Source organism: Actinopolymorpha sp. B11F2, from assembly GCF_040195635.1.
Classification (GTDB): domain Bacteria; phylum Actinomycetota; class Actinomycetes; order Propionibacteriales; family Actinopolymorphaceae; genus Thermasporomyces.
Genome location: NZ_JBEFTX010000010.1, coordinates 115,002 through 230,344, shown reverse-complemented (window position 1 = coordinate 230,344; position 115,343 = coordinate 115,002). Strand labels below are relative to the sequence as shown.

Annotated in this window: 98 protein-coding genes and 1 pseudogene (2 of these 99 cut by a window edge); 51 read left to right on the top strand and 48 right to left on the bottom strand. The window is 69.2% G+C overall.

What is annotated here, in order from left to right; genetic code table 11:
- On the bottom strand, positions 1 to 878 hold the 5' end (the start) of the coding sequence (locus tag ABN034_RS19585) for a glycoside hydrolase family 2 protein (protein ID WP_349692435.1). 967 nt of this gene lie to the left of the window's left edge; the window shows 878 of its 1,845 coding nt (coding positions 1-878); it begins with the start codon at positions 876 to 878; its stop codon lies beyond the left edge, outside the window.
- A 269-nt stretch (positions 879 to 1,147) separates the two neighbouring features.
- The gene (locus tag ABN034_RS19580; RefSeq protein WP_349692434.1) at positions 1,148 to 2,425 is read right to left on the bottom strand and encodes a Gfo/Idh/MocA family protein; all 1,278 of its coding nucleotides are present in this window, start codon (positions 2,423 to 2,425) and stop codon (positions 1,148 to 1,150) included.
- A gap of 289 nt (positions 2,426 to 2,714) precedes the next feature.
- Between ABN034_RS19580 and ABN034_RS19575 the strand changes: the two genes are divergently transcribed.
- From ABN034_RS19575 to ABN034_RS19555, 5 genes are all read left to right on the top strand, one after another.
- Positions 2,715 to 3,035, top strand: coding sequence for an L-rhamnose mutarotase (locus ABN034_RS19575; protein WP_349692433.1), 321 nt, complete (start codon positions 2,715 to 2,717; stop codon positions 3,033 to 3,035).
- A gap of 40 nt (positions 3,036 to 3,075) precedes the next feature.
- On the top strand, positions 3,076 to 4,257 hold the full coding sequence (gene rhaI / locus ABN034_RS19570) for an L-rhamnose isomerase (protein WP_349692432.1): 1,182 nt from the start codon (positions 3,076 to 3,078) through the stop codon (positions 4,255 to 4,257).
- Position 4,258: 1 nt separating this feature from the next.
- Positions 4,259 to 6,325 carry a bifunctional aldolase/short-chain dehydrogenase gene (locus tag ABN034_RS19565; RefSeq protein WP_349692431.1) on the top strand — a complete coding sequence of 689 codons (2,067 nt, stop codon included), beginning with the start codon at positions 4,259 to 4,261 and terminating at the stop codon, positions 6,323 to 6,325.
- 18 nt (positions 6,326 to 6,343) lie between these two features.
- On the top strand, positions 6,344 to 7,897 hold the full coding sequence (locus ABN034_RS19560; protein ID WP_349692430.1) for a rhamnulokinase: 1,554 nt from the start codon (positions 6,344 to 6,346) through the stop codon (positions 7,895 to 7,897).
- A gap of 168 nt (positions 7,898 to 8,065) precedes the next feature.
- A complete protein-coding gene (locus ABN034_RS19555; protein WP_349692429.1) occupies positions 8,066 to 9,106 on the top strand; it encodes a zinc-dependent alcohol dehydrogenase in 1,041 nt (346 codons plus the stop codon).
- 10 nt (positions 9,107 to 9,116) lie between these two features.
- Here the strand turns inward: ABN034_RS19555 and ABN034_RS19550 are convergent, their stop codons facing one another.
- The 8 genes from ABN034_RS19550 to ABN034_RS19515 all read right to left on the bottom strand — a co-directional run bounded on the left by ABN034_RS19550 (position 9,117) and on the right by ABN034_RS19515 (position 20,610).
- Positions 9,117 to 10,331 (bottom strand): NAD(P)/FAD-dependent oxidoreductase, encoded by a 1,215-nt coding sequence (locus tag ABN034_RS19550; protein WP_349692428.1) that lies wholly within the window; start codon positions 10,329 to 10,331, stop codon positions 9,117 to 9,119.
- Positions 10,332 to 10,419: 88 nt separating this feature from the next.
- The gene (locus ABN034_RS19545) at positions 10,420 to 10,914 is read right to left on the bottom strand and encodes a 2Fe-2S iron-sulfur cluster-binding protein (protein WP_349692427.1); all 495 of its coding nucleotides are present in this window, start codon (positions 10,912 to 10,914) and stop codon (positions 10,420 to 10,422) included.
- A gap of 11 nt (positions 10,915 to 10,925) precedes the next feature.
- On the bottom strand, positions 10,926 to 12,893 hold the full coding sequence (locus tag ABN034_RS19540) for a PepSY-associated TM helix domain-containing protein (protein ID WP_349692426.1): 1,968 nt from the start codon (positions 12,891 to 12,893) through the stop codon (positions 10,926 to 10,928).
- 37 nt (positions 12,894 to 12,930) lie between these two features.
- Positions 12,931 to 14,727: a copper resistance CopC/CopD family protein gene (locus tag ABN034_RS19535; protein WP_349692425.1), complete on the bottom strand. Its 1,797-nt coding sequence runs from the start codon at positions 14,725 to 14,727 to the stop codon at positions 12,931 to 12,933.
- Positions 14,724 to 15,680: a DUF1775 domain-containing protein gene (locus ABN034_RS19530; RefSeq protein ID WP_349692424.1), complete on the bottom strand. Its 957-nt coding sequence runs from the start codon at positions 15,678 to 15,680 to the stop codon at positions 14,724 to 14,726. Before ABN034_RS19530 ends, ABN034_RS19535 begins: the two co-directional genes overlap by 4 nt.
- A gap of 137 nt (positions 15,681 to 15,817) precedes the next feature.
- Positions 15,818 to 18,292 carry a YncE family protein gene (locus tag ABN034_RS19525; protein WP_349692423.1) on the bottom strand — a complete coding sequence of 825 codons (2,475 nt, stop codon included), beginning with the start codon at positions 18,290 to 18,292 and terminating at the stop codon, positions 15,818 to 15,820.
- Positions 18,293 to 18,765: 473 nt separating this feature from the next.
- Positions 18,766 to 19,833 carry a lactonase family protein gene (locus ABN034_RS19520; protein WP_349692422.1) on the bottom strand — a complete coding sequence of 356 codons (1,068 nt, stop codon included), beginning with the start codon at positions 19,831 to 19,833 and terminating at the stop codon, positions 18,766 to 18,768.
- 159 nt (positions 19,834 to 19,992) lie between these two features.
- On the bottom strand, positions 19,993 to 20,610 hold the full coding sequence (locus tag ABN034_RS19515) for a class I SAM-dependent methyltransferase (protein WP_349692421.1): 618 nt from the start codon (positions 20,608 to 20,610) through the stop codon (positions 19,993 to 19,995).
- A 47-nt stretch (positions 20,611 to 20,657) separates the two neighbouring features.
- Here ABN034_RS19515 and ABN034_RS19510 point away from each other — a divergent pair, with 47 nt between their 5' ends.
- The 3 genes from ABN034_RS19510 to ABN034_RS19500 all read left to right on the top strand — a co-directional run bounded on the left by ABN034_RS19510 (position 20,658) and on the right by ABN034_RS19500 (position 24,114).
- Positions 20,658 to 21,110 (top strand): MerR family transcriptional regulator, encoded by a 453-nt coding sequence (locus ABN034_RS19510; protein ID WP_349692420.1) that lies wholly within the window; start codon positions 20,658 to 20,660, stop codon positions 21,108 to 21,110.
- Between the two features lie 245 nt (positions 21,111 to 21,355).
- Positions 21,356 to 22,147, top strand: a complete 792-nt coding sequence (locus tag ABN034_RS19505; RefSeq protein ID WP_349692419.1) for a YcnI family copper-binding membrane protein — start codon at positions 21,356 to 21,358, stop codon at positions 22,145 to 22,147.
- On the top strand, positions 22,144 to 24,114 hold the full coding sequence (locus ABN034_RS19500) for a copper resistance CopC/CopD family protein (RefSeq protein WP_349692418.1): 1,971 nt from the start codon (positions 22,144 to 22,146) through the stop codon (positions 24,112 to 24,114). Before ABN034_RS19505 ends, ABN034_RS19500 begins: the two co-directional genes overlap by 4 nt.
- A gap of 84 nt (positions 24,115 to 24,198) precedes the next feature.
- Here the strand turns inward: ABN034_RS19500 and ABN034_RS19495 are convergent, their stop codons facing one another.
- Genes ABN034_RS19495 through ABN034_RS19485 form a run of 3 tightly spaced genes read right to left on the bottom strand, consistent with a single transcriptional unit; the run spans position 24,199 to position 27,482 of the window.
- On the bottom strand, positions 24,199 to 25,332 hold the full coding sequence (locus ABN034_RS19495) for an NAD(P)/FAD-dependent oxidoreductase (protein ID WP_349692417.1): 1,134 nt from the start codon (positions 25,330 to 25,332) through the stop codon (positions 24,199 to 24,201).
- 15 nt (positions 25,333 to 25,347) lie between these two features.
- Positions 25,348 to 25,884: a methylated-DNA--[protein]-cysteine S-methyltransferase gene (locus ABN034_RS19490; protein ID WP_349692416.1), complete on the bottom strand. Its 537-nt coding sequence runs from the start codon at positions 25,882 to 25,884 to the stop codon at positions 25,348 to 25,350.
- Positions 25,881 to 27,482, bottom strand: a complete 1,602-nt coding sequence (locus ABN034_RS19485) for an AlkA N-terminal domain-containing protein (RefSeq protein ID WP_349692415.1) — start codon at positions 27,480 to 27,482, stop codon at positions 25,881 to 25,883. The genes ABN034_RS19490 and ABN034_RS19485 overlap by 4 nt, the downstream gene beginning before the upstream one ends.
- A gap of 278 nt (positions 27,483 to 27,760) precedes the next feature.
- Here ABN034_RS19485 and ABN034_RS19480 point away from each other — a divergent pair, with 278 nt between their 5' ends.
- A complete protein-coding gene (locus ABN034_RS19480; RefSeq protein ID WP_349692414.1) occupies positions 27,761 to 28,948 on the top strand; it encodes a lytic transglycosylase domain-containing protein in 1,188 nt (395 codons plus the stop codon).
- Positions 28,949 to 29,148: 200 nt separating this feature from the next.
- Here ABN034_RS19480 and ABN034_RS19475 read toward each other — a convergent pair whose 3' ends face one another.
- The 5 genes from ABN034_RS19475 to ABN034_RS19455 form a co-directional block, all read right to left on the bottom strand.
- The gene (locus ABN034_RS19475; protein WP_349692413.1) at positions 29,149 to 30,045 is read right to left on the bottom strand and encodes a DUF6807 domain-containing protein; all 897 of its coding nucleotides are present in this window, start codon (positions 30,043 to 30,045) and stop codon (positions 29,149 to 29,151) included.
- A 174-nt stretch (positions 30,046 to 30,219) separates the two neighbouring features.
- Positions 30,220 to 31,293: a Gfo/Idh/MocA family protein gene (locus ABN034_RS19470; protein WP_349692412.1), complete on the bottom strand. Its 1,074-nt coding sequence runs from the start codon at positions 31,291 to 31,293 to the stop codon at positions 30,220 to 30,222.
- A gap of 426 nt (positions 31,294 to 31,719) precedes the next feature.
- Positions 31,720 to 32,580, bottom strand: coding sequence for an SDR family NAD(P)-dependent oxidoreductase (locus tag ABN034_RS19465; RefSeq protein WP_349692411.1), 861 nt, complete (start codon positions 32,578 to 32,580; stop codon positions 31,720 to 31,722).
- A gap of 240 nt (positions 32,581 to 32,820) precedes the next feature.
- Entirely contained in the window at positions 32,821 to 33,003 is a 183-nt protein-coding gene (locus tag ABN034_RS19460) for a hypothetical protein (RefSeq protein ID WP_349692410.1), read from the bottom strand.
- A 409-nt stretch (positions 33,004 to 33,412) separates the two neighbouring features.
- Positions 33,413 to 34,396 (bottom strand): carbohydrate kinase family protein, encoded by a 984-nt coding sequence (locus tag ABN034_RS19455; RefSeq protein ID WP_349692409.1) that lies wholly within the window; start codon positions 34,394 to 34,396, stop codon positions 33,413 to 33,415.
- 151 nt (positions 34,397 to 34,547) lie between these two features.
- On the opposite strand from ABN034_RS19455, the gene ABN034_RS19450 reads away from it, so the two are divergent.
- The 7 genes from ABN034_RS19450 to ABN034_RS19420 all read left to right on the top strand — a co-directional run bounded on the left by ABN034_RS19450 (position 34,548) and on the right by ABN034_RS19420 (position 42,095).
- The gene (locus ABN034_RS19450; protein WP_349692408.1) at positions 34,548 to 35,264 is read left to right on the top strand and encodes a DUF4129 domain-containing protein; all 717 of its coding nucleotides are present in this window, start codon (positions 34,548 to 34,550) and stop codon (positions 35,262 to 35,264) included.
- Positions 35,261 to 35,800 (top strand): hypothetical protein, encoded by a 540-nt coding sequence (locus tag ABN034_RS19445; protein WP_349692407.1) that lies wholly within the window; start codon positions 35,261 to 35,263, stop codon positions 35,798 to 35,800. Before ABN034_RS19450 ends, ABN034_RS19445 begins: the two co-directional genes overlap by 4 nt.
- Entirely contained in the window at positions 35,782 to 36,861 is a 1,080-nt protein-coding gene (locus tag ABN034_RS19440) for an AAA family ATPase (RefSeq protein ID WP_349692406.1), read from the top strand. Before ABN034_RS19445 ends, ABN034_RS19440 begins: the two co-directional genes overlap by 19 nt.
- The gene (locus ABN034_RS19435) at positions 36,858 to 38,240 is read left to right on the top strand and encodes a DUF58 domain-containing protein (RefSeq protein ID WP_349692405.1); all 1,383 of its coding nucleotides are present in this window, start codon (positions 36,858 to 36,860) and stop codon (positions 38,238 to 38,240) included. The genes ABN034_RS19440 and ABN034_RS19435 overlap by 4 nt, the downstream gene beginning before the upstream one ends.
- Complete coding sequence (locus tag ABN034_RS19430) at positions 38,237 to 38,815, top strand: hypothetical protein (protein WP_349692404.1); 579 nt, start codon at positions 38,237 to 38,239, stop codon at positions 38,813 to 38,815. The genes ABN034_RS19435 and ABN034_RS19430 overlap by 4 nt, the downstream gene beginning before the upstream one ends.
- Before the next feature lie 66 nt (positions 38,816 to 38,881).
- Positions 38,882 to 39,910, top strand: coding sequence for an aspartate-semialdehyde dehydrogenase (locus ABN034_RS19425; RefSeq protein ID WP_349692403.1), 1,029 nt, complete (start codon positions 38,882 to 38,884; stop codon positions 39,908 to 39,910).
- A 79-nt stretch (positions 39,911 to 39,989) separates the two neighbouring features.
- Positions 39,990 to 42,095, top strand: a complete 2,106-nt coding sequence (locus ABN034_RS19420; protein ID WP_349692402.1) for a prolyl oligopeptidase family serine peptidase — start codon at positions 39,990 to 39,992, stop codon at positions 42,093 to 42,095.
- A gap of 34 nt (positions 42,096 to 42,129) precedes the next feature.
- Here the strand turns inward: ABN034_RS19420 and ABN034_RS19415 are convergent, their stop codons facing one another.
- The gene (locus tag ABN034_RS19415) at positions 42,130 to 44,730 is read right to left on the bottom strand and encodes a Tex family protein (protein ID WP_349692401.1); all 2,601 of its coding nucleotides are present in this window, start codon (positions 44,728 to 44,730) and stop codon (positions 42,130 to 42,132) included.
- A 180-nt stretch (positions 44,731 to 44,910) separates the two neighbouring features.
- On the opposite strand from ABN034_RS19415, the gene ABN034_RS19410 reads away from it, so the two are divergent.
- Both ABN034_RS19410 and ABN034_RS19405 read left to right on the top strand, forming a co-directional pair.
- A complete protein-coding gene (locus tag ABN034_RS19410; RefSeq protein WP_349692400.1) occupies positions 44,911 to 46,503 on the top strand; it encodes a beta-N-acetylhexosaminidase in 1,593 nt (530 codons plus the stop codon).
- A gap of 145 nt (positions 46,504 to 46,648) precedes the next feature.
- Complete coding sequence (locus ABN034_RS19405) at positions 46,649 to 48,829, top strand: glycoside hydrolase family 84 protein (RefSeq protein ID WP_349692399.1); 2,181 nt, start codon at positions 46,649 to 46,651, stop codon at positions 48,827 to 48,829.
- On the opposite strand, the gene ABN034_RS19400 is transcribed toward ABN034_RS19405, so the two are convergent.
- The 3 genes from ABN034_RS19400 to ABN034_RS19390 form a co-directional block, all read right to left on the bottom strand.
- Complete coding sequence (locus tag ABN034_RS19400) at positions 48,817 to 49,515, bottom strand: pentapeptide repeat-containing protein (protein WP_349692398.1); 699 nt, start codon at positions 49,513 to 49,515, stop codon at positions 48,817 to 48,819. The genes ABN034_RS19405 and ABN034_RS19400 overlap by 13 nt on opposite strands.
- Before the next feature lie 97 nt (positions 49,516 to 49,612).
- Positions 49,613 to 49,870, bottom strand: a complete 258-nt coding sequence (locus tag ABN034_RS19395) for a ferredoxin (protein WP_349692397.1) — start codon at positions 49,868 to 49,870, stop codon at positions 49,613 to 49,615.
- Between the two features lie 29 nt (positions 49,871 to 49,899).
- Positions 49,900 to 51,114 (bottom strand): cytochrome P450, encoded by a 1,215-nt coding sequence (locus ABN034_RS19390; RefSeq protein ID WP_349692396.1) that lies wholly within the window; start codon positions 51,112 to 51,114, stop codon positions 49,900 to 49,902.
- Positions 51,115 to 51,229: 115 nt separating this feature from the next.
- Here ABN034_RS19390 and ABN034_RS19385 point away from each other — a divergent pair, with 115 nt between their 5' ends.
- Positions 51,230 to 51,847: a TetR/AcrR family transcriptional regulator gene (locus ABN034_RS19385; RefSeq protein ID WP_349692395.1), complete on the top strand. Its 618-nt coding sequence runs from the start codon at positions 51,230 to 51,232 to the stop codon at positions 51,845 to 51,847.
- A gap of 61 nt (positions 51,848 to 51,908) precedes the next feature.
- On the opposite strand, the gene ABN034_RS19380 is transcribed toward ABN034_RS19385, so the two are convergent.
- On the bottom strand, positions 51,909 to 52,397 hold the full coding sequence (locus ABN034_RS19380) for a GNAT family N-acetyltransferase (RefSeq protein WP_349692394.1): 489 nt from the start codon (positions 52,395 to 52,397) through the stop codon (positions 51,909 to 51,911).
- A gap of 204 nt (positions 52,398 to 52,601) precedes the next feature.
- Between ABN034_RS19380 and ABN034_RS19375 the strand changes: the two genes are divergently transcribed.
- The 11 genes from ABN034_RS19375 (at position 52,602) to ABN034_RS19325 (ending at position 61,527) form a co-directional block, all read left to right on the top strand.
- A complete protein-coding gene (locus tag ABN034_RS19375) occupies positions 52,602 to 54,101 on the top strand; it encodes a recombinase family protein (RefSeq protein ID WP_349692393.1) in 1,500 nt (499 codons plus the stop codon).
- A gap of 148 nt (positions 54,102 to 54,249) precedes the next feature.
- Positions 54,250 to 54,483: a hypothetical protein gene (locus ABN034_RS19370; protein ID WP_349692392.1), complete on the top strand. Its 234-nt coding sequence runs from the start codon at positions 54,250 to 54,252 to the stop codon at positions 54,481 to 54,483.
- A 295-nt stretch (positions 54,484 to 54,778) separates the two neighbouring features.
- On the top strand, positions 54,779 to 55,072 hold the full coding sequence (locus tag ABN034_RS19365) for a hypothetical protein (protein ID WP_349692391.1): 294 nt from the start codon (positions 54,779 to 54,781) through the stop codon (positions 55,070 to 55,072).
- Entirely contained in the window at positions 55,069 to 56,484 is a 1,416-nt protein-coding gene (locus tag ABN034_RS19360; protein WP_349692390.1) for a DUF3631 domain-containing protein, read from the top strand. The genes ABN034_RS19365 and ABN034_RS19360 overlap by 4 nt, the downstream gene beginning before the upstream one ends.
- Positions 56,485 to 56,617: 133 nt before the next feature.
- Positions 56,618 to 56,896, top strand: coding sequence for a hypothetical protein (locus tag ABN034_RS19355; RefSeq protein WP_349692389.1), 279 nt, complete (start codon positions 56,618 to 56,620; stop codon positions 56,894 to 56,896).
- Between the two features lie 321 nt (positions 56,897 to 57,217).
- Complete coding sequence (locus tag ABN034_RS19350) at positions 57,218 to 57,592, top strand: hypothetical protein (RefSeq protein WP_349692388.1); 375 nt, start codon at positions 57,218 to 57,220, stop codon at positions 57,590 to 57,592.
- A gap of 260 nt (positions 57,593 to 57,852) precedes the next feature.
- Positions 57,853 to 58,473, top strand: coding sequence for a hypothetical protein (locus ABN034_RS19345; RefSeq protein WP_349692387.1), 621 nt, complete (start codon positions 57,853 to 57,855; stop codon positions 58,471 to 58,473).
- A complete protein-coding gene (locus tag ABN034_RS19340; protein WP_349692386.1) occupies positions 58,470 to 59,219 on the top strand; it encodes an HK97 family phage prohead protease in 750 nt (249 codons plus the stop codon). Before ABN034_RS19345 ends, ABN034_RS19340 begins: the two co-directional genes overlap by 4 nt.
- Complete coding sequence (locus ABN034_RS19335) at positions 59,219 to 59,392, top strand: hypothetical protein (protein ID WP_349692385.1); 174 nt, start codon at positions 59,219 to 59,221, stop codon at positions 59,390 to 59,392. Before ABN034_RS19340 ends, ABN034_RS19335 begins: the two co-directional genes overlap by 1 nt.
- A 4-nt stretch (positions 59,393 to 59,396) precedes the next feature.
- Entirely contained in the window at positions 59,397 to 59,687 is a 291-nt protein-coding gene (locus ABN034_RS19330; RefSeq protein WP_349692384.1) for a hypothetical protein, read from the top strand.
- Positions 59,688 to 59,790: 103 nt separating this feature from the next.
- On the top strand, positions 59,791 to 61,527 hold the full coding sequence (locus ABN034_RS19325; protein ID WP_349692383.1) for a hypothetical protein: 1,737 nt from the start codon (positions 59,791 to 59,793) through the stop codon (positions 61,525 to 61,527).
- A gap of 70 nt (positions 61,528 to 61,597) precedes the next feature.
- On the opposite strand, the gene ABN034_RS19320 is transcribed toward ABN034_RS19325, so the two are convergent.
- Positions 61,598 to 62,902: an HNH endonuclease signature motif containing protein gene (locus ABN034_RS19320; RefSeq protein WP_349692382.1), complete on the bottom strand. Its 1,305-nt coding sequence runs from the start codon at positions 62,900 to 62,902 to the stop codon at positions 61,598 to 61,600.
- A gap of 316 nt (positions 62,903 to 63,218) precedes the next feature.
- Between ABN034_RS19320 and ABN034_RS19315 the strand changes: the two genes are divergently transcribed.
- Positions 63,219 to 63,449 carry a hypothetical protein gene (locus ABN034_RS19315; RefSeq protein ID WP_349692381.1) on the top strand — a complete coding sequence of 77 codons (231 nt, stop codon included), beginning with the start codon at positions 63,219 to 63,221 and terminating at the stop codon, positions 63,447 to 63,449.
- Here the strand turns inward: ABN034_RS19315 and ABN034_RS19310 are convergent.
- Positions 63,436 to 64,437: an acetamidase/formamidase family protein gene (locus tag ABN034_RS19310; RefSeq protein WP_349692380.1), complete on the bottom strand. Its 1,002-nt coding sequence runs from the start codon at positions 64,435 to 64,437 to the stop codon at positions 63,436 to 63,438. The genes ABN034_RS19315 and ABN034_RS19310 overlap by 14 nt on opposite strands.
- A gap of 244 nt (positions 64,438 to 64,681) precedes the next feature.
- Between ABN034_RS19310 and ABN034_RS19305 the strand changes: the two genes are divergently transcribed.
- A complete protein-coding gene (locus tag ABN034_RS19305; protein ID WP_349692379.1) occupies positions 64,682 to 65,818 on the top strand; it encodes a mandelate racemase/muconate lactonizing enzyme family protein in 1,137 nt (378 codons plus the stop codon).
- A gap of 805 nt (positions 65,819 to 66,623) precedes the next feature.
- Positions 66,624 to 67,649, top strand: coding sequence for a Gfo/Idh/MocA family protein (locus ABN034_RS19300; protein WP_349692378.1), 1,026 nt, complete (start codon positions 66,624 to 66,626; stop codon positions 67,647 to 67,649).
- 84 nt (positions 67,650 to 67,733) lie between these two features.
- Here ABN034_RS19300 and ABN034_RS19295 read toward each other — a convergent pair whose 3' ends face one another.
- From ABN034_RS19295 to ABN034_RS19260, 8 genes are all read right to left on the bottom strand, one after another.
- Positions 67,734 to 68,744, bottom strand: a complete 1,011-nt coding sequence (locus ABN034_RS19295; RefSeq protein WP_349692377.1) for a transketolase family protein — start codon at positions 68,742 to 68,744, stop codon at positions 67,734 to 67,736.
- A gap of 14 nt (positions 68,745 to 68,758) precedes the next feature.
- Positions 68,759 to 69,454 (bottom strand): thiamine pyrophosphate-binding protein, encoded by a 696-nt coding sequence (locus ABN034_RS19290; protein WP_349692376.1) that lies wholly within the window; start codon positions 69,452 to 69,454, stop codon positions 68,759 to 68,761.
- 103 nt (positions 69,455 to 69,557) lie between these two features.
- Positions 69,558 to 70,718, bottom strand: a complete 1,161-nt coding sequence (locus tag ABN034_RS19285) for a baeRF3 domain-containing protein (protein ID WP_349692375.1) — start codon at positions 70,716 to 70,718, stop codon at positions 69,558 to 69,560.
- A 371-nt stretch (positions 70,719 to 71,089) separates the two neighbouring features.
- Complete coding sequence (locus ABN034_RS19280) at positions 71,090 to 72,352, bottom strand: glucarate dehydratase family protein (protein ID WP_349692374.1); 1,263 nt, start codon at positions 72,350 to 72,352, stop codon at positions 71,090 to 71,092.
- The gene (locus ABN034_RS19275) at positions 72,349 to 73,290 is read right to left on the bottom strand and encodes a 5-dehydro-4-deoxyglucarate dehydratase (protein WP_349692373.1); all 942 of its coding nucleotides are present in this window, start codon (positions 73,288 to 73,290) and stop codon (positions 72,349 to 72,351) included. Before ABN034_RS19275 ends, ABN034_RS19280 begins: the two co-directional genes overlap by 4 nt.
- A gap of 145 nt (positions 73,291 to 73,435) precedes the next feature.
- Entirely contained in the window at positions 73,436 to 74,416 is a 981-nt protein-coding gene (locus ABN034_RS19270; protein WP_349692372.1) for a hypothetical protein, read from the bottom strand.
- A 12-nt stretch (positions 74,417 to 74,428) separates the two neighbouring features.
- Entirely contained in the window at positions 74,429 to 75,004 is a 576-nt protein-coding gene (locus ABN034_RS19265) for an RNA polymerase sigma factor (protein ID WP_349692371.1), read from the bottom strand.
- A gap of 56 nt (positions 75,005 to 75,060) precedes the next feature.
- Positions 75,061 to 78,456 carry a S8 family peptidase gene (locus ABN034_RS19260; RefSeq protein WP_349692370.1) on the bottom strand — a complete coding sequence of 1,132 codons (3,396 nt, stop codon included), beginning with the start codon at positions 78,454 to 78,456 and terminating at the stop codon, positions 75,061 to 75,063.
- Positions 78,457 to 78,618: 162 nt separating this feature from the next.
- Between ABN034_RS19260 and ABN034_RS19255 the strand changes: the two genes are divergently transcribed.
- Complete coding sequence (locus tag ABN034_RS19255) at positions 78,619 to 79,242, top strand: hypothetical protein (protein WP_349692369.1); 624 nt, start codon at positions 78,619 to 78,621, stop codon at positions 79,240 to 79,242.
- Here ABN034_RS19255 and ABN034_RS19250 read toward each other — a convergent pair.
- Positions 79,223 to 80,152, bottom strand: coding sequence for a DUF5996 family protein (locus tag ABN034_RS19250; RefSeq protein ID WP_349692368.1), 930 nt, complete (start codon positions 80,150 to 80,152; stop codon positions 79,223 to 79,225). The genes ABN034_RS19255 and ABN034_RS19250 overlap by 20 nt on opposite strands.
- Positions 80,153 to 80,562: 410 nt before the next feature.
- Between ABN034_RS19250 and ABN034_RS19245 the strand changes: the two genes are divergently transcribed.
- The 5 genes from ABN034_RS19245 to ABN034_RS19225 all read left to right on the top strand — a co-directional run bounded on the left by ABN034_RS19245 (position 80,563) and on the right by ABN034_RS19225 (position 87,689).
- Positions 80,563 to 83,871, top strand: coding sequence for a tetratricopeptide repeat protein (locus ABN034_RS19245; protein WP_349692367.1), 3,309 nt, complete (start codon positions 80,563 to 80,565; stop codon positions 83,869 to 83,871).
- Positions 83,872 to 84,116: 245 nt separating this feature from the next.
- Entirely contained in the window at positions 84,117 to 84,680 is a 564-nt protein-coding gene (locus tag ABN034_RS19240) for a hemerythrin domain-containing protein (RefSeq protein WP_349692366.1), read from the top strand.
- Positions 84,681 to 84,850: 170 nt separating this feature from the next.
- Entirely contained in the window at positions 84,851 to 85,555 is a 705-nt protein-coding gene (locus ABN034_RS19235) for a hypothetical protein (RefSeq protein ID WP_349692365.1), read from the top strand.
- A 192-nt stretch (positions 85,556 to 85,747) separates the two neighbouring features.
- On the top strand, positions 85,748 to 87,256 hold the full coding sequence (locus ABN034_RS19230) for a bifunctional aminoglycoside phosphotransferase/ATP-binding protein (RefSeq protein WP_349692364.1): 1,509 nt from the start codon (positions 85,748 to 85,750) through the stop codon (positions 87,254 to 87,256).
- A gap of 16 nt (positions 87,257 to 87,272) precedes the next feature.
- The gene (locus ABN034_RS19225) at positions 87,273 to 87,689 is read left to right on the top strand and encodes an archease (RefSeq protein WP_349329527.1); all 417 of its coding nucleotides are present in this window, start codon (positions 87,273 to 87,275) and stop codon (positions 87,687 to 87,689) included.
- Between the two features lie 25 nt (positions 87,690 to 87,714).
- On the opposite strand, the gene ABN034_RS19220 is transcribed toward ABN034_RS19225, so the two are convergent.
- The 3 genes and pseudogenes from ABN034_RS19220 to ABN034_RS34470 all read right to left on the bottom strand — a co-directional run.
- Entirely contained in the window at positions 87,715 to 88,122 is a 408-nt protein-coding gene (locus ABN034_RS19220) for a RidA family protein (protein ID WP_349692363.1), read from the bottom strand.
- 56 nt (positions 88,123 to 88,178) lie between these two features.
- Complete coding sequence (locus ABN034_RS19215; protein WP_349692362.1) at positions 88,179 to 88,460, bottom strand: hypothetical protein; 282 nt, start codon at positions 88,458 to 88,460, stop codon at positions 88,179 to 88,181.
- A gap of 43 nt (positions 88,461 to 88,503) precedes the next feature.
- Positions 88,504 to 88,773 (bottom strand): annotated as a pseudogene (locus ABN034_RS34470) (NAD(P)-binding domain-containing protein); the annotation flags it as partial.
- 44 nt (positions 88,774 to 88,817) lie between these two features.
- Here ABN034_RS34470 and ABN034_RS19210 point away from each other — a divergent pair.
- The gene (locus ABN034_RS19210) at positions 88,818 to 89,711 is read left to right on the top strand and encodes a LysR family transcriptional regulator (protein ID WP_349692361.1); all 894 of its coding nucleotides are present in this window, start codon (positions 88,818 to 88,820) and stop codon (positions 89,709 to 89,711) included.
- 108 nt (positions 89,712 to 89,819) lie between these two features.
- Here ABN034_RS19210 and ABN034_RS19205 read toward each other — a convergent pair whose 3' ends face one another.
- The 3 genes from ABN034_RS19205 to ABN034_RS19195 form a co-directional block, all read right to left on the bottom strand.
- Positions 89,820 to 91,247 (bottom strand): RtcB family protein, encoded by a 1,428-nt coding sequence (locus ABN034_RS19205; RefSeq protein WP_349692360.1) that lies wholly within the window; start codon positions 91,245 to 91,247, stop codon positions 89,820 to 89,822.
- Complete coding sequence (gene ppsA / locus ABN034_RS19200) at positions 91,244 to 93,658, bottom strand: phosphoenolpyruvate synthase (RefSeq protein WP_349692359.1); 2,415 nt, start codon at positions 93,656 to 93,658, stop codon at positions 91,244 to 91,246. Before ppsA ends, ABN034_RS19205 begins: the two co-directional genes overlap by 4 nt.
- 91 nt (positions 93,659 to 93,749) lie before the next feature.
- Positions 93,750 to 94,445: a DUF2267 domain-containing protein gene (locus ABN034_RS19195; RefSeq protein ID WP_349692358.1), complete on the bottom strand. Its 696-nt coding sequence runs from the start codon at positions 94,443 to 94,445 to the stop codon at positions 93,750 to 93,752.
- A 205-nt stretch (positions 94,446 to 94,650) separates the two neighbouring features.
- Here ABN034_RS19195 and ABN034_RS19190 point away from each other — a divergent pair, with 205 nt between their 5' ends.
- Together ABN034_RS19190 and ABN034_RS19185 are read left to right on the top strand one after the other, a co-directional pair.
- Positions 94,651 to 95,070 carry an Hsp20/alpha crystallin family protein gene (locus tag ABN034_RS19190; protein ID WP_349692357.1) on the top strand — a complete coding sequence of 140 codons (420 nt, stop codon included), beginning with the start codon at positions 94,651 to 94,653 and terminating at the stop codon, positions 95,068 to 95,070.
- 79 nt (positions 95,071 to 95,149) lie between these two features.
- A complete protein-coding gene (locus ABN034_RS19185; RefSeq protein ID WP_349329518.1) occupies positions 95,150 to 95,590 on the top strand; it encodes a CBS domain-containing protein in 441 nt (146 codons plus the stop codon).
- 62 nt (positions 95,591 to 95,652) lie between these two features.
- On the opposite strand, the gene ABN034_RS19180 is transcribed toward ABN034_RS19185, so the two are convergent.
- The 4 genes from ABN034_RS19180 to ABN034_RS19165 all read right to left on the bottom strand — a co-directional run bounded on the left by ABN034_RS19180 (position 95,653) and on the right by ABN034_RS19165 (position 98,645).
- Positions 95,653 to 96,147: a universal stress protein gene (locus ABN034_RS19180; protein ID WP_349692356.1), complete on the bottom strand. Its 495-nt coding sequence runs from the start codon at positions 96,145 to 96,147 to the stop codon at positions 95,653 to 95,655.
- Positions 96,140 to 97,066, bottom strand: coding sequence for a CBS domain-containing protein (locus tag ABN034_RS19175; RefSeq protein ID WP_349692355.1), 927 nt, complete (start codon positions 97,064 to 97,066; stop codon positions 96,140 to 96,142). Before ABN034_RS19175 ends, ABN034_RS19180 begins: the two co-directional genes overlap by 8 nt.
- Positions 97,063 to 97,941, bottom strand: a complete 879-nt coding sequence (locus ABN034_RS19170) for a universal stress protein (protein ID WP_349692354.1) — start codon at positions 97,939 to 97,941, stop codon at positions 97,063 to 97,065. Before ABN034_RS19170 ends, ABN034_RS19175 begins: the two co-directional genes overlap by 4 nt.
- Positions 97,942 to 98,033: 92 nt before the next feature.
- A complete protein-coding gene (locus ABN034_RS19165) occupies positions 98,034 to 98,645 on the bottom strand; it encodes a CBS domain-containing protein (protein WP_349692353.1) in 612 nt (203 codons plus the stop codon).
- 113 nt (positions 98,646 to 98,758) lie between these two features.
- On the opposite strand from ABN034_RS19165, the gene ABN034_RS19160 reads away from it, so the two are divergent.
- The gene (locus tag ABN034_RS19160; RefSeq protein WP_349692352.1) at positions 98,759 to 99,193 is read left to right on the top strand and encodes a DUF2237 family protein; all 435 of its coding nucleotides are present in this window, start codon (positions 98,759 to 98,761) and stop codon (positions 99,191 to 99,193) included.
- Here ABN034_RS19160 and ABN034_RS19155 read toward each other — a convergent pair.
- Genes ABN034_RS19155 through ABN034_RS19145 form a run of 3 tightly spaced genes read right to left on the bottom strand, consistent with a single transcriptional unit; the run spans position 99,182 to position 101,922 of the window.
- On the bottom strand, positions 99,182 to 100,237 hold the full coding sequence (locus ABN034_RS19155) for an ABC transporter ATP-binding protein (protein WP_349692351.1): 1,056 nt from the start codon (positions 100,235 to 100,237) through the stop codon (positions 99,182 to 99,184). The two genes, ABN034_RS19160 and ABN034_RS19155, sit on opposite strands and share 12 nt — an antisense overlap.
- Positions 100,188 to 101,105, bottom strand: a complete 918-nt coding sequence (locus ABN034_RS19150) for an ABC-2 family transporter protein (RefSeq protein ID WP_349692350.1) — start codon at positions 101,103 to 101,105, stop codon at positions 100,188 to 100,190. Before ABN034_RS19150 ends, ABN034_RS19155 begins: the two co-directional genes overlap by 50 nt.
- Positions 101,095 to 101,922: an ABC-2 family transporter protein gene (locus tag ABN034_RS19145; protein WP_349692349.1), complete on the bottom strand. Its 828-nt coding sequence runs from the start codon at positions 101,920 to 101,922 to the stop codon at positions 101,095 to 101,097. Before ABN034_RS19145 ends, ABN034_RS19150 begins: the two co-directional genes overlap by 11 nt.
- A 1,055-nt stretch (positions 101,923 to 102,977) precedes the next feature.
- Between ABN034_RS19145 and ABN034_RS19140 the strand changes: the two genes are divergently transcribed.
- Entirely contained in the window at positions 102,978 to 105,782 is a 2,805-nt protein-coding gene (locus ABN034_RS19140) for a polysaccharide lyase 8 family protein (RefSeq protein WP_349692348.1), read from the top strand.
- On the opposite strand, the gene ABN034_RS19135 is transcribed toward ABN034_RS19140, so the two are convergent.
- Positions 105,763 to 107,271, bottom strand: coding sequence for an HNH endonuclease signature motif containing protein (locus ABN034_RS19135; protein ID WP_349692347.1), 1,509 nt, complete (start codon positions 107,269 to 107,271; stop codon positions 105,763 to 105,765). The genes ABN034_RS19140 and ABN034_RS19135 overlap by 20 nt on opposite strands.
- A gap of 390 nt (positions 107,272 to 107,661) precedes the next feature.
- Here ABN034_RS19135 and ABN034_RS19130 point away from each other — a divergent pair, with 390 nt between their 5' ends.
- The 7 genes from ABN034_RS19130 to ABN034_RS19100 form a co-directional block, all read left to right on the top strand.
- A complete protein-coding gene (locus tag ABN034_RS19130) occupies positions 107,662 to 108,660 on the top strand; it encodes an ABC transporter permease (protein WP_349692346.1) in 999 nt (332 codons plus the stop codon).
- 2 nt (positions 108,661 to 108,662) lie between these two features.
- Positions 108,663 to 109,583, top strand: coding sequence for an ABC transporter permease (locus tag ABN034_RS19125; protein ID WP_349692345.1), 921 nt, complete (start codon positions 108,663 to 108,665; stop codon positions 109,581 to 109,583).
- Positions 109,583 to 110,566, top strand: coding sequence for an ABC transporter ATP-binding protein (locus ABN034_RS19120; protein WP_349692344.1), 984 nt, complete (start codon positions 109,583 to 109,585; stop codon positions 110,564 to 110,566). The genes ABN034_RS19125 and ABN034_RS19120 overlap by 1 nt, the downstream gene beginning before the upstream one ends.
- 12 nt (positions 110,567 to 110,578) lie before the next feature.
- On the top strand, positions 110,579 to 111,682 hold the full coding sequence (locus ABN034_RS19115; RefSeq protein ID WP_349692343.1) for an ABC transporter ATP-binding protein: 1,104 nt from the start codon (positions 110,579 to 110,581) through the stop codon (positions 111,680 to 111,682).
- Positions 111,683 to 111,746: 64 nt separating this feature from the next.
- Positions 111,747 to 113,588: an ABC transporter substrate-binding protein gene (locus ABN034_RS19110; RefSeq protein ID WP_349692342.1), complete on the top strand. Its 1,842-nt coding sequence runs from the start codon at positions 111,747 to 111,749 to the stop codon at positions 113,586 to 113,588.
- A 114-nt stretch (positions 113,589 to 113,702) separates the two neighbouring features.
- A complete protein-coding gene (locus tag ABN034_RS19105) occupies positions 113,703 to 114,911 on the top strand; it encodes a low temperature requirement protein A (RefSeq protein WP_349692341.1) in 1,209 nt (402 codons plus the stop codon).
- Positions 114,908 to 115,343 carry the 5' portion of a methyltransferase domain-containing protein gene (locus ABN034_RS19100; RefSeq protein WP_349692340.1) on the top strand. 374 nt of this gene lie beyond the right edge of the window, so only the first 436 of its 810 coding nucleotides appear in the window; its start codon is at positions 114,908 to 114,910; its stop codon lies off the right edge, out of view. The genes ABN034_RS19105 and ABN034_RS19100 overlap by 4 nt, the downstream gene beginning before the upstream one ends.

The following is a 115,343-nucleotide window of genomic DNA, read 5'->3' as shown; positions in this document are numbered from 1 at the left end:
GCCGCGGCGTCGACGATGGTGTCGTCCTCGTCGACGAGTTCGAGGGCGATGTCGTAGAGGAACGGGTCGTCGAGTGACCATGTCCGCTGCCGGGACTCCGGAATCCGCAGAGTCAGGCGTACGCCGAAGTCGAGGTCGGCACGGACGCGCTCGGTGGTGATCTCACCCGCGTCGTCTGACAAGCGGGCCTTGACGGCAAGGCCGCGACGGGATCCGCCAGTGACCGGGACGTCGAGATGGAACGCGCCGCCGGCGAGGTCGGGAGTGATCCGAGGGCGGCCGAGGTGGGACTGTGGAACCGGTTCAAGCCAGACCGTCTGCCAGATGCCGGTGGTCCGGGTGTAGAGGCAGCTGTAGTTGCCGTAGCGGTCGGACTGTTTGCCGCGCGGGAGCGGCCCGTCCTTGGGGTCGCGGGCCCGAACGACGAGGGTGACCCCCTGCCCCGCGACCTGGCCGAGATCGGCCGTGAACGGAGTCCAGCCGCCCCGATGGCGGGCCACCTCGACGCCGTCCGCCCAGACGGTCGTGTCGTAGTCGACGGCCTGGAAGTGCAGCAGGACCGTGCGGCCGGCCCAGCTGTCGGGGACCTGGATCCTCCGGCGGTACCAGACGGCGTGGAGGAAGTCGACGTCACCGATTCCCGACAGCTCGGACTCCGGGCAGAACGGCACGGTGATCTCGGACGCGAGATCCCGCTCGGCGAGCCCGCGTTCGAGCCCGGTGTCGCCCCGGTCGATCTCGAACTGCCAAGGTCCGTTGAGGTTCAGCCAGTCCGGGCGTACGAACTGTGGACGGGGGTACTCGGGACGGGGGCAGTCGCCGGAGTGCGACGGCTGGGCGGCGTCGTCCGTGGTGGCCCGGCGGGCTTCGTCTGGCACGGCAGCTCCTCAAGGTGCGGGAGGCAAGCTCCTACATCGATGTAAAAGCCGATCCTCTCAGACCGCCACAAGTGGTTCTAACCCCGGATTCACCTCAACGGTGCTTACTGTCCGGGGATGGACGCGCCCGGCGAAGGCCGAGCTCTCATGGTCATGAAAGAAAATCGGGCGATAGGTCCCAAAAAGCTACATGATCACGATCATGATCACGGGGAGTCGGCGGGGAGGCGGGGCCGGGCGGGGGGCGGGCTGGGGCTGGGGCTCGAGGGTCAGTTGGGGACGGGTTCGACGGTGCGGGCATGGCGGGCGCGTTCGGCGGCGAAGACCGCGAGGTGAGTCTCGAGCGACTCGAGTGCGCCGGAGCTGATGAACGACGAGTCGCCCGTCGCGAGCGCCAGCGTGAAGGCCTCCATCAGCCCAGCGTCGCCGCCGCCGTGCCCCGACCCCGCGTCGGAGCCCAGCGACTCGACCGACAGTTCCTCGGTCTCGTCCGTCAGGAAGTCGAACACCCGGATCTTCTCGCCGTCACCGTCGATGCTGCCCTGAGTACCGAAGATCTGCGTACGTCGATGTCCCGGTGCACTGAACCCGGTCATGGTGAAGGTTCCCGTGACTCCGCCGGCGAACTCGAGCGCCACCACCTGGTGGTCCACGACGTCGTTGTCGCAGGCGTAGACACAACGTCCGTAGGGGCCGTCGCGAAGAGCCTGGGTAACGCCCGATTCGGTCAGGTCGCTGGTGACGACGTGGATCGGCCAGCCGGTGTGGCCACGTTCGACCATGCCGAGATAGATCCGCTTCGCCGAGTAGGCGCAGGCGGACTCGACCGCGCAGTCGAGGCACCGGTCGGCCGCGCCGACGGGCCGATTCTCCGGCGTGAAGTGCGAAAGTGTCCCGAAACTCGACACCCGTTCGATCGGCTGTCCGATGACGTGGCGCAGCCAGTCGATGTCGTGGCATGACTTCGCCAGCAGCATCGAGGACGACTGGTCCTCCCGGCGCCAGTTCCCACGGACGTAGGAATGGGCCTGATGCCAGTAGCCCACCGGTTCGAGGTGCTGGACGCTGGTGATGGCACCGATGCGGCCGGAATCCACCACCTGCTTGAGAAGTCTGGTGTACGGCGTGTAGCGCAGGACGTGGCAGACGCCGAACTCCACCCCAGCGGAGCGCACGGCCTCGACGAGGGTGCGACAGCCCTCCTCATCAGGGGCCATCGGCTTCTCCACGAGCAGGTGATAGCCCTGGTTGGCGAGGGCGACGGCGGGTTCGACGTGCTCGGCGTCCTGGGTCGCGACGATGGCGGCATCGGCCATCTTGTCGGCGGCGATGAGGTCCTGCCAGGACGAGTACGTGTGCTCCGGCGGGATGCCGTGGCGTTCGGCGAGGGCCGCGCGGTGGTGGTCGCGTGGTTCGGCGACGGCGACGACACGGGCACGGTCGGGATGAGCGGCCGCCCAGTTGGCATACACCGAGCCGCGGTTGCCGGCGCCGAGAATGGCGAAGGTGACCGGGCGTTCGATCGGGATGCGTGGGTGTTCGTTCACCAGCTGCTCCAACCTTGTGCCGACCCGGCCGTGTCCACACCTGGTCGCGCGGGATTCGTCGACGTCAGAACACGATGGTGCCAGGTGGGTGACGCCGAACCGGAGGGTACGCCGGCACTGTCGCACCCCCGCCCGGCGCTGCCGGATCTGGTCTGTCCTCTCCGGGACCCTGCTGTTGACCCTCCCAGTGGCGCTCCCTACCATTCGTGAAACGATTCAGACCGTGCGGTTGGGCAGTGCTGAGAGGGGTGGGCAGCCGCCCGTCGACCTGGGAGAGGGGAGCAGGCTCGTGCAGCGCGTGTGTTTCCTTCTGCGAGTCAAGCGCGACCGACTCGACGAGTACCGCGAGCGGCATCGGCATGTCTGGCCCGAGATGCAGGACGCCCTGCGCGAGACCGGGTGGCGCAACTACTCGCTCTTCCTCACCGATGACGGCCTCCTGGTCGGATATCTGGAGACCGAGGACTTCGAGGCGGCCCGTGCGGGTATGGCGGAGCGCGACGCGAACCGTCGCTGGCAGGCGGAAATGGCCGAGTTCTTCGAGGACCTTGATTCGGGAAGCGCCGACACGGACATGCGCTCGCTCGACGAGGTCTTCCACCTCGACTGAGCTTCTGACGGACGGTGTTTCTCCTAAGAGAGGCGAGGCAATGACGACGAACGCCAGTGTCATGGTCGACAGTGTCAAGGCCGCTCTGCGTGCCCAGCACATCGAGACACCGTCGTGGGCCTACGGGAACTCGGGGACGCGGTTCAAGGTGTTCGCTCAGGAGGGCGTGCCGCGAAACGCCTACGAAAAGGTCGATGACGCCGCTCTCGTGCACACCCTGACCGGTGTCGCTCCGAGTGTCGCCCTGCACATCCCGTGGGACCGGGTGGATGACTACGCCGATCTCGCCAAGCACGCCAAAGATAGGGGAATCGCGCTGGGGGCGATCAACCCGAACGTCTTCCAGGAGGACGACTACAAGCTCGGCAGCGTGTGCCACCCAGACCCGGCCGTACGCAGGAAGGCCGTCGACCACCTGCTGGAGTGCGTCGACATCATGGACGCGACGGGATCGTCCATCCTCAGCCTCTGGTTCGCCGACGGGCTCAACTATCCCGGCCAGGACTCTCTCCGTGCGCGTCAAGATCGCCTTGCGCAGGCGTTGAGTACGGCTTATGACCGGCTCGGCGACAGTCAGCGGATGCTGGTGGAGTACAAGTTCTTCGAGCCGGCGTTCTATGCGACGGACCTTCCCGACTGGGGAACGTCATATGCCCACTGCGTCACCCTCGGCGCCAAGGCGCAGGTGTTGGTGGACACCGGGCACCACGCACCGGGCACCAACATCGAGTTCATCGTGGCGTTCCTGCTCCGCCAGGGCAAGCTAGGCGGATTCCACTTCAACTCGCGGTTCTACGCCGACGACGACCTGATGGTCGGGGCGGCGGATCCGTTCCAGCTGTTCCGCATCATGCACGAGATCGTTCAGGCGGGTGCGCTGGACGCGTCCGCCAACGTCGCCTTCATGCTCGACCAGTGCCACAACCTCGAGCCCAAGGTCCCGGCGATGATCCGTTCGGTGATGAACGTCCAGGAAGCGACCGCCAAGGCGCTGCTGGTGGACTCCGCCGCGCTGGCGGAAGCCCAGGCGAACGGCGACGTGCTCGGTGCCAACGCGGTCGTCATGGACGCCTACAACACCGATGTGCGACCGCTCCTGCGTGAGGTACGTGAGGAGATGGGCATCGACCCGGACCCGATCGCGGCCTACCGCGGGTCCGGGCACGCCGAACGGGTCAAGATCGAACGCAAGGACGGCCAGGCCGCCGGCTGGGGTGCCTGAGGTGCCGGACGTACCTTCGGTGGTGGGGTCCACCACGCATCCCGAGGTCGCGCGACTGCTCGATCGCAGCCACCGACTTGGCGCGGACCCGCGCAACACCAACTACGCGGGCGGAAACGCGTCCTGCAAGGCCCTCGCGACCGATCCGGTGACGAACGCCGATGTCGAGTTGCTGTGGGTCAAGGGCTCGGGAGGCGACCTCGGAACCCTGACGGAGAAGGGTCTCGCGGTCCTGCGGCTCGACCGGCTGCGCGCCCTCACCGAGGTCTACGAAGGGGTCGAACGCGAGGACGACATGGTGGCGGCGTTCGACTTCTGCCTGCACGGCAAGGGCGGCGCGGCACCATCGATCGACACCGCGATGCACGGGCTCGTCGACGCCGCGCACGTCGACCATCTCCACCCTGACGCCGGCATCGCCTTCGCGACAGCCGCTGACGGTGAGGCGCTGACCAAGGAGTGCTTCGGCTCGCGGGTCGCGTGGGTGCCGTGGCGGCGCCCAGGATTTCAACTGGGCCTGGACATCGCGAAGATCAAGGCCGCGCATCCGGAAGCCATCGGGGTGATCCTGGGCGGTCACGGCATCACGGCGTGGGGTGCCACCTCCGAGGCGTGCGAGGCCAACTCGCTGGAGATCATCCAAGCCTGTCAACGCTACCTTGACGAGCACGGGCGCCCTGACCCGTTCGGGCCGGTCGTCGCCGGCTACGAACCGCTTCCCGAAGATGAACGCAGGGCGCGGGCGGCGGCGCTCCTTCCGTTCGTCCGCGGACTCGCCTCCACCGACCGTCCGCAGCTCGGCCACTACACCGACTCTGACGCCGTGCTCGACTTCCTCGCCCGCAAGGAACATCCGCGCCTCGCCGCACTCGGCACGTCGTGCCCGGACCACTTCCTCCGGACCAAGGTCCGCCCGCTGGTGATCGACCTCCCGCCTTCTGCGCCGCTGGAAGACGTGACTGCTCGGCTGAGGGAGTTGCACGCCGCCTACCGCGAGGACTACCGCGCCTACTACGAGCGGTACGCCGACTCCGCCACACCGGCCATGCGCGGCGCCGATCCGGCGATCGTCCTCGTTCCTGGCGTCGGCATGTTCAGCTTCGGCAAGGACAAGCAGACCGCCCGGGTGGCGGGCGAGTTCTACGTCAACGCGATCAACGTCATGCGGGGCGCCGAGGCGATCTCGACCTACCAGCCGATCGAGGAACGCGAGAAGTTCCGGATCGAGTACTGGATCCTCGAAGAGGCCAAGCTGGCGAGGATGCCCAAGCCCAAACCGCTCGCGACGCGCGTGGCGTTCGTCACCGGTGCCGGGTCGGGTATCGGCAAAGCCATCGCCGAACGGCTCGCTGCCGAAGGCGCGTGCGTCGTCGTCGCCGACATGAACGCCGAGACGGCGGCGACGGTCGCTGCCGGTATCGGCAGCACGGACGTCGCGGCGTCGGTGACGGTCGACGTCACCGACGAGAACCAGGTGCAAGCTGCCCTTGACAGTGCGGTCCTCGCCTTCGGCGGGGTCGATCTCGTCGTCAACAACGCCGGCCTGTCGATCTCGAAGTCCTTGCTGGAGACGACGACTGCCGACTGGGACCTGCAGCACGACGTGATGGCGCGCGGGTCGTTTCTGGTGGCGAGGGCCGCCGCCGCTCTCCTGATCGACCAGGACATGGGCGGCGACATCGTCTACATCTCCAGCAAGAACGGCGTCTTCGCCGGACCCAACAATGTCGCCTACGGTGCCGCGAAGGCCGATCAGGCCCACCAGGTGCGGCTGCTGGCCGCCGAGTTGGGAGAGCACGGCATCCGGGTCAACGGCATCAACCCTGATGGCGTCGTCCGTGGCTCCGGCATCTTCGCCTCCGGTTGGGGTGCCCAGCGGGCGGCCGTCTACGGCGTACCGGAGGAGAAGCTCGGCGAGTACTACGCCCAGCGCACCCTGCTGAAACGGGAGGTCCTGCCCGAGCACGTCGCGGCGGCGGTCGTCGCCCTGGTGGCGGGTGATCTCTCGCGCACGACCGGTTTGCACGTCCCGGTCGACAGTGGCGTTGCCGCTGCCTTCCTGCGGTGAGTTCGGATGGACACCCCGATGACGGACGCCCCGCAGGCCACACCGACCGCGCACCCCACCCCGACGACAGACGCCTCGCAGGACCCACCGACCGCGCACGCCAGGCAGAAAACGCTGACCGCCGCGGCCGTCGACCTCGGCGCGTCGAGTGGGCGGGTGCTGCTCGGACACGTCGGCCCGGACACGTTGACGGCGAAGGTCGTCCACCGGTTCGCGAACGAGCCGATCGAGGCGGCCGGCCGGCTGTGCTGGGACCTGGACGCCTTGTGGGACGGCATCCTGGCTGGGATCCGAGCCGCCGCAGAGACGGCAGCGGCCCTTCCTGACGGGTCGCGGCTGGAGTCGGTCGGCATCGACTCGTGGGGCGTCGACTACGGTCTGCTCGACGAGTCGGGCGCACTGATCGCGCCGCCGGCGCACTACCGGGACGGGCGCACCACGGGCGTGATGGAACGCGTCCGCGCGCAGCTCGGCGACGCCGAGATCTACGCGAGGACCGGCCTGCAGTTCATGGCGTTCAACACCGCCTACCAACTGCTCGCGGAACAACCGGACGACCTTGCCCGGGCGACTGCGATGCTGATGATTCCCGACCTGCTGTGCCACCGCCTCACCGGCACGATCGGGGCTGAACGCACGAACGCCTCCACCACCCAGCTGTACGACGTCACAAGCCGGGGCTGGTCCGACGACCTCATCGCCAAGCTGGACCTGCCACGGCGGATCTTCCCGCCCTTGCGCGAACCGAGCGAGCCTGTCGGCACACTGCTGCCGCAGGTGCGTTCGGCACTGGGTGTCAACGACGGGTTGCGGGTGACGGCGGTCGCGTCGCACGACACCGCCTCCGCGGTCGCAGCGGTGCCGGCCGAGGGTGAGCATTTCGCGTACATCTCGTGCGGCACCTGGTCTCTGGTCGGGGTGGAGCTACCCGCGCCCGTCCTGTCCGCGGACAGTCTCGCCGCCAACTTCACCAACGAGGTGGGCGTCGACGGCACCGTGCGGTACCTGCGAAACGTGATGGGGCTGTGGCTGTTGCAGGAAAGCCTGCGCCACTGGCAGGAGTCGGGTGAGCAGGTGAGTCTCGAGGGGCTGCTCGCGGCCGCCGAGACCGAGCCGCCACTGCGCAGCGTCGTCGACGCCGAGTCCGAGGAGTTCCTCGCTCCGGGTGACATGCCCGGACGGATCCGCGCGTACTGCCGGCGGACGAACCAACCGGAGCCGACCACTCCCGCGGCGCTCACGCGGTGCGTCATCGACAGCCTCGCGCTCGCGCACGCGCGCAACGTGGGACTGGCCGAGCGACTCTCCGGCGCTCAGGTCGACGTCGTCCACATCGTCGGCGGCGGCGCCCTCAACACCCTCCTCTGCCAGCTCACCGCCGACGCCTGTGGGCGGCCCGTCGTAGCTGGCCCGGTCGAGGCGACCGCGTTGGGGAACCTGCTCGTCCAGGCACGTGCGTACGGCGTCATCCCCGATCGCGTGGCCGGACGCGCGCTCGTCCGGCGCACCCAGCAGCTGCGCCGCCACGATCCCCGTGACACTGACCGCTGGCGGGCCCACCTGGGCGACTGACACGACGCGCCGCCCGCCGCTCGGGGAGGCGTACGTCCTGGACGTCGCCGAACCGACCGGAACCGGACGGACGGTTGCCGCAGGTCGGTCAGCCGGCTGACCGCCCTTTCATAAGCCGGCGCGCCGATGGGTATGGTGCCGGCGACGTCGAACCGCGGGAGGGTCCTCGTGCGCGCACTTGTCTTTCGTGGCCCCTGGGAGATCGCGGTCGAGGAGCGACCGGATCCTGTCGCAGGCCCCGGTGAGGTGGTCGTGGGCGTCGTCTCCACCGGAATCTGTGGGTCCGACGTGCACGGTTTCACCGGGGAGAACGGCCGTCGCTTTCCCGGACAGGTCATGGGGCACGAGACCGTCGGCCGAGTCGCCGCGGTAGGGCCGGACGTGGCCGCGCCGCCGGTCGGGACGCTGGTGACCGTCCACCCCGTGCTCGCGTGCGGCACCTGTGCCGCCTGCCGCGCGGGGCTGGACTACCGCTGCCCCGTCAAGCGCATCATCGGCGTGGATCCGGCGTACAGCTCGGCGTTCGCCGAACTCATGGCGGTCCCGGCCGGCAACGCCGTGCCCCTCCCCGAGGACATGCCGGCCGAGTACGGCGCCCTGGTCGAACCGCTCGCGGTCGGCCAGCATGCCGTCGTCCGTGGCGGATGCGGGCCGGGCGACCGGGTGCTCGTCGTCGGCGGCGGGCCCATCGGGCAGGCGTGCGCGCTGGCCGCCCGGCGGCTCGGTGCCGGCGGACTTGTCGTCTCCGAGCCGCACGCCGGACGCCGTTCGCTGCTCGCCGACGTGGGTGTGGCGACCATCGACCCGGCTGCTGGTGACTCGCTCGCCGACGAGGTCGCGGCCGCGCTCGGCGGCCCACCGAGCCTGGTCGTGGACGCGGTGGGGTCGTCGCGTTCCCTCACCGACGCCCTGACCGTGTGTGCGCCGGGCGAGCGGGTGGTGCTGGTCGGCATGCACGAGCCGCAGGTGAGCATCCCCGCGTACGACGTGAGTATCGAGGAACGCACCCTCATCGGCAGCTACTGCTACACGGCCGACCACTTCCGCGAAACGGCTGCCTGGGTGGCGACGGCGCCGCCGGAGCTGGCCCGGCTGGTCGAGGGCCGGGTGGGCCTGGCGGAGGCGCCGACCGCGTTCGAGGCACTGGCGAAGGGAACCGACGGCGCGAGCAAGGTGCTGGTCTTCCCCGGTGATCCGTCGTCGTCCTAGCCCGATGCCCCTACGACGCCGCCGCGTAGCTCCTGAGGTCGAAGCTGTCCACGACGTCGGCCGGGCGGAGTGACCGGCCCGCCTCCAGCAGACGGCGAGCAGCCATATGGTCAGGCACGCGGTTGACCGACTCGACGGCGACCAACCGCTCCCCACGGAAGCAGAACACCGAGAAGGCGCCTTCCGCGGGATCGCCGCGTACGACCGCGTTGTCGTAACCGTCCGAGATTCCGGCGATCTGGAGTCTGGCGTCGAACTGCTCACTCCAGAACCACGGCAGTGACGTGTAGGGCTCGGCGGTACCTGTGAGGCGGGCGGCCAGGCACCTGGCATGGTCGACGGCGTTCTGGACCGACTCCAAGCGGACATGGCGGCCCGTGTGCCTGCTTGGATAGGCGGCGCAGTCGCCGATCGCGGAAATATCGGGGTCCGACGTGGACATGTGGGTGTCGACGACGACTCCGTTGTCGACGGCCAGCCCGGCTTCCGCGGCGAGCTCGGTGTTGGGCACCACACCGATTCCCACCACGACGACGCCGGCCAGCAGCACGGTGCCGTCCGCGAGCTCGACCGCCGTCACGTGCTGCGTGCCGTGCAGGCCGGCCACCGGGACACCGCGCACCACGCGATTGCCATGCCGCTCGTGCAAGGCTTCGTAGTGCTGGGACACCACCGGCGACACTGCCCGCCGCATCACCCGGTCCGCCACCTCGACCACCGTCACCGTCAGCCCGAGCTTCGCCGCTGACGCGGCGAACTCCAGTCCGATGAAGCCGCCGCCGATCACCACGATGTCGCGGGCGGTGCCGAGCCGCCTGCGGATGCGGTCGGCGTCGGCCTTGGTACGCAGGCCGAGTACGCCGTCGAGCTGGGCACCCGGAACGGACAGCTCCCGATTGCGGGTGCCGGTGGCAAGGACGAGATGCCCGTACTCCAGCTCGCGGCCGTCGGCGAGGCGGAGTCGGTGGCACTCGCGGTCGATGCCGACCGCGTGCCCTGCGACCAGTTCGATGTCGTGCTTGGCATAGAACGTCATCGGACGCAGTGCGAGCCTGGTGTCAGCGAGCGCTCCAGTGAGGTACGCCTTCGACAGCGGAGGCCGTTGGTAGGGGATGCCCGGTTCATTGCCGACCAGGACGACGCGGCCCGGATATCCCTTGTCCCGCAGCGACGCGGCCACCTGGTAACCCGCCTGCCCGGCACCCACGATCACGACGGTGCTCATTGTTCGCTCACCGCTCCTCGTTCGCTCCGCGGACGGCTCGCTGCGCATCGCCAGCCACTCCGCTCACTGCGTCGGGTTCGCTCGGTGGTCACGTCTGCTCCTCGGGAACGGTGACGATGAGACCATCGAACTCGCCTGTGACCCGCAGCTGGCAGGACAGCCGACTGTTGGCTTCGCGAGGGCTCGCGGTGTTGTCGAGCATCGCGTCCTCGTCGATGCGCATCTCGGGCAGCCTGTCGAGCTGTTCGGGGTCGACGTAGACATGGCACGTGGCACAGATGAGGTTGCCGCCGCACTCGGCGACGATGCCATCGACGCCGCCTTCCAGCGCCGCCTCCATGACGGACATCCCCGTGCGCACGTCGAAGGACATCGCCGATCCGTCCTGCTGACAATAGGTGATCTTGGGCATCATCAAAGCTCCGACCTTTCCAAATGCCTTTCCGGTGGGCGTGGGCGTCGATGCCGCGTAGAGGAAACGGTAATAAGGGCTTATTGCCGGAATGTTAGATTCGCTCTCAATGAGCCAGTCGTGCGTTGTGCGGTAAATGTTCGCCTCCCGCAATCCGCCGCCCGTGAGCATGCGCGGTGTCCTCACCAGGGGAGGTCGACGATGAGGCACAGGTCAGCGATCCGAACCGTGCACGGCGTCGGACTGTCGGGCGGTGGGGGACCCGGCGGCGGACTCGGTGAGGGGCTCGGTGAGGGGCCGGGTGAGGTGGGCGACGGGCTCGGTGGTGGTTCCGGCGCGGTCGGCGACGGACTCGGCGCGGACGTGGGGGGTCGCTCGGTCGCGGTCGGCGTAGGCGTCCCGCTCGGCACGGGTGCGCCCGGGTCCCGGTTCGGCCGCGTGACCGGCGGCGACCAGTCCTCGGCGGGCTCCGAGCCCGGTCGTGTCCGTTCGGGGGTCGGTGTGGGCCCTGTCATCGAGTCCGTGGGTGTCGGCTCGCGGGTCTCCGGTGGTACGACCGGGCGGGTGGGCGCCGGTGCGGGTAGCGCGTCGCCGATCTCTCGCGCGCCGAAGGGCCACAGGACGGAGAGCACGAGGACGACGGAAGCGACCAGGGCGGCCGACCCTGCCGCCACCGTTACCGGACGCCTACGGAGTCGCCGCACCAGGGCCGTGGCGCCGGCACCGACGGTACCCGCGGTGAGCGCCGCTCGGGTGCGGAGCGACTGTCGACGCCGCCGGATCGCGTTGATCACCGCGTCGACGACCACGAAGCCAACCAGGCTCACGCCGAAGACCGGCAGCAGCCAGCCGAGCACCGCGGCGGCCACCACGACGCCAGCCAGGACGGTCCGCGGCAGCTGCCGCCACGCCGGCGGAGGCGCTGACGCCCACGGGTCCTTGTAGGGGTTGCGCGTCCACCACATCCGGTAGCCGAGCCAGGCCAACGCGAGCACGCCGAGCGCCAGCAGCGCCACGATGATCTGGTTGGCGAGTCCGAACAGCCTGCCGGTGTGGAACTCGACGCCGATGGTCGCGAGCTTGGCGCCCAGCGGGTAGTCGCTCCAGCCGATCCGTTCGATCACCTTCCCGGAGGAGGGATGGATCGCGATGCTGTCGTGCCGGAGGGGCAGGCCGACCGACCTCTCGGCGGCGGTGTACGGCCGACTCTCCGCGGCGGGGAGAGTCACCACGAACTCGCCACCGAGCCCCTCCGCCGCGGCAACGGCCAGCGCCTCGTCGATGCCGATCCGGTCGGCGTTCGCCGGCACGTCGACCGGGGCTCCCGTGAGCGCCGGAGCTCGCGCGTCGAGTGGGTCGACCGCCTGCTGCGTACGACCGCCCGCGAACTGGGACATGGTCAAGCCGCTGAGACCCAGGAGGAGCAGGCCGACGGCCAACCAGAGCCCGACCGGGCCGTGCACACCCAGCAGGCGCAACCGTTCCGCCTTGCCGCGGGTCGAGGGCTTGAGCAGCTCACCCCACCGCCGTCTGCGGCCCGGCTGGAGGAGCCACACGGCCACGCCACCGAGGGCGATGAACGGCAGCCAGCTGGCGGCGAGCTCGGAGTACAGCCGTCCGGCGTCGCCGAGGTGCAGGTTGCTGTGGAGATCGCGAAGCCAGGTGTTGGCGGGTAGCTGGTTGGCGACCGTGGTCAGCTCACCGTTGAGGTAGCCGGTGTAGGGATCCACGAACACCGTCCGGGTCGCGCCAGGCTCGCCGGAGTCGTCCAGGTCGGGCACCGACAGCAGGACACGTGTGGTGCGGTCCGGTGCGGGCGGCGGTATGACCGCCCGAACGGTGGCCTCCGGATGCGCCGTGAGTGCTGCCTCGACCTGCTCCGACATCGGGTGTGGTCTGCCGTCGGCGTTCTGGACGTACAACAGCGAGTGGTACAGGCTGTCGTGGATCTGCGGGGTGAACACGTAGAGCAGGCCGGTGAGGCACAGCACCACGAGGAACGGTGCGACGAAGATCCCGGCCAGGAAGTGCAGCCGGCGGGCAAGCACGCGGACGACGATGCGCGTGTCGGCGGGTCGCGGTTTCCTGGTGTGGGAGGCCGGCCGCCGGACCTGCCGAGCGGTGTCCTGAGCGGCGTCCGATGTGGACAACGTGAACTCCTTCTGTGTGCCCCTGGCGGGACAGCCGTCAGCCGACGTCCACGACGCCGGTGAGGGTTTGCCGATGCCCGCCGACGGACTGGATGGTCAGCGCGAGCTCCCACTCCCCGCGGGCCGGGATGGTCGCGGTGCTGACCAGGTGGCCCGGTGCGACCTCCTGGCTCGTCACCCGCACCGACCTGCCCGTACCGCCTGTTCGCTGGAGGACGGCCTTGACCGCGCTGCCGTCTTTGGGAGCGCCTTTCCGGTCGAGCACCGAGAAGTGCAGAGTGTTCTCGCCGACAGTGGCGGGGACGACGACCAGATCCAGCCAGCCCTTTCCGCCGGGGCCGCCGGTGTCGAACGCGAGCCGTGCCGGTGCGGGAAGCGTGTGTGCCGACCCCTGTGTGGCCGACCGCTGTGTGGCCGACCCCTGCACGTCGGTCGCCGGGAGCAGCCCGGGCTGGACGGCCACGAGGAGTGCCGTCACGGCAAGGAAGGTTCCGGCGACCCCGGCCTCGACCGCCGTGAGCCGGCGAAAACCCTTGGGCGGAGCGACCGGCTGACGTCGCTTGCCCGGACCATGCCGCGGCCAGTCGTCGCGCCGGCGCAGCCACCAGCGGCCCGCGACGCAGACCGCCGCGAGTGCGACCACCAGTGCGGTCCTTGCGACGAGCAGCCAGCCGGACGAGGTGGCGGTCACCGCGTCGAGGCCACCGAGTTGGCGCCAACTCTGGTAGCCGCCGGTGAGCACGAGCACGCCGAGGCACACCAGGGCGACGCGGAAGAACCGGGCCCCCGATTCGCGTGCGTCGGTGACCTCGCGGTTGCGCAGCGGCGCCGCGCACGACAGCACCAGGCCACCGACCAAGACTCCGAACGCGGTGAGGTGCACGATGTCGACGGCCACCTCGAGCGGCCCGAGCGCGGACGTGGTGTGACGCGGGAGAGCCCAGGTGGCCGCGAGCGCAGCCGTACAGCCCAGGACGCCGCCGCCTCGCAGCCACAGCTCCCCTCTGGTCTCGGGCGGCCGGGCGGCAACCAGCTCCGCAACGGCGAACCCGGCCAGCACAAGCACCAACAGCCGCGCGAGCAACGCGGTGCCCTGCTCCGACTGGACGGTGGCTACCAGGAGCCCGGGGTCGAGAGCGTCGGACAGCGGCGCCCAGGCCGCGTAGGGTCCGTACGACACGAGAACCGTGAGCGTGGCGGCGACGAGTCCGAGCCAGGCGTAGGTGATCAGGCGGCGCACACGACGGGCACCGGCCGGCCAGATGACGGCGACGAAGAACACGGCGCCGACGAGCACGACCATAGCCGCGAACGCGGCGAACCGAGCCACCGTGCAGACCACCACGATGACCGTGCTCGGTTCGGTCTCGATCCGTGGGGCCGGATGCTCCCGGCTCCGGGACACGAAGTCGAAGGTGAAGGTGCCGCCGACGGGTTCCAGCTGGCTCGACGGCATGCTCCACGCCACGGCGTACGTGCCGGCGAACCGTGTCCTCGGCATCGGTACGGAGATCGTGTCGGCGCGACCGTCCACTCTGCTCGGACGGTCGAGGACGACCTCCCTGCGGTACGGGTCGGTCATGCGGACGGTGACGAACCCCGCGGGAACCGGCCGGTCGAAGGTGAGCAGCAGACGCTCCGGCCGCGCGGTCTCGCCGTTACCCGGCGAGGTGGATCGCAGCACGGCGTCGCCGGTGGATGGCGACGCCACCACGAGCAACGCGGCGCAGCACCCGAGTACGAGCAACGAGACCGCGATGGCTCGCCCGATGAGCGACGGTGTACGCGGGCCCTGCGCCGAGGACCTTCGGCCTCGACTCTGGACCAGTGTCATCGGGTGCTCGCCTCGGTCGCCGCCGTTCCCGCCTCGTCCGCCTGATCGGCCGGGTGGTCCGCGTGGTCCGCGTGATGCGCGTGGTCTGCGTGATGCGCGTGGTCGGTGTCGCCCGCCTGGTCGGCACTGTCCGCGTGGTCCCCATCGCCCGTAGCGTCGCCGGATGAGGCGCTCCGGTGCGTTCGCACCTGCCGGACGAGAGCGATCCCGAAGATCACCCCGATGCAGGCCAGCACCAGGACGAGCAGCAGGGTCAGAACGTCGTCGTCGGACTGCCCGCCCGACTCACCGGCGCCTTGGGCAGAGTCGCCTCGGTCGGCGGAGTCGTCGGCCGACGTGACGGCTGCGGCGTCGTCCGCCGGCGGGCTCGCGGACGGGGTGGCGACCCTTCCCGCGCCGATGGTGATCGCCGGCGCCACGGGGTTCTGCTGACTGGATGCCGAGGCGTCGGGCCAGCTGTCGGTGTCGCCGTTCGCGTACGTCTGGGTCGCTTCGAGGGCGAGGCGGCCGTGGCGAGGAAGCGGTCCCAGCGTGACGAGGAACTGCTCGAACTGGCCAGGGCCGACGCGGCCGCCTTCCCACACGATCGACTCGGCGACCTCACGGACGGCCTGACCCTCGACCTTGGCCGGCGGGTTCAGCGGCCTTGTCGAGATGCTCACCGTCCAGCCCTTCACGGGGGTGACCTCGACGATCGAGATCGGTGTGTCGTCGGGAAAGACGAGCGCGAGCCGGTTCGTCGACGTGTCCTGCCGCTCGTTGGCGAGCCGGATGCCGAACGTCTCCGTTCCTCCGCCCTTCACCGTGCCGGGCACGATCGAGACGCGGGCCGCGGCGGGTTCGGCCATCACGAGGACGCCGAGCATGGTCGCGACCATCGTGGCGAGCACAGTGGCTAGCACGGTGAGTACGAGAGTGACATAGCGGGGAAGGCGGGACTGGCAGAGCGCCATGGTGGGACTCCCTGGAGACGCAGGGCGGGACGAGGAATCACGAAGCAAGAGGCGGCCCCAGACACCCCCGAGAACCGGGACCGTTCATGGAGGGTGCGGCCCGGGGCAGGGCGATGCCCCGGGCCGCGTTCAGATGCCTACGAGCAGGCGTCCGGATCAATCGGGTTGAGCTGCTCGCAGGTCAGCTTCTCCCGCCAACCGGCGGGAACCTGCTGCGACCAGCCGTTGTAGACAATCGGGACAGGCAACACACCCTGTCCGCCCATGCCGTCCTGCCCCGTGATGGTGTCTTCCATTGCGGTGCCAGGCTCCTGCGACATCACGAGCTGCCCAGCGATGGTGGCGTCAGAGATGTCGCCATCCATGTTCGGGTCGATGTCGATCACCTGTGCCGCGTTGGAGAACTTGTTGGACACGTAGCCGTAGTAACCGCCGCCCTTCTTGGCACCGAAGTTGATGCCGTGACAGCCGGCGTTACACGGCAGGTCCTTGACCACTTCGTTCGTCGACGGGTCGATCACGGAGACCGTGCCGCTGTAGGTGTTGGCCGCCAGCAGCGCCTTACCGTCCGGGCTCACCGGGAGCTGGATGGTGAGGCCACCGAACGGACCGCCCGTGGGCCCCGAGATCGGGTCGTAGTTCTCCCACAGGTCGATGCTGCTGTTGGTCACCAGTTCGCCATCCTGCATACACGCGTCCTCCGCGATGGAGATACACGAGATGCTTGCGCCGAGGAAGTCCGCCAGGTATGCCCTCGACGAGTCGGGGGTCATGCCCGTGGCGATCGGCAACTCACCGGTTGGTGCCTTGCGCCACGTCCCTGACTCGTTGTCGACGATGGTGGCGTCGTACGGATTGACGTTCGGGGTGACCGTCGTCTTTCCGTCATGGCTGAGCCAGAACGCATGCGGGTGCTGCGGCATGGCCTCCTGGCTCTGCGGGCCGACCGGTATGCGCCGATCGATCTTCGTGGCGCCCGGCGTGAGCTCCACGACATCGGTGCCACCGTTGATGGCCACCTGTACCTCGTCCGTGTCGGTCCGGGTCATCACGTGGGAGGGGTCTGGTCCCACCTTGACCGTACGAACGTGCTTGCCGCTCTCCCGCTCGAAGACGGACAGCTCGTCGTCGAACCATTCCGTCTGGTACAGGTACTTGTAGTTCTTGTCGGTCCACATGTTGTGCGGGTTGTTCATGTTGATGCTCGAACCGGAAATCTTCCGAGCGATCTTCCAGTTCTCGACATCGATCTTCGTGGCCGCACCCACCTTGTCCTTACCGGCGTACTCCTCCATCTGGGTGTCGATCCAGACCTCGCCGACCCCAGGTGTCTTCGGCGGACTCAGCGCCGGCAACTCCTTGGGGTACTTGAACTTCTGGTCGTAGTACGCATCCAGGTTGGGGATCAGCACCTGGTCGCCGTCCTCGTCGTACTGCAGGATCGGCGCGGGCGGGACTACCGGGTTCCAGCTCGAGGACTCCGTGTAGCTGTACTTCTGCCAGTTGTCCGGCACGGTGATCGTGAAGAACGCGTTCACCAGCCGCTGGATGACGTCAGCACTCGACGGGACGCTCAGGTCGCGCGATGTGACCTCGAGCTCCTTGCCGAAGTCGAGCCCGACCGTGAGCGGGTCGTCGATGACCGCCGCACCGAGCATGTACGGGTGGATCGTGCACGTCCACGCGTACAGTCCCGGCTCGGTGAGCTGGGTCGACGCCTCGCCCATGAAGGCACCCGGCTGCTCGAACATCGGCGCGCCCTTGGGCCGGATCAGCGAGGTGATGTCGTGCACCGACTCGTTGTCCGGACCGGCGATGTTGAAGGTCGCCGTGACCGCGGGGCCTTTCTGGGCGAACTTCGTGAGGTCGTCGAGCGCGTTCTGCAGATCGACGCCGACCGGAAGCGAACTCAGGTCGATCGGTGCGTCGACCGGAAGGTCGGCCGTCTGCTCGGCGAACTGCCCGAGCAGCGACTCCGCCTTGGCGGCGGCCGGAGCCGCCTCCTTGTTGGACTGCGCGATCGACGTCACGGCCGCCAGGGTGCTGTCCAGGTTGAGCATCTCGGACAGGTTGACCCCGGTTTCCCCGAGCAACGGCACCCCGCCGGTCGCACCCGACACGAGGCCGGAGAGCGAGTCGGTCAGGTTGGCGTTGGTCAGGCCAGAGGCCTGAGCCGACGTCAGTCCACCGATGCCTGGTACGCCGGAGGTCAGCCCCTCGACGCCCGCGGCACCGCCGGTCAGCCCACCGACGTCCGGTGCGCTGCCGGTGAGTCCGCCGACGTCCGGAAGGCCGCCGGTCAGTCCACCAGTCAATCCACCAGTCAGTCCGCCGGTGAGCCCGCCGACGTCCGGAAGGCCGCCGGTCAGTCCGCCGGTGAGCCCGCCGACGTCCGGAACCCCGCCGCCGGCGAGTCCACCGACGTCCGGGACGCCGACCGGCCCACCGACGCTCGGGATGCCGACCCGCGGTAGGACACCCACCGCGAGCGACTGACCGCCGAACAGGTCGAGCCCCGAGTCGAACCAGTTGCCGTTGCTGTCCTTCAGATCGAAGGTGATCGGTACCGGACCAGCACCGACGGGCAGCGCGGCCGCCTGCGGTGCTGCCATCGTCACCGTTCCGAGTGCCGCGAGCGCCAGGACCGTGGCCGCTCCTTTGAGACGTTTGCGTCTCCTGGGCGCTCCCGGGGGAGCTTTTTCGGGCATGAGGTTCCCTTCGTTCGATCCCAGAGGGTCGCTCGAACTGCCGCTTGATCCGACGGCACAGTTCGAACACAAAGAGTGAAATGCCTGAGAGGCGCAGAAATGGAGACGAGGTCGTAAATGCACCGTTAAACGGGCTTAACCCTCAATGCGGTATTTCGGTGAAATGCCCGAATAGGGCGCGACAAGAGTCACCGGGGACGAGCCGTCCTCTGCCGGTGTGCAGCACTCGTCCCGCTCAACGACGAAGCGTGGTGATGGGTAACGGGTGTGCCGGGATCCCGTCCGACAGCGTCTTCCCGCCGGGGCGGGAAGACGCTGTGGGAAGAGCCCGGGAAAGAGCCTGGTGGGCCCCGTCCGTGGTGGACGGGTCTGGCGTGCTAGCTCGGCGCGGGGAGGATGCAGCCGGGGCTGGGCACGGCCAGCACGTCGTCGGCCTGCTTCGGTACGCCGGTCACCGGGTCGAGGGCGAAGTGCGTGACCTCGTGTGAGCGCTCGTTCGCGACGTAGAGATGTCCACCGAACACGGCCAGGTGCCGCGGCCACGCCCCACCTGTGGGGACGTCGGCGACCGGCCGCACACTCGCGCCCGACACCTCCAGGGTGCCGATGACATCGAGGCCGCGGTTCGCCACGTAGAGATGGCGGCCGTCGTCACTGATCGCGATCTCCGACGGGTAGTTGTCGGCTGGGGCGCGCTGCACGGTCGACGGCGCGACGCCCCGGCCCTCCAGCGTTCCGGTCCGCGGATCGAGCGCGTAGGTCGTCACCGTGGAGTCGAGTTCGCCGGCGACGTGCACCATCCCGTCCGGTGCGAAGGCGAGGTGGCGGGGTCCGGCACCCGGCGCCGTCTTCGCGACCGGACCTGGGGTGAGCGTGCCGGTGTCGAGGTCGAGTGCGTACGTGAGGACGGCGTCGATGCCGAGGTCGGCGACAAGGACCTGGTGACCGCTCGGATCGATGCGTACCTGATGCGCGTGGGGTCCTTCCTGGCGGTCGGGGTTCGGACCCGAGCCGGCATGCTGGATCAGATCGGTGCGGTCGCCCACCGACCCGTCGGGCAGGATCTGGTGCACGGAGACGTGCCCGCTGCCGTAGTTCGCGGTCAGCAGGTAGCGGCCGGACGGATGAACTGTGAGGTGACACGCCCCCCTGCCGCCGGTCGGCTGGGTGGTGCCGACCTCGGTCAGCTCGCCCGACGCGCTGACGGCGTAGGCGACGACCGACGCGGCGGCGGTTTCGTTGATGGCATAGAGATAGCTGCCACTCGGATGCCAGGCGAGGAAAGCCGGCGAGGCTGTCTCGGCCACGAGCCCGACGAGTTCGAGCGCACCTGACCGGCGATCCTGCTCGGCCAGACTGATACCGGCGCCGTCGCCTCCGGCTCCCACCGTGAACGAACCGATGTAGACCCTGCGATGGTCAGTGGCCGTGCCGCTGCTCGCCATTGGCTCCTCCGTCTGGTTGCGCTCGCACGTCTCGCCCGCAGCCATCCTGGCCGTTCCGCGCGCCAGGCTTCTGGTCCTACCGGCTGAGTGAGGAGCATGTCAGGGACTGCTCGCCGCATGGTAGGGGGTGTCTGATCGATCGTGATCCATCCGACACCCCTAGCGGGATCTGAAGATGTCGAGGTTCTTCGACTGGCGGCGCGTGACCTGCGAGAAGAGTTTCTCGAGGCCTTGCTCGATCCGGTCCAGCTTGTCCTTCGGAAGGCGCAGGGACCGGGCGATCCGGGAGGGGTCCGTCCCTCCGTGCCAGGCGATCACCACCGTGCCGCCGGGGCGTACCACGCGGTGGAACTCCTGTAGACCGGCCTCGAGGTTAGGCCAGATCGCGACGTTGTTGACCGACACGACGTGATCGACGCTCTGGTCCGGGAGCGCGGTCCGTTCCGCGGTCCCCACGCGCAGGTCGACCCGGCCCTCCCGGGCCGCGGTGCGGTTGACCCTGGTCGCAACGTCCCGCATGTCGGGTGAGGGATCGATCCCCTGGATGAGGGAGGCGTCCGTACGCTCGACAAGCAACCGGACCAGTCCGCCGGGACCGTACCCGACCTCGAGCACCCGATCACCGGGCCGCACCTCGAGGATGTCGAGAACGACGTGCTGCGGGTTGGTCCAGAGCATGATCCGCCCGGCCAAGCGTCCCCTGATGCCGCTGGGCCTGGCGAACGGAGAGGTGACCGGTCGGTCCATGGCCCACGAACGTGCGAGTTCTGTCTCCATGGCGGTCAGACTGGCGCTTCAACCCGACTTGAAGTCAAATGGGCTGCGTGGATCTCCTGCCCATCGGTGAGGCCGCCAAAAGCCTCGGGATGAACGCGTCGGCGCTGCGCTACTACGACGAGAAGGGGCTCGTCCGGCCAGCGGCGCGCCAAGGCGGCCGGCGGATGTACGGTTCCGAGGAGTTGCGTCGGCTCGCGTTCATCCAGATCATGCAGCGGCTGGGGGTGAGCCTGGACGCCGCCTCAGCTGTCCTCGATGAGCCGAGTGATCACTGGCGCGAGGTCGTCCGTGAGCAGATCGAGGTGCTCGAGCACCTCATCGCCCAGGCCAGAGGAGCTCAGCATTTCCTTGAGCACGCCGCGAAATGTCCGGCAGAGCACCCGGTTCGTGAGTGTCCCTACATGATCGAGGCCCTTGACCGGCGGCTCGCCGGAGTACCCCTCGAAGAGCTCGCCGCGGAGCACGGTCAGCCGGCGCCTGACGGATACCGCAGGCGTTAAGCCGCTCGCACCGCTGTGAGCGCGATGAGGTGACCGGATCGTAACGGTCGAGTAGTACCACTCGGCGCCGTTCGTAACATCCGCCTGGCTTTCTACCACGGTGACCGTATTTTTCCCATCAATGAGCTTGCTCCGGCTCGTGGCGAAATGCGACCACTCCGCTCCGCGTCGAAGAAGGGAAGCCCATGGGTGCGTCGTCGAGTTCGTCGTCTGGGGATGGCCGAACCCGAATCCAGCGGGCTTGCGTGCTCGCCGCGGTCGCCGGTGTCGTCATGATCCCGGGGCCCGCGCTTGCGCACGTCACCGTCAATCCGGACACGGTTGAGGCGGGCGGTTACGCCAAGCTCGCCTTCCGCGTCCCGAACGAACGCGACGACGCGTCCACCACGCGGGTCGAGGTGGTCTTTCCACAGGACAACCCGCTGGGCCACGCGTCGGTCAAGCCGGTGCCCGGCTGGACATCGACGGTCACCATGAAGAAGCTCGCCGAGCCGATCATGTCCGGTGACAGCGAGATCACCGAAGTCGTGTCGTCCATCGTGTGGAAGGGCGGCACGATCGGGGCCGGCGAGTTCCAGGAGTTCGAGGTGTCGGCCGGCCGGCTGCCGGAGGGCGAGGCGGCGCTCGCGTTCAAGGCACTGCAGACGTACTCGAGCGGAGAGGTGGTCCGCTGGATCGAACTCCCGGGCGCGGATGGCGCGGAGCCCGAGAATCCGGCACCGATGTTGACGGTCGCACCACCCGAAGCGGCGAACGCGGGCGCCGGCGCCGCCGAGTCGCCGACCGACGCGGCGGAGGATGCGGCGGCGGAGGATGCACCGGCACAGGATGCGGCCGGCGGAGAGCCCGCTGGTCAGGCCGAGGCCGTCGCCGCGCAGGATCCGGGCGCCCGTTGGCTGGCCGGTGCGGGACTGGCCGCCGGCCTGCTGGCATTGGGCGTCGCGATCCTGCGCCGCCGTCCGACCGGTGCCGCCCCGCAGACATCGACGACTGAGGCTGCGGCCGCCACCGAGGAGCCGGCGAAGGCGCGGCGGTGAGTCGTCGTCGGCTGATCCGACGTTGTGCCACGGTCGTGGCGGCCGTGGTGACCACCTGGCTCGCTCTGCTCGTCGGAGCGGGCCAGGCGTGGGCCCACGCCGACCTGGTGGCGACCCAGCCCGCCAATGGACAGCGCCTCGCGACCGCGCCGCACGAGGTGAGGTTGACGTTCACCGAGCCGGTCGACCTCGGGCTCGGCGCGGTGAAGGTCCTGGACTCTGCCGGCAGGTCGGTGAGAACGGGTGTCCTGGCGCACCCTCCGGGCGACGCCACCACGGTCGCCGTGCCGATCCGCGGCTCGCTTCGAGCCGGCGTCTACACGGTCACCTGGCAGGTGACGTCGTCCGACTCGCATCACGTGCGGGGTGCCTTCGCGTTCACCGTCGGCGAGCCGTCCGCCGTGGCGAGGCCGGACCAGGCGGACGCGAACGCGGGTACCGGGACGGGTGCAGGCAGGGGGTCGGCGGCGGCCGAAGCCGCCGCGCCAGGTGACCATGCGTACTCCCTGATCGGCGTGTTGTCGGGGGTGGGGCGCGCGTTGGCGTTCGCCGGCCTGGCGTTGTGCGTCGGCACCGCGTACTTCGTGGCGGTCTGTTGGCCTGCTGGCACGCGTGATCCGCGCGCGCTCCGGCTGCTCCGGTACGGCGGGATCGGGCTCGCGGGCGCGACTGTCGCCGCACTGCTCTTCTACGGTCCGTACGTCGCGGGACTGCCGGTCGGTGCGATCGCCAGACCGTCGCTGTTGGCCGAGACGTTGCAGACGCGGCTCGGCGCCGCCCTCGTGGTGCGGCTGTTGCTGCTCGCTGTGCTCGCGGTCGGGGGATGGCTGCTGCTCCGCCGGCTCGCGCGTCGCGGCAGTGACCAGACGGACGACCGCCGGACGCGAACCCTGCGGGGCGCGGGCGTCATCGCGGGCGCCGCCGCTCTCGCCGCGACGTGGAGCGCGGCCAACCACAGCGCCGCGGGTGTCCAGGTGCCCGTCGCGATCGTCGCCGACGTGGTCCACCTCGTGGCGATGGCGGTCTGGCTCGGCGGACTTGTCGCGCTGGGTGTGGTGCTGCTGCCCGGCCGGGGGGTCGACGGCGTGCGCACCGCCGTACGACGGTTCTCGGCGACGGCCATGGCCTGTGTCGCGGCGCTCGCCGCCACGGGTCTCTACCAGGCATGGCGCCAGGTCGGCAGTGTCGCCGCGCTCACCGGCACCGACTACGGCGGCGTCCTCCTGATCAAGGTGGCGCTCGTCCTCGTCATCCTGGTCCTCGCGTTCGGTGCGAGGTCGTGGGTACGTCGGCACGAGCGCCCGGCTGTCGCCCCGATCGCCCACTCGTCGACCCGCCGGCGGGGAGCGCCGGACCCTGCGAACAGCGAGGTCGCGAGGTTGCGTCGATCCGTGGTGGGAGAGGCCGGCGTCGCCGGCATGGTCCTGATCCTGACGGCGGTGCTCGTCAACACCGAGACCGGCCGCACCGCGCTGGCGAAGGAGGACAGCGCACGGACCGATGCGGCAGGTGCGACCGCGCTTGCAGGGGGCGGTGCGCGTGGAGCGACAGGTGGGCAGGACGGAACCGGTGGCGCGGCGGAACCTGGAGCGACGCCGACCATGCCGACGGTGCCGACCATGCCGACGGTGCCTGGAATGGCGACCATTCCCTACGACACCGGCGGACCCGGCGGACAGGGCACGATCCAACTCGTCGTCCAGCCTCCGAAGGTCGGGGTGACGACGATGCACCTGGCCACCGTCGGCGAGGACGGCCGGCCGGTGGACCCGGTCGAGATCAGCGCCGCCGCGAAGCTCACCGAACCCGATGTGGGGCCGATCAACCTGACGGTCGCGAAGGCATCGCAGGGGCACTACATCTCCCTGCCGATATTTCCCCTTGCTGGACAGTGGACGATCACGGTGACGATTCGTACGTCCGACGTGGACCAGGTGACGGTGACGGCTCCGGTCGACATCGGCTGAGGATCTCCCGGCGCGACTTCTCGGGCTCGCTGGCGCTCAGGTTCGCCGACGCTCAGGTTCGCCGACGCGCAGTTTCGTCGGCGTTCAGGGCCGGTCGATCCGGAACGGCGTGAGGTCGAGCGGCGAGGGTTCATCGAGTGCGAGCGCCGCGGCGATCCGTCCGGAGTACGGTCCGGCGGTGAGGCCGGTGGCCCCCATCCCCGTCGCGACGACCAGTCCGTCGACACCGGGTACCCTTCCCAGGAAGGGGATCTCGTCGTCGCTGCGCGGCCGGAACCCGACCCGGGACTCCAGCAGGGTGGCGTCGGCGAGCCCGGGTGCGACGGTGAGCGCGTCGTCGAGGACCTCGCGGATGCCGCCGGCCGTGAGCCGGTAGTCGAACCCGGAGCCCGTCTCTCTGGTGGCGCCGCAGACGATCCGCCCACCCGGAAACGCCAGCAGGTAGTGCGCTCCGAGCGGTTGCACGATGGGCCACGCGGACGTGTCGACACCGGCGAGCTGGAGGTGGACGATCTGTCCCTTCTGCGGCGTCAAGGCAAGCTTGACACCGAACGGACGGAGCAGTTCCGGTGTCCAGGCGCCGGCCGCGACGATGACCGCGTCCGCTGGGACCAGGTCGCCTGCGGAGCCGCGGCCGGTGAGGCGTACGCCGGTGATCCGGCCGGTGTCGTCCACGGCGAGCTGGGCAGAACCGGACCTGCGCGTCATGCCACGTCGGGCCGCCGCCCGGACCAGCGCGTCACGCATCACCCGACCGTCCACCCGCCCACCACCGGAGACGTGGACGCCGGAATAGTCCTCCCGCAACGGCGGAAAGTACCGGCGTACGTCAGCGGGGTCGACGCGGGTGACCTCGCCGACCGCCGGCGCCTCGGCCGCTCGTCGGGTGGCGAGTGCATGCGCGTCCGCCAACGCGGCGTCGTCGGTGGAGACGAACAGCCCGCCCACCTTCGCGTAGCTGGGCTTGGTCTCGCCGTCGTCGCCGAGGGCTTCGATCAGCTCGGGATAGTACGCAGCACCCGCCGCGTGCAACTGGTAGGCGTCGACGTAGCGCTTGGCCGACGAGAGCCACGGGCAGATGATGCCCGCACCCGCGTCGGTGGCGCGGCCCGGATCCCCACGGTCGACAAGGACGACGTCGACGTCGCGACCCCGCCGGGCGAGGTGATAGGCGACACTCGTGCCGACGATCCCCGACCCGACCACGACGATCCGCATGGTGTCCTTGGCCCGTCAGCCGAAGTCGCGCTGAAGTTGGACAGTGGCCTCGAGTTGGAGCAGGGTGCGCTTGCGGTCCATGCCGCCACCGTAGCCGACCAGCGTGCCGTTGGCTCCGACAACGCGATGGCAGGGCAGGACGATCGGCAGCGGGTTCTGCCCGTTCGCCGCACCGACTGCCCGGAACGCCGTCGGCGAGCCGATCCGCCGCGCCAGCTCGGCGTAGGACCAGGTCTCGGCGTACGGGATCTCGGCGAGCATCGACCAGACCTGTTGCTGGAAAGGCGTACCGCCGGTGTGCAGGGGAAGGTCGAAGTCGGTGCGTTCTCCGGCGAAGTACTCGTTCAGTTGGGTGATCGCCGCCCGCAGCACGTCGCTGTCGTCAACGTTGGCAGGGCTGGCAGAGTTGGCAGGGCCGGTGGCGTCAACCTCGCCTTGCGCTGCGGGTGCGTTGTCGACGAAGCGGATCGAGGTGAGTGTCTCGGGCCCTGCCCGGAGTTCGAGCGGGCCGATCGGCGAGTCCATGGTGCAGGTGTGCTGGATGGTGGTCATGCGGCCCGTCCTCGAGGGTTGCTGTGCTCGGGTTGCCGGTGTCCGCCGGGGGGTTCCCGGGGATGTGCATGTGCGGTCCAGAGATACTGTGCGGCGTAGCTGCGCAGCGGGCGCCAGCGTTCGGCGAGTGCGGCGATCGTGGCCGGATGGTCGGCGACTCCGAGGTCGACGAGCGCGCGACGGATGCCGAGATCCGTTCCAGGGAAGGCGTCCGGGTCGCCGAGGCCGCGCAGTGCGATGTATGAGGCCGTCCACGGCCCGATGCCCGGAACGTCGAGCAGGGCGCGTTCGGTCTCGCCCCCGTCCGCGCCGGGCTCGAGGTTCACCTTCCCGTCGGCGACGGCGGCCGCGAGCGCGGTGAGTGTCCTCGCCCGGGACTTCGGCATAGGCAGGCCGGTGGCGTCCGCGAGCGCATCGGCGGCGGGGAACGTATGCGTGATCGATCCGGCAGGCATGGCGAGTGGTTTGGCGTACGCCGCCACGAGTCGACCGGTGACGGTCCGCGCCGCCGCGACGGAGACCTGCTGTCCCACCACCGCGCGTACGGCCGTCTCGAACGGGTCGACACTGCCGGGCACCCGGAGGCCGGGCCATTCGCGCACGAGAGGTCCGAGCAGCGGGTCGCGGCCCAGCACGTCGCTCACGCCGGCGGGGTCGGCGTCGAGATGAAGAAGCCGGCGGCACCGCGCGGCGGCGACACCGAGGTCGCGCAGGTCATCCAACCGCAGCGCGCACTGGATGAATCCCTCGCGTGGCGTCAGCTCCACGATCGCGGCACCGTGGTGGAGACGCACGGCACGGCGGTAGGCCGGCTCGCTGATCCCTGCCGCGGCCTCAGCCTCGCGCGCGGGACGACGCCTCCCGGGAGCCGGCTGCTGTGCGGGTTCGCCCGCCTCTTCCAGTCCGGGCACCATGCGGTCGGCGAGATAGCGCCACATGGCGTCCACGTCGTACGGAGGACGATAGGGAAGGCGCAGCACGACGGCGCCGTTCGTCGGTGTCTGTTCCCGCGAGGCGCGTCTCACCTCGCTGGGGGACGCCGCGAAGACCGCGCGGATCGTGTCGTTGAACTGGCGTACGCTGCCGAACCCCGCCGCGAACGCCACGTCTGTGATCGGCAACGTCGTCGTCTCGAGGAGGAGCCGGGCGGTGTGCGCACGGCGGGCGCGGGCGAGGGCGAGCGAGCCGGCACCGAGTTCGGCGATGAGCAGCCGGCTGAGGTGCCGGGTCGTGTAGCCGAGCCGCGCGGCGAGCCCGGCAACGCCGTCGCGCTCGACGACGCCGTCGTTCACCAGTCGCATCGCCCGACCAGCCACGTCCGCGCGGACGTCCCACTCGGGAGAACCCGGCACCGCGTCCGGGCGGCAGCGGCGGCAGGCCCGCAGCCCGAACTCCTGCGCGGCGGCGGCGGTCGGGAAGAAACGGGTGTTGCGACGTTTGGGCGTCATGGCGGGGCAGCTCGGCCGGCAGTAGATGCCGGTCGTCGTCACGCCGACATAGATCCAGCCGTCGAAACGCGGGTCGCGCGACTCGACTGCGCGGTAGCACTGCTCGCAGGAGGGCATCACGTTGTCGAGCGTGCCACCGCCCACCGACATCGGCTAGCGGGTATCGGACATGGTCGCCGACGACTCCTCGTTGCGTACGATCTCACGCTTGCCCGAAATGAGATGTGCATGGGTCGTTTACAGCTGTTAGCCGCATATGGTCGGCTCTGGAAACGTGATCTTCCTACGTTCGGTTGAGGCGGTCGACCTGGACCGGGCCGAGGGACGGTGCCGACGCGGCGTGGCTAAGGCGTCGCGACCACCGGCATCGGGATGACTTGGGGGTGCCGATGAGGCGATCGGCGACAGCGCGATGGAGTCTCGCCGCAGTGGCGGCCATCATGGCGTCCGTCCTGCCCGTCGTGGTGGATCAGGAGTATCTCCTGCTCACCACCGATCCGACCGACCTGGCCGCGGCCGACAACGGCCGGCGTGCGGAGCCCGCTCCCGACGGCGTACCCACCGAATGGTGGCGGTTCGGCTGGTGGGTGCGGTCAGGACCGGAGCGCGCGCGTCCGACGCCATCACCGGAACCGAAGGTCGCGGGCCCGGCCGCCACCTCCGGCCGTACGAAGGAAGACGCCGAACCGGTGGCGGCCGCGTCCGGCGGTCGGCTCGGCGTGCCCGCCACCGTGCTGTCCGCGTACCGGAGGGCGGCCGCCCGGGTTCGGGTGCTCGACCCGGCCTGCCGGCTGTCGTGGGAGATGCTGGCGGGCATCGGCAAGATCGAGTCGGGTCATGCCGGGGGTGGCCACGTCACCTCGCGTGGTGACACCGTCCGACCCATCCTCGGTCCGCGGCTCGACGGCTCGCGTTATGCGGCGATCTCCGACACCGACGGCGGCCGGCTAGACGGCGACACCCAGTGGGACCGCGCGGTCGGGCCGATGCAGTTCATTCCCAGCTCGTGGGAGCATTTCGCCGCCGACGGCAACGCCGACGGGACGAAGAACCCGCACAACGTCTTCGACGCGGCACTCGCCTCCGGTCTGTACCTGTGCGTGGGGCAAGGCGACCTCAGCCGCTCGGGGGACCTGCGCGAAGCGCTCTACCGTTACAACCATTCGACGTCGTACGTCCAGAGCGTGTACGCCTGGATCCTTGCCTACCGCCAGGGCGGGGCGACCGCGACGGCGGCCGACGTCTCCCAGGTCCGTGCTGTCGGTGGCGGAGGGGATCCGTCGTCGCCCGGACGGCGGTCGCCGGAGCCCACTGCGTCGCCTCGGCCGACCGGGCAACCGAATCCGGGGGAGCCGGGGCCTGGAGGGCCCGCGCCCGGAGAACCTGCGCCAGGAGAACCCGCGCCAGGAGATCCCGGGGAACCTGGGCCGGAAGATCCGGGTCCCGGTCCGTCACCGGGTCCCGGTCCGTCACCGGATCCCACGCCGGCGCCCGGCCCCACTCCGTCGCCGTCGCCGTGGTGCCCGGTGGAGTCCCTGCCGGTGTGCGTGGCACTGCCGCCGCTCGACCTCGGCCTCGATCTCGATGGCGAGGGATCGGCCCAACCGGACCAGTGAGCCCAGCCCGACCAGTGAGCCCAGCCGACCAGTGAGCCCAGCCCGACCAGTGAGATGAACGGCGCTCTCCTCCAGTCGGGGCTTGGATGAGGGCGCCGTTCATCCAACAGGTTCGTGACAGGGGCCCCTCATCCGCTCCGCGGTTGTATGGGGTCCCCTCATCTCCTCCGCAGTTTGCATGAGGGGTGCCCTCACTCCAGTTACGGCAGCGTGCTGAGGACCGACTCGACCTGTTCGGCGTCCCAGGGGGCGCCCGCGACCACGACCGTGTACCGCAACGTCATCGTGGCCCCGTCGGCCAGGTCGTGAACCTCGTCGAAGAACGGGGCCGGGCACACGCAGGCGTACGGATCGTCGCGGACGAACCACTTGGTCGGATGCGAGACGTTGCCGTTCTCGTCGCGGAACACCACCGTCGACGTCGCGTCGATCTCGTCGTGCCTGCCGACGTAGGCCAACCAGCGCGCCCGCTCACCCATCATCGCCGGGCCGCCTGGGCCGTCGGAGGAGAGAACCGTTCCCTTGTTGAAGGATCGCGGTCCGCGCCAGAAGAGTCCTGCGTAGCCGGCGTTCGGACGCCCTTCCGTGGTTGGACTACCGAACCCGATCGACTCGCCGCGACAGTTGGTCAACGCGGTGGTGAACGACAGCACCCAGGCGTCGGTGTCGGCCAGGACCGAGAAGCGCAGTTGCCGGAGTTCGGTCAGCCAGATCTCGCCACTTTGGGTGATCCACGTCAGCCGTTCGTCGACGCGCGCGATGCCGCCGTCGACGTCGACAGTGTCGAATCCCTGGTGTGCCTGGGCTCCGTTGTTGGGCAGGCCCACGTACCCCTTGTCTCGGACGAACGTCGGCCCGCCCCAGAAGTTCTCCGGCCCGACGTTGGGCAGCGCCAGCGAGATCCCCTTGTGCCACACGTGATCGTGCGGGCGGTAGAGCGAGACGAGCTTGCCGTCGAGCGTACGCAGTGGATGCAGGTAAGGCCGCGGCGACTCGACCTGGGCGACGTCGGAGTGGTAGACGTACCGGCACAGCTCCACGTCGCCGGCAGTCACCGTCAAGGCACTGTTGACATCGGCGATGGCCAGCTCGCTCATGCTGGTCTCCTTTCGCATGACCACTGCGGTGCCTCACTCCGGCACACCTCGTACCTCGGCGTACCTCCGTGGGGGCTCCTCGCGCTCATGCCGTGCCCCCTTTGCATGACCGCTGCGGTGCCTCACTCCGGCACACCTCGTACCTCGGCGTACCTCCGTGGGGGCTCCTCGCGCTCATGGGTGGGACCTTCCGTCCAGCTGGTGGTAGAACGGGTTGTCGGGTGTGAGATCGCTTCGGCTCACCCGCCGGCCGGTGAACGACGAGGCGTAGATCCCGGTGACGATCTCGACCGTACGCCGGAGCCCGGCACCGGTCGTGGCGGGCCGCTTGCCGGCCTGGAGGCTGGTCAGGATCTCGCCGAGCTGCGCCTGGTGCGAGCTCCGCACGTCCTCTCCTGCCGGTGGCCACGGCGGTGGGTCCTCCTCCATTCCCTTTACCGGCGTGTAGGTCCACGAGTCGACGGCGTGGCTGTAGAGGTGGCTCACCTCGAGTGTGCCGCGTACGAAGTCAAAGCGCAGGTAGCTCTCCTCGCGCGGTGACAAGATGCTGTTGACAAGCGTCGCGACCGCGCCGTTGGCGAACGTCATGTAGCCGACAGACACGTCCTCGGTGTCGACCTTGCGGGCCAACCGCGGCGCGTGCGCGGAGATCTCGGACCACTCGCCGAGCATGTGCCCGAGCAGGTCGAGCTGGTGGATGCCGTGACCCATCGTCGGGCCGCCGCCCTCGGTGTCCCAACGGCCGCGCCATTCGACCTCGTAGTAGGCATCGCCGCGGTACCACAACGTGTTGCACACCGCGACGAGCGGCCGGCCGAGGCGGTCCTCCTGGACGAGCTTGTACGCGGCTTCGGCGGCGGTCCCGAACCGGTGCTGGAAAATGCCGACGAAGTGGCCGGCGCTGCTCTTCTCGGCCTCGGCGATCCGGTCGAACTCGGCGAGTGAGATGCACGGCGGCTTCTCGCAGACGACCGACGTCCCGGCGTCGAGCACCTGGATCGCGTCGGGGGCGTGGGCGCCAGGCGGTGTGCACAGGTGCACCATGTCAAGCTGCTCCTGCGCGAGCATGTCGGCGAGGCTGGGGTACTTCCCCGGGACCGACCACTCCTCGGCGAACTTCTCCAACCGCGTCGCGTCGACATCGGTCGCGGCCACGAGGTCCACCTGGTCCGGGTAGGCCTTGAGTGCCCGTGCGTGGGCCCGGGCGATTCCGCCTGTTCCGACGATCGCAGCCCGCAGTCGTTCCATCGGCCCTCCTGGGAATGCGCTTTCCGTGTGCCAGCGTTCCGCGTGTGAGCATATGAACGCGGCGCGCGGAAGCAAAGTTGTACGTACGGAGTGGAACGCTCACGCTACCCCGCGGGCGCCCGGTAGGTCACGCCGCTGGCCCGGTACGGACACCCGCCGCAACTTTCGCCGACCGACGCTCCGCCCCTCCCGTGATCATGATCGTGATCGTGAAGGATTCGCGGATCGATAGCCCCGTTTCCCTTCCTGGCCCGGATCCACTTCATGATCCATGCGATGGGGCTTCCAAACTCCCGTGATCATGAAGGCGAACGGAACGCTGAAGCTGAAGAGGGCTATACATCCGGAAAACCATCATGATCACGATCATGATCACGGGGTGGAGCCGTTCGCGGAGCGGAGCGTCGCCCTGCGGTGGGTCCGGTGTCAGCCCTGGGGGAGAACGACCGGTACGCCAGAGAGCAGCCCGCCGTCGACCCGGTGCGAGGCCCCGGTGATGAACGACGCCCGGTCGCTCGCGAGGAACGCCACCAGCTCGGCCACCTCGGCGGGCCGCGCGACCCGACCGAGTGGGTGGCTGCGGCCCCACTCCTCGACCAGTTCGTCGACGCTGCGTTCACCGCGGTAGAGATCGGCGGCCCACCGCAGCATCGGCGTGTCGACCGAGCCGGGGCACACGGTGTTGACGCGGATCTTGTCCTTCGCGTGGTCGATCGCCATCGCCGTCGTGAGCCCGACGATGCCGGCCTTGGACGCGGCGTACGCGGCGACCCGATCCTGCGCGACGAACGCCTGGACCGACGAGACGTTGACGATCGACCCGCCGCCGCGGGCGCGCAGGTGCGGGACGGCGAATCGGGCGGTGAGATACATCGCCTTGAGGTTGACCGCGAGGACCTCGTCCCAGAGTTCCTCGGAGGTCTCCTCGACGGTGCCGTAGCGCTGGATACCGGCCGAGTTGACCAGGATGTCGATCCCGCCGTGGGTGTTGGCGGCGTCGTCGACGAACCGGCCTACGTCAGCTGAGCTGGTGACGTCGGCGACGACTCCGGTCACCGCCGGCTTCCCGCCACCGGCACCTGCGCCACCGCCACCTGCGCCTCTGCCACTGTCACTGCTGTCCGTGGCACTGGCGCGGACCTCCGTCTCGGTCGCGCGTACCTGGTCTGCGACGTTCCCGCAGAAGACCACCGTGGCGCCCCCGGCGACCAGGCGTTCGACGACGGCCCTGCCGATGCCGGACCCGCCTCCAGCGACGAGCGCGACCTTGCCGTTGAGCTCGCCCATGGGCACCCCTTCCGCGTGGCTACCGAGCGACAGTAGGCGATGCGTACCGGAGAACGCGCCCGAACGGGCGGGGTGTGGACGAGCTCGACCGGACCCGGCCGGACACCGGTGTCCGCTGACGCGAGCTGGCAACGGCCGTGGCAGGAGATCCTCGGCTGCTCACGATCGGGTGGGAGCGGTGGCCGGGTACGCCGAGCCCGTGTCGCCCGCCGCGATGAGCTCTCGAGGGCACCAAAAATCTCAGTGGTCGTCGTCGTCCCAGGGATGGAACGCGCGGTCGGTGGTGTGGTCCCAGTCGAGTCCGCCCCTGGTGCTTCTCACCGATCCGACGATCATAGAAATGATCATGATGCTGATGGCTCCGGCGGCGAAGATCGCCACAAGAATCTTCCAGTCCATGGCCTCTCCCCGATCGCCGGCCATCGTTGGGGTGATGAAATCCCCACAGTTCGTACGCCGCTCGGCGGCCCGAGATCCCGGCACACGCCGGACGATCAATGGGCATCGCACGTTGTGGAATATGAGCTCTGCCCGAAGGGCGGAGCACGCCCAATGTGTTCGTGATGTGCGATCCAGGATGCCAGCGATCAGCCCGATTGTGCAGCGAGTTGTGAAAATGAAGCGGAACGAAACGTTTCTCGCGTCCAGTCAGCTCATTTTCGTGCCTGACCAGCAGAAACCCGGCCGGATCACGCGGCTGCGCCCAGGCGGTAAAACGTAGATACACCTAAGTTACGTAATGCATATGAACAATTACTGTTAGACAGTAATTGTTGCCGCGAGTATGTCGCGCGACCATTTGCCAGTCCCCGACCCTCGTCCTCACGCGGCGTCATGTGCCGCTGGCGCTCTCTGTCGCGTTGGCCAGTTCGCTGGCCGTCAGCGGGTCGGCTCCCGGCCGGGTACAGGTCAGTGCCGCCGCGGTACAGGCCCGGCGGAGCACGTCGGGAAGGGCGCCACGCACAGCTGAGTCGTCCGGCCCTGGTTCGGGTGTACGAACCTGAGCCGTACGCAGACGCGACAGCAGGTCGCGGTCGGCGAGCCCGCTCAGTAGCGCGGCGCTGAACGCGTCGCCCGCCCCCACCGTGTCGACGACCTGGACGCGAGGGGCAGATACCTCCACCAGCTCGCCTCCCGCAGCCAGCGCGAGGGCACCCTCGGCGCCCAGGGTCAGGACGACGAGCGACGGTCCGAGGCCGCACCAGTGGCGGACCACATCGACCATCGGCTCACCCGGATAGAGCCATCCGAGGTCTTCCGCGCTGGCCTTGACGACATGGGCGTACGACACCTGCCGCTCGATCCGGCGCCGTGACGCGTCCCGGTCAGGCGCCAACTGCGGTCGAACGTTGGGGTCGAGACTGATCGTGACGGCACCGCGTTCACGTTCACGGCGGAGGTACTCCTCGAGCACGGCCGCGCCCGGATCGATGGCCAGGGCGAGAGACCCGGTGTGGAGGGCTACCACGTCCTGGGGCAGAGGGGACGGCAGCTCGGTGGTCGTCCACTGCCAGTCGGCCGTGCCCTCGACGTAGAACTCGTACGCCGCCGACCCGCTCGGGTCGAGAGTCGCGATGGCGAGGGTCGTCGGCTCGGTGGCGGGCACGGCATGGCGGAGCGAAACGCCGTTGGTGCGCAGATGCTCGCGAAGGCGGGCGCCGAACGAGTCGCCGGAGATCCGGCAGAGGAGGTCGCAGGGTTGGCCGAGCCGGGCGAGCCCGACGGCGACGTTGGCCGGACTGCCGCCCGGCGTCGCCTGGAACACTGCGCCGTCGCCTACGAGGTCGATCAACGCCTCGCCGATGACTGTGATCACAGGTCGTGTCCTCCCAGCCAAGCCGATGTGCGCGGACCCCGCCGCCTTGGTGGTGCCGCGACGACATTCATAGCAGCGTGGCGCCCCAACACGTTCATGGTCACGATCATGATCACCAGGAGAGTCCCTGAGGTCTTAGGGTGTCGGGGTGATGGAGGTCGACCGGACGCTACGACGGGCGGGTCCTGTTGTCGTCGTGCTCGGGCTTCTCGCCCTGATCACGACGATCGCCCTCGTCTCCGGACCCGGCGCCACCCGGCTGCCGACCCCGGCGCGCACGGCCGGCACGCCGGCCGCCCCACCGCCACCACCGCCCGCACCCGAGATCTCGTCGAGCGCCAGCCCGACGGGGGCACCCGCGGCCGCCGACGTACCCGCCTGGGTGGGCACCATCCTGCTGGTCGTGCTCGCGCTCGTCACCGTCGCGCTGCTGGCAGGCGTCGTGTACCTGTTCCGTCGGTACGTACGCATCAAGATCGGTCCGAGGCGGCCGCGTCCGGTCCTGGAGACGGAGTCCGAACCCGTGCCGGCGGCCGAAGAGCTGCACGCTGCCGTGGCCGCGGGCATCGAGGAGTTGGCCGACGACTCCGCCGACCCGCGCCGCGCGGTGATCGGCTGCTGGCTACGTCTGGAGGCAGCCGCCGCCGCTGCCGGAACCGAACGCGAGCCGCACGACACCCCCGCCGACCTGGTGGGGCGGGTACTCACCGCCCACGAGGTCAGTCCGGAACCGCTGCGCGTGCTGGTCGAGCTCTACCGGCAGGCACGGTACGCACCAGACGCCGTTGACGAGACGATGCGCGACACGGCACGGGCCACCCTGACCCAGCTCCGGACCGACCTCGGCCGCCCGGCGGTCACGTCGTGACGCCCCGCCGAACCGTCCGCCAGGCACTGGTGGCGCTCGGACTGTCGGCCGCCGTCGCGGGGGTCCTCTACGCGGCGAGCGGGGCGGTGTTCGGCTGGGAGGTTCCGTACCTCCTCTATTTCGTCGTGATCCTCGCGGTCGTCGCCGGCCGCCAGATCGCGGCCGCCGTCGCCACCCCACCGGTCCTGGAGTCACCGATCCGGGAGGACACCGAGGTCCGGGCGTACGGCGTCCTCGACCGGCCGTTCGCCGAAGTCCGCCGGTGGGAGGATCGGCTCGAGCTGATCCACGGCGATCCCGCGTACTTCCGGCGTACCGTCCTGCCGGAGATCACCGCGGTGGTCGACGAGCGGCTGCGCACCGCGCACGGCATCAGCCGCGCTCGTGATCCCGAGCGCGCGCAGGAGCTCCTGGGTCCGCGGCTGTGGGAGTTCCTGGAGACCGGAAGTGTGGGGCAGCGCGCCCGGGCACCGTCGCCCGCCGAGCTGACGCTCATCGTGAAGGAGATGGAGGACCTGTGGCTGCGACAGCACTGACGATTCCCGAGGTCAGCCAGAAGTGCCACCAGGTCCTGGACGCGGTGGGCGAGGTGATGGTCGGCAAGCGCGACGCGCTGGCGCTCGTCCTCGGCGGCGTCCTGGCCGGTGGCCACATCCTGCTGGAGGACCTACCCGGGCTCGGCAAGACGTTGACCGCGCGGTCGCTGGCGCAGGCGTTGGGCGTGGAGTTCCGGCGGATCCAGTTCACCCCCGACCTGCTGCCGGCGGACGTGACCGGGTCGCTGCTGTACGACCAACGCAGCCACGACTTCACGTTCCGCCAGGGCCCGGTCTTCACCAACCTGCTGCTGGCGGACGAGGTAAACCGGACCCCACCGAAGACGCAGGCGGCACTGCTCGAGGCGATGCAGGAGAAGCAGGTGTCGGTCGAGGGCACGACCTATCCGCTACCGTCGCCGTTCCACGTCCTCGCGACCGCCAACCCGATCGAGTACGAAGGGACCTACCCGCTGCCGGAGGCCCAGCTGGACAGGTTCCTGCTGCGGGTGTCGTTCGGCTATCCCGACGCAGGCGAGGAGTTCGACGTGCTGCGCCGCCGGATGGCCCGCCGGCGTGAGGAGGCGGTCGTCCCACCCGTGGTCGACGGCCCCACGCTGCTCGCCATGCAGGCCGCGCTGGAAGACGTCGTGGTCGAGGACTCGCTGAACCACTATCTGATCGAGATCGTCCGGGCGACCCGCGCCGACGAGCGCGTGCTGGTCGGCGCTTCGCCGCGTGGATCGCTCGCGTTGCTGCTGCTGGCCCGGGCGAAGGCTGTGCTGGACGGGCGTTCGTTCGTCGTACCCGAAGACATCAAGGAGCTCGCGGCTCCCGCGCTGGCGCACCGGATCACGCTGCGCCCGGAGATGTGGCTGCAACGGATCGAGCCCGAACGCGTCGTACAGGACGCCGTCGCGGCGGTGGCGGCGCCGGCGAGCGGTGCGCTTCCGACGTACTCCGCCCAGGACGATCCTGCCGCCCAGGACGGCGGGTCCGCCGAGAGTGCGGGTGCCGCCAAGGGCACGGCGTCGGCCAAGGGCACGGCGTCGCAACGATGACCACGACCGGAGGCACGCCCTCCCCGCCTGCGGTGTCCGGGCCACCCGACTGGACGCCGACACCAGCACTGGGGCGGGCCGTGGTCCTGACGCTGGTCCTCCTCGTGGCCGCGGTCGTCACCGGCCGCGCGGACCTGGCCGTCCTGGCGGCACCGTTCGGGCTCGGCACGGCGGTGGCCCTGCGCTACCGGCCCCGGCGACCGCCTCAGCCGGCGCTCGCGACCAGGCAGGCGCACGTCGTCGAGGGCAACGAGCTCGGCATCGACATCGGGATCGGCAACGACGACGAGTCGGCGTACGACCTGGTGGTCATTCGGCGGGAGGTCACGGCCTGGCTGGCCGACCATGACGCCGGCCGGCCACTCGCGGTGACCGTCGGAGGTGAGCGACGCGCCAAGGTCACCGTGCGAGGTGAGGTCGCGCGGTGGGGGAGGCACACGTTCGCGCCCGTGCAGGTCCAGGCGGTCAGCGGCGACGGGCTGCTCGTGAGCCGTTCGATGACCTCGCCGGCGTTGGCGCTGAAGGTGTTCCCGCGGACCGATCCGTTCGATGCCGACGACGCGATGCCGAACGCCGCCGGCCTGGTGGGCGCCCACCGGTCCCGCCGGTACGGGGACGGCGGCGAGCTGGCCGGCATCCGACGCTTCGCACCCGGCGACCGACTCCGGCGGATCGACTGGCGCGCCTCGCTGCGTACCCGCGAACTCCACGTCGCGCAGACCCTCTCCGACCGCGACGCCGAGCTGGTGCTGGTCCTCGACGTGCTCCATGAGGCGGGCGTGTCCTCGGCGGGGGCCAGCGGACAGAGGTCCGCTCGTGGCGCGATGAACGCGGGCGTGGACGGAACCGCCAGCGTGATCGACACCACCGTCCGCGCCGCCGCCGGGATCGCCCAGCACTACGTCGGCCGCGGCGACCGGGTGCGGTTCCTGGAGTACGGCGGACGCAACCGGGCGCTGCGCGCGGGCACCGGACGCCGGCACTACCTGATGGCACTGGAATGGTTGCTCGGCGTCCAGTCCGGCGAGGGGCCGCACGACCCCACCGAGGGGATCTTCCGCCGGCACGTACTCCCGACCGCGGCACTGCTCATCGTGCTCACCCCGTTCCTCGACCGGCGCAGCGTCGCGGCCGTGGCCCGGCTGGCACGGAGCGGGCGGTCGGTGGTCGCGGTCGACACCCTTCCGTCGTACGCACGACCGGCGGCGGGGCGGCCCGGTCCGTGGTCCGACGCCGCGTTCCGGATGTGGCGGCTCGAACGCCAGAACACCCTCGCCCAACTCCTCGAGCACGGCGTCCCCACGGTGACCTGGGCAGGGGCCGGCAGCCTCGACCAGGTCCTGCGGGACGTCTCGCGGATCGCGGCGGCGCCCCGATGACCATCGTCACGCAGGTACGCGACTCGGTGGCGGCCGGTGTCGGGGCCACCCGGCGGGTGACGCTCGGCGGGCTGGCACTGCGGCTGCTCGGGTGGGTCGCCGGTGCCGGTGCCCTGCTGCTCGCCATGCCCGGGCGTGCCTACACCCTCGCGCCCGCGCTGGTCGTCGTCGTAGCTGTCGTCGTACCGCTTGTGACGGTGGTGCTGCCCGGGCGGTGGCCGGTGCTGGCGCTGGAGCTTCTGGCGGTGGGCGGGTGGGTGGCGGGGACGGCCACGTCCGAGGCTCGGGTGGCGTTCCTCCCGGTGCTGGCGCTGGCGGCGGCGCTCTATGTGCACCACAGCGCGAGCGGGTTCGCCGCGGCGGTGCCGCTGAACGTCCGGTTCCTCCCTGGAGTCGTACGCCGATGGCTCGTACGTACCGGTGCGGTGCTCGGTGTGACGGCGCTCATTGCCGCGGTGGCGGTGCCGCTCGGCGCCCGGGTGGAGGACGCCTCGACGGTGGTGGTTCCCGCGCTGGGCGTCCTGCTGGCGATCGTCGTGGCGGGACTGCTTGCGTACGCCGTCCGCGACCGATGAGCGGGCCGGGCCTGTCGCCCGGAATCAGGTCGCCCCGCGCGGGCGGCGTCTCGTAGCCTGGCGCTCATGCGGATCGGAGTAGTCGGCGCCACCGGCCAGGTCGGCGCGGTCATGCGGCAGTTGCTGACGGATCGGGCGTTCCCGGCCGAACAGGTGAGGTTCTTCGCGTCGGCGAGGTCGGTGGGACGCACCTTGCCGTGGCACGGCACAGACATACCCGTCGAAGACGCCGAGACTGCCGACTTCGCCGGCCTCGACCTGGCGCTGTTCTCGGCGGGCGCCGGCACGTCCCGCACGGTCGCGCCGCGCATGGCCGCCGCGGGTGCCGTGGTGATCGACAATTCCTCGGCCTGGCGGATGGATCCCGCGGTGCCTCTCGTGGTGTCCGAGGTCAATCCGCACGCACTCGACTCGATCCCGAAGGGGATCGTCGCCAACCCGAACTGCACGACGATGGCCGCGATGCCGGTTCTCGCACCACTGCACCGCGAGGCCGGCCTGCGGCGACTCGTGGTCAGCACGTACCAGGCCGTCTCGGGCTCCGGTGGCGCCGGTGTCCGTGAGCTGGACGAGCAGCTCGCCAAGGCCGGGGGCTCGGCGGCAGCCCTCACCCTCGACGGCGACGCCGTGGAGTTCCCGGAGCCGAGCGTGTTCCCGACCACTGTGGCGTACAACGTGCACCCACTGGCTGGCGCGCTGGTCGATGACGGCACCCTCGAGACCGTCGAGGAGCAGAAGCTCCGTACCGAAAGTCGCAAGATCCTCGAGATTCCCGACCTTGCCGTGTCGGGCACCTGCGTACGCGTCCCCGTCTTCACCGGGCACTCGTTGTCGATCAACGCCGAGTTCGACCGTGAGCTCTCGCCGGAGCGCGCCGTCGAGCTTCTCGCCGACGCTCCCGGGGTCGAGGTGACCGACCTGCCGACGCCGCTGCTGGCCGCCGGCAAGGACCCGTCCTATGTCGGGCGGGTACGCAGGGACCCCGGTGTCGCACACGGTCTGGCGTTGTTCGTGTCGGGCGACAACCTCCGCAAGGGCGCGGCGCTCAACGCGGTCCAGATCGCCGAGCTGCTGGCCGCGCGCCGCGTCATCTGACCCGGCCCTCGTGCCCTCCCGGCCGAGGGCGGGTGAGCGGGCCCCGCTCCCCTCGCACGGGTGCGTCACAATGGCGGGCATGGACGAGACCACACCGGTCGGCACGACACCCGCCGACGGCACATCGGCGGGCGCGGTGCCGGCGGACCCGGGCAACGGCGACGATCCGTACCTCTGGCTCGAGGAGGTCTCCGGCGAGCCCGCGCTCTCCTGGGTCCGCGAACGCAACGACGAAACCCTGTCCGTCCTCGCCCGGGGTGAGCGGTTCGAGCAGGTACGCGGTGAGGCCCGTGAGGTGCTCGACTCCGACGAGCGGATTCCTTACGTACACAGGCGCGGTGATCACCTCTACAACTTCTGGCAGGACGCCGAGCACCCGCGTGGACTGTGGCGGCGGACGACGCTCGAGAGCTACCGGGGCGACGAGCCGGACTGGGAGGTTCTGCTCGACGTCGACGCCCTCGGTGCGGAGGAGTCGGAGAACTGGGTGTGGCGTGGGGCCGCGGTGTTGCGGCCGGAGTACCGGCGCTGCCTGGTTCCGCTGTCCCGCGGTGGTGCCGACGCGACGGTGTTGCGCGAGTTCGACCTGGAGACGTTGTCCTTTGTCGAGGACGGCTTCTCCTTGCCCGAGGCGAAGAGCTTCGTGGGATGGATCGACGAGAACCGGGTCTATGTCGGCACCGACTTCGGACCAGGTTCACTCACGTCGTCCGGGTATCCGCGCATCGTGAAGGAATGGCGGCGCGGAACTCCGTTGTCGGAGGCGGTGACGGTCTTCGAGGGCAAGCCGGACGACGTGTCGGTGTCGGCGTTCCACGATCACACCGAGGGTTTCGAGCGTGACTTCGTACGTCGCGCTATCGACTTCTACTCGAGTGAGAAATACCTGCGGGTGTCCGCCGACGTCACCGGGGCCGAGGGTCTTGTCAAGATCGACGTCCCGCATGACGTCGACGTCTCCGTGCATCGGGAATGGATGCTCGTCCGCACCCGCACGCCGTGGACAGTCGGCGTCACCACGTATCCCGCGGGTGCCTTGCTGGCGGCGCCTTTCGAGGCCTACATGGCGGGTGAGCGGGACCTGACGGTGTTGTTCGAACCCGATCCCCACACGTCGTTGAGCTATTTCGCGTGGACGCGCCACCATCTCATCCTGGGCACGTTGGCGGATGTGAAGAGTCGGCTGGAGGTGTTGACGCCGGGCGCCGGTGGGTGGGATCGAGCGCCGCTTCCGGGAGTTCCCGAGATCGGCAACACCGAGATCGTCGGCACCGATCCTGACCACAGTGACGAGTACTTCCTCAATTCGAGTGGCTTCACCGAGCCCTCGACGCTGCGCTACGGCCAGATCGGCGGGTCGATCGAGGTGCTCAAGCAGGCACCGTCGTTCTTCGACGCCTCAGGTCTCTCGGTCCGGCAGCTTTTCGCGACATCCGCCGACGGCACGAGGATCCCGTACTTCGTCGTCAGTCCTGCAGGTGCGGACGATTCCGGGCCGACCCTGCTCACCGGTTACGGCGGCTTCGAGATCGCGTTGACGCCAAGCTACAGCGGCGTGATCGGCCGCGGCTGGCTGGCGCGCGGTGGTACCTACGTCGTGGCCAACATCCGTGGCGGTGGAGAGTACGGGCCGGAATGGCACCGTTCGGCACTGCGTGAGAACCGGGTGAGGGCGTACGAAGACTTCGCCGCTGTGGCGAGCGACCTGACCAGCCGCGGCATCACCTCGCCACCCAGGCTCGGCATCCAGGGCGGCAGCAATGGCGGCCTGCTCATGGGCGTGATGCTCACCCGCTATCCGGAGCTCTTCGGCGCGATCGTGTGCCAGGTGCCGTTGCTGGACATGAAGCGCTACCACGTGATGCTCGCGGGCGCGTCATGGATGGCGGAGTTCGGTGACCCGGACGAGGAATCGGACTGGGAATTCCTGCGGAAGTACTCGCCGTACCACCAGGTTGCCGCGGATCGCCCTTATCCACCGGTGCTTTTCGCGACGTCGACCAGAGATGACCGGGTGCATCCGGGCCATGCCCGCAAGATGGTCGCGCGGATGCGTGAGCTCGGCTACGACGTTGCCTACTACGAGAACATCGAAGGTGGGCACGGCGCGGCCGCCGACAACGAGCAACTGGCGTTCAAGAACGCGCTGGCACTCGAGTTCCTGTGGAGAAACCTCACGCGCTAAGCCGTGCCGGTGGAAACGAAGCGCCCCGCCCGCGTCACCTGCCGCCTTGCTTGTCACGGTTGCCGTCGCCGAGCAGGCCTGCGCGCCGGAGTGCGTCGGCCATGGCGTCGTTCTCCGGTCGGCCACCGCCGGCCGCGCCCTGGCGGTTCCCCTGGCGCGGTGCACCGCCCGTGCGTGGTCCAGGCTTGCTGCGCTCGCCCGGCTTGCTGCGCTCGCCCGGCTTGCTGCGCTCGCCCGGCTTGCTGCGCTCGCCCGGCTTGCTGCGCTCGCCCGGCTTGCTGCGCTCGCCCGGCTTGCCCCCGCCGCCGGGACTCCGACGTTGGTCGGGCTTCCGGTCCGGTGCGGTCGTACCCGCCGGCTCGTCGTCGAGGCGCAGGCTGAGGGAGATGCGTTTGCGGGGAATGTCGACGTCCATCACCTTGACCCGAACGACATCGCCGGACTTCACGACCTCGCGCGGGTCACTGACGAAGGTCTTCGCCATCGCCGACACGTGCACGAGCCCGTCCTGGTGCACACCGACATCCACGAACGCACCGAAGGCCGCCACATTGGTGACGACCCCTTCGAGGACCATGCCACGCTGGAGGTCGGCGATCTCCTCCACACCGTCGGCGAACGTCGCGGTCGTGAACGCCGGACGCGGGTCGCGGCCCGGTTTCTCCAGCTCCGCAAGGATGTCGGTGACCGTCGGAAGGCCGAACGTGTCGTCGACGTACTCCGTCGGCCGGATCTGGCGTAGGACCGCGGTGTTGCCGATCAGCTCGCGCAGGTTGCCGCCCGTCGCCTTCAGGATCCGGCGTACGACCGGATAGGCCTCTGGGTGCACGCTGGAGGCGTCGAGCGGGTCGTCACCGTCGGGAATGCGGAGGAATCCCGCGCACTGTTCGAACGCCTTCGGTCCGAGCCTGGGCACCTGCGTCAGCGCGCGTCGCGACCGGAACGGTCCCTTGTCGTCCCGGTGCGCCACGATGTTGCCGGCAAGTGTCTCGGTGATGCCGGAAACCCTTGTCAGCAAGGGCGCGGAGGCGGTGTTGACGTCGACGCCCACCGCGTTGACGCAGTCCTCCACTACCGCGTCGAGGGACCGGGAGAGCTTGGCCTCGGCGAGGTCGTGTTGGTACTGCCCGACGCCGATCGACTTCGGATCGATCTTCACCAGCTCCGCGAGCGGGTCCTGCAGCCGTCGGGCGATGGAGACCGCACCGCGCAGGGAGACATCGAGGCCGGGCAGCTCCTTCGAGGCGTACGCCGAGGCCGAATACACCGACGCACCGGCCTCGGACACGACGATCTTGGTGAGGCTCAGGTCGGGATGTCTCCTGATCAGGTCGGCGGCGAGCTTGTCGGTCTCACGCGAGGCGGTGCCGTTGCCGATCGCGATGAGGTCGACCTTGTGCTGGGCGGCGAGTCGGGCGAGCGTGGCGATCGACTCGTCCCACCTGCGCTGCGGAACGTGCGGATAGATGGTGTCCGTCGCGACCACCTTGCCCGTGGCGTCGACGACCGCGACCTTGACGCCGGTACGGAATCCCGGGTCGAGACCCATCGTCACCCGCGTGCCGGCGGGTGCGGCGAGCAGCAGGTCGCGCAGGTTGGCGGCGAAGACCCGGACCGCTTCGTCCTCGGCGACCTGACGCAGCCGCATCCGCAGATCGATGGTGAGGTGGACGAAGATGCGCGTACGCCAGGCCCACCGCACCGTGTCGGCCAGCCACCGGTCACCTGGACGGACCGTCCGTTGGGCGCTGGGGTCCGCCACCGCGGCGAGGGAGTCGGAGAGGCCGTGGCGGTCGGCGATCCGCCATTCCGCGTCGACTGGAGCGTCGGCGTCGGCGGGGTCACCGGCCTCGAGCGCAACGTCGAGAACCTCCTCCTTCTCGCCGCGGAACACCGCGAGAATCCGGTGCGACGGCAGGGCACTCAGTGCCTCGGCGAAGTCGAAGTAGTCAGCGAACTTCGCACCGGCCTCCTCCTTTCCGTCGCGCACGCGTGAAACAAGCCGGCCGCGCGACCAGACGAGTTCGCGCAGCTCACCGATCAGGTCGGCGTTTTCACCGAAACGTTCGATCAGGATCGCGCGAGCGCCGTCGAGGGCCGCGGCGACGTCAGCGACGCCTAGGTCGGCGTCGACGAACGCCGCCGCCTCCTGGTGCGGGTCGCGGGTCGGGTCGGCGAGCAGCGTGTCGGCCAGCGGCTCGAGGCCGGCTTCGCGGGCGATCTGCGCCTTCGTCCGCCGTTTCGGCTTGTACGGAAGGTAGATGTCCTCCAGGCGGGCCTTGGTGTCGGCCCCCATGATCTGCGCCTCGAGCGCGTCGTCAAGCTTGCCTTGCGTACGGATCGACTCGAGAATCGCGGCGCGGCGTTCCTCCAACTCGCGCAGGTAGCGCAGGCGCTCCTCGAGGGTCCGCAGCTGTGTGTCGTCGAGCGCGCCGGTCACCTCCTTGCGGTAGCGCGCGATGAACGGCACGGTCGCTCCACCGTCGAGCAACTCGATCGCTGCCCTGACCTGACCACCGCGTACGCCGAGTTCGCCGGCGATCCGTTCCTGCACGGTCAGCTTTGTCTGCGCCGTCTGCACTGCCTGCGCCGTCTGTACTGCCTGCGCCGTCGTGTCCGGGACTGCTTCAGTCACACCATCCGCCTTCGCGTCGAGGTCCCGTTCATTCTGGACCGCCCGGAGGGCGCCCGCACTCCCGGGCCCGACGAAGGATCCCGCTGTTGATGGTACTTTCCGATGAGCACCGGCATGGTCGAGATGGTGCGAGGGACGCAGAGGTACTTCATCGAGTCCTGACCTCAAGGAGATGACGTCGTGATTCCATGGCCGATGTCGTACGCGGAGCACGAGGGGTCGTTCGTTCTCGATGATGAGGTGGTGCTCGACGCCCCACCCGAGCTGCGGGACATCCTCGCCCGCGAATTCCAGGGATCCGGTCCGCGCTGGACGGCGGCAGGCGGTGCGGGGTACAGGACCGCCGGCGGTGGCGGTGTGCCACGGCGGATGATCCTCGAGATCGACACCTCGCTTCCCGCGGAGGGCTACCACCTCGACGTGACACCAGATCTGGTGCGGGTCCGCGGAGGCGCGCCGGCGGGGGTCTTCTACGCGATCCAGACCCTGAAGCAACTCCTGCCGCCCGAGGTCTACCGGGCCGCCCACGCGTCAAGGCCGGCATGGTCGGTTCCCTGCTGCCGGATCGAGGATCGGCCGGCCCACAGCTGGCGTGGCTGCCTGCTCGACGTCGCGCGGTACTTCATGCCCAAGGACTTTCTCTTCAGGTTGATCGACCTGTTGGCGTTGCACAAACTGAATGTTCTCCAGCTCCACCTCACCGACGACGACGGATGGCGGATCGAGTCGAAACGCTATCCGCGGTTGACGCAGGCCGGCGCGTGGCGGGAGGAGACCCGCTGGTGGTGGGAGGAGCGTGGTGACGGAACTCCCCACGGCGGCTTCTACACCCAGGCCGATCTGGCCGAGATCGTCGCGTACGCAGGGCAGCGCTTCATCACCGTCGTACCCGAGATCGAGATGCCGGCGCACACGGGCGCGGCGATCACGGCTTATCCGGAGCTCGGCCACCACCCCGACGCGCCGCCACGGTCGTCGATCCCGCCCGATCACGATGACGTCCTCAATGTGGAGGACGGCACGCTGGAGTTCTTCCAGAACGTCCTGGAGGAAGTGCTGGAGATCTTTCCCAGTACGTTCATCCACATCGGTGGCGACGAATGCCCCAAGGAACCGTGGCGGAACAGCCCACGCGCACAGCTGCGGATGCGTGAGCTCGGCCTCGCCGACGAGGACGAGTTGCAGAGCTGGTTCATCACCCAGATGGACTCGTGGCTCAGCGCCAGGGGTCGGCGGCTGGTCGGCTGGGACGAGATCGGAGAAGGTGGTCTCGCACCGGGGGCGACCGTGATGTCGTGGCGCGGTGAGGAGGGTGGCATCACGGCCGCACGGGCCGGTCATGACGTGGTGATGGCGCCGACCTCGCCGACCTACCTCGACTACTACCAGTCCGAGAGCCCTGAAGAACCGCTGGCGATCGGCGGCCACGTTCCCCTCGAGGCGGTGTACGCCTACGAGCCCGTCCCGGCAGGGCTGTCCGATATCGAGGCCTCCCACGTACTCGGAGCGCAGGTCCAGCTCTGGACCGGCTTCTTGCCCGCCGGGCCACAGGTGGAGTACATGGCCTTTCCGCGGGCGTGTGCGTTCGCCGAGGCGGTGTGGCGGTCGCGCCGTGACCGGCCGTACGAAGAGTTCCTGGAGCGGCTCGACGATCATCTGCACCGGCTCGACGCGCTGGGTGTGAACTATCGCCCGCTCTCCGGGCCGCTCCCGTGGCAGCAGGGCGGAACCGGTCGCTTCAACCGTCCCAACCAGCCGCAGATGGTCGACTGACCGGCCGTCAGCAACCACGGGCACGCCCGCGGTCTCGCTGCTCGTCCGCACGCCCCGCGCCGGCCGGGTAGGCAGGGCGTACCGAGCGGACCGCGTACTCTCGACCGATGCGGGTGCTCATGGTCTCGGGTCGTGGAGGCGGTTTGTGCAGGTAGGTCCAGGTCGCCGACGGTGGCGTCTTGCTCTGGTCGGGCTGGCGTTGCTGGGGCTTCTGGGGGCTGGCGGCCCGTTGGGCGTCGGAGCCGACAGCGCCGTGACGGGAGACCTGCCGGAGGCGGCCAGCGGCATGCAAGGTGACGGCAAGCAGGGCGGCAAGCAAGGGGGCGGCCAAGAACCTCCCGATGGCGCGGAACTCCCGGTCTTACCCCGCCCGCAACGGCTGGAGCTCGGGGACGGCAGCATTCCGGTGCCGCAGGACGTCCAGGTCCTCGCCGGTCCAGCCGTGGACCGGGCGAGCACCGCCCTGCTGGTCCAGGTCCTCGAATCCGCGGGAGCGCGGGGAGTCGACGTGGTGACCCTCGGGCGCCAGGCCGTACGCAAGGCGGCCTTGACAGTGACCATCGGTGCGCTGGGGGATGACCGGGTGGTGTCGGCTCTGCGTACGGCGGGCGGACGGGTGCCGGCGGATCTCCCCGCCGAGGGTTATGTCCTGGCCAGCCGCGCATCGCCCGGTGGCGACACCGTGGTGTTGGCCGGCGTGGACTCCGCCGGTACCTACTACGCCGTGCAGACGCTGCGACAGCTCGCGGGACGCCAGTCGATTCGTACCGCAACGGTCGTCGACTATCCCTTGATGCGCCTGCGCGGTGCCATCGAGGGTTTCTACGGCAGTCCATGGACTCATGCCGAACGCATGGACCAGTTGGCGTTCTACGGCCAGCTGAAGCTCAACACCTACATCTATGCGCCGAAAGATGATCCCTACCACCGTGGCAGATGGCGCGAGTCCTACCCGGCGGCCAAGCTCGCCGAGCTGGGCGAGCTCGTCGACCAGGCCCGGTCTCACCACGTGCGATTCACCTTCGCGCTGTCGCCGGGCGTGTCGATCTGTTACAGCGATCCGGGCGACCGGCGGGCGTTGGAGGCGAAGCTGCAGGCGGTGTACGACCTTGGCGTACGCACGTTCTCCATTCCGCTCGACGACATCGACTACACAAGGTGGAACTGCGCACGAGACGGGGATCGCTATGGCGAACCGTCGGCCCAGTCCGCGGCACGGGCGCAGGTCGACCTGCTCAACGCTGTCCAGCAAGGCTTTCTTGACTCCCACGCCGGCACGCATCCGCTGCAGACGGTGCCGACAGAGTACGGAGATCTCGCCGAAACGCCTTACAAGGAGACGATCCGGCAGGACCTCGACCGGAGGGTGGAGGTGATGTGGACCGGCACGGCCGTGGTGCCACCCCACATCACCGTCGCCGAGGCCGGTCGAGCAGCGGCCCTCTGGGGGCGCAAGGTCTTCGTCTGGGACAACTACCCGGTGAACGACTACGACCGTTCAGTCGGCCGGCTCTTCCTCGCGCCGTACTCCAACCGCGAGCCCGGCCTGCATCGCCAGCTTTCCGGCATCGTCCTCAACCCGATGAACCAGGCGGCGGCGAGCAAGGTCGCCTTGACAGGCGGCGCCGACTTCACCTGGCACGACCGGGATTACGACGCGGCAGCGACCGCACGCCACGCGGCGGCGCAGCTCGCCGGAGGTGACGAAGCGACGACCGCCGCCCTGGTGGCGTTCTTCGATGTCGAGCACCTGATTCCCACGTTCGGCGAGGAGTTGTGGCAACCGCAGGCACCGGAGCTCTCCCGGCGGTTGGCGCGGTTCCGCGCTGCATGGGCCCGTGCTGACAAGCAGGCCTCGCTGTCCGGTGACGCCAAGGCGAAGGTCAACGCGAAGGTCAACGCGAAGGCGGCAAGGGAGGCGAAGGCGGCCGCCATCGGCGAACTCCGCCCGTACGCCCTCCTGCTCGCCGACGCGCCGGAGCGGATCAGGGCAGGTGTCGCGGATCGTGCGTTCGTCGAGGACTGCGCACCCTGGCTCGACGCGCTCGACCTGTGGGGGGAGGCGTTCGTCCGTACTCTCGACGGCCTGCAGGCCAGGGTTGACGGCGACGGTGAGACCGCGAGGCGGTCGTTCGCGGAAGCGGAGGAGCTTGCGGGCAAGGCCGAACGCGTCACCACGGTTCCGGGCGAGACGCGTCCACAGGGACAGGTGCGGGTCGGCGACGGAGTGCTGGACGCCTTCCTCGGCCAGGCGGCGGCGAGGGCCGGACCCCGCCGGGCGTACGCCGCCTTCCGCCGGCGGCTGGGGCCGGGTCAGGAGTCGTGAGCGCCGCGGCGGTGGTCGTCGGGTGTCTCGATGACGATGCCGAGCGCGTTCGCGAGGGCGTACGTCAGGGCGATCAGGTCCTGCGGGTCGATCACCGCGCCGCGGAGGCTCGTCACGCTGCTGATGCCGTCCAGAACGCAGTTCTGCAGGCGGGTGCCGCGCATGTCAGCGTGACTGAACTGCGCCGCGGTGAGGTCGCAGTCGATGAAAGCCGCGCCGCGCACGTCGGCGTTGGTGAAGTCGGTCTGCCTGAGGTTGCACCCGACGAACCGCACGTTCATGAGGGACGTGAACCGGAACGCCGTCAGATCCAGTCTGCACTCGCTGAACACCACGTCGCGGAGGGTTCCGTCGATCCAGCGGAATCCGGTCGTACGCAGCCCTCGTAGCTCGCACCGGATCAGTGACGAACTCGTGGCGCCGAGGTTCGCCAGGTTGGAGCTCACGAACCGGCAGTCGGCGAAGGTCGCCTTGGCCAGCGTGCATCCGCTCAGATCCGCCTGGGTGAACTCGCACTCCTCGACGTCGACCAGTCGGGCGTCGCGGTCTGGCATGCGTACCCCGGTGAACGCGAGACCTTGCAGATGGGCGTCATCGGCAATGTCGTGAAGGGCGAGGTCCGCCGCGACCGGCGGCGACGCCATCCGCGGTTTCGTCGGCGGGCGTGGCTTTCGCGGCGGTGGCACGATGCGACCCTAACGTGAGGCCCCGACGTGGACGCGGCAGCAGAGGAACCTGGGCGTGGGCCATCGTCGGAACCGGCGTTGGCCTGGGAGAGCTGCCTCAACTGCCGTCGTCGCTGCCGCCGCTGTCGTCGCCGCCGCCGTCGCTGTCGCTGCCGTCGTCCCCGGCGGCGATCGTGATGGCGCCGGACGGGCACAGCGCAACCGCACGGCGCGCCGCGTCCTCGTGAATGGCGGGCGGTTCGGGCATGAGGAGGATGACCCGGCCGTCCTCTTCGTCCTGATCGAAGACGTCGGGCACGGTGAGCGCACACATGCCGGCACTTGCGCACCGCTCCCGGTCGACGACGATCCGCATCGTCACACCTCCTGATCTACCAGGCTGATCTACCAGGTCACGGGGAGGCTGTGCACACCGTAGATTGCCATGTTCGTTCGCATGCGTACCTCCTCGTCAGGGATCGCGACACGCAGGGTCGGGAATCTCTGGAAGAGCGCGGCGTAGGCGATCCGCATCTCGATCCGGGCGAGCTGCTGTCCCAGGCACTGGTGGATGCCGTGGCCGAACGTGAGGTGACCGTGCCCCGCCGCTGGCCTGGCGATGTCGAGGACGTCGGGATGGTCGAAGCGTTCGGGGTCGCGGTTGGCGGCGGACAGCGAGAGTGCGATCGATTCGCCGGCCCTGACCAGTTCGCCGCCGATCTCGACGTTCTCCAGAGCGGTTCGTGGCGGGCCGATGTGGACGATCGTCAGGAACCGAAGGAGCTCCTCGACGGCGGATTCGATCAGTGTCGGATCTGCGTGGAGGGCCGCCAGCTGGTCGGGATTCTTCAGCAGTGTGTAGGTGCCGATCCCGAGCATGTTCGCGGTGGTCTCGTGACCGGCGACGAGCAGGAGGACGGCGATGTTGGTGAGTTCCTCATCGGTGAGGTCTCCGGCGCTGATCAGTCCGCTCAGCAGGTCGTCGCCGGGCTCGCCACGCTTGTGGACGACCAGTTCATGCAGGAACGTCTGCAGCGACACGAGGGCGCCGCCGGCTTCCTCCGGGGTCGTGTCGAGCCTGAGCATCAGCCTGGTGTCCTGCTGGAACTGGTCGCGGTCGTCATAGGGGACGCCGAGCAGTTCGCAGATCACCAGTGACGGGATCGGCAGGGCGAACGCCTGCACCAGGTCGACCGGCGACCCGTGCCGCTCCATGGCGTCGAGGTGCTCGGCGGTGATCTCGGCGATCCGCGGCTCCAGTTCCTTCATCTTTCGTACGGTGAACTGGCCGGTGAGGTGCCGGCGGTAGCGCGTGTGGTCCGGCGGGTCCATGCCGATGAAGAAACCTGGCTCGGCCGGCCGGTGATCGTCGCGCGCGAGCCCCATCGGCACCGGACTGCGCAGCAGGTCGCGGCGGCGGCTGAAGCGTCGGTCCGCCAGCACCTCGCGGGCGAGGGTGTAGCTGGTGACGAGCCAACCCAGGTGGCCGTCGGGGAACCTCAGGCGGCAGATCGGCCGATGGCCGCGGAGGGTGGCGAGCTCCTCAGGCGGGTCGAGCGGGCGGTTGCGGACGGTGGGCAGCTCCGGCACCACCGAGGTCTGGGACGTGGACTCCGCCATCGTGGGCTCCCTCCGTGGGGCGGGGTCGAGCGTGGTTCGACTCTCTTTCCAGCAAACACCATCGCGAGAATTATTACAACCGATGTAAAACGTGGCTTGGTGTAATCTGGCGGCTGTGATCCAGAGTCAGGGGCTCCGCGAACGCAAGAAACAGCGCACCCGGCAGGCGCTGGTCGCCACCGCGCTCCGGCTGTTCGCAGAGAAGGGCTACGAGCAGACGACCGTGGCCGAGATCGCGGCCGCCGCCGAGGTGTCGACGAAGACGTTCTTCAACTACTTCCCCAGCAAGGAGGACGTCGTCTTCGCCGACGCGAGCCAGCGGATGGACGTCGCTCTCCAGGTCGTCGCCGACCGGGCTCCGTCCGACCCCCTCGACGAGGTGCTGCTGCGGGTGGTCGAAAGCGTCCTGGAGCTGGTCAAGTCCCGCGACAGCGACGTGGCACCCGACCTGTTGCCGGTGCGGGCGAGCGTGCTGATGACTGCGCCGGCCCTGCAGGCGAAGGCGCTGCACCTGATCTTCGCCATGCAGCGGCAGTTGGCGGAAGCGCTCGCCGCGGCGTACCCGACTCGGCTGGACGAGGTCACCGCGGCCGCGATCGTGGGTTCCGTCGTGGGCGCGGGCCAGGCCGCCGTGCTGGCCAGCATCGAGCGCGGAGACTCGCGGGAGGAGAGCTTCGCCGCGGTAAGCACGGCCGCCCGCATCGCGCTGCGCGGTATCGATTCGTTCCGCTGAGTCGCCGCTATGAGGTGTGATCCGCGCGCCCGGCACGCGACGGGAGGGCCCGACTGCCGGGCTACGGGTTGCCGGACTGCCCGGGCTGCTGGGCTGCGGTCCACACGAGGTAGCGGTCGGCGGATTCGAGTCCGGCTCTGCGGTAGAACGGCATGGCGCGCTCCGTGGGATGGAGCAGGACGCGCGAGAGCCCTTGCTCCTCGGCGTACGTCAAGGCCGCATCCAGGAGTCGCCGGCCGAGGCCGGCACCCCGATGGTCTGGTCGTACGAAGAGCACACCGATGTACGCCCAACCGCCGGGATCGCGGTCGGGCATGGGCATGCGAGCGTGAACGAACATCTGCAGCATCCCGACCGGTTGGCTGTCGGCCTCAGCGAGCCAGCTGATGCTGCAGTGGTCGGTCGCGGTCATCCAGTGCGCGAACCTGGCTTCGAAGTCGGGGTCAGAGTCTGGAGTGACGCCCCGGCGTTCGATCGTGTCTGCCCGGCGTAGCCTTGCCAAGGTGTGAACGTCGCCGGTCGTCGCCACGCGGATCATGGGTTCGCTCACGTTGGTCGATTATCCCGATCACGTGCGCAGTCTGGTGTTGCGGATGGGTTCTCGGGTTTTGCTGATCCAGTCGGGTGGGGTGAATTCGGGTAGGCCGTCGTCTGCTATCCGGACTTGCCAGGCGCCTTGGTGGATGAGGCGGTGGTGGTGGCCGCAGAGGAGTACACCGTTCTCCTCGGTCCGTTAGTGGGTAGAGTGGCCCCCATGGTGACCACCGCAACCGCCCGCGAGTACCAGCGGGTCAGCCGTGACCGTTCCGGGCATGCCCGCTCGGTCGACGAGCAGCACGAAGAGAACGCCCGCGCCGCGACGGCCCAGGGCTGGAAGCTCGGCACGCCGTATGCCGATCCCAACGTGAGCGCCTCCCGCTACACCAAGAAGGCCCGCAAGCACTTCGACGAGCTGCTCGTCGACCTGCAGCACGGCCGGTTCCGCGCCGAGGTGCTGATCTTGTGGGAGTCCTCCCGTGGATCCCGCCGGGTCGGTGAGTGGGCGACGTTGGTCGACCTGCTCGAAGACGCCGGTGTGAAGGTCTTCGTGACCACGCACGGCCGGCTCTACGACCCCGCGAACTCCCGCGACCGCCGGACGCTGATGGAAGACGCGGTGGACTCTGAGTACGAGAGCGGGAAGACCTCGGCCCGGACCCGCCGGACTCAGGCCGCCCTGGCCGCCGCTGGAAAGCCCAATGGTCAGGTGCCGTACGGGTACCGCCGGATCTACGACCCCGCGACCCGCCGGTTCGTCCGCCAGGAGGCCGAGCCGGCCGAGGCCAAGGTGATCGCGACGCTGTACGCCCGGCTGGACGCGGGGCATTCGCTGCGGTCGATCGCCAAGGGCTTCGAGGCCGATGGCATCCGGGGTCGGACCGGTGTGGTGATGAGTTCGAAGCAACTGCGGTCGATGGCGCTGAACGAGCGGTACGTCGGCGTACGGACACACCTGCCGGTGAACGCCAAACCGCTCACCCGGTCCGGTGCGACCCCGGCCAAGGCGACCCGCTCGCAGGCCGTGTGGCCGCCGCTGGTGGACCGGCAGACCTTCGACCGTGTGGAGGCCAGGCTGACCGCGCCAGAACGCCGTACGTCGCGTCCAGGCCGTGGCGTGCACCTGCTGAGCATGTTGGTCTCCTGCGACGTGTGCGACGGCCCCTTGACCGCGCGGTACCGCGAAGACCGCAAGGGCGTCCGGCAGTACGTCTGCCGCAACGGTGGGCACGTCCGCATCGACGCCGACGAGCTGGACGCCCTGGTGACCAAGCAGGTGCTGGGCTACCTCTCCCGCGACGACATTGCCGAGAAGCTCCGCAAGTCCGAGACGACCGGTCCGGAGCTGGACCGGGTGCGTGACGAACTCGCCGAGGCCCGGCGGGCGCTGGAGGAGTTCTACCGCGAGGTGAGCGCCGGTCGGCTGTCGGCTCAGGCGCTGGCAGCGGTCGAGCCCGGCATGCTGGCCCGGATCGCCGAGGCCGAGGCCCGTGAGACCGAGCTGGCGACGCCGAGCGGGCTGGCCGGCATCCTGGGCACCGGCAACCTCCGTCGCACCTGGAAGGCGATGCCGATGGCGGCGAAGCGCGAGGTGGTCCGCACGGTGTTGTCAGAGGGTCACCACGGCCCACTGTGGGTTCTCAGATCGGAGAAACCTGGTCACCCGGTGCCGGTTTCCTTGCGTGTGACCGCGAAGCGAAGCGAGCCAGCGCACTAGGCTTTTCGCACGGTCTCGCCCCTCGAAAACGAGGCGCACTTTTCGTGCTAAGGCGATCTGAGGACAAGTCGAGCCTCGCCAGCCAGGCGAGCAGGCGTATGCATGACCGGCACCTGGGGGTCCTCCTGAGTTAGCTCAGGAGACCCGTGTGTCCGAATTCAGTCCGGCGCAACACGTCCGCCAGCGCATCGCTGGCCGTAGGCGCCAGAACCCCAACGCCGACGTCACCGACCTGCAGCGCGAGCTGAACGCCGCGAAGGCCGAGGCGTATCTACGCAGCATCATCGACACCGCACCCGGCATCACCGACGCAGAGGCCGAGAAGCTCGCCGCCCTGCTCCGTGTGCGCCCTACCTCCGATGCGGGGGTGGCAGCGGGATGACGACAAAAAGCGAGCGGCCGACCCTTCCCGAGAAGGTCGACCGCCCGAATGACTACTCCACAACCGCGAATACAAGTCTAGGCCAGTCCGTCAGCACCGACGTCGCGGTGTGTCTGACCGGTGCGCCGTGTCGTCGTCGTCGGATGTGGGTCGCGGTCGTCACGCGCTGCCCGTTCTGCTCGCGATTGCACACTCACCGCGCCGCCGACCCTGCTCGACTGTTCGGTGGGCTGGCGGAGCGGTCGTGCCCGGTCACGTCGAAGTCCTACCTCCTGGCACCGTCGGGGAGGTCGGCATGACGAAGCCATTCACCGACCTCATCGTCGAGCTACGCCCCGACGTCCCTGTCGTGATTGCCGAAAGCCTCGCCGTCGAAGCGCTCGACGCCGCCGCCGACCTCATCCTCGACGAGCAGTGGGCATCCGCACGGGCACGCGCCTACGCGGTCGCTGTCCGGGCCGCTGGGCACCGCTCCACGACATCGTGGGAGGTCGCCCGCGCCGTGGGTCGACTCCGCGAGCTGGCACGAACCCCACGCCCTGACGACCACCTCGGTGGCCCTGTCTCGTGGGAGGTGCCGAGCGCATGACCAACGATGACATCCATGTCGAGGTCGACCCCATCGGCGCTGCAACCGAGGAGAAGGTCGACGGTGCGGCGCTGCTCGACGAGCTGCGCGTCGTCGTTACCAAGTACGTCGTATTGCCCTCGGACCACGCAATCACTGCGGTCGTGTTGTGGATCGTCGCGACCCATGCTGTAACGGCGTTCGAGCATGCCACTCGGCTGGCGATCCACTCCCCGGTGAAGCGGTGCGGGAAGAGCCGGCTGCTGGAGGTGATCGAAGCGCTCTCCCACTCCCCGATGGCGACGACGAACATCTCCATTGCCGCACTGTTCAGAATGATCGACTCTGGCGGCGATCAGCCACCGACGCTCATCCTCGACGAGGCCGACCGACTCTTCGGCTCCAGCAAGAAGGACGAGGACAACCGCGACCTCATCGCACTGTTGAACAACGGATTCCGGCGCGGCTCCCCCACCTGGCGCTGTGTCGGCCCACAGCAGGTGCCGACACCGTTCAGCAACTACGCGATGGCAGCGGTCGCCGGCATCGGCAGGTTGCCGGACACGATCGAAGACCGGGCGATCAACCTGACGATGCGTCGCAGGATGCCCGGTGAGGTGGTCGCGAAGTTCAGGCTCCGCACCGACCTGCCCGTCCTCCACGACCTACGTGACCGAATCGCGGTCTGGGCGGGTCAGCGCATCGACAGGATCGCCGAGCCGGTCGAGGACCTCCCCGACGAACTCGAAGACCGCGCCGCCGACGCGTGGGAGCCACTCCTGGCGATCGCCGACGTCGCTGGTGGCGACTGGCCCAAGCTCGGCCGCGAGGCCGCAGAGTCGATCGCCACCGAGGCCGCCGACGCCGATGGCCAGCTCACCGAGGAGGTGCGTCTCCTGAAAGACATCAGGGACGCATTCGACGCCATGCCCCACGTGTCGTTCCTCGCCACCAACGTGCTCCTGACCGAGCTGCGGAAGGTCGACGACGCGCCGTGGGGTGAGTTCGATTTCAGCCCACACAAACTGGCCCGCCGGCTCGGCAATTTCGACGTCCGACCCCGGCACAACGACGCCAAAACGCAGCGGGGATACCACCTGAACGACCTCAGGGACGCATTCCGCCGGTACCTAGTGTCCAAACCGTCCGAACCGTCCGGAACAACGTCTGACCAGCAGAAACGTCCGGACGGTTTGAAATCGCCGGACGGTTCAAAGTGTCCGGACGTTTTCGCGCCGGACGGTTCAAAGTGTCCGGACGATTCAAAGCGTCCGGACGAAACCGCAGGTCAGAACGGGTCTGGACGGTTCGGGACGCTTCGGACGGATACCCCGCCTGGAATGAGCACGTGCTCGGTCTGCGGCGAGCCCCTGGACCCGGCGGTCGCCAACATCGGACGGCACGTGAACTGTGGTCCGCAACGCAACACATAAACCCTTAAGCGTTGCGCTGCGGCGCAGTGGGTCCGCAGCACAACACATAGGCCTTTAAGCGTTGCGTTGCGGCGCACTGTCCGCAGCACAACACATAACCCTTAAGCGTTGCGCTGCGGTTATCGTGGGGGGCATGTCTCGTGGCCCTGGCAAAGTCATGCGCGACGTTGAACGTGCGGTTCGCAAGGAGTACCCCGCCGGCATGCTCGCGGTCGACGTGTCATATCTGCTGTACGGCGAGACCGCGACGGCCGCGCAGCGTGAGTCGGTGCGGCGCGCGGTGCGGGCATTGCGTCGCGCGGGTCGGATCGAACGTGTCGGTCGGCGCGGCCGGCCGGTCAGGCGTTCGCGGGAGGCCGACGGCGAGCGGTTGCGGTGGATCCCGACCGCCGATGACCACGGCGATTGGTGAAAGATCGTTTTCGCTTTCCTTCGATGCTGCGTCGAGTCGAGTCTCGTCGAGTACGTCCGCCAGGCCGACGCACTGGCCTCGGCCTGACCGACGTTAGGTCGAGGGGCAGGGGGGCGGGAGGGGGTCGGCCGCACGATGATGATCTTGCCTTCCCGACTCCTGTCGGAAGATTTCTATTCGTGATCATTTGGAAAAGTTGATCATGGACCGAACCGGTGACCCCCCGCCCGGCGGGGGTCATCGAGGACCTATGCCCGGCATAAGTCCGCGATCCCGAGCCGATTTCCCCGATCCCGAGCCGATTACCCCACCATTGACCCCATGCCACCCTTCTCCACCTGCGAACGCTGCGGCGCCGCCTTCCACCAGGTCGTGGGAAGGCCCTCAAAGCGCTGTAGAGCGTGCAGAAGCGGCAAGTACGGCCCAGAGCACCGTCGGATCCGTGCGGCGACGCTGGAGAGCGCCTACGGCCAGCCGTGCGCCCGCTGCGGCGAGGTCATGGCGCGCGGCCAGCGATTGGAACTCGACCACGCCGAGGACGGCGGCTACCTCGGCCCCAGTGGGTTCTCGCACGAGCACTGCAACCGCTCGGCTGGCGGCGAGAAGCGCCGCGCCCAGCTCAACGGCCACGCCGCACCGACCTGCGCCATCCACGTGCCCGCCCGCCGGGACTGCCCGCATTCGCGAGCGTGGTGACCCCTTGACGGTCGAGGCTGGATCGCTACGTTCGAATTGGGAGCCGGTCCGCAAGCTCGAATCACTGATCGTGCCCGCCGTCCGGGGACATCCGGCATCGCGAACGTAGGGTCGTTTCGACGGCCAAGCGTTGCCTTACTTGCCGCCGGGCTGCACGTACGAACGGACGCCGGGTCAAGGCTCGGCATGGCATGGCGAGGGCGGGCCGGCTCCCGCGCGCCTCACCCCATCGCGATCGTTAGCCGGCTATCATTCGACGCATGGAAACGTGTGGACGCTGCGGTGCGAAGGTCAGCCCGATGACCGCCGTCTATGGCGGAGTCGACACCCGGACGCGGCAACGCATCTCGCCGTTCTGCTCCGAGGAGTGCCGCAACGCGAACGCGGTGGAGTACGCGGTCGCGCGGATCCGGTGCGCGGCGTGTCCTCGAATGTTCACCCGCGAGCGTGACGCCACCGGGCGCCCGCGCAAGTTCTGCAGCGACAAGTGCCAGAAGGCGCACGCCGCTGCGATCGCCAGGGCCCTGCGCGCCCTGTCCAACGGCCGGTCCGGTCTTCCCTCGCAGCCTGGAGAGTCTGCCGAGCAGCTCGTCCGCCACCTCGCCGAGCTGGAGTCGTACGACGCCGACATGCGGTTGCTGGCCAGCAAGCTGAAGGCCGAGCCGGACACCGCGCCGGAGTTGTCCCGAGCGGTGAACGGATCGCGGCACCTGTGCGCCGAGCGGATCGACCAGGCGCAACGGCTGCTGCGGCTGACCCAGGAGTCCGAACGTGAGCACCGTCGCGAGGTCGGTACGTCGTCCGCCGTGAAGGCACGGATCCGTGCCAGGGCTGACCAGCTACAGGCGGCGATCGCCAAGCAGAAGGTAGACAACAAATGAGCATGTCCGCAGCGCAACGGCGCGAGCTACTGGAACCCTGGCTCGCCGACTCTCGTCGACTCACCACGGCCGAAGCCAGAGACCGCGCCCGCCGTCGCTATCGGGAGAAGCGTGGCCTGAGTGTGGCCGAGCACGAGGCCATCATGGTGCGGCGCGGCCCGACCGACATCGTGCGCCGGACCGGCGGCGCCGTTCTGCAGCAGCGGAAGACTCAGCGTGCCGACGACCCCGGTGGCGACGGACTCAACCTCACCGGCTATGCCACGACGTTCGATCAGCCCTACGACGTCGACAGCTACTTCGAGGGCACGTTCACCGAGACGATCGCACGCGGTGCGTTCGCCGACTCCCTGCGCCGGTCGACACCGGTGATGCTCTTCGACCACGGCCTCGACGTCCGCACCGGCTCCGTTCCTATCGCTGCAGTGAAGTCGGTCACGGAAGACCGCACCGGTGTGAAGGTCTCCGCGCGGCTCTTCGACAACGAAGCCGTACGCCCTGTCAGGCAGGCGATCGCGGGCGGCGCCATCCGTGGAATGAGCATCATGATGCGCGTGCTCGACGACGAGTGGACGCGCGGTGCGAATGGTGATCCTGACCTGCGCACCATCCGCAAGGCCGAGCTATTCGAGGCCGGTCCGGTGGTCTGGCCCGCGAACCCTGGCACGTCGGTCGGTGTTCGGTCGAAGCGGACCAAGGGACTCACCCCTGCCCAGCGTCGGGCCAATTTCATCAAGGCGTTCTGATGCGTGCCTGGCTGCGCTGGCGCCTACGTCTGCTCGTGTTCGGTCGTGAGGGGATCAACCGCCGCGCACGACTGCGCGCACAACGCATCTGGTGCGAGAACAACAACGTGAGCATCGGCCAGAACGAGAAGGACCGCATGATGCTGGCCAACTACCTCAGCAGAAAAGGATGATCGCGTGGCAGTCGGACGAGTGAAGGTCGAGTACCTCGACGGCCGCGTCGAGATCGGTGCGGTCACCGCGCGGGTCCAGGTCGCCGTGGAGCGCAAGTACGAGATCGGGCTGTCGGAAGTGAAGACGAACGAACAGATCTTCTACGCCGCGCACGCCGCACTCACCCAAGCAGGTAAGGAATCCGCCGACTTCGAGGGCTTCCTCGACAAGGTGGCCGATGTGGAATTCGTTCCTGCTAAGGCGGTTGACCTGCAGGCCGAGGACCCTACCCTGACGGCCGGATCCGGGAGTTAGTCATGCTGTCGGTCGCCACCGGGCTGAGCTATGACTCCCTCGCCGGACTGAACGACCGATTGCTGTCGACCTACTGGCAGGTCGTGAAGGAGACGCGGAGCTGATGGCGACCGAACTCGCATTCGAGATCATTGCGCGGGATTCCGCGTCGAAAACCTTCGGCCGCGTCGGCAAGAGCGCCGACGGATTGGGCAAGAACTTCGACGGTGCGGGCAAGTCCGCGACCACGATGGGCTCCAGCATCGGCGCCGCATCGGCCGGTGCGGCCGCCGGGGTCGGCAAGCTCGGCAAGGCCGTCAAGGCAGGGATCGCGGGCATTGTCCTGTCCGAGCTGTCCAACATGACACTAGGCGTCTTCGAGGCCGCCGCATCGCTTGACCAGCTGGAGAAGAAAGGCACCACGGTCTTCGGCAACCAGGCCGACGAGGTGCGCGCGTGGGCCGCCGAGACCGCGAACGCCATGGGGCTGACCTCACGTGAAGCGGTCGGCCTCGCCGCATCCTTCGGCGATCTCCTTGTGCCCATGGGTTTCTCCCGCAAGGAAGCCGCCAAGATGAGCACGGAGGTCATCGGGCTCTCTGGTGCGCTGTCGGAGTGGTCCGGTGGGCAACGTACTGCCGCAGAGGTCGCCGATGCGCTGTCGTCGGCGATGCTCGGCGAACGCGAACAACTGAAGGAACTCGGGATCGCCATCAGTGAGGCCGACGTCGACGCCCGGCTGGCGGCCAAGGGCCAGAAGGAGCTGACCGGCGCCGCGCGGGAGCAGGCCGAGGCCATCGCCACGATGGAACTCATCTTCGCCAAGTCCACCGATGCGCAGAAGGCGTTCGCCAAGGGTGGCGACACACTCGGCCGGTCGCTGTCGGAGTCGAAAGCCCGATTGAAGGACCTTGGCGACGAGCTACTGGTGAAAGCCACGCCAGCGTTGACGAAACTGGCCGACATCGTGGCCGACTACGTGCTGCCCGCCGTGGAGTCGTTCGTCCGGTGGCTGTCCGGTCCGGGCGTCGACCTGGTGGCGTTCGCGACGCTGGACTGGACGTCGAAGTTCCTGACCTTCGCGAAATTCACGATCGACACCTTCGACGGCCTGACGAAGTTCTTCGTCGGATGGGCCCACATCTTCCTGCAGCAGGCAGAGTTCGCGTTCGGCTGGCTGCCCGACATCGGCCCGAAGATCAAAAAGGCCCGCGATCAGTTCACCCAGTTCGCCGATGACGTGCTGGAGAACCTCGGCAAGGCGTCCTCGAAGGTCGACGACTGGAACGATGACGTCGACAAGATGAAAAAGATCATCGCGCTGAAGGTCAACAAGAAAGACCTGGACGAGAAGCTGAAGAACGCCCGTATGCAACTGAACGACAAGGACCTGACCAAGGAGCGCCGCGCCAAGCTGAACGCCGACATCGCCAAGCTGCTGGCCAGGAAGCGGGCCGCGCAGCGCGCGATCGACTCCCTACGCGGCAAGACCGTGACGATCAACGTCGACACCCGGTACCGCAACTTCGGCTCTCCCGGGTCGTTCCAGCACGGCACGCTGAACGCACCGCGCGGCCTGGCACTCGTCGGCGAACGCGGGCCGGAGCTGGTGGCGTTCCGTGGTGGCGAGAGCGTGTTCACCGCGACCCAAACCGAGTCGATGCTCTCCAGGCTCGGTCGACAGATCACGCTGCCGCAGCAGACCTCGCACCGGCAGATGCCCGCGCGACGGGCCACCGCACCGGTCGAGGTCCACTTCCACGCGGGGGTCGTGGGCTCGCAGCGCGAGCTGCGCAACTGGCTCTCCAGGTCGCTCGACGATTTGAACCGGCAAGGCCGACTCGCAGGGATCGTGAACTGATGACCAACCACGTCAGGTTCGGACGACCCACGGCAATAACGGTCGGCCCGCCGCACCTCGACCCCACCTATTACGCCGAGCTGATCGCCGCGACGTTCTCGCCGATGGCCTCCCTCGTGGCCCGGACGTTCGGGCCGTACGCGGAGAAGGCGGCGATGCTCCAGCGGCTGAATACCCAATAGCGGACCGAACCCTTGCCGACGGTGGTGGGCCCGCCTTTGAGCCACGAAGTCACATGGTGGCCTTCGCACCAGGAGGGTGGGCGGTCGCATCCTGGGAAGGCACAACCTTGGTCCCGGAGTTCGAGCAGCCGGCGGGTCTTCCCGGTAAACAGCCGGGTGCCATCGGTGAGGGCTTGCTCACCGTTGAGGGTGCCCCAGAACGAGACCTTGGCATCACAGGCGAGGAGTCCGGTGGTGTGGGCGGAGATGGGGGCGCCGGTGCGGAGCAGCGTGCCGTAGCCGGTGCCGCCCGCGAGGTTGCCTGCGTCGATCCGGATGACCAGGTGTGGTTTCTCCCCGGCATGGGACGGTGAAGCACCGGAGTTGAGGTAGCGGCGGAGCAGCTCCTGCAGTCCGTCACCGAGCCGCTGGCCGGCGGTGCGGGTGTCGGGCCCGTCCGCGTCGGTGGGCCGAGGTTTGCCGAGGGGTTCGAGTGCCGTGCGGAGCATGTCGGTGGTTACCGGGTCGAGCTTCCCGCGCAGGAAACTCGACCTCGAGTATGGGTCGTCACTGATCGACAGTTCCCTTGCCCGGGCGGCGCGTTCTTCGTCGGCGGCGAGCTTCTTCGCCAGGATCTGGTCGGCGAGTTCGGGGTCGACGGTGTTGAGGATGGTGGTGCCGATCCGGGCAAGGTCGTGGGGGTGGAAGATTCGGGCGTGGTCGAGCATTGCTTGTTCGGCGTCGAACCGCACATCCGGGCCCGCCTCTGCGGGCAGGTCCCCGATCGTGTGGGCGATCACCTCAGCGGTCTCCACACTGATGGCGCCGGTGTTCAGGGCGGTCTGGGTCATCACCAGCGAGGTGTCCAGGCCCTGGGCGAGTTTGACGCGACGGCTTGCCTGGCCAGGACGCATCCGCAACAGCCCGGAGATCCACTTCGCGGTGGAGGTGGCACCAGCGGTCCTGCCCAGGTCGCGGCGGTCGACCTCCCGCACCCCGGCCAACAACGCCGCATCCACCTGGCCGGCAAGGCTCTGCAAATCCACCAGCAGGCCTGTCAGTTCGTCGTCGGGCATCGACCACAACACCGGCGGCAACTCCCCACCCAACCGGGCACGCATCCGCGACACCAGCACCGCAAGTGGATGCTGGGCAGTCGGAGCAGCAGGCATGGTGCCCGCCGCGTCCGCTGTAAGTGTCGTGGTCGTTTCCATGATCCAACGCTATCCGCGACCACCGACAACCCGACCCCGAAAACCCTGCCCAGCAAGGCGATTCTACGAAATCTCTCAAAGGGTCTTTCTCCGGTCGCAGACGTGGGCGAACGTCGGCAGCCAACTCCGCACCGCCCCCGACTCGCCCGCGAACGCCTCGTTCAGCAACTCTCACGATCGCCGCAAGGCAACGCCGTCGGTAGGCTGATCAGCATGGGTGAACCGGGTGCGCCGGGGTTTCGCTGCGGTGGGACGGTCGTACGCCGGGATGTCTTTGCAGGGAAGGTCTGGACCGCGACCCCGTACCGGAACATCCATGACGATGGAAACCTGGTCGCGCACTGGCCGGTACTGGCGGCGGCTCGGCCTGGTGTCGGATGCCGAACACGACGGCGTCGGGCGGGCACGCGAGGAAGTCCTTTCCATGCTGGGCGACCGCACCGGGCTATTCGCCCAGGAATGGACCACGTGGCGGCCCGATCCGGGGTGGCGGAACCCCGTCCTGCCCGGTGACGTACTCAGCCAGACCGGCCTCAGTGGAGCGTAGCTGCGGCCGCACGAAGATGCTGGTGGATGCCGTCGTACGCCGATGACACAGGCAGCAAGTCCTTTGCCAGCTTGACGACAGAGCTGTAGTTGGTGTCGACGACGTTGGCGAGTGGTGCCTTCGCGGTCTGGGACAGCAACTGGTAGCCGTCCATGGGGTCGAGGGAGTACAGCTCGCCCAGCCAGCGCACCATCTCGACCTGGGCGATCCGCCAGGCGTCCTCGAGCGGCCGACTCGAACCGATCGCCATCAGCGAGTCGTCGTGCTCGATCCGCGGCCACGCGGGCGCACCACCCTTGACGAGTTCGACGATGACCGTGACGTTCATCGCACCCTCGACGGCGGTCCCGCAAGCCTCACCTTCGCCCTGCCGGTAGTGACCGTCCCCGATGGAGAACAGCGCGCCAGGAACGTTGACGCCGAGATAGCAGGTCGCGCCGGCGCGCATCTCGGGAGAGTCCATGTTGCCGCCGAAGCGTTCCGGGACGAGCGACGAACGCACCTCGCGCCCGCCCGGCGCCACACCCACCGTGCCGAGCATCGGCTCCAACGGAAGGTCGACCCGGAACTCGCTCCGCAGCGCCTCGAACGTCAACGACTTCTTGTCACGGTCGAAATGGTAGATCCACGTCATCTCCGGCAGCGGATCCTGCAGTGTCGCCGTCTTGTCGGTGCTCGTCAGGCCGCCGAAGAACGGGATCGTGGTCGACACCCCCCAGTCCCGGGCCGGCTCGAGATCGACGAAATGGAGGACGAGAGTGTCGCCGGGCTCCGCACCCTCCACGTGGAACGGACCGGTCTGCGGATTGACGTGGTTCATGTCGACGCAGACCGAGGGCAGGTCCTCCGCCTTCCGGATCCGGCCGGAGTAGGCGTCCTCGGTCCAGAGCCGCAGGGCCGTGCCGGGCTTGACCGACATGATCGGCTGGACACCCCCGAAGGTCCATGCGTACTGCTCGAAGGTGGGTGTGTACTCGATCGTCTCCATCCGCCGAAGTCTCCCTCCGGTGCCGGGTAGGTGGACAGGCGCAGCCGCGCTGCGACCTGCCGCGCAGGTGCCCGGATCATCGTACGGCCGGTAGCCTCCCAGCGGACGTCCGAAGAGATCGGACCATCTGATCTTTGCCGTACGTCGTCACACGGTGGAACACCGGAGAGCGACCAACCGCCAAACGATCAGACGAACGAACGCCGAACGCAGAACGCCGACCCGCCAAGCCTGGAGAGGTTTCATGACGATCACAGACGTACGTGCCCGGGCCGTGGCCGTCCCCCTGAAGCGCACCGCACGGATGTCCACCCGAGTCCTGAGCGACCGCCACTACCTGCTCGTCGAGGTGACGACGGACGACGGCACGAAGGGGCTCGGCTACTCCTACGCTGGTACGTCGGGCGGCCAGGTCCTCGCCTCCTCCGTCGAGCTTTTCGAGCCCGTACTCCGCGACGCCGACGACACCGACATTCTCGGCCTGTGGGACCGGCTCTACCAGGAGACCCTGCTGACCGGCCGGCGCGGCGTGGTCATCCGCGCGCTGTCCGCGGTCGACATGGCGCTGTGGGACGCGAACGCCAAGCGGGCCGGCGTTCCGCTTGCCGTCCTGCTCGGCGGCACCACCGCGCGGCCGATTCCGGCGTACGCCTCGGGTGGCTACTACCGTCCGGAGGACGGGCCGTGGGAGACGGTGGTGGCGGCCGAGATCGAGCGGAACCGGGCGCAGGGTTTTCGTGACCACAAGATCAAGGTCGGCGGCCTGACGGTCGAGGAGGACGCCAAGCGGGTGAAGGCGGCGATCGACGCGATCGGCGGTACCGGGCGGCTCGGCCTCGACGCCAACAACGCCTACCGCAGCGTGCCCGAGGCGGCGCGAGCGGCGCGGGCGTTCGAACGAGCGGCCGGAGACGTGGGCCTGTGGTGGTTCGAGGAGCCGCTCTCGCCAGACGACAACGCCGGCCACGCCGCGCTCGCGAGCCAGATCGAGACGACCGTGGCGACCGGCGAGATCCACCAGACCAGGTGGGAGTTCCGGGACCTGATCGAACGCGGTGGAGCCGACATCCTCCAGCCCGACGCCGGCGTCCTCGGCGGCGTGAGCGAGTGGCTGCGGGTCGCGCGGACGGCCGAGACGTTCGGGATCCAGGTCGCGCCGCACTGGCACGCCAACATCCACGCCCACCTCGCGGCGGCGGCCCCGAACTGCATCGCGATCGAGCACTTCACGCTGGACAAGGACATCTACAACTTCGAGGAGTTGCTGACGCCGGCGAGTCGGCTGGTGGTCGAGGACGGCGCTGCCGTGCTGGGCGACCGGCCGGGCATCGGCCTCGAGTTCGACGAGGACGTGGTACGTACGTACGAACTCACCCGCTGAGCGTCGGGGCGCCCGGCCGCCGTCGCACCAGCCCGCCGGATCGGTACGCGTCCGACTCCGCCGCCCGTCCGGGCGACGACCTGTCCCTGCGGAGCTGCCGGCGTTGCCGGACTTGCCGGGGACACCTGCGGCGAATGACCACGCTGAGCAGGTCTGTGGACTCCTCACAGGTGTCGGCGCCTTGCCGGGCGGTCATACGCCTGGTTGGCATGGTGACTGCCCTGGTTGGCATGGTGACTGCCCTGGTTGGCATGGTGACTGCCCTGGTTGGCATGGTGACTGCCCTGGTTGGCATGGTGGCTGCCATGGCCTCGCTGGCCGCGCGGGTTCCGCCGCTCCGCCGCCCCGCGGGTTCCGCCGCTCCGCCGCCCCGCGGGTTCCGCCGCTCCGCCGCCCCGCGGGTTCCGCCGCTCCGCCGCCCCGCGGGTTCCGCCGCTCCGCCGCCCCGCGGGTTCCGCCGCTCCGCCGCTCCGCCGCTCCGCCGCCCCGCGGGTTCCGCCGCTCCGCCGCTCCGCCGCTCCGCCGCCCCGCGGGTTCCGCCGCTCCGCCGCCCCGCGGGTTCCGCCGCTCCGCCGCTCCGCCGCTCCGCCGCCCCGCGGCTCCGCCGCTCCGCCGCCCCGCGGCTCCGCCGCTCCGCCGCCCCGCGGCTCCGCCGCTCCGCCGCCCCGCGGCTCCGTCGCTCCACAGGCGCCTGGCCCGGTTCCCGGGAATCTGTGGCCAAGCTGGTCGCGGCCGCAGGTCCGATCACTCCCGGATACCGGGTGAAATGGTGGTGGTGTTGTGGATCCGGCGAGAGGTGGATGCGTTGAGTCGCGGACCGGTACGGGTAGGTGTTCTCGGCTGTGGCGTCATCGGCGACGTCTACATCGCCAACCTGGTTGGACATCCCGAGGACGTGACGGTCGTCGCCTGTGCGGACCTCGACCTGGCGCGTGCCGAGGTCGTGGCGGCCAAGCACGACGTCCCGCGGGTCCTCACTGTCAACGAACTCTTGCGCGACCCCGAGGTGGAGCTGGTCGTCAACCTCACCTGGCCGGCGGCGCACGTGGAGCTGAACCTCGCCGCGCTGGAGGCGGGCAAGCACGTCTACAGCGAGAAGCCGCTCGCGCTCACCCTGGACGAGGCGCGCCACACCCTGGACGAGGCTGAACGAAGGGGTCTCCGGCTCGGCTGCGCTCCCGACACCCTCCTCGCGGACGGGAACCAGACCGCTCGCCGGTTGGTCGACTCCGGCGAGATCGGTGCGGTGCTCGACGCCAGTAGCTGGTTCTATGCGACGTCTCCCGGGCCAGCGGCACGCCATCCCGCACCAGACTTCTTCTACCAGCAGGGTGCGGGTCCGCTGTTCGACATGGCGCCCTATCCCCTGTCCACGTTGGTCAATCTCCTCGGCCCGATCCGCCGTGCATGGGGTCGCGCCGGCCGGCAGGTCGACGAGGTGGTGGTGGGCGAGGGCCCGCGCGCGGGTGAGCGCCTGCGCGTCGACGTTCCGCTGTCGTACGCCGCCATGGTGGAGTTCGTGGCCGGTCCCACCGCACACATCGTGACGACCTGGAGTCTGCCGCCGGCCGGGGCATGCTGCCGGTGCAGGTCAGCGGGACGGCCGGGACACTGTGGACGCCCAACCCGAACCGGTTCCAGAACGCCGTACGACTGCGGAAGAGCGCTGCTGACGGCGACACCGGCGTGGAGGTGGCGCCGCAGCATCGCAACACCACGTCCGAGGCCAACCTGCGCGGGCTCGGCGTGTGGGAGATGGCGGTCGCGATGCGTGAGGACCGGCCGCACCGCTGCTCCGCCGCGCTCGGTTATCACGTCCTCGAAGCGATGATGGCGATCGAGGAGTCCGCTCAGACCGCTGCCGTGGTGGAGATCGGGAGTACGTGTGAACGGCCGGACCCGATGCCCGAGGTCCTCACCGCAGAAAGCCCGTGATGGACCGTCGCAGCCCGGCCGGGTCGAGGCCGTAGAGGCGGTCGTGCTCGGCCGGTGTGCCGTACTTCCGGAGCTCCCTACGGTCGACGCCGAGAGACAGCACCCGGTGCGGGCGGTCGACGAGCGCCGCGTCGATGATCCGTGCGGAGGTCCCTGCGAGGTACGGCTCGACCAGCACGACATCGACGCTGCCCTTGGCATCGGCGCCACCGGAGGACGCCTCGGCGAGCGCCCGCAGGCCGGCGACATCGAACGGGCGCACCGTGGCCGCGTATCCGACTCCGACATCCAGGCCGGCGGTCGCTTCGAGGACGCCGTCCAGCATGGGTCCGACGGCGACCACGACTGCCTGCCCACCGCTGCGTACCTGCTGCAGAAGGCCTTCCGCCGCGCCCGGCTGCGCGGCGGCGTTGGCGCGATTCGACAGTCGTACGTACGCCGGACCGCTGTCCCGCATGGCCGCGCGGATGAGGGCGCCGGCCTCGTCGGGATGGCCGGGCACGTGGACCGCCCACTCCGGCAGGGTGTCGACCAGCGCCACGTCGCCGGGTGAGTGGTGCGTACGCCCGCCTTCGGTCCAGTCGTACGACCCGCCGACGCTCACCAGCACGGCGGTGGCGTCCTGGTGGCCGAGGTCGAGCTTGACCTGTTCGAAGGAACGCTCGATGAGGAACGGAGCGTAGGAATGGGCGATCGGCCGCATGCCTGCCAGTGCGAGTCCGCCTGCCACGCTGAGCATGAGCGGTTCGCGGATGCCGACGTTGAGCACCCGGGTCGGATGCCGGCGCGCGGCCGGCTGGAACAGGTCCGCACTGATGTCGGCGAGCACGACGGCTGTCCGGGGATTCTCGTCGAGCAGGTCGCTCGCCACCTGGACGAACCGGGTCCGCATGTCCGGCCCCGCTGATCCCTCGTCCACTCCTACCAGTTCGGTCGCCGCGGTCGCTTCCGCTTCCGGAGTCGCTTCGGCTGTCCCGGTCGCCTCGGTCATGTCGCTCGCTCCGTTCAGTCCTTGGGGTCGACGACGGCCACGACGACCGTCGGCTGGCGCGGTGCGGTGGCGCGGAGGGCCGCCTCGATCGCGTCGTGGTCGCGGCCGTCCACGGTGTGTGTCAACCAACCATTGACACCGAAGCGGTTCGCCACACCGCCCGGCCACCCGTGCGTGGCAGACTGGTTGTCCACGACGACGGCGGTGAGGGTGTCGAGACCGCTGGCGCCCGCATAGGCGATGGCCTCGTGGTTCGAGCCCTCGTCGAGTTCGGCGTCGCCGACCAGGACGACCACCCGGGAGTCCGCGTATCCCTGTGCCCGCAGGCCGAGCGCCTCGCCGACGCCCAACGGAAGGCCGTGCCCGAGGGAGCCGCTGGAGATCTCGACGCCGGGGATCAGGGCCCGGTCCGGGTGATGGCCGAGCGGGGAGTCGAGGGTCCCGAATCCGGTGAGCCAGTCCTCGGGGATGAAACCCTTCGCCGCGAGTACGGCGTAGAACGCCATCGGGCCGTGCCCCTTGGACAGCAGGAACCGGTCACGCGAAGGATCGTCGACGGTCGTGGGCGAGACCCGGAGCACCCGGTCGTAGAGCACCCACAGGACATCGAGAGTCGAGGTCGCACTCGACCCGTGCTTTTCGTCCCCGGTCATCTGTGTCATCAGCCGGGGCAGCTCGTCGTAGCCGAGAGTCACGTCGTTGGCGGTCACATCCAGCAGCCTGACACTGCACAGTCCCGCACGAATCGGTCAACGGGTCCCACCGGATCGGTCGTTGGACCTACGCCTCGGGTCAAGGGCGGTCCGGCTGCGGTCAGTAGCGGAGGATGGCGGCGATGTCGCCGCCACCGGGCACTTCTGGGCCGTTCACGGCATACACCCGCCCTCCCTGGGTCAGCGTGTCGACCGCGGCACCGTCGAGCAGTTCACAGTGCGGATGCCCACCGCTGGCGCCGAGTTCGACCACCTGAGTCAGGTTCGCGAGGCGATCCCAACACGACGGACGTCCGGCAAGGAGCAGTGTCTCGACCCGGCCCTCCCTGGCCGCGGCAGCGACCACTTGTACGTCATTGGCGGCAAGGCCGGTCCCCAGCAGGTCACTGATCCGCGCGGCGGCCCGTTCGGTCTCCTGCTCGCGGATCTCCGCCACGATGGGCCAGGCGATCGCGTGCAGTTGTGGGGCGGAGTACTGGTCGGAGTTCTCCCGGACCGCCTGTTCCGTCACGTGCGGGTAGGTGTTGACCTCCCGGTAGATCGCCACCAGATAGTCCAGACCCACCAGGACCATGGGCAGGTCCCGTCCGCCGACGACGTGATGCATCCCCTCGGCGACCCGGTGAAGGAAATAGCGGACGTCGTCCTTCTTGACGTCCTTGTCGGCCGCGCCGTGGCCGTAGAAGATCCCGACCCCGGCTCGGCCACCGGTCGGACCCGCAGCGACCCAGGGAACGCTGTCCGCGCGCGTCGGTCGCGGTTCGACGACCTCCCGCATGTTGGTCGGGACCCCGGTGAGCTCGACCTCCTCGATGTGCTGGAGGCTGCCTTCGAGCAGGCGTACGTTCTGTTGGCTGAGCGCCAGCACCAGGAAACGTCGGTCGCCGGTGAGGACGGGCAGCAGCGGTCCGACGATGACGTGGTCCCCGACAGCTCCCACGGTGGGTACCTCCACCGGAACGCGGAACGACCGTTGCCAGCCCTCGCCCAGGAACATCGCGAGGCCGTCGCCCGTGTACTGCCAGGCAAGTCCGTCGGTGTGCAGATCCCATGCGGGAGCGAGGACCTCGGCGATCTTCGGCGTACGCACACCCTGCCGGGCAAGGACCGACTCGACCTGTCGGAGCAGGTTCCGCCATCGGATCCGCTCGGCCGGTGCGTCGTTGCCGGACCGGTCGGTCGGCATGAACAGCGACACCTGGGTGCCCGGATGATCGCGCTGAATCAGGAACTCGAGATCTTGCCTGCGAAGAAGATCCATGCCACCCCCCATGCCCCGTTACCCAGGGCGATCGGGCATACGGCCACTCTACCCACCGTGGACGCGGGTGCGCTTTGTCCGGTACGCCCGAGAGCGCCACCGACGGTGGCCCGCCGGCCAACGCCCGAAACCGCCGCGAACCAGGTGCGCCCACACCGTCGTACTGCTCCAGACACCGAAGAACGGCGGTCGGCGAGGTCCACCGCTGGAGCGCAGAGGAGACGGGCATGTCCAGATTCCAGCGTCTGAAACCGCCAAGCGCCGCTGGGCACCGCTAAGCGCCGCTGGGCACCGCTAAGCGCCGCTGGGCACCGGTGGGCGCCGTCGGGCGCCGCTGGGCACCGGTGGGCGCCGTCGGGCGCCGCTGGGCCTCACCAGGTGCCGCGGGGTGGTTGGAACTCCGGCCGGAACGTCCGTAGGTAGCCGCCGTCGTCACGGCGACGGATCCCGCAGCGGAGGTACTGCTCATGAAGCCGGGCAAGGGCATCCGGGTCGAGTTCGACGCCGAGCCCGGGCCCTGCCGGCACGGGCACCCCACCGTCGACGATCCGCAGCGCGCCGGGCCGCACCACGTCGTCGAGGGTCCACGGGTAGTGCGTGTCGCAGGCGTAGGACAGATAGGGCGTGGCGGCCGCGAGGTGCACCATGGCGGCGAGACTGATGCCGAGGTGGGTGTTGGAGTGCATGGACAACCCGATGCCGAACGTCTGGCAGATCGTCGCGAGCGTCTGGCACATCCGCAGGCCGCCCCAGTAGTGGTGGTCGCAGAGGAGCACCCCGATCGCCTTGCGGGCAACGCCTTCCGGCAGATGGTCGAAGGCGACGACGCACATGTTGGTGGCGAGGGGCATGGTCGCCTCGCGCGCAACCTCCGCCATGCCGGGAATCGTCGGCGTCGGGTCCTCGAGGTACTCGAGCACGCCGTCCAGTTCCTCGGCGACCTTGACCGACGTGGCGACAGTCCAAGCGGCGTTGGGATCCAGGCGCAGCGGGAGGTCGGGAAACGCCTCACGAAGCGCGCGGATCGCCGCGATCTCCTGCTCTGGCGGGAAGACGCCGCCCTTCAGCTTGAGGGACGCGAAGCCGTACGTGTCGACCATGGTGCGGGCCTGCGCGACGACGCCGGCCGGGTCGAGCGCCTCGCCGTAGGTCTCGTCGGGTTCGAAGTCCGGATGGCCCGCCCACTTGTAGAACAGGTAGGCGGCGAACGGCACGGACTCGCGGACGGCACCACCGAGCAGATCGGACACCGGCACACCGAGTGCCTTCCCCTGTGCGTCGAGACACGCCACCTCGAACGGCGAGTACGCCTGCAGGACGGCGCGGGCGGTCGACGGGGCGCCGGTCAGCCGGTCAGGGTCCTGGCCGCCCGGTGCGCCGGTGACGACCGTCTCGACCTTGCCGCGGATGGCGTTGACGTCGAAGACCGACAGCCCGACGAGCGTCGGCGCGATCCGCTCGAGCCGCGCCAGGAGGGTGTCGTCACCGTAGGTCTCGCCGAGTCCGACGACCCCGTCGGCGCAGACCAGCTGGACGATGGTCCGCAGTGCGTACGGCTGGTGCACACCGGCGACGTTGAGCAGCGGCGGGTCGCGGAACGCGACCGGGGTGACGAGGACGTCGCGAATGATCATCTGGCGCTCCCGGTGTCGAGGGACGGGTTCGGCAGGCCGGCGCGGGCCGTGGCGATGATCTCGGCCAGGCGGTCGACGTGCGCGGGAGTCGGGTCGACCAGCGGCGGCCGAACGCCTCCCACCGGCAGGCCGGCGAGGCGCGCCCCGGCCTTCACGAGCGCGACGGCGTAGCCCGGCACCTGGTCGCGCAACTCCGCGAAGGGCAGGTAGAAGTCGCGCAGGAGCGCGGTCACGCCGGCGTCGTCACCGGATGCGAAGGCGGTGTGGAACGCATGGGCGATGTCCGGCGCGAAACAGTGCACCGCCGACGAATAGCGGGGAACGCCGATCGCCCGGTAGGCGAGGGCGCTGAGCTCTGCGGTGGGCATGCCGTTGAGGAAGCAGAAGTCCGCCGCGTGGGGGCGCCCGCTGCCACGGATCGCCGTGACCGTACGCAGCAGGGCGTCGACGTCGCCGATCCCGTCCTTGAGCCCCGCCACCGAGGGGATGTCGAGCAGGTCGAGCGCCGCCTGCCGGGAGAACACCGCGTTGGCGCGCTGGTAGACGATGACGGGGATGCTCGCGCCGGAGGCCGCGTAGCCGACGTGCCGGACGAGGCCGGCGGCGGTGGACGAGACGAGGTACGGCGGAAGCAGCAGCACCCCGTCGGCGCCGGCCGCGGCTGCCTGGGCGACGAACTCGCGGGCCAGCCCGGCACCGCCGCCCGCCCCGGCGAAGACGGGGACCCTGCCGGCAACCGTGCGTACGGCCGTGGCCACGACGTCGCGGTGTTCCTGCGGCGTCAGGGCGGTGAACTCGCCGGTGCCGCAGGCGACGAACACCGCCGCGGCACCCGCCGCCACCTGCTGATCGACATGCGTACGGAGAACGTCGAGGTCAACCCGGTCCTCGGCGTCGAACGGCGTGAGCGGGAAGGAGAGCAGTCCGGTGAAGTCCACGCCCCGACCGTAGCCGGGGAGCTCCCCTCTCCCGCCCCCACGTCTCACCAGGCCAACTTGCCAGGAGTGGCCAACGAGTCAGACCCGCCCCGGCTGCCCAGTCGGCGGGCCCGGCCAGTGGTCCCAGGCGGGCGGCGTGCCCGGGTCAGTGCTCCCAGGGGAGGGTGCGTCGGCAGGTTTCGGGAGTCGGGTTCTCGATCCCGTTGTGGACGATCACTTCGCGGCCGTCGGGGTCCGTGTAGCACTCCTCGACGGTCGGCCCGGTCTTGGAGGAGTCATAGACCAGCGTGCCGTCGGTGTCGTAACCACGCAGGATCGTGCCCGGTGGATTGATACCGATCACCAGGTCGTCCTCGTCAGGCGTGCGCTCCGGACCCAGCCGCGAGGTCCGGCCCGGCGGATCCGGCACCGGTGCGAACCAGAATCCGTTGCGCAGTACGGCTTCCCGCTCGGGCTCGCCCTTCGCCTGGACCGTGACGGTCGCGACTGGACGCGTGACCAGGCCGAAACCGTCGCCGCGCATGTCCACCGGTGCGAACAGGTGCGGAATGTCCTTCGCGGCGACCGAGCCGAACGCCGAGGACGAGAGCGGGTTGCCGCGGCCGTCCCGGACGCACACGACGTACCCCCGGCCCTTCCGGGTGACGAGCCAGGACGCGGAGACCCAGGGGCGGTGCTCCTCCGGCAGGGTGAGGCCGACGTACGGCACGTGACCGTCGAACATCCCCGGCGCCCCCGATGCGCAGTCGCGCAGGTAGTCCCGCGTCTCCTGGTGGCTCAGCTCCCGCGCCACCGGCGCAGGCTCGTACGCCGCCCGGGCCGGTCTCCCCCTCGACTCACCGGTGGGTTCCCCGCCCGGTGAGGACGTGGGTTGCTCCGTGACCTCGGTGCCGCCTTCCGGCAGGCTGCCGGCCGGGGCGATGCCACTGTCGCTGACGCCGATGTTCTGGACCACGACCGTGCCGCCGACGGTGAGTGCCGCGACCGAGGCGGCCGCGACGATCGGAACGACTGGCCGGCGGGGACGCACCGCCCGCTCATGGTCGATGATGGTCAGCAGCTTCGCCCGGCGTCGCTGGTGGTGGGGGAGCGAACGCTCCGGCGGCGGTGACAACAGGGTGTTCATGGATGGACCTCCTCAGCGTTCCTGCGGCAGGACCAGCAGGCCCTGCAGACGTTGACGGGCGCGTGACAAGCGCGACTTGACGGTGCCGACGGCGATGCCGAGTGCGACGGCGGCGGCCTGCTGGTCCAGGCCCGACCAGATGCAGAGTTCGACGACCTGACGTTCGTGCCGGGGCAGCAGGCGGACCGCCCGCCGGACTTCTGCCATGCGGCGCTCGTCGTCGATCTGGGCGGCCACCTCGTCGGCGTGGTCGGGATGTTCGTCCCGGGCGACGCCAGCCCTGGCGAGGGCGAGCCGGTAGCGGCGTACGGACCGCCACTCCGTCCGCGCCGCGTAGTCGGCGACCTTCAGCAGCCACGGAAGGGCGCTGTCGCGGTCGAGAACCACCTGCGTCCGCTTCCGCCAGGCCAGGAGGAACACCGAGGAGGTGAGGTCCTCGGCGTCGCTCGCCGACGCCGTACGCCGGAACAGGAAGTTGTAGACCGCCCGGGCGTGCCGGTCGAACAGCAGCCCGAACGCCTCGGTGTCGCCCGCGCCGGCCAGGTCCCAGAGGTCGCGGTCGTTCATCATCTCGGAACGGAGCGTCATGTGAGATACATGTCTGTCCGCCCGCGTGTGGTTGCCGTCCAGCGTGCCGCGGGCATTCACCTGCTCAGTCCGTACGCCCGAATCACCGTCTGCCGCACGCTGGCACCGGCCGAATCGCGCCCGGTCGCCCGCAGCGACACGAACGCGGCGCTCTGCGGGTGGGCGATGTCAGCCAGCCAGCGATCGGTGCCCGCCTCGGTCAGCTCGAGCGGTGTCCACGTCTTCCCGTCGTCGAAGGAAGCCTCGAGCCGCACGTCGCTGACCGGAGTGTCGGGGTCGGCCCGCTCGGCCCGGACGTCCAGCCGGAACGGCTTTCCGGCGGGTGCCCGGTCGCGTAGGTTGAACGCGCCTCCCACCCGGATGCCGAGAACGTCTTGGCGGGAGAAGTCCTCGAACGGCCCGCCGGTGAACCTCCAGGTCGTGTTGACCCTGGTCGCGAGCGCCGACCAGTCGACGATGCGAGTGGCTCTGCTCGTCACCGTGAACTCCGCGCGATCCGCCGGGATGTCGAACCGGCCGCCGTCGGGGCTGTCACTCGTCCCGACCACGGTGCCGTTGCGGCGTAGCGTCGTCTGCATGGCGATACCGCTGCCGTCGGAGAAGAACGCGTGCCCGTCCTCCGCCGGCGAGAACGGCGTGAGGTTCAGGAAGAGCCCGCCGCCGTAGAAGAACGGCGTGGCCGCTGGCCCGATGGCCGCGACGTTCCAGTCTTCGCGGTACTTCGTTCCCGCCTGGTACTTCCTGAGCGGTCCGGCGGTCTCCCCACCGCCGTCGCTCTCCAGCGAACGATCCCACACCAGGTCGCGGCCGGTGGAGTAGAACGCGAGCCGTCTGCTGGGAATCGTGACCGGGTAGCGGTTGAGTCGACCGTCCCAGATGTCGGTGAACGGGATGCTGGCGAACGTTGCTTCGCGGGAGCCCGCCACCGCCTGGTTGTGGAGCCGCAGGTTCACTGCCGCGAGGTCGCCGTCGTGCACCGTGAACGTCGGCGGGTCCGGGATCTGCCCGGACCTCTCCTCGAAGAGATGGTAGTCGCGGGGTACGCCGGTCGAGTCGGATCCACCGTCGTCGGGCGGCTCGCTGAGGGTGGCGAGATAGCCGAAGGTGTACGGATGACCGGTCACCTTCGCGGTCGGTGTCGCGTACAGCGGGGTGTTGCCGACGTTGGGATCGTTGCCGCCCCAGACCCGGAAGCCCAGGATGCCGTTGTCGACCCAGGTCGCCTGGTAGCCCGTGGGCTTGGCGGCCGGGTTGTCCACGACGGCACGCACCCGACGCCCCTTCCGCGCGTCGAGGGTCACCGCGGTGTCCTTGTCCAGCACGAGGTCCGGCCGGGTCGCGAGCGTCGCCGGCGTCGGCTCGGCAGCCGCCCCGTCATCCGTGGCCCGGTCCGCCGCCGCCTTGGGTGGAGCGCCGTCGAAGATGGACGTCGCCAGGTCGTAACGCCCCTTCGGCAGGCGCAGTGTCACGGGCTCACCAGGCAGGTGGACGAGCCGTGGCGGACCGGCCGCGACGTTGGTCAGGCCGGCTACCGTGTCCACCGGTTCGCCGGACCGGTTCAGCGCGGCGACGGTCAGGTCGTAGGACTCGACCTCCTTGGTGATCCCGATCGGTGTGCTGACGACGGTCTCGCCGCCGCGGGCGGTGACCCTGCCGGAGTAGAGCCCGTCGGGGCCGCCCAGCGTGGTGTCACCCGTGACCGTCACCTGTGCGGAGCCCCTCGCCGGGAGGGTCACGGTGCTCGGCGTCACCGTGAACATGCCGTCAGGGGCGGGTTGGCCGTCCGGGCCGGTACCGGTCGCGGCGAGGTCGAGGGTCACGGCCGCGTCGCCGGTGTTGGCGTACGTCAGGGTCGTCGTGACCGGTTCGTCGTCGTCGTGGGGCCAGCGGGCGATCCCCATGCTGAGGGCCGCCGGGGTCGCCAGCACGTTCTGTCGTACGGCAGCCGCGACGTCGAGCCGGCCCGCACCTTGCGCGAAGACGCCCAGCGTGGGGTGCGGGTCGGCCGTACCCATCAGGACCGAGCGCAGTTCACCGGCCTTCCAGCTGGGGTGCTGCTGGGCGAGGATCGCCGCGGCGCCGGCGACGTGCGGCGCCGCCATCGACGTGCCGGACAGCGTGGTGTAGCGCTCGTCGACGACGTCGCCCAACTCGGTGCCCGCCGCGCGGGCGGCCACGATGTCCTGACCGGGCGCGGTGAGCTCCGGCTTGATCGCGCCGTCGCCCGGACGTGGGCCGACGTTGGAGAACCCGCTCAGCTCGTCCTGCTTCGTGACGCTGCCGACCGCCAACGCCGCGTCGGCGACGGCCGGCGCGGACACCACGTCCTCGGCCTCCGCACACCAGTTGCCGCTCGGGTGGTTGCCCGCCGCGATGGCGAACAGCGCGCCCGACTGTTCGGTCAGGGTGTTGACCGACTGCGACATCGGGTCGGACCCGTCGGTCGGGCAGCCGCCAAGGCTCAGGTTGACGACCCGGGCGCCCTGCGCGACCGCCCACTCCATGCCCGCGATGATCGCGGAGTCGGTGCCGTAACCACCGTCGTCGAGGACCCTGCCGACGAGCAGGTCGGCGTCCGGTGCGACACCCGTGTACCTGTCGCCGGACGCCGTGCCGCTGCCGGTGATGATGGACGCCACGTGGGTGCCGTGGCCGTTGCCGTCGTGCGTACTCCCCGTCTCGGTGAAGTCCTCGGCCGCCACCACGGCGCCGGCGAGATCGGGGTGGTCGGCGTCGATGCCGGTGTCGAGGACGGCGACCTTCACCCCCTCTCCGGTGAAGCCGGCCTGCCACGCCGCGGGCGCGCCGACCTGAGGGACGCTCTCGTCCAGGGACGCCCTGACGCGGCCGTCCAGCCACACCTTCTCGATGCCCGGATCGAACGTCCGTGCCGCCGCCGGGCCGCGGGTGAGCTCGGCCCAGAGCGCGCCGGTCTTCTCCGCGCGTACCGCGGTGCTTGCGACGCTCGGCAGTTCGCGGGTGACCGCGGCGCCGGCGGCGGCAAGAGCGGACCTCGTGTCGGCCTTGGCGCGCGCCGTGGCGCCGTGGGACACGATCAGGGGGAGATCCTGGCGTACGCCGTCCGCGTAGCCGTGACTGATGAGGGTGTCGACATCGAACAACCTGGGGTCGAGCTTTCCGGACGCGAGCAACGCCGCGGCGTCCGCGGGCACGACACTGAGGCCGCCGGCGGCCGACCTGCGTTCGACGAACGGCACACCCTCGCGGCCGGGAGCCGGCCGGACGTCCATGCCGCGCCGCCCGTCGCGGCTGGTGGAGACCACCACCTTGTCGCCGGTGACCAACGTGACGACGGCCGTGCGTTCGCCCCTGGCCGGGCCGGCCGCGCTGTTCGCCGTTGCTCCGGCCGAACCGGCGGCCGGACCGGCCGCCAGACCCGTGACCGCGAGCACGAGCGCGAGCAGCAGTGCGTGCCATCGATGGCGTCGCATCGAGAGTCCCCCTTCGTCGGGCAGTACGCGCGTACACCTCACATGTGTCCGCGGACATCCGACAGGTTCCCGCGTAAGTCACGGCGGGTGGGGTAGGCGCGAGGGCGGGGGTCTCTCGAGGACCTCGACACGGTCCGGCACGGCGAGGGAAGGGGACGGGGTATGGGTGGGCTGCTGCGGTCAGTTCTGCGGGGTGCCGCGGCGGGTGCGGCGGGTACGACCGCGCTCAACGCCGTCACCTATCTCGACATGGCCGCGCGCGGCAGGGCGGCGAGCCACACCCCGGAGGACACCGTGGAGATCCTGTCCATGAAGACGCATGTCCCGGTGCCCGGTCAGGGTGAACAACGGCACAACCGGGTCGCCGGGCTGGCCCCACTGACCGGTCTCGCCGCCGGTGTCGCGACGGGTGCGCTGCTCGGCGCGCTCCGCGGGCTCGGCTGGCGGCCCAGCCCGGTCGTGGGCGCGGTCGGTGCGATGGTCGTGGCGATGCTCGCCGGGAACGCCCCGATGGCCGCCCTCGGTGTCACCGACCCGCGAGGTTGGGCGGCCAGGGACTGGGCGGCGGACCTCATCCCGCACCTCGCCTACGGTGCGGTGACCTCGCAGGTGCTCGACGGCCTCGACCGCCCGACACAGGACCATCGGGGCGCGGCTCGGGTGCTCGACCTGCTGGACGGCAGGGTGCACCACCACCCGCTCACGCGGGATCTCGCTTCGCAGCGAACCCGCGTGCTGCGTTCAGTGGTGCGCTCGCTCCAATCGCTCAGGCGTAGGGGTCGGTGATCCCACCAGGGCACGTCAGCCGTTCGACGTCCCACCCGGCGAGCCGGGCGCCGGCCTGGTAGACCGTCTCGTAGAAGTCGAGGACGTTGCCCATCGGATTGTCAGCGGTGCGTACGTCGTCATAGCGCAGCACGGCGAGAGGACTCCCGCGCTGCTCCAGCCACTGCGCCGACGGCGGGCGGAGGGGTTGGTCGGCGAGGCCCTCGGGTGCCGGGGCGACGTAGGAATAGAACGCCGGCTCCGGAAACGCGTCGTCGCCGAACCAGAATCCCGCACTGATGACTTCGCGGGAGTACGCCTCACGGGTGACGGGATCGGTTTCCGGTGACTGTTCGACAACTCGGTCGGAGAATCTCGTCACGGCGATATCGAATGTGTGCCAGAAATGATGGACCGGGCTGATCTTGCCCGAGAATCCCGAAGAGAACTTCTCGAGGAGAAGATTGACCTGACTCAGCACCTGCCAATAGCGGTTGACCCAGACCGGGTCGTACGTCGCGTGCGCGGTGTCGGAGCTGAAGGGGTGTCCATCGCCTGGAATGTCGAAGGGGTGCGGATGGTCGATCGTGACCTTCACCCCGATCGCGTCCAACGCCTCGAACGTGCGGTCGTAGAAGGACGCGACCGAATGGCCGAGCAGGGAGAAAGCCGCTGACCCACCTTCGATCGACTGCGCAACCAGCCGGTGGTCGACGAAGTCGAAGTCGACGGTGAAGACCGGGTTACCGTCGACCAGACCCATGGGTCGGGTGGTGATGCCCCGGCCGGTGAGATGGTAGGGGACATTCCACCAGTGGTTGCGCCTTACGCCGGCTGCCAGGCGAACCTTGCCGACGATCTGAGCGAACCGGTGCAACGTCTCTTTGCTGTCTTTCCAGTCCGCTAACGGGATCGAAGGGAAGAGTTGCATATGAATCACCGTGCCCCGTGGTCGACGCCTGCTGTTTTCGATCCTTACACCCGCACGGCACTGGCGCCCACTCCGCGAATGTCAAGGGACCAGAGGTCCATTTGGTCGCCGCATTTCGATCCAGATCGTTCCGTGCGTTCGACGCAACTTCGACCCATGATTGTGTGCGGCGTAAATCTGTCCACCATTCCCGCCCGGCGTGGCCACGTTATGTGGACACTGGGGACTGAGATGTCTCCGGGCCGCCCGGCGTGATCGGCGATGTTTCCTTCGGGGTCAGGACTTCCGGAGGACGGCGATCGAGGTAGCTGGCACCCGGGGAATGTCACGACAAGGCCCGCGGAGCGGCCAACAGGACCTGCGGCCACCGCGGGTCGTTGATGGCCTCGTGCAGGCCCAGGGGGTGGATTGTGGCCGAGCGGCATGAAGATGACGCGCGGAAGCCGATCCTGACCGACCGGCGCAACTGGGTACGGTCGCTGGCGATGGCCGGCGTGGTCCTTGTCGGCCTGTCCGCGGTGACGGAGACGCTCACGCGGGGAGGTGCGCGCCCGCTGGTGGTCGTGCTGGGTGGCCTCGCGCTGCTGGCGCTCGCCGCCGCCGCCCTGGGGTGGATCTTCGGCGTGAGTGACACCTCCGCAGAGGCCGACGACCCCGACGACCTCTTCAACCCCACCCGGCCGCGCGCGGACCAGTCCGACGAGGACGACGATGCCGAAGCCGAAGACGACGCCGATGCGGACGAGCCCGTCGCCGACGACACCGAAGCGCGCGAACGAAGGACTCGCCTGCGCGAGTCGCGCACCGAACCCCGCGCACGAGGTGACGAACGCGGCCAACGAGCGCAGCGCCCTGCGGCTCGCCGCGACGAAACGGTGGACCAGGCACCCGCCCGGCCGCTCGCCGAAGGCACCCTCGACGGCGACGCGCGCCGCCTCTCCGAACTCCTGGACGCGGACCTCGGTCCGACACCGACCCGCTACACCTCACGCGGCCACGCGCCGTACGTACGACGCCCGGCCGCCGACGGTCGGCTGGCCTCGCTGCTGAACCCCGACCGTCCTCCGTACGCGTTCGTCGTCGTCGTCGGCCATGAGAAGGCGGGCAAGTCCCGCACCGTGGTGGAGGCGATCCGAAAGACGATGGGGACGAAGGACCCGATGGTGGTCATCCCGGAGAACGGCGAGGCCCTGGCCGAGCTGCTCCGCCCGGAGCCGCCGGTCGCGCCCGAGCGCCAGCCGTGGGTGTTGTGGCTGGACGACCTCACCGCCGCCGACCTCGCCCACCTGTCCGCGGACACGATCGACAAGGCCACCCGCAACGCCGTCCTGGTGGCCACGATGACGAAGGAACGCTGGGACCAGATCCACGCCGGACGCGGCGACGTCGCGGCAGTCGCCAGGGCGGCGCTGAGCAAGGCGACGAAGATCCCGTTGCAGTACCAGCTCACGCCCCCGGAGCGGGCCGAGGCCGCGCAGCTCTATCCGCAGGAGCGGATCACGACGAGCATCGGTGAGGCGCTCGTCGGCGGTGAGCAACTGGTCGAGCGGTTCCGTTCGGGCCGGGAGACCGACCCCGCCGGCTACGCGATCGTCCAGGCGGCGATCGACGCACGACGGGCCGGGCTGAAGCGGCCCGTCACCGAATCGGAACTGCGAGGGCTCTACCCGCTCTACCTCCGGCGGATCCGGATCGACCTCGACCCCACGTCAGCGTTGTTCGCGCAGGGCATGACATGGGCGACCGAGCCCATCGCCTCGGAGGTGTCGCTGTTGCGGGCCGCGGAGCAGCCGGGCAGTTCGTCGGCGCCGGGTGTCGAGGGCGCGGGCCAGGGCGGTGGTGCCGGCCGACCCGCCGCGGGCCGGCAGTCGATGCCGGGCCGGTCAGGACGTACGCCGGCGGCAGCGGGACCCGCGGGCGGTCGTGCGGCACCTGCGCAACCGGCACGTACGGCATCCTCCCGAGCCCAGAGGAACGGCCTGGTCGGCTTCGAGGTGCTCGACTACCTGGTCGCGGTCGAGGAGGGCGCCAACGGGCACGAGGGCAGGCCGGTCTTCGACCCGATGTGGCAGGAACTCCTCGCGGCCGTCCCCACCGACGACGCGTTCGACATCGGCATCAACGCCAGCCTGCGGGGGAACCTCCAGGCGGCCGAACCGGCGTTCCGGAAGGTCCTTGACTCCGGCCATGCCGACCTCGCTCCGCGGGCGGCCAACGACCTCGGGTTGCTCCTGCGGGAGCAGGGCGACCTGTCTGGAGCGCGGTCGGCGTTCCAGCGGGCCGTGGACTCCGGTCACGCCGACGTGGTGCCGCGGGCGGCGAACAACCTGGGTTCGCTGATGCGGGACCAGGGCGACATGACGGGAGCGAAGGTCGCCTTCCAGCGGGCCGTGGACTCCGGCCACGCCGACGTGATGCCGCGAGCGGCGAACAACCTGGGCTCGTTGTTGCGCGACCAGGGTGACGTGATGGGCGCGCGGTCGGCGTTCGAGAAGGCGATCGACGCCGGCTCGGCCGACACCGCCGCCGTCGCCGCGGTCAACCTGGGTTCACTCCTGCGGGAGCAGGGCGACGCGGCGGGTGCGCGCTCGGCGTTCCAGCGGGCAGTCGACTCGGGTCAACTGGACGTGGTGCCGGTGGCGGCGGTCAACCTCGGTGTCCTGCTGAAGGACCAGGGGGACGTGTCGGGTGCGCGGTCGGCGTTCCAGCGGGCAGTCGACTCCGGGCATCCGGACGTGGTGCCGGTGGCGGCGGTCAACCTCGGTGTCCTCATGCGCGACCAGGGCGACGCGGCGGGTGCGCGGTCGGCGTTCCAGCGGGCCGTCGACTCGGAGCGCACCGACGTGGTCCCCGTTGCCGCCTTGAACCTCGGAGTCCTCCTCGCAGAGCAAGGCGACGTCGCCGGCGCCGAGATGGCGTACGAACTCGCCGTCAACTCCGGTCACGCCGACGTCGTACCGATGGCCGCGTTCTACCGCGGTTCACTGTTGAAGGAGCACGGCGACGCCGACGGTGCCCGGGCGGCGTACGAGGTGGCCGCCGACTCCGGTCACGCCGACGTCGCTCCGATGGCGGCGAACAACCTCGGTGCGCTGCTCGCCGCGCAGGACGACCTGACGGGTGCGCGAGCGGCCTACCAGCGCGCGGTCGACTCCGGTCACGCCGACGTCGCTCCGATGGCGGCGAACAACCTTGGCGCGCTGCTCGCCCAGCACGGGGACCTGGCCGCGGCGCAGGCGGCCTACCAGGTGGCCGCCGGATCGGGGCACACGAGTGCCGCGCCTGTCGCGGCCGTCAACCTGGGCATGTTGCTGGAGGAACAGGGCGACGCCGTGGGAGCCAGGGAGGCATACCAGCGGGCCGTGGACTCCGGCCACACCGATGTCGTGCAGTCGGCGGCGGTCAACCTCGGCGTCCTGCTCCGCGACCAGGGTGACCTGGCGGGAGCGCGCTCGGCGTTCCACCTGGCGATCGAATCGGGTTATGTCGACCTCGCCCCGGTGGCGGCCGGCAGCCGGCGGGTCCTGCTCACCGAGCAGGGTGGCACCGTCAGTGCGCAGGCCGCGTACCAGCTCGCCGTCGACGTCGGGCACTCGCAGATCGCGGGCATCGACGGGGAAAGGCCAGGCAGCGTGACGCGCTCACGCGCCCGTGTCCCTGAGCAGTCCGGCAACGGCTCACGCACCGGCGCCGGCTCGCGGCGCGCCCGACGTGACTGATCCAGTGGTGGTCCAGGCGCCCCCGGCGGGGCAGGCCGAATAGCACCCGACGGACTTCCGGGCGGCAGGCAAGGCGCGGCCATTGGTCCCGAACGATTCGTCCGACTCCGTGGAGAGACTGGAGGCGGCGGTCGGTCGTCCCGGTCGTCGAAAGGCGCCGACGCGATGATCATCGTCGGTGTCTCCTGCGCGTCTACGGATTTGTGCCGAGGAATCTCACTCAGTGGACCAAGGAGGTGAGAGACATGACCGAGCCGATCAAGGACGATGTCGTGGACCTGCTCACCCGGCAACACAACGAGATCAGGAGCCTGTTCATCAAGGTCACCCAGGCGGGAGGCAAGGAGAAGCGCGAGTTTTTCGCAGATCTCGTCTGGCTGCTTGCTGTGCATGAGGCTACCGAGGGAGAGGTCGTCCACCCGATGGCGCGCAAGGAGATCGACGATGGGGACGAGGTGATCGAGCACCGGCTGGAGGAGGAGCAGGACGCCAAGGAGGCGCTCGCCGAGCTGCACGACCTCGGCGTCGACCATCCTGAGTTCAGAACCAAGCTCCTGGCGCTGGCCGAGGCGATCGCCGCACACGCGACGTACGAAGAGGACGAGGAGTTCCGCTTCCTCCGTGAGCGGGTGCCACCCGGCCTGCTGCAGGAGATGGCCGGGGCCGTTGAGGCCGCCCAGGCGAGGGTGCCGAACAGGGAGCGGGTTGAGGCCGACAAGTCGACCGACGCCACGCCGGCCGACGCACCGCTCGCGATCTTCGAGCACGTCCACGACGCCGTCCGCGAGTGGCGGCTCCGCGACCGATGACGACGTGGCCGGCGGATCCCCACCAAGGGGGTTGAGGTCCTACTCAGTACCGCCCGGCCCGGGATCGACAGGACCTTGGGCACCCGACGGCCGTGGTCGTTCGCCCCTGCTGTCGGACATGAGGACGGCGTGTGCTGGCTGTCGAGAGATCCGCCTGAGAGGAGACGGTCATGAACGAGCGCATGTGGGAACGCATCGGAGCAGGCAGCGGGCTGTTGTCCGCGGCCCTGCTGGCGGCAGCGGTGCTGGTACTGCCGTCGACGGGTGGGGTCGGCTCGACCGCGGCGATCATCCGGTACTTCGCCGACTACAGCGTCCAGGTGCGGGTGTCGCTGCTGCTGGTCCTGCTGGCCATGGTCGTGTTCCTGTGGTTCGTCGGACACCTGCGGCACGTCCTGCAACGGGCAGAAGGTGGCGCGGAAGCGTTCTCGCCCGTGGTGCTTGGTGCTGGTGTCGCGCTGTCCGCCGTGGGACTGCTGAGTGTGGTGCCGGGCGGAGCGCTCGCCTATCTGGCGCAGGGGCCGCAGAGCATGATGGCCGGCGACGTTGCCCGCTCGCTGATCGGCGCACGCATGTTCTCCGGCGCGGCGCTGGAGTTGCTGATCGCGCTGTTCACTGGAGCCGCGGGACTCGCCATGGTGCGCCGGGAGCTGGCGGGGAGGTGGCTCGGCTGGTTCGGCCTTGCCGTCGCCGTGATCGGGCTGATTGCCGGCGTGGCAACCGCCATGACGATCACCGTTTCGACCTTCGCCGCGGTGATGAGCTTGCTCACCTTTGCGACTTTCGTTCTGTGGCTCGCTACGGCGTCCGTGGTCATGGTCGTCCGTCCCGAGGTCGAACGCACGCCGGCCGAGCGCTCCGTCTTCGCCCACTGAGGAAACCGGATCAGCGGAGTCGGCAGGGCACGATTCGGCGCGGAAAGGCCGACTGAACCGGTCCCGGCGTGGAAAGGAACTCGGTGTGAAGGCTCTCGTTGCGGTGACTGCGTTGGCCATCGGCGCTGGAGTAACCGGTGCCGTCATCGTTCGACGGCGGCGCCGCAGAAACCTGCAGCCGTCCCAGGTCGGATGAGGTCCCGAGGACGTCCCGGAAACGCCCGCGCAGCTGGATCGTACGGCGGTCTGTCGGGTGAGCGACACGACACGGCGGCGTCGATCGCCGAGAGCCACTCCGCTGTGGTCGCGTTCATCGGGGATCGTGCGTACAAGGTCAAGAAGCCGGTGAACCTCGGCTTCCTCGACTACACCACCGTCGCCGCGCGGGAGGTGGCGTGTCGCCGGGAGCTGAATCTCAACCGGCGGCTGGCGCCCGATGTCTACCTCGACCTCTGGGAGGTCCAGGACAGTAGGGGGAGGACCCGCGACTGGGTCGTCGTGATGCGCCGCATGCCCGCGGATCGACGGCTCTCCACGCTGGTCCGGCAGGGAGAGGACGTGGAAACCGACCTCCGGACGTTGGCGCGGCTGCTCGCGGCGTTCCACGCCGGCGCCGAGACCGGACCGGCGGTGGCTGCCGCCGGTCTGCCAGGCGCACTACGAAAGCGTTGGAGCGCCAACCTCAACGAGAGCGCTCCCTTCGCGGGGAGCGTCCTCGACAAGGAGCAGTTCGACGAGATCGGCGCCCTTGCGCTCTCCTACGTCGACGGGCGGGCGCACCTGCTCGACGAACGGGCGAGTGCCGGGTACGTCGTCGACGGTCACGGCGACCTGCTGGCCGATGACATCTTCTGTCTTCCCGACGGGCCGCGTGTGCTCGACTGCCTGGAGTTCGATGACGCGCTTCGCAACGTCGACGGCATCGACGACGCCGCCTTCCTGGCAATGGATCTCGAACGGCTGGGTGCCGCGGACCTCGCGCAGCGGTTCCTCGGGTGGTACGGCGAGTTCTCCGGAACGGTGGCGCCGCCTTCGCTGGTGCACCACTACATCGCGTACCGCGCGTTCGTCCGTGCCAAGGTCGCCTGCCTGCGGTATCGGCAGGGTGTGCCGGAGGAACGGGCGAACGCGCGACAGTTGGCCGGCATGGCGTGGCAGCATCTGCGGACTGCGCGGGTCCGGCTCGTGCTGGTCGGCGGTCTGCCGGGCACCGGCAAGTCGACCGTGGCCGCCGGTCTCGCCGACCAGCTGGGGGCGACGTTGCTGCGGAGCGACGAGATCCGCCGGGAAGTACCCGGAGCCGCCGCGCTCGACCCGCACGCGGGTTACGGCCGCGGGTTGTACGAACGTAAACACGTGCACGCCACCTATCGGCAGCTGCTGGCCCGTGCCCGGACGCTGGTCGAGCACGGCGAAACCGTCATCGTCGACGCCACCTGGAGCGACCCGGACGAACGCCGGGCGGCGCGGACGCTCGGGCGGGAAACGTCCACCACGCTCGTGGAGCTGCGATGTGTGGCCCCCGCCGAGGTCACCAGGCCGCGCATCGCTTCGCGGGTCGGTGACGCGTCGGACGCGACGACCGAGATCGCCGGGCAACTGGAGCAGAACTTCGCGGACTGGCCCGAATCCCTCCCGATCGACACCGCGCGGTCCGCCGACGACGCGGTGGCGGCGGCATGGGGAATCCTGAAGGAGTAGGTCGTCGGGAGGTGTCATGCAGTCCGGCCATCGCAGTGTCCCGCACACGGCCGACAGCCGGTTCGAGGCGTGGGCGCCGACGCGGGAGCTGTGCGTGGCCGAGGCCGTCACCGCGATGGTCGAGACGTTCGCCGACACCACGTCGGCGAGCCCGACCGACGTCGCCACCTTCGAGGTCGCCGAGGACGGCGACGAAGACCTCCTCGTCGAAGTGCTCAGTGAAGTCATCTACCTCATGGAGACCGCCGACGTCCTTCCCCTTCGGGCCACCGTCGAGCCAGCGGAAGAGGAGGGCTACGACGTGCGGTTCGCGGTCACCGGACTCGACCAGACCGAACTGGTCGGCGCCGTGCCGAAGGCGGTTTCCCTGCACGGGCTGCGATTCGACGAGAACGCCGACGGCTGGACGTGCGCCGTCACCCTCGACGTCTGAGCCGATCCGGTGAGGTGGCCGGTTCCTACTTCGTCGTGACCGCGGCGGTGACCTCGACCTCCAGGACCGCTTCGGGACGGAAGAGCCGGCTCACCTCGACCGTCGTACTGGCTGGTGGTGGCGTGCCCGGAAAGAGCCGGCGGCGTACGGAACCGTAGGCGGGAAGGTCGTCCATGTCCGTCATGTACGTACGGATGTGCAGGACGTCGGCGAACGTCGCGCCGTGCGCGGCGAGGATCTCGCGGATGAGTTCGAAGATGCGTTCGGCCTGGGCAACGGGGTCGCCTGGCGCGACCACTTCGCCGGCGTCGTCGACGGCGACCTGCCCGGCCAGCATGAGCAACGCGCCGCCGTCGATGTCCAGCCGGGCGACATGGGCATAGGGGCCGACGGGTTCGGCGACGGTGGCGGGATTGTCGAGAGTGACCTGCACGATGGGCTCCTTCAGTCGTTCTTACGCGCGCGGAGAGTCGGCCAGCTGAACCGCGTTCAGACGATGCTGGCGAGGTCGGCACTCCGGTCCCGTGCGTCATGGAGCGCCCGCGCGGTGGCGCGGGCGACCGGTGCGGGTGCGTTCCCGAGCTCGGCCAGGGCGAGACCCATGTCCCTCTCGGCGAGGCTGACCGGGAACACCGCACCCTTGGAGACGGCCCGTGGAACGGCGCCGACCAGCGGGCCCGCCTTGATCAGTTCCAGTGCGGCATCGCGGTCCACACCCACGGCGGATGCCACCGCCAGCGTGTCGGCGAGCGCGGCGAGTCCGGTGAGCAAGGCGGTGTTGACGACGGTGCGGCCCCGTCAGGTCCGAACAGCACGCATCGACGGCAGCCGCGTCGGCCAGCATGGTCAGAACGAAGGCGACATCCCTCACCGCATCGGCCGGTGACGTGGCAAGCCGGGCACCGTCCTCGGTGAGAGGAGCGGCGCGTTCCGGGGTGCGGTTCCAGACGGTGACGGCATGGCCAGCACCGAGCAGGCGACGCGCGATCTGTGCCCCCATGTGCCCGGTGCCGAGTACTGCGATGGTTGCCACGCCTTCCACAGTAGGCACGCCGTTCCCATGCGACCACCGAATGTCCTGCATGGCTGCCATCGCGATGCCGCATGGCTTGGCCTAGCATGAACGCCATGCAGATCGAGTCCCTCGAGGTGCTGCGTACCGTCGCCCGCCACGGTTCGATCACCTCCGCCGCCAGGGAACTGCGCTTCACCCAGTCCGCGGTCTCCCGGCAGATAGCCGTGCTCGAGCAGGAGCTCGGTGCCCAGGTCTTCGACCGGCTGCCGCGTGGCGTCGCACTCACCGAGGAGGGGCAGTGCCTGCTCACTCACGCCGAGGCCGTCCTGGACCGGCTCGACGCCGCTCGGCGTGACCTGGAAGCGCTGCGTGGGTTGGGTTCCGGCCGGATCAGGGTCGGAGCGTTTCCCACCGCGGTCGCGGCACTCGTCCCGCGGGCGCTGGGTGCGTTCCGCGAGACCCATCCGAAGGTGTCACTGGCGCTCCTGGAAGGTCGGACACCCGACCTGCTCGAACGACTGAGCGCCGGCGACGCGGACATCGCGGTGGTCAGCGCGGCACCCGACAAGCCACTCGACACAGGACGGTACGACCTGAACCACCTGCTGGACGAGCACCTCCTGGTGGCCGTGGGTCTTACGCATCCGTTGGCGCATCGTCGGGTCGTACGCCTTGCGGAGTTGGCCGATGACTCCTTCATCCCCGGTTCGGCCACCGACGAGGACACCTTGCTGCGCGCGAGCCTGCCACCGGACTTCCACCCGCGTACCGGCATCGTCGCCGCCGACTGGACCGGCAAGCTGGGATGCGTTGCCGCCGGCCTTGGCGTCGCGCTCATCCCCGCGCTCGCCCGCCGGGCGGTTCCCGCCGACATCGCGCTGCTCCGGCTGAAGAGTGCCGACTCATCCGTACGCCGGGTGTTCGCCGCGACCGTCGCCGGCCGGGCGAAGTCGGCCGCGGTCACCGAGTTCCTCACTTACCTTCGGCATGCCGCGGGCGAGGTCTGACCGCGAAGGGGTCCCTTGGCGAACGCGGCCGTACGTGTGTGCATGGCTGACTGGATGAGCGTGCCCCTCCCGTAACGCCGGGTTGGATGAGGGCGCCCCCGCGGGCGGTCACCCCTTGACGACGCCGATGGGGAGCAGGCGGGCGACCGCACGGGCGAGACCCGCGCCGGTCGCGGCCTCGATCACCGCGTCGATGTCCTTGTACGCCTCGGGTGTCTCCTCGGCGAGGCCGCGCCACGACGCCCCGCGCACCGCGATGCCCTGCGCCTCCAGGCGGCGCCGCAACTCCTCGCCGCGGATTCCCCTGGCGGCCTGGTGCCGGCTCAGCATCCGCCCCGCGCCGTGACACGTCGACGCGAACGCCGGCCCGGCCTCGACACCGGTCAGGACGTAGGACGCCGTCCCCATCGATCCCGGAATCAACACCGGTTGCCCGGCGCCGCTGACGTCCCGCAGGTCCGCCGGGAGGTCGGGATGCCCCGGCGGCAGCGCCCTCGTCGCCCCCTTGCGGTGCACGCACAGCCGGCGCGGTTCCCCCGCCACGTCGTGCGTCTCGATCTTCGCCAGGTTGTGCGAGATGTCGTAGACGAGATCGAGGCCGCAGCCGGTGATCCGGTCGAAGACCCGACGGGTCGCCTCACCCAGCAGTTGTCGGTTCGCCCTTGCGTAGTTGGCCGCCGCCGCCATCGCACCGAGGTACACCTGGCCTTCGGGCGACTCCACCGGTACGCATGCCAGTTGCCGGTCCGGCACCCGGATGCCGTAGCCCGGCATGGCCTTCTCCATCGTGCGTACGTGGTCGGAACAGATCTGGTGCCCGAGCCCACGGGATCCGCAGTGGATCATCACGCAGACCTGGCCGGTACGAAGTCCGTAGGCCGTGGCGACCGGCTCGTCGAGCACCGCGTCGACGACCTGCACCTCGAGGAAGTGGTTACCCGAGCCGAGGCTGCCCACCTGGTGCAAGCCGCGATTGACAGCGCGTTCGCTCACCTGGGCAGGGTCCGCGTCATCCACCGCACCGCGGTCCTCGCAGCGGTCGAGGTCGCGGACGACGCCATGGCCCTGCTCGACGGCATACCGGGAACCACCCCGCATGACCTTCTCCAGCTGGTCCTTGCCGCCAAGCTTCCACACCGCTCCGCTGCCCATGCCGCGCGGAGTCGCATGCCCGAGACCGTCCATCACCGCGTCAAGGTGAGGTTGCAGCTCGGCGCGGTCGAGGTCGGCGGCATAGAGGCGTACGCCGCAGGAGATGTCGAAACCGACGCCACCCGGCGACACCACGCCACCTCGGTCGATGTCCGTGGCGGCCACTCCGCCGATCGGAAATCCGTAACCCCAGTGCATGTCCGGCATGGCGTACGACGCCTCGACGATGCCTGGCAGCGTTGCCACATTGGCGACCTGCTGGAGCGCCTGGTCACCGCCGGCCTCTGGCAACAGCGCGCGGGACGCGTACACGATGCCCGGCACCCGCATGTCGTCGACGGGATCGATCCGGAACCGGAACGCCGTCTCCTCGACAAGCTTCATCGTCGTCGTTCTCCCTCGCTCTCCTCCGCCGCCGCCACATTCTGTTTGACCGCGAGGAAACTGTCGGGGGTGACGGAGATGGAATCGATGCCCGCGCGGACCAGGATCCGGGCGAACTCGGGGTCGTCACTGGGCCGCTGCCCGCACAGGCCGACCTTGCACTCCTGCCCAACCATCCGAGTACGCCGGTGCGCCACGGTGACGAGGTGCTGGATGCTGCGTACCACGGCGGGATTGCGTTCGTCGAAAAGTCCAGCCAGTTCGGCGGAATCCCGGTCGACACCGAGGGTGAGCTGGGTGAGGTCGTTGCTGCCGATCGAGAATCCGTCGAAGCGTTCGGCGAACTCCTCGGCGAGGATGATGTTGGACGGGATCTCCGCCATCACATAGACCCGCAGGCCATTGCGTCCGCGACGCAGGCCGTACTCCCTCATGGTCTTCAGCACGTGGTCGGCCTCGTCCGTCGTACGACAGAACGGGATCATGGCGACGACGTTGGTGAGCCCGATCTGGTCGCGCACCCTGGCGATGGCCCGGCACTCCAGTGCGAACCCTGCCTGATATCCCTCGCTGTAGTAGCGGCTCGCACCCCGCCAGCCCAGCATGGGGTTCTCCTCGGCGGGCTCGAACCGTTGCCCACCGATGAGCCTTGCGTACTCGTTGGTCTTGAAGTCACTCATCCGGACGATCACCGGATCGGGCCAGCGGGACGCGGCGATGTGCGCGACGCCGGCCGAGAGGCGATCGACGAAGTACTCCGTCCTGTCGCGATAGCCTCGCGTCAGCTGGAGGATGCGGTCCCTGGACTTCTCGTCCACCTTGTCCGGGTGGACCAGTGCCATGGGGTGCACCTTGACGTGGTTGTTGACGATGAACTCCATCCGGGCAAGGCCCACGCCGTCGGCGGGAAGGCGCCACCAACGCAGTGCCGCCGCCGGGTTGGCGAGGTTGAGCATCACCTTGGTGCGCGTCGCCGGGATGGTGGCGAGGTCGAGGTCACGCGCCTCGTACGCACAGATCCCCGCATAGACGTAGCCCTGCTCGCCTTCCGCGCACGACACCGTGACGTCCCGGCCGTCGGGCAGCGTCCCGGTCGCGTCGCCCGCCCCCACGATCGCGGGGACGCCGAGCTCGCGGCTGACGATCGCGGCGTGCGACGTACGCCCGCCGTGGTCGGTGACGATCGCGGCCGCCCGCTTCATGATGGGCTCCCAGTCCGGGTCGGTGAGGCCGGTGACCAGGACGGATCCGTCGACGAACCGGTCGATCTCCGCCGGGCTCGCGAGGTTGCAGACGCGGCCGGCAGCGATGGCGTCCCCGACCGCCAGGCCGGTGACCAGGCGTTCGGCGGTGCCGGTGAGGGTGTACGACCGCAGCAGTGCGGCCTCGCGACGGGCCTGGACCGTCTCGGGCCTGGCCTGGACGAGGAACAGCTCGCCGGTACGGCCGTCCTTGGCCCACTCCATGTCCATGGGTCCGCCGTAGTGACTCTCGACCGCGGCGGCCCACCGGGCCAGGGTGAGGATCTCGTCGTCGTCGAGGACGAGACCGGACCGCTCCGTCTCACTGGTGTCGACGGACCGGGTGTGTACCGCCTGCCCGTCGTCGGCGTAGACGATCTTGCTCTCCTTGCCGCCACACGTCCTGGACAGGATCGGACGGAGATCGGGCCGGTCGAGGAGCGGGGTGAACACCACGTACTCGTCCGGGTCCACCTGGCCGGCGACGACCGCCTCGCCGAGTCCCCACGAGGCGTTGATCAGCACGACCCTGGGGAACCCGGTCTCGGTGTCGAGGGAGAACATCACCCCCGCTCCCGCCAGATCCGAACGGACCATCGCCTGTACGCCGATCGACAGCGCCACGCTCAGGTGGTCGAAGCCGAAGTCCTCCCGATAGTGGATCGCCCGATCGGTGAACAGCGAGGCGAAGCACCGCCGGCAGGCGGCGAGCAGGTCCCGCTCGCCGCTCACGTGGAGGAAACTCTCCTGCTGCCCGGCGAAGCTGGCCTCGGGGATGTCCTCGGCGGTGGCGCTGCTGCGCACGGCGACATCGGGGTCGGCGTGGCCGAGGTGTTCGGACAGCCGGCGGTAGGCGTCCCGGACGGCGTCGGTGAGATCCGCCGGAAGGTCGGTTTCGACGAACAACTCGCGGATGGCAGCACCGACCGTAGCGAGGTCCGCGCCCGCGTGGAGAAGGTCGAGTTGCGCCGCCACCTGGTCGCGGAGACCCGTGGTGTCCACGAACTCCCAGTACGCCTGTGCGGTGGTCGCGAACCCCTCCGGTACCCGGACGCCGGCACCTGAGAGGTGACGCGTCAACTCGCCGAGTGAGGCGTTCTTCCCGCCCACGACGGCGAGGTCGCCGCGATCCACCTCGGCGAACCACGCGACGTGCCGATCGACGGACATGACCTGTCACCACCTTCCGCTGCGCGGATCCCGGCACACCACGAGCCCCACCACCCCTGGCGTGCCCGCCAGGGGGAGCGACCGGAGCGCGTCATTCGGGCGTTCGCGCCGACGGCAGGAGCTGGTGTGCCCGGCGGGCGGCCTTCGCAGCGCTTTCGCCGGGTGGTTCGGGTGGCGGGACGTGTTCGAGGCCGCTGGCAAGCGCACTGACGGCATCGGTGAGTGCCCGCACGTCGCGTTCCAACCGCTCCAACCGCTCCAACCCGTCCTGCCGGTCGTCGGTCTGGCCGGCCGTCCGGACGTGCTCGGACCCGGTCTCGTCGCCAGCAGCGGATGCCTCCCCGCCACGTGCAGGTCTGACGCCAGGTGCAGGTCTGAACAGTGTCGCGAGCTGATCCGGCATCTGGGCGAACGCCGTCTCGAGGAGGCCCGGCGAGAACATCTCACCCAGGCCGGAGGAGACGGTGGACGCCACGTCGGGTACCTCCGCGGTCGAGATCCTGGCCTCCTGCGCGAACCGGGCGGTGCACTCGCCGGCGGCGATCCTGATCGGGACTCTGCTCGGGGCCCATCCGTCGTAGAAGACGCCACGCAGCACCTCGGGGAGCTGGGCGGCCAGGTGCGCCGCGCCCTCCACGGGAAGCCGGTCGCGCACCGTGTGCAGCCAGGCCCGGACGACCCGAAATGTGAAGTCCAGGTCTTGGGTGCCGAGATGTCGGCCGATGGTCGCCAGCCATTCATGGGCCGTGCGTTCCGCGTGTTCCAAGGCATGTGGCCGCAACGTCATCGCCCCCTGGAGATCCCCTGGTGTACGTACCGTCTCGTTTCAGCCGTCTCGTTTCAGCATCTGCAGGCGGTCCGCCCGGATCCAGGGCCGAACGACCCGAGCGAACGTCTCACGTCCGGCACTACACAACTGCCACGCGAGTCGGTTCGCTGTGAGAGACCACGAGTACCGAGTCCACCAGGGGGCGATGACTGTGACAAGCATCATGCGGCGCGAACCCGGCCGCTTCGGAGATCTGTTCGACTGGTTCGGGGAGGAACTTCTTCCGACACCCCTGCTCGGCCCGTTGGCGGGGCGACACCTGGTCAGGGTGGAGGAATACCTCGAGGCCGGAAAATATGTTCTCCGCGTCGAATTGCCTGGAATAGACCCGGACAAGGATGTCGAGATCACGGTCTCGGGCGGAATGCTCACCGTGCAGGCGGAACGGCGCGAGGAAAAGAAGGAGGCGCACCGGTCGGAATTCAGGTACGGCTCCTTCCGGCGCAGCGTGACACTGCCCGCCGGCGCCGACGAGGACGACGTTCAGGCCTCGTACGCCAACGGCATTCTCGAAGTCAGGGTCGGGGTGAAGGAGCCCGAGCGGGCCGAGGTGCGACGCATTCCGATCGCCCGGCAGGGCTGAGGCGACTGGCCGCCCGATACCGCTGAACACCTCGACCACCTGTCCTGCGGGACGATCCACCACGCACGAAGGAGTCACGATGACCACCGCACGCGACATCATGCACGCCGGCGTCACCTGCGTCGGCGAGAACGAAACCCTGCAGCACGCCGCCCAGACGATGCGCGACCAGGACATCGGCGCACTGCCGATCTGCGGCGACGACGATCGGCTGCACGGGATCATCACCGATCGCGACATCGTGGTGAAATGCCTCGCGGCCGGCGGCGATCCGGCAACCATGACCGCCGGCGAGCTGGCACAGGGCACGCCGTACACGGTTGACGTGAGCGCCGACGTCGACCAGGTGCTGCAGACGATGGAGGAGCACCGGATCCATCGGGTTCCCGTCCTCGAGGAGCACCGCGTCGTCGGCATGATCGCAGAGGCCGACCTCGCCCGGCACCTGCCGGAGCAGCGGGTCGGTGAGTTCGTCGAACTGGTCTGCGCAGAGATGACCGGGCCCAGCCGAGCGAGCTGACGCCCCGTCCAGATCGCGGCGGCGACTGGGCTGCCTCTACTCGGCGGCCGGTGCCGCCGCCCTCACCCCGCGTCCGCGGCGGCTCTCCCCGTGACCTCGTCCACGCTCTCGACGGCATCAGGTGGGATCACGAAGACAGGACACTTCGCGTGACGTACGCAGTAGGCGCTGACGGAGCCGAGGAGGGCCGTGAGGACCGCGCCGCGGCCGTGGCTGCCGACGACCAGTGCGGACGCCCCAGCGGACAGGGCGCACAGTGCGCGGCCAGGCTCGCCGTGGATGACGGAGGTGCGGACCGCCACGCCATGGCTCTGCGGGTCGGCCTGCCGCAGCGCCTCCGCGATCATGTCGTGGTGTTGTTCGGCCACCAGGTCGACTTCCTCGCGTGGTGTCGGGACGGTGAGGAAGGGAGAAGCGGGAACGACACCGCAGACCGCCACCGCGTGCACGGTGGCGCCGGCGCCGCCCGCGAACTGGACGGCCCAGGCAACCGCCAACCGGGCGGCGGGGGAGCCGTCGACTCCTACGACGACCGTGGCGCCGTGCTCCTCAACCATCGTGACCAGGCCTTTCCTGAGGGGACCGCTCCGGTGCCGACATCGCACGTCGGTCGGTCTGCGTGGCGTCGGCCTGGGTAGCGTCGGTCTGCTCGGCCAGCAAGGTGACGAGGTCGTCGGAGGTCAGGATCCCGACGATCTTCTCCTGCTCGGTCACGAGGACCGCGTCGCCGGTGCTGTAGGCGATCTCGACGGCTGCCTGCCGGACCGGTTGGTTCGCCGCGACCCGCGGGGGTGGTTTCCGGGCGACCGCAGCAGCCGAAGGGGGCCCGTCGAGGACCGGCCAGCCGGCCAGGTGCCACACGACGTCGGTTTCGTACAACAGCCCCACGCACTGTCCGCTCTCCATCACCGGTGCGTGGTGGACGCCCGCACCCACCATCAGCTGCAGGGCGGCGTCGGCGCCCGACGCGGCGTCGATGCCGAGGACGTGCGGCCTCATCACGTCACCGACCAGCCGGTCGCCGACGCTGCCGTAGGCGGTCGACCGCGCCGCGGCGGCGGGCGGGACACCTGGTTCGGGAACGCTGGTGGGGAGGATGGCGACCGCACAGGCGGCGTGTCGCATGCACCGGGCCATCGTCGACGTGTGCAGCGGGTCGCGGCCATGGGTCCGGCCGAGTACCAGGAAGGCCGCCCGGCGTGACCGTTCCAGGAGGACGTCGGCCGGCTCGCCGGGCACCACCCACTGCGACACGCGCTCTCGCAGCCTGCGCCGGGTCGGAGGGAGCGCCACGTCCACCGCGGCCGCCAGGAGTACTGCCGGATCAGGCATCCCCTCACCCTGGTCCCGGATGGGCGTTGCCAGGACGGCCTCCACCTGCAGGTCGCGGCGCTCGGCTTCGGTCGCGGCCCACCGGAGTGCGCCGACGCTGGCCGCCGAACCGTCCACGCCGACGATGATCGGTTTGTGGTTCACTGTGCCTCTCCCTGTCTGTGCGCCACGACGATGACGGGGCACCTGGCGTGGTGCAGCAGCGCCTGGCTGGTGGAACCCAGCAGCATCCCGGTGAAGCCACCACGGCCGCGGGTGCCCACGACGACCAGGCTCGCCCGGTCGGAGAGGTCGACGAGCACGCCGGCGGGGTGGCCCGTGGCCACGCGTTCCTCGACGGGTAGGTCGGGGTACTCACGGCGCCAGCCGGTGAGAGCCCGGTCCGTCAGCGTGAGATCGGCGGGTGTCCTGGCGAGCATCCTGCGCAGTCGCGCCGCCGGTCCGTGGCGGCCGACATGCACGACCATGAGCCGGCCGCCCCGCAGGGCTGCCTCCTTCGTACCGACCTCGACCGCGGTGGCGGACTGCGGCGATCCGTCCACGCCGACGACCACCAACCCCTCGGCGCGGTCCGGCGACGGCGTACCCCGCACGACCACCACGGGGGCGTGTGACTTGGCGACGAGTTCGACGGTGGGTGAACCGGCGACCGCGTCCGCGAGAGCGCCGACGCCGGACGTGCCGACGACGACGTACGCGGCGTGCCGACTTGCCGTCAGCAGCAGCGGCAACGCCATTTCCGTCACCACCTCCGTGCTGATGTCGAGGGCCGGTGCCACCGACCGGGCGACCTTCTCGGCCTCGGCGAGAACAAGTTCGGCATGGGCATGCATGGCCGCCTCCTGTCCCTCCTGCCACAGGACGGTCGGAACGTTCAGCATCGGCCACGCGAAGGCGTGCACGATCCGTAGGGTCACATGGCGGAGGGCGGCTTCCCTGGCGGCCCAGGTGACGGCGTCCAGCGCCGCCTCGGACCCGTCCGCGCCCACCACGACGGGTCTCGAGTCAACCGTCACCATCGGTGGTCCCCTCGTCAGAGTCCGCGCGTGTGACAAACGCGGCGTTCCGGCACGACTCGTTGCTCACCGCAGAGCCGACCTTCCGTGGGTTCCTACCCCAGGAGGACTTTGTGGATGTCTCGGATCGAGACCATTCCGACTACTGAGTCCTGTACCCGCAGGGGGATATGACGTACGTCGGCGTCACGCATGAGCTCGGCCACCCGCCGGATGGTGTCGGTCGGGCTCCCCCAGACGACGCTGATGCCGATCACGTCGGCGGCCCACACCTCGTCCGGGTCCCCGCCCGCGGCGAGGGCGCGCACGACGTCGCGCTCGGAGATGACACCGAGCGGTGTCCGTCCGCTCATCACCACGAGGGCGCCGACCTCGGCGTCCGCCAGCGTCACCGCGGTGGTCCGCAGCGAGTCGTGTTCGTCCACGGTGGCCACCGGGGAGCTCATGATCTGTTCCACCGGGTCGCTCGGACCTGGGGCGGCGGGAGCCGCCTCCGGCTCGGGGAGCGGCCGCTCACGGGAGGTCTGCGCCGGGATGATGTGGGTGTCGGAACCGGGGTAGAGCAGGGACTCGTGCCCGTCGTCCCACCCCACCAGGAAGTGCTCGGCCTCCGCCCCGCTCAGGACCTCCCGCACGGTTCCGAGCCGCGGCGGCCGGTCCAGCGTGCCGGTCCGGACCTCGATACGATCGCCTACCACTGCGTGCATGATCGACCTCCCCTCCTCAGGGTGTTGCCCCACCTTCACTGTCGGGTGCCCTCCGAAGGCAGCCGTAGGGCCGAAGGTCCTTCGGGCCGGCCGGACGTGCAAGGCTAGGTGCCGTGACAAGCGACCGGAATGTGCACGAGGGCGATCCGACCGCCGGCAGGGGCGAGCGGAATGTGCTCGGCGAGGCGCTGGAACCGTGCGGCACCGATCCGGTGACCGGGTTCTACCGGGACGGGACCTGCCGTACCGGACCGGACGATCTCGGCAGCCACACGGTGTGTGCCGTGATGACGGCGGAGTTCCTGAGCCATCAGCGCGCGGTCGGCAACGACCTGACAACGCCGCGGCCGGCTTTCGCCTTTCCCGGGCTCGTCCCCGGTGACCGATGGTGCGTGGTGGCGGCCCGCTGGCTGCAGGCGTACGAGGATGGCGTCGCCGCGCCCGTGGTCCTTGCCGCCACGCACGAGCGGGCCACTGACATCGTGCCGCTGGACATCCTCCGGGAGCACGCGGTCGACGTACCGGCCGATCCGAGCTCACTCACCTGAACCTGTGGCCGGCGCCGGCGTCGACTGGCCGAGCCAACCCTCGTAGATGTCGGCGACCACCTCGTCGATGGACTCGCGGTGGGTCTCGACGTCGAGAAGGGGTACGCGTTCTCCTGCCTGGGCGAGCATCTGGGCGATCGGGACCTGCGCGGCGTCGAACGCGTACTCGTGCCGGCCGCCCTCGCTGCCTACCAGTGACGCACCGTCGAGCGCCGGGGCGCCAACCCCGTCCGGCGTCTGCAGCACCAACCGTCGGCGGTCGCCCAACGTCGCGCGCAACTCGGTGAACGCACCGTCGAACGTGACCGAGCCCTGGTGCAGCATGACGACGCGGGAGGCGAGCTGTTCCAGGTCCGGCATGTCGTGGCTCGTTACCAGAACCGTCAGATCCCTACTGGCGTTGAGGTCGACGATGCTCGCCAGCATCCGGCGCTTGGCCAGGACGTCGAGACCGAGGGTCGGCTCGTCCAGCAGCAGCAGTGCAGGTTCGTGCAGCAGGGCGAGTCCGAGGTCGGCGCGCATGCGCTGCCCGAGGCTCAGCTCGCGCGCCAACGTCTGAAAGAACGGCTCGAGGCCCAGCAGGTCCTTCACATAGCCGAGCATCCGGTCATAACGCTCGCGCGGGATGTCCCAGACGACCCGCTTCCACTCGAAGGCGGCCGCCACCGGGTGGTCCCACCACAGATCCGTGCGCTGGCCGAAGACCACCCCGATCTTGCGTACGTAGGGCACCCGCTGGCGGACCGGGTCCATGCCGAAGACCCGGACCGTGCCGGCGTCGGGGGAGAGGAGCCCGGAGAGAAGCTTGATGGTGGTGCTCTTGCCGGCGCCGTTGGCACCTGCGTACGCCACGATCTCCCCACGGTGGATCGAGAGGTCGATGCCGTCGAGCGCGGTGATGATCTCGGTACGGGGCCGGAGCAGGTTGGTCAGGGCGTCGCGCAGGCGTTCGGAGCGTTGGCGTTGCTCGTAGCGCTTGTGGACGCCGGTCAGCTCAACGACGGTGTCCGAACGGGGAGTAGCGCTTCGAACCGACACGGCCATAGTGACGGAGTCCTTTCCGGAAGACGAGAACGGCGACGGCGAAGAACACCGGCGCAGCCACGAGAGTGACGAGCGCGCCGGGAAACAGCGGCGCGACCCCGGTGATCGCCCGCGCCGGTACCCAGGCGACGAAGCCCACCGGCATGGCGGTGAGCAGGCCGCCAAGGAGCACCCGCGGCACGTTGTCGAGCGGCAACGTGCCGAGCGAGCCCACCATGGCGTCGGTGGACATGGTGATCTCCTCCGCCGACCTGGGTGCCCAGAAAGCCAGGCTTCCCCAGCCCAGCTGCACCGAGAGAACGATCACCGCCGACGCCAGGAGGTTTCCGGCGAGCAGCAGCAGCCACAGCGGCGTGACGACGACCGCCAGCTGGGTGGACGACCACGCCAGCAGGGCGCCGGCGACCACGAGCACGATCGGCTGGGAGTACGGCATGAAGCCCTCGGTGAGGATCAACCGCCACAACGGCTGCGGCTGCACGAGCATGTGGTCGAGCTGCCCGCGTCCGATCCGCCGGCTGATCATCTTGACGTTGTAGCCGAACAACGTGTCCAGTACGCCGCCCACGACCATCGCGTACCCCAGCATGAAGATGATCTGTGCCTTCGACCAGTGGCCGATGCCGTGGAAGCGTTCGGCGAGCAGCAGCGTCGTCATGATGCCCGCCAGCCGGGCGACCAGGTCGGACACCAGCCACATGAGCGCGTCGCGGGTACTTCGGGACAGCCACAGCAGGTCCATCCGGGCGAAGAGTCCCCACAACCGCAGGAGCTGGCGTACCGCGTAGAGGACGCCCGAGCGGCTGGTTCCGGGGCTCTGGTCGCCGCCTCGCGGATCGGCGTTCCGAGGTGGAATCTCAACCGCCATAGCCGACCAGCCTCTCCCGGTTCCGCCACCAGACCCGTCCCGCCACCAGCCACAGCACCAGGACCCATCCGGCCTGGACAGGCATCAGCAGCAGCGGGTCGCCGGTGCCGGTGTAGATCCGCAACGGCGCCGACACCATCGACGCGAACGGCAACCAGTCGAAGACCTTCCCCCACCCCCACGGAAGGATCGCGAGCGGAAGAACGGCGCCGGCGAGAAGGCCGAAGAGCGCCGTCCGCAGCATGCCGACGAGCCAGGTGTTCAGTCCGTACGCCACCGTCACCGCGCCGAGGATCACGTCCATCGCGAGCGCGATCGCGACGGACAACACCAGACTGGGAACGAACGCCACCCCGCCGAGCCACGATGCCGGCGCCGGATCCACGCCGAGCAGCGGCGACAACGCCAGGATGGGGAGCGTGACGGCGCAGATCCCGAAGAGCCAGCTGCCGAGGAGCTGCGCGACGAGCTGCCCGACGAGACTCATCGGGTGGAGCAGCCGGCTCGCGATCGTGCCCTCCCACAGCCAGAAGTCCAGGGCGGACTTCGCCTGCAGCTGCTGGGCGAACATCTCGGCGACCAGCGTGTAGGTCAGCAGGGCAGGCAGGGTGAAGCCACCCACGACCTCGCCAGGGTCGACCAGGGTCCGCCAGATCGCCAGCAGGACGAGCACCCGTGAGATCCGCAGGCCGGCGTCGGCGAACATCAGCCAGCTGTCACCGACCGCCTCTGTGGCGTACATCCCGATCGTTCTGGTGTACGCACGGACCACACGGAGCCGGTTGGCGTCCGTCACAGTGCTCGCGGTGGCGCTCATCGCGGCGAGGAAGGTCGGAGCCGAGGCGGCGGAGCTACCACAGGCCGCCAAGCGCGTCGGTGCCGGAAGGTTGAGGGTGGATCGTCGGAGCGCACCGGAGAAGCGTGCACCACCCGCGCTCCGCGCAGCGACCCATTTCCCACGCAACCCATTTCCCACGCAACCCATTTCCCACGCAACCCGCTGCCCTCGCCGCCCGCATCCCGTGATCATGATCGTGATCATGAAGGATTCAGGTACGCCGAGCCCCGTTTCGCTACTTGGTCCGGATCCGCTTCATGATCACCGGCGGCAGGTCGACGTGGTGCGGGAACGGTGGGCCGGGCGGGCGGGTGTCCGCCGCGCGACCTCCTGCGTCCTGGTAGCAGACACCGCAGGAGGCGGCGACCGGCGAGTGAGATCGAGCGGACGATCCGTGCGGCCTGCACCTCGCGCAGCCGGCGGTCGGCTTCGGACATCGACTCGATGGTGACGACGAAGTACGCCTACGTCGGGTCGAGCACGGTTCCTCCTTGTTGTGAAGGGCTTCCGGCGTACGCCGGCTGCCGGAGGGCTGCCGGAACGCGGCTGTCGCGGTGGGCGGCCGCGCCACGTCGGGCGCTTTGGCAACGACCCTGACACGGCAGGCATTCGCGGTAATCGGTCCGCGGGCGTGCTCGTCACAGGTCCTTGGTTGTAGGCCCACTGGAACCTCGGGAAGCTGTGGTGGGGAAGGTGGCCCCTCCTGCGACCGGGGGTTGTGCGGAGGGCCGCTCAGGTGGCCCTGGGCCCGGCTTTCACAGATGAGGAGGATCGACGAGACATGGCTGACGTGAAGGCATGCGTCACCCCATCAGTGACCGGTGGTCAGACCACAGTTGACCAGACCTCATGTGGCCCTCTCTGCGGGACAGTTCGGGCCAGTTGCGGGCATCGGCAGGTCCTTCGCGTGCACATCGTGTTTACGCCGTATCCGACGCCACCTAGCATCCTCCGGCGTCGCCGTTCACCACCGAGAACGCGCGCGGCCCCCCGCCCAGGACGAGCAAACACTCAGGACGAGCAAGGGATTTCGCATGAGCGCATCGAGCCATTCCCGCAGTCCCCACTCCGGTCGCGCCGAGCTGTCCGGTCGCGCCGAGCTGTCCGGTCGCGCCGAGCTGTCCGGTCGCGCCGAGCTGTCCGGTCGCGCCGAGCTGTCCGGCGGCGCCGAGCTGTCCGGCCGTGCCGAACTCTCACGCCGCGCCCTGCTGCTGTCCGGTGCGGCCGTCACGGTGGCTGGCGCGGCGGCGTCGATGGCGGCCCGGCCGGCGGCCGCGGCGGCGGCAACCGCGGCGGCGACCGCAGGATCGTCCACCACGGCGACCGCGACGGAGCGCGCATCGGCCGCCGCAGTGGCGGCCGCGGCCGACGAGTTCACGCAGATGCGCGAGCAGTGGCGTTCGCTGTGGGTGGCCGCCGACTACGATTCCACCGATCCGAACATCGCTCCCGTCCTTGCCCGCATCGCCGAGGAAGGGCAGACCTTCTGGTCCACGATGGACCGATCCGCCGAACGGACCTACCTTTGGGAAGACGCCCAACTCGAGGTGCAGATCTCGTTCGCGATCTCGGTGTCGTTCTACCGGCTACGCCAGATGGCGCTGGCCTGGGCCACGCCTGGCACCGATCTCACCGGCAACGCCGACCTGCTCGCCGACATCATCGCCGCGTTCGACTGGATGGTCGCGCACTACTACCGTGAGGACGGCGAGATCATCGGCAACTGGTACGAGTGGCAGATCAGCGGGCCGCAGGCGTTCAACGACGCCGTGGTGTTGACCTACGCCGAGCTCACGCCCGAGCAGGTGGCGGCCTACACCCGCGCGGTCGCCAACTTCACGCCCGAGCCCTTCGCCACCGCGGCCAACCGCGCGCTGTCGGCCAATGTCGTCGTCGGTTGGGGCGCACTGGCCGGCAACGCCGATGCGGTCACCAAGGGCACCGAGGGCCTCGCACCGGTCTTCGAGTACGCCACGGGCGGTGACGGCTTCTACCGCGACGGTTCGTTCCTCCAGCATCGCACGTATCCGTACGTCGGTGCCTACGGCGCCTCCATCCTCGACGCCCTCGTCCCCTTGCTGGGAACGGTCGCCCACACGGCATGGCAGGTCGACGCGCCGATCGTGTACGCCTGGATCCGCGACACGTTCGATCCGGTCATCTGGCGCGGCGCCCTGCTGGACAGCGTGAGCGGCCGGACGATCTCCCGCTACAACGAACACGAGCACTACCACGGCCACTACGTCCTCGAAGCCGCGATCGGTCTCGCCGCGAGCGCGCCCGAGGACCAACGCAACTGGCTGCGTTCAGTGCTCAAGGAGTGGTTGCTGAGCGACACGTTCGACGACCCGACGCCGCAGCGCAACATCCCGATCGTCCTGACGGCCAAGGCGCTCATCGACGACGACACGACGAAACGCCGTGGAGAACTCCTGCTCAGCAAGGTGTTCCACCATCAGGACCGGATCGTCCACCGACGTCCCGGCTGGCTGCTCGGGATCGCCATGAACTCCACCCGGATCGCGCGGTTCGAGTCGATCAACTCCGAGAACTTCAAGGCATGGATGACCGCCGACGGCGCGACGTTCCTGCATGCCGATGATTCCGGCCGCTACGTCGACGCGTACTGGCCGACAATCGATCCGTACCGCATCCCTGGTACGACCGTCGACGTCCGGCCACGCACGCTCGGCGAAGGACGCAACGCGGTCGGCCCAAACCCGTGGGCGGGCGGAGCGTTCCTCGACAACCGGTTCACCGCGGGCGGCATGCATCTCACGGCCCAGGGCGGCACGCTGACGGTACGCAAGTCGTGGATGTGCTTCGACGACGAGGTGGTCGCACTCGGTGCGGGCATCACCGCCACGGACGGACGCAGGGCCGAGACCATCGTCGAGAACCGCCGCCTCGGCGACATCGGAGATGAGAAGGTGCGCGCCAACGGCGATCAGATCGTCAAGTCGCTCGGAGACTCCGCGACCGTCAAGAACGCCCGCTGGCTGCACGTGGAGGACACCGGCGGGTACGTGTTCCCGAAGCCGGTCGCCCTGCAGGTGCTCCGCGAGGCGCGGACGGGCAAGTGGTCCGACATCACGCATCATCCCGTGTGGGCCAAGGATGATCCGATCACGGCGAACTACCTCACCGCCTGGTTGGACCACGGTGTCGACCCGGCCGACGACAGCTATGCGTACGTCCTGCTGCCGACTGCGGGCGCAGGCGAGACGGAGCGCTACAGCGAGCGTCCTGAGACGGCGATCGTCGCCAACAGTTCGGCCGTCCAGGCCGCGCGACGGATGGACGCCGGCGTGCTGTGCGCGAACTTCTGGCAACCGGGCGAGGCGTCCCTCGTCTCGACGACCGGCGGTGTGTCCGTCGTCGTCGAGGAAGGAGGCAGCGAGCTCGCGCTGGCGGTCGCCGACCCCACCCACCTCGCGACGACCCTGACCCTGGGCGTGGCGGTCACCGCGACCGATGTCGTGTCCGCTGACGACGGGTTGACCGTCACGTCACTCGACCCGCTCACCGTCGAGGTCGACCTGACCGGTGCGGGCGGTGCCAGTCGTACGCTCCGGGTGGCGTACGCACCGCTCACGGTGGCTGACGTCCGCGCTCGGCTGAACGAATTGCGGGACCGCGGCGAGGCGGAGGGTGCCTACGCTTCGCTGGCGGGCCAGCTGACGACGATCGAGGCGGCGGTCGAGGACGGCGCGCCGTCTCGCGAACTCGTCGATGGCTTCCGCAGAACCGTCGCCGGACACCGGGGCGATGGCATCAATGAATCCGCGACCAGGATCCTCGATGACCTCGCCCAGCGCCTCATCGCGCGGCTGTCGTAGCGGCCGAGTCTGCCGGCAGTGCGCCGGGTCGTGGTTCGGGTTGGATGGTGTAGGTGTGGCCGAGTGGACTCTGGGTGGTGAGGTGGCCTGGTCGGTTGTGGGTCCACCACCAGCCGGCTTGGTGTTTGGCGCGGTGATGTCGCCGGCAGAGTGGTGCGAGGTTGCAGGCGCAGGAGGGTCCGCTCAATCGGTGTTCGACCGTATGGTCCAGGTCGCACAGGGTGGCTGGTCTGGAACAGCCGGGTTGGGCGCAGGTGCGGTGCATCGCTTCGATGAACCGGCGTTGGGCAGCGGTGGGTTTGTAGCGGCGGCTGGAGGCTTGGTGGTAGACGACTTTGCCGTCGAGGGTGACGGTGCGGCAGTATTCGAATCCGCCAGCTGCGGCGTTCTTGATGTCGTCGATCACCGCCGGGGTGATGGCGCCGAGTCCGGCGAGTTCGCCTGCGCGGGAGCCCAGCCGGAGCCAGGTTTCCAGCTCGGCAACGAGTTCGACCTTCGCGACCAGCTGTTCGTCACCTGTCTCGGCGCACGCGCCACCATCACCCGGAGCATCCCAGGCATCCACGTCATCGACGCCCTCGTCGTCGGCACCGGTGCCGGACGCGCGGTCGGACGCGTGGTTGTCGGGCGCCGGGTCGGTGCTACTGGGCTGGTCCGCAGTGGTGGCCGTATCGGCGTCGGCGGTGGCTGCGGGGTCGAGGCTGGCGGTGGGGTTTCGGCCGCGGAGCAGGTCGAGGAACACATCAGCTTCGATCTGGGCCAATGTCCGAACATCCCCGGCTCGTTTGATTCGTCTGGCGTGGGTCTTGATGAACACCCTGGCCGCCGCCGTCCCGGCCAGCGGAAGATCCTGACCCGTCACACTGCCGGTTCCGTCGGGGTTCGCACCGAACCGGACCCGCCTACCCTGCTGCGCCTCCCTACGACGTTCCTCCGCGCCCTCGGGATCGAGCTCCAGCACCTTCCGCCGCAACCTGCGCACCAACTGCGCCCGAGTCAAACCCACCCCCGACGCCGCGTCGACGGCGAGAATCCACTCCTCCGCCTGACCCGCCAACTCCGGCGCCAGACAACACGTCTCCTCGACGATCGCCCGCGCCTTGCCCAGACTGATCGTCCCCGCGGCGAGCGCGGCGCGAGTCGCGGGCAACCGCTCAATGAGTTCGTACGTGAACGACAACTCCCGGTCGGCCGACCCCGGCGACAGACACAACGCCGCACCCACCTCAGCCGAGGCGAACTCACCAAAACACCGATCCAGCTCAGGTGGCGAATCCGGCTCACACGCAGGAGACCGAGCCACATACGCCATCGCCCCATACAACTGCGCGTTCGACCACGACACCTGCCGCTCCCACGCAGCCATCACCAACACACGCACATGACCATTCACCGCAGCCAGATCCACCCGCGCCAACAACACGCCAAGCTCAGCACCCGGCACAGCCGACGCCAACACCGAGAAGTCAACACCCCCGCAATCGAACATACCAGCGATTCTATCAAAAGTTGATCACGTCCGGACACGCGAAAGCACCTTGTTTCCCGGGCGATCCGCGAGAGTCAGCACCACCTCGCCCGTGCGGCGCTGCTGCAAACCGTGGCACATACGCGGCATCGCCCGGCGCGGACAATCAGCGTGTTCGGGCCCACGAAGGACATCCACGGGGCGGTGCGGCTAAGACTGGCCATCCACCTTGCCAACGCCCGGCGGCAGGGCCATCCTCGCACCCAGCAGCGTTCCTTCATCGAGGGAGGCGACTGGAGCCGTGACCTGGCACGGGGCGAGGGCAGGAGGCGCGCTACGCGCTGCGCCGGCGGTCCGCTCGGGTCGGCGTCCCGGTGCCGATCGCAGGTCGTCCGGCCGGAGGCCGCGTCCATGAGACGTACGCTGCGGCGGGTCGGGCTCTTCTTCCTCGTGGTCTGGGGTGCGGCGACCTTGAACTTCTTCCTGCCGCGTCTGGCGCCGGGCGATCCCGTGCGGGAGCGGTTGTTCCGCATGTCGACCACCGGCGGCTACACCCAGCAGGGCGTCGAGGAGATGGTGAAGGCCTACCAGGCGGAGTTCGGCCTCGACCAGCCGCTGTGGTTGCAGTATCTGCGGTATCTCGCCGACATCGCGCAGTTCGACTTCGGGTACTCGCTGACGTTGTTCCCGACGAAGGCGATCGACCTGATCCTGGTCGCGTTGCCGTGGACCATCATGTTGTTGCTGGTATCGACGTTGCTGTCGTTCGTCCTCGGTACCCTCCTCGGCGCGCTGCTCGCCTGGCGGAAGTCCCCCCGCGCCATGAACGTCCTCGTCGGCCCGCTGCTCGCGCTGTCGGCCATTCCGTACTACATGCTCGGCCTCGTCCTGGTCTACGTCTTCGCGTTCACGCTGCATCTGTTCCCGCTGTCCGGCGGCTACACGGCCGGCCAGCTGCCCGGCCTCTCGCCCGGCTTCCTGCTCGACGTCCTCAAGCACTCGGTGCTGCCGGCGGCGTCGATCGTCCTGACCAGCATGGGAAGTTGGGCGCTCGGGATGCGCGGCATGATGGTGACGACCGAGGGCGAGGACTACATGGCCTTCGCGGAGATGCGCGGTCTGAAGGACCGCACGATCTTTCTCTGGTACGCATTGCGCAACGCGATCCTGCCGCAGTTCACCTCGCTTGCGCTCGCGCTCGGGCACATCGTCTCCGGCGCTCTGCTGGTCGAGGTCATCTTCACCTATCCCGGGGTCGGATCGTTGTTGTTCCAGGCGATCCAGGGCTTCGACTACTTCGTCATCTACGGCGTCGTCTTCATGGTGGTGCTGGCGATCGCACTGGCGACGCTGCTGGTCGATCTGGCCTATCCGCTACTCGATCCGCGGATCCGAGTGGGAGGGCGGTGAGCATGGCGCACTCCAGTCAGGCCATCCCCCCGCCGCCGGCGGTCACCGCCCTGCAGCTGCTCCTCGACCGAGTGCGGAGCGCGCTGGCGTACTCGCTGCGCAATCCGATGCTCGCGACGGGACTCGTCATCCTGCTGGTCCTCTTCGCGGTCGGACTGGTGGGGCCGCTCTTCGTCGACACCGAACTCGCCCAGCCCGCGTCGGCGCCGCCGGACCTTCCGCCGTCGGCAGAGTATCCGTTCGGCACCGACGACCAGGGGCGCAACCTGCTCGCCGTCGCCATCGTCGGGCTGCCGCTCACCCTCCAGGTGGGGTTCTTCGCCGGGGCCGTCGCGCTCGGCCTCGGCACCGTGCTCGGTGTCCTCGCGGGCTACCTCGGTGGTGCCGTCGACGCCGTCATCCGCGGACTCGCCGACATCCTGCTCACCGTGCCCGGCCTCGTCGTCCTCGTCACCATCGCGGCGTCGATCAAGGGCGTGATCAGTGTCGAGATGATGTCGCTCGTCGTCGCCTCGCTCGCGTGGATGTGGCCGACGCGGACCATCCGGGCGCAGGTCCTCACGCTCCGGGAACGGTCGTACGTCCAGGTGGCGAAGATGTCGGGGATGCGTACGCCGGAAGTGATCTTCGCGGAGGTGCTGCCCAACCTGCTGCCCTATCTCGCGGCGTCGTTCGTGACGTCGACGGGCGCCGCCATCCTCGCCTCGGTCGGGCTGGAGGCGTTGGGACTCGGCCCGCAGAACGAACCGACGCTCGGCATGACGATCTACTGGGCGATCTCGTTCAACGCCCTGGTCCGCGGACTGTGGTGGTGGTGGCTGATGCCGATCGCGTTCATCGTCGTCCTGTTCATGGGACTGTTCCTGCTCAGCGCCGGCCTCGACGAGGCCGCCAACCCGCGGGCCCGCCGGAGGTATGGGTGATGGCCGACGTGCGGGCGACACCGACGCCGACACCGCCGACACCGCCCACGCGGCCGGACGTGCCGGATGACGTTCCGGTGCTGGCGGTCCGTGACCTGCGGGTCTGGTACCACACGCAGACGCCGCCGGTGCGTGCCGTCGACCGGGTGAGCTTCACGTTGCGGGCGGGCGAGCGGTTCGGCCTCGCCGGCGAGTCCGGCAGCGGGAAGTCGACGCTCGCCACCGCGCTCATGGGACTCGTCCGCGAACCCGGGCGGATCGAGGGCGGCAGCATCGAGGTCGCCGGCCGCGACATCGCGTCCCTTGGCGACGAGGCCGTCCGCCGGTTGCGCCTGGCGGAGATCGCGATCGTGCCGCAGGGGGCGATGAACTCGCTCAACCCGGTCCGCCGGATCCGCGACCACTTCAAGGACAACATCCACGCACATCTGCGCGGTACGAACCGAGACGGTGTGAACGGAGCTGCCCTGCGGGCCCGCATCGAGGAGCTGCTCGGCATGGTCGGCCTCCGCGCGGACGTCGCCGACCGTTACCCGCACGAGCTGTCCGGCGGGATGAAGCAACGGGTCTGCATCGCTCTCGCGATCACCCTTCGACCGAAGGTGATCGTCGCCGACGAGCCGACCAGCGCCCTCGACGTGGTCGTCCAACGGCAGGTCGTGCAGGCGCTGCGGTCGGTGCAGGAGGAGTTGGGCGCCGCCGTGCTGCTGGTGGGGCACGACATGGGACTGCTCGCGCAGTTCGTCGACCGGCTGGGAGTGATGTACGCCGGACGGCTGGTCGAGGTCGGGCCGGTGGGCAGGGTCTTTGCCGACCCGGCCCATCCGTACACCCAGATGTTGATCTCCAGCCTGCCGCGTCTGGACGAACGGGACCTGCCGGCGAGTGTTGCGCGGTTCGAGCCGGCGCGGATGCGGCCACGACCCGAGGACGAGCTGCACGAGGTCGGCCCAGGGCACTGGGTGCTGCCGTTCCAGTTGTGAGGAGCCTGTCTGATGCCGCCACCGCTACTCGAGGCGATCCGTACGACGCAGGTGTTCGGCCGCCAGCCGCGCCACCGGAACGTCGCGCTCTCGGACGTGTCGCTGCGCATCGCAGGGGACCAGCCGTCGTTCACTGCGGTCGTCGGTGAGAGCGGCAGCGGCAAGACGACGCTGGCGCGGGTGCTGCTCGGGTTGCAGCCGCCGACCAGCGGGGAAGTGCGCTACCGGGGGACGGATCTCTACAAGGCGGGCGCACGGCAGCGCGATGAGTTCCGCCGCGACGTGCAGGCGATCTTCCAGGATCCGTTCGAGGTCTACAACCCGTTCTACAAGGTCGATCATCTGCTCACGGTCCCGATCCGCAAGTTCGGCCTGGCGAAGGGCCGGGCCAGGATGGGTGAGCTGATCGAGGCCGCGTTGCACGACGTCGGTCTGCGGCCGGAGGAGACCCTCGGTCGGTATCCGCACCAGCTCAGCGGCGGGCAGCGGCAGCGGCTCACGGTGGCGCGCGGCCTGCTGATCCGGCCGCGCCTGATCATCGCCGACGAGCCGGTCTCGATGGTGGACGCCTCGCTCCGCAAGACGATTCTCACCACGTTGCGCCACCTGAACGAGGACTACGGCATCTCGTTCGTCTACATCACCCACGACCTGGCGACCGCGCAACAGGTCAGCGAGAACATCCTCGTGCTCTACCGCGGTGTCGTCGTGGAGGCGGGCGACGCGGCGCGGGTCATCAGCCAGCCGCAACATCCCTACACCCAGCTCCTGGTCAGTTCGGTGCCGGAGCCCGACCCGACCAGGCGGTGGGGGCTCAGCCAGGTGCCGTCCCAAACGGACGTCACCACCTTTGCGGGCGAGGATCTGCCGGACGCCGACCACTCGGTCGCGGCGGCGGAGGCGGGCCTCGACGGTTGCGCGTTCGCCGACCGGTGCCCACACGCGATGCCGATGTGTACGCAGAGCCCGCCGCCTCTCTACCACCTGCACGACCACCAGGCAGCAGCGTGCTTTCTCCACCGCGACATCGAGGCCACGGTGGAGGGCGACGTCAGCGCTGCCTTCCGGTCTCCGGCCTCGCAGGAACGGGTGGAGGACTCACGCCACACACCCTGATGGAGCCAACCGGCCTACCCGCCGGGTCCGCAGCAGTTTCGTGCCGACGCTCGAGGAGGAGACGATGGCAGAAGCATCCAGCAGGTTCAGCAGGCGCAGACTGCTGCACGGAGTCGCGCAGGGGATCGCGTGGTCGGCACCCGCGATGGCCCTCGCGTCGTGTACGACGACACCCGGAACACCCGGAGCTCCAGGACCCGCGCAGGGCAATGCGCCGGCCGGGTTGAAGCAGGTGCCGCGCAACCGCACGCTGGTGTTGGGAATCACCGGAACCAGCCTGACCGACTTCCAGACGTTCAACCCCTATCTGCCGGGGATCGCCACCTCGACAGGTTATCCGTACTGCTTCGAACCGCTCTTCTACTACAACGCGTTCCACACCCCACAGGCGTGTGGACCCGAAGGCATGACGTGTGACGAGGGTGTGATCCCGTGGCTCGCCGAGGCCGCGGACTACAACGAGGACTTCACCGGCGTCACCATCAGGCTGCGCGACGGTGTGACGTGGAACGACGGAAATCCCTTCACGGCCGCCGATGTCGCCTTCACGTTCGCCATGTTGAGGGACAATGCGCCGAAGCTCACCTGGTCGGTCGACCTCGACACCTGGGTCCAGGAGGTCACGACACCGGACGACCACACGGTCGAGATCGCGCTCAAGAACCCCAACCCGAGGTTCGTGTTCTCCTACCTCACGTTCCACATGGACATCGGGATCCCGATCGTTCCCGAACACGTGTGGAAGGACCAGGACCCCAACAAGTTCACGTTCCTCGACATCGACAAAGGCTGGCCGGTCACCACGTCACCATGGAAGATTGTCGCGTCCTCACAACGGCAGCGGATCTACGACCGGTCCGACGACTGGTGGGGTGAGCGCACCGGCTTCACCGACCTCCCCGCCCCGGAACGGATCATGGTCCTGCCCGGCACGGACGAGACCAAGATGGTGCAGATGAGCCTCAACAACGAGGCCGACCTCACCATCGACCTGCGTCCCAACACCATCAAGTCCGTCCTCCAGCAGAACGAAGCGGTCACCACGTGGACCGGTGACCAACCGCCGTACGGATACCTGGACTGGTGGCCGATCAGCCTCGGCTTCAACGACTCCAAGGCACCGTTCGACGATCCGGAGATCCGCTGGGCGATCAACCACGCGATCGACCGACGGCAACTCGTCGACCTCGGATACCAGGGTGCCGGTCAACCGACGTTGCTCCCGTTCCCGAACTATCCAGCCCTGCTGGAGTACCTCGACCCGATCAAGGACCTGTCCGATCCGATCGACGACCACGCGCCGGACAAGACGGCCGAGATCATGCAGGGCAAGGGGTACGAGAAGGACGGAAAGGGATTCTGGGCCAAGGACGGCACGCGGTTCCCGTTCGTCATCTATACCCTGATCCTCTTCCAGGACATCACACCGGTGCTCGTGCAGCAGCTTCGCAAGGCCGGCTTCGACGCGTCCTTCAAGCAGGCCACGGGTCCTGACTTCGACGAACACGTCTCCACCGGCAACATGGACGCGTTCATCCTCGGCCACGGCGGGAGCGTCAGCGACCCGTACTTCACGTTGCGGCTCTACCAGAGCAGGTACGCAGCACCCACCGGAGAGCGGGGTACGTATCCGTACCGCTGGTCCAACAAGGAATACGACCGGATCGTCGACGAGATGGGGACGACCAGCCCGGAGGACCCGAAGCTGCACGACCTCTTCCGGCAGGCGATGGAGATCTGGGTGCCCGCGATGCCGGACATCGGCCTGGTGCAGTGGTTCCACCGGATTCCCACGAACACGACGTACTGGACCAACTGGCCCTCGGCCGACAACCCCTACATCAACACGGCGTACTGGCATCGCACGTCGCCGCTGTGGATCCACTCGATCAAGCCAACCCAGTAGGTCTGGCCAGAAGGTCGGGGCCGTGGACCCAGCGGGTGAGCCCGGCGCGTTACTTCCACGCCCGCGGCCTGTTGTCGTACGTTGAGCCCGCGGACGGAGGACAGGCGGGCTCACATGACGGAACGCGTCGACGTGGTGACGGCGACCCGATGGCGTCGGCGGCTGTCCAGCCGAGACATGACCGAGGCGCATCGGAGCGCGACACCGCTGGAGTTGCTGTTCGACCTCTGCTTCGTCGTCGCCGTCGCCCAGGCTGCCGGGCACCTGCACCACGCCCTCTCGGCGGGCCACGTCGTCGGCGGCGTCGTCGGCTACCTGACGGTGTTCTTCGCGATCTGGTGGGCGTGGGTCAACTTCACCTGGTTCGCCTCCGCCTACGACAACGACGACGTGCCGTACCGGCTGGCGACGATGGTGGAGATCGCGGGTGCCCTGGTGATCGCGGCCGGGGTTCCGCGGGCGTTCGACTCCCGCGACTTCGGGATCATCTTTCTCGGCTACGCGATCATGCGGGTCGCCCTGGTCGCCCAGTGGCTGCGAGCGGCGTTCGCCAACCCGGCCGGCCGGGCCACCGCGATCCGCTTCGTCATCGGGCTCACGCTCTGCATGCTCGCGTGGACCGTGCTGTTCATCGAGGGGAGTTGGCCCCTGTGGGGGTGGGGGATCGTGGTCGTCGCGGAGGTGTGCGTGCCCGTCTGGGCCGAGCGTGCCGGACGGACGGCCTGGCATCGGTACCACATCGCCGAGCGGTACGGACTGTTCACGATCATCGTGCTCGGCGAGTCGGTTCTGGCCGCGACTCTCGCCGTGCAGACCGCGCTCGACGAGAACGGTGCCAGCGCGGCGTTGTACGAGGTCGTGCTGGGTGGTCTGCTGATCGTCTTCGCGATGTGGTGGCTGTACTTCGCCAAGCCCGCGGCCCGGTTCCTCGAGACGAACCGGGCGGCCTTCGTGTGGAGCTACGGTCATTACCTGATCTTCGCCGCGGCGGCCGCCGTCGGCGCCGGCCTGTCGGTGGTCATCGACCAGCAGACCGATCATGGCGAGCTGGGCCGGACCGGCGCGGGAGCGGCCGTGACGGTACCGGTGGCGGTCTACCTGCTCACCCTGTGGTTCCTGCACGTACGACCGCATGGGGTCCGCGCCGCCCGCACGGCCGTGTACCCGGTCACCGCCGTACTCGTACTGGCGACCACGTGGACACCGTTTCCGGTGGTGCTGACCGGCCTGCTGCTGACCGCCCTTGCCACCGTGACCTTCGTGATCGCCACCCGAGATACTTCCTCCGGGGACAGACCCGAGGACACCCCTGCTGGGAGATGACATTGGTGAACGATTACGTCCACGGCTATTCGGCAGTGGAGGGCACGCGCCTCGGTGACCAGGCGGCGACACTGACCGAGCTTCTGCACGCCGACACCCGATTTCCTCCCGGGAGCAGGGTGTTGGAGGCGGGCTGCGGCGTCGGTGCGCAGACCGTCATCCTGGCCGGCAACAGCCCACAGGCCGACATCACGTCCGTCGACATCTCCGATGACTCGCTGGCAGCGGCGAGGCAGCGGGGCGACGAAGCGGGCCTGGGCAATGTGGAGTTCCGGCGGGCGAACATCTTCGACCTCCCTTTTCCAGACGATCATTTCGACCACATCTTCGTGTGCTTCGTCCTCGAGCATCTGTCGAATCCGACCGAGGCTTTGGCCGCACTCGCGCGTGTGCTCAGGCCCGGAGGCTCGATCACCGTCATCGAAGGTGACC

What these genes read in the sequence shown, in the direction of transcription:
- ABN034_RS19350 (WP_349692388.1), top strand. Translation starts at nt 57,218, where the DNA reads ATGCCACCCTTCTCCACCTGCGAACGCTGCGGCGCCGCCTTCCACCAG.
- ABN034_RS19205 (WP_349692360.1), bottom strand. Translation starts at nt 91,247, where the DNA reads ATGAAGCTTGTCGAGGAGACGGCGTTCCGGTTCCGGATCGATCCCGTC.
- ABN034_RS19325 (WP_349692383.1), top strand. Translation starts at nt 59,791, where the DNA reads ATGGCGACCGAACTCGCATTCGAGATCATTGCGCGGGATTCCGCGTCG.
- ABN034_RS19315 (WP_349692381.1), top strand. Translation starts at nt 63,219, where the DNA reads ATGACGATGGAAACCTGGTCGCGCACTGGCCGGTACTGGCGGCGGCTC.
- ABN034_RS19125 (WP_349692345.1), top strand. Translation starts at nt 108,663, where the DNA reads ATGGCGCACTCCAGTCAGGCCATCCCCCCGCCGCCGGCGGTCACCGCC.
- ABN034_RS19170 (WP_349692354.1), bottom strand. Translation starts at nt 97,941, where the DNA reads ATGGTGACGGTTGACTCGAGACCCGTCGTGGTGGGCGCGGACGGGTCC.
- ABN034_RS19345 (WP_349692387.1), top strand. Translation starts at nt 57,853, where the DNA reads ATGGAAACGTGTGGACGCTGCGGTGCGAAGGTCAGCCCGATGACCGCC.
- ABN034_RS19180 (WP_349692356.1), bottom strand. Translation starts at nt 96,147, where the DNA reads ATGGTTGAGGAGCACGGCGCCACGGTCGTCGTAGGAGTCGACGGCTCC.
- ABN034_RS19535 (WP_349692425.1), bottom strand. Translation starts at nt 14,727, where the DNA reads ATGACACTGGTCCAGAGTCGAGGCCGAAGGTCCTCGGCGCAGGGCCCG.
- ABN034_RS19115 (WP_349692343.1), top strand. Translation starts at nt 110,579, where the DNA reads ATGCCGCCACCGCTACTCGAGGCGATCCGTACGACGCAGGTGTTCGGC.
- ABN034_RS19560 (WP_349692430.1), top strand. Translation starts at nt 6,344, where the DNA reads ATGACGGACGCCCCGCAGGCCACACCGACCGCGCACCCCACCCCGACG.
- ABN034_RS19490 (WP_349692416.1), bottom strand. Translation starts at nt 25,884, where the DNA reads ATGACCACCATCCAGCACACCTGCACCATGGACTCGCCGATCGGCCCG.
- ABN034_RS19295 (WP_349692377.1), bottom strand. Translation starts at nt 68,744, where the DNA reads ATGACCGAGGCGACCGGGACAGCCGAAGCGACTCCGGAAGCGGAAGCG.
- ABN034_RS19495 (WP_349692417.1), bottom strand. Translation starts at nt 25,332, where the DNA reads ATGCGGATCGTCGTGGTCGGGTCGGGGATCGTCGGCACGAGTGTCGCC.
- ABN034_RS19465 (WP_349692411.1), bottom strand. Translation starts at nt 32,580, where the DNA reads ATGGGCGAGCTCAACGGCAAGGTCGCGCTCGTCGCTGGAGGCGGGTCC.
- ppsA (WP_349692359.1), bottom strand. Translation starts at nt 93,658, where the DNA reads ATGTCCGTCGATCGGCACGTCGCGTGGTTCGCCGAGGTGGATCGCGGC.
- ABN034_RS19320 (WP_349692382.1), bottom strand. Translation starts at nt 62,902, where the DNA reads ATGGAAACGACCACGACACTTACAGCGGACGCGGCGGGCACCATGCCT.
- ABN034_RS19140 (WP_349692348.1), top strand. Translation starts at nt 102,978, where the DNA reads ATGAGCGCATCGAGCCATTCCCGCAGTCCCCACTCCGGTCGCGCCGAG.
- ABN034_RS19255 (WP_349692369.1), top strand. Translation starts at nt 78,619, where the DNA reads ATGGGTGGGCTGCTGCGGTCAGTTCTGCGGGGTGCCGCGGCGGGTGCG.
- ABN034_RS19270 (WP_349692372.1), bottom strand. Translation starts at nt 74,416, where the DNA reads ATGAACACCCTGTTGTCACCGCCGCCGGAGCGTTCGCTCCCCCACCAC.
- ABN034_RS19435 (WP_349692405.1), top strand. Translation starts at nt 36,858, where the DNA reads ATGACCACGACCGGAGGCACGCCCTCCCCGCCTGCGGTGTCCGGGCCA.
- ABN034_RS19235 (WP_349692365.1), top strand. Translation starts at nt 84,851, where the DNA reads ATGAACGAGCGCATGTGGGAACGCATCGGAGCAGGCAGCGGGCTGTTG.
- ABN034_RS19550 (WP_349692428.1), bottom strand. Translation starts at nt 10,331, where the DNA reads ATGAGCACCGTCGTGATCGTGGGTGCCGGGCAGGCGGGTTACCAGGTG.
- ABN034_RS19515 (WP_349692421.1), bottom strand. Translation starts at nt 20,610, where the DNA reads ATGGAGACAGAACTCGCACGTTCGTGGGCCATGGACCGACCGGTCACC.
- ABN034_RS19310 (WP_349692380.1), bottom strand. Translation starts at nt 64,437, where the DNA reads ATGGAGACGATCGAGTACACACCCACCTTCGAGCAGTACGCATGGACC.
- ABN034_RS19375 (WP_349692393.1), top strand. Translation starts at nt 52,602, where the DNA reads ATGGTGACCACCGCAACCGCCCGCGAGTACCAGCGGGTCAGCCGTGAC.
- ABN034_RS19475 (WP_349692413.1), bottom strand. Translation starts at nt 30,045, where the DNA reads ATGAGCGAGCTGGCCATCGCCGATGTCAACAGTGCCTTGACGGTGACT.
- ABN034_RS19280 (WP_349692374.1), bottom strand. Translation starts at nt 72,352, where the DNA reads ATGATCATTCGCGACGTCCTCGTCACCCCGGTCGCGTTCCGCGACCCG.
- ABN034_RS19250 (WP_349692368.1), bottom strand. Translation starts at nt 80,152, where the DNA reads ATGCAACTCTTCCCTTCGATCCCGTTAGCGGACTGGAAAGACAGCAAA.
- ABN034_RS19210 (WP_349692361.1), top strand. Translation starts at nt 88,818, where the DNA reads ATGCAGATCGAGTCCCTCGAGGTGCTGCGTACCGTCGCCCGCCACGGT.
- ABN034_RS19260 (WP_349692370.1), bottom strand. Translation starts at nt 78,456, where the DNA reads ATGCGACGCCATCGATGGCACGCACTGCTGCTCGCGCTCGTGCTCGCG.
- ABN034_RS19150 (WP_349692350.1), bottom strand. Translation starts at nt 101,105, where the DNA reads ATGGCGGTTGAGATTCCACCTCGGAACGCCGATCCGCGAGGCGGCGAC.
- ABN034_RS19485 (WP_349692415.1), bottom strand. Translation starts at nt 27,482, where the DNA reads ATGTCGGTGGGCGGTGGCACGCTCGACAACGTGATGCCCTCCTGCGAG.
- ABN034_RS19190 (WP_349692357.1), top strand. Translation starts at nt 94,651, where the DNA reads ATGCGGCGCGAACCCGGCCGCTTCGGAGATCTGTTCGACTGGTTCGGG.
- ABN034_RS19425 (WP_349692403.1), top strand. Translation starts at nt 38,882, where the DNA reads ATGCGGATCGGAGTAGTCGGCGCCACCGGCCAGGTCGGCGCGGTCATG.
- ABN034_RS19430 (WP_349692404.1), top strand. Translation starts at nt 38,237, where the DNA reads ATGACCATCGTCACGCAGGTACGCGACTCGGTGGCGGCCGGTGTCGGG.
- ABN034_RS19335 (WP_349692385.1), top strand. Translation starts at nt 59,219, where the DNA reads ATGCGTGCCTGGCTGCGCTGGCGCCTACGTCTGCTCGTGTTCGGTCGT.
- ABN034_RS19390 (WP_349692396.1), bottom strand. Translation starts at nt 51,114, where the DNA reads ATGGCGGAGTCCACGTCCCAGACCTCGGTGGTGCCGGAGCTGCCCACC.
- ABN034_RS19525 (WP_349692423.1), bottom strand. Translation starts at nt 18,292, where the DNA reads ATGGCAGCACCGCAGGCGGCCGCGCTGCCCGTCGGTGCTGGTCCGGTA.
- ABN034_RS19230 (WP_349692364.1), top strand. Translation starts at nt 85,748, where the DNA reads ATGAGGTCCCGAGGACGTCCCGGAAACGCCCGCGCAGCTGGATCGTAC.
- ABN034_RS19395 (WP_349692397.1), bottom strand. Translation starts at nt 49,870, where the DNA reads ATGCGGATCGTCGTCGACCGGGAGCGGTGCGCAAGTGCCGGCATGTGT.
- ABN034_RS19365 (WP_349692391.1), top strand. Translation starts at nt 54,779, where the DNA reads ATGACGAAGCCATTCACCGACCTCATCGTCGAGCTACGCCCCGACGTC.
- ABN034_RS19120 (WP_349692344.1), top strand. Translation starts at nt 109,583, where the DNA reads ATGGCCGACGTGCGGGCGACACCGACGCCGACACCGCCGACACCGCCC.
- ABN034_RS19360 (WP_349692390.1), top strand. Translation starts at nt 55,069, where the DNA reads ATGACCAACGATGACATCCATGTCGAGGTCGACCCCATCGGCGCTGCA.
- ABN034_RS19240 (WP_349692366.1), top strand. Translation starts at nt 84,117, where the DNA reads ATGACCGAGCCGATCAAGGACGATGTCGTGGACCTGCTCACCCGGCAA.
- ABN034_RS19185 (WP_349329518.1), top strand. Translation starts at nt 95,150, where the DNA reads ATGACCACCGCACGCGACATCATGCACGCCGGCGTCACCTGCGTCGGC.
- ABN034_RS19355 (WP_349692389.1), top strand. Translation starts at nt 56,618, where the DNA reads ATGTCTCGTGGCCCTGGCAAAGTCATGCGCGACGTTGAACGTGCGGTT.
- ABN034_RS19155 (WP_349692351.1), bottom strand. Translation starts at nt 100,237, where the DNA reads ATGGCCGTGTCGGTTCGAAGCGCTACTCCCCGTTCGGACACCGTCGTT.
- ABN034_RS19460 (WP_349692410.1), bottom strand. Translation starts at nt 33,003, where the DNA reads ATGGCCGGCGATCGGGGAGAGGCCATGGACTGGAAGATTCTTGTGGCG.
- ABN034_RS19520 (WP_349692422.1), bottom strand. Translation starts at nt 19,833, where the DNA reads ATGGCGAGCAGCGGCACGGCCACTGACCATCGCAGGGTCTACATCGGT.
- ABN034_RS19420 (WP_349692402.1), top strand. Translation starts at nt 39,990, where the DNA reads ATGGACGAGACCACACCGGTCGGCACGACACCCGCCGACGGCACATCG.
- ABN034_RS19130 (WP_349692346.1), top strand. Translation starts at nt 107,662, where the DNA reads ATGAGACGTACGCTGCGGCGGGTCGGGCTCTTCTTCCTCGTGGTCTGG.
- ABN034_RS19285 (WP_349692375.1), bottom strand. Translation starts at nt 70,718, where the DNA reads ATGGATCTTCTTCGCAGGCAAGATCTCGAGTTCCTGATTCAGCGCGAT.
- ABN034_RS19165 (WP_349692353.1), bottom strand. Translation starts at nt 98,645, where the DNA reads ATGCACGCAGTGGTAGGCGATCGTATCGAGGTCCGGACCGGCACGCTG.
- rhaI (WP_349692432.1), top strand. Translation starts at nt 3,076, where the DNA reads ATGACGACGAACGCCAGTGTCATGGTCGACAGTGTCAAGGCCGCTCTG.
- ABN034_RS19195 (WP_349692358.1), bottom strand. Translation starts at nt 94,445, where the DNA reads ATGACGTTGCGGCCACATGCCTTGGAACACGCGGAACGCACGGCCCAT.
- ABN034_RS19530 (WP_349692424.1), bottom strand. Translation starts at nt 15,680, where the DNA reads ATGGCGCTCTGCCAGTCCCGCCTTCCCCGCTATGTCACTCTCGTACTC.
- ABN034_RS19135 (WP_349692347.1), bottom strand. Translation starts at nt 107,271, where the DNA reads ATGTTCGATTGCGGGGGTGTTGACTTCTCGGTGTTGGCGTCGGCTGTG.
- ABN034_RS19340 (WP_349692386.1), top strand. Translation starts at nt 58,470, where the DNA reads ATGAGCATGTCCGCAGCGCAACGGCGCGAGCTACTGGAACCCTGGCTC.
- ABN034_RS19450 (WP_349692408.1), top strand. Translation starts at nt 34,548, where the DNA reads ATGGAGGTCGACCGGACGCTACGACGGGCGGGTCCTGTTGTCGTCGTG.
- ABN034_RS19110 (WP_349692342.1), top strand. Translation starts at nt 111,747, where the DNA reads ATGGCAGAAGCATCCAGCAGGTTCAGCAGGCGCAGACTGCTGCACGGA.
- ABN034_RS19145 (WP_349692349.1), bottom strand. Translation starts at nt 101,922, where the DNA reads ATGAGCGCCACCGCGAGCACTGTGACGGACGCCAACCGGCTCCGTGTG.
- ABN034_RS19225 (WP_349329527.1), top strand. Translation starts at nt 87,273, where the DNA reads ATGCAGTCCGGCCATCGCAGTGTCCCGCACACGGCCGACAGCCGGTTC.
- ABN034_RS19305 (WP_349692379.1), top strand. Translation starts at nt 64,682, where the DNA reads ATGACGATCACAGACGTACGTGCCCGGGCCGTGGCCGTCCCCCTGAAG.
- ABN034_RS19265 (WP_349692371.1), bottom strand. Translation starts at nt 75,004, where the DNA reads ATGACGCTCCGTTCCGAGATGATGAACGACCGCGACCTCTGGGACCTG.
- ABN034_RS19545 (WP_349692427.1), bottom strand. Translation starts at nt 10,914, where the DNA reads ATGCTCACGGGCGGCGGATTGCGGGAGGCGAACATTTACCGCACAACG.
- ABN034_RS19470 (WP_349692412.1), bottom strand. Translation starts at nt 31,293, where the DNA reads ATGGAACGACTGCGGGCTGCGATCGTCGGAACAGGCGGAATCGCCCGG.
- ABN034_RS19105 (WP_349692341.1), top strand. Translation starts at nt 113,703, where the DNA reads ATGACGGAACGCGTCGACGTGGTGACGGCGACCCGATGGCGTCGGCGG.